This window comes from Sulfitobacter sp. TCYB15 (assembly GCF_040435955.1).
In the GTDB taxonomy this organism is placed as follows: domain Bacteria; phylum Pseudomonadota; class Alphaproteobacteria; order Rhodobacterales; family Rhodobacteraceae; genus Sulfitobacter; species Sulfitobacter pontiacus.
The window spans coordinates 1,479,168-1,590,585 of the sequence record NZ_CP159193.1 but is presented as its reverse complement, the minus strand read 5'-3'; the positions used below and the strand labels follow the sequence as shown (position 1 = coordinate 1,590,585).

The following is a 111,418-nucleotide window of genomic DNA, read 5'->3' as shown; positions in this document are numbered from 1 at the left end:
GCGACAAGATCACCGCCAAGGACACCATGAAAGAGCTTGGCGTGCCTTGCGTTCCCGGGTCTGACGGCGGCGTGCCCACATTGGCCGAAGCCAAGCGTATCGGTGAGGAAATAGGCTATCCGGTGATCATCAAGGCGACCGCCGGTGGGGGGGGCAAGGGCATGAAAGTGGCGCAATCCGCCGCTGAAATGGAACGTGCCTTCATGACCGCCCGCGCCGAGGGTAAATCGAACTTCGGCAATGACGAAGTCTATATCGAGAAATACCTGACCACGCCCCGCCACATCGAGATTCAGGTCTTTGGCGACGGCAAGGGCCGTGCTGTCCACCTGGGCGAGCGTGACTGTTCGCTGCAACGCCGTCACCAGAAGGTTTTCGAAGAGGCCCCCGGCCCGTCGATCACCGCCGAAGAACGCGCGCGGATCGGCAAAGTCTGTGCCGATGCGATGGCCAACATCAACTACATTGGTGCCGGCACGATCGAATTCCTTTATGAAAACGGCGAATTCTACTTCATCGAGATGAACACGCGTTTGCAGGTAGAACACCCTGTGACCGAAGGCATCTTCGGGGTCGATCTGGTGCGGGAACAGATCCGCGTTGCAGCCGGTATGGACATGTCCTTTACCCAAGAAGACCTGCAGATCAACGGCCACGCGATCGAGGTCCGGATCAACGCCGAGAAACTGCCGAACTTCTCGCCCTGCCCGGGCAAGATCACGCAGTATCACGCCCCAGGCGGGCTTGGTGTGCGGATGGATAGCGCGCTGTATGACGGCTATAAAATTCCGCCCTATTACGACAGCCTGATCGGCAAGCTGATCGTCCACGGGCGCGACCGCCCCGAAGCGCTGGCGCGTCTGCGTCGCGCCTTGGGCGAGCTGATCGTGGATGGGGTCGACACCACGGTGCCGCTGTTCCACGCGCTGCTGGACGAACAGGACGTGCTGACAGGGGATTATAACATCCACTGGCTAGAGCATTGGCTTGAAACCAACTTGGGCAATGCCTGACCTCACGCCCGAGCTGTTATTACACGGCTATTCCATCGGGATTTTCCCCATGGCCGAACACCGCGACGACCCAGAGATTTTCTGGGTCGATCCGCGGCGTCGGGGCGTCTTTCCCCTCGACGGGTTCCATATCTCGCGGTCCCTGGCGCGCGCGATGCGGCGCACACGCTTTACCATCACCACCAACACCGCGTTCAACGAGGTTGTCACCGGCTGCGCCGACCGCGCCGACACCTGGATCAACGCCGAGATTTTCGGCCTTTACGCCCAGCTACATAGGCTTGGTCATGCCCACGCCCTTGAGGTCTGGGAGGATGACATGCTGGTGGGCGGGGTCTATGGCGTCACGCTGGGGCGTGCGTTCTTTGGCGAAAGCATGTTTTCGAGGCGCGACAACGCGTCCAAGATCGCGCTGGCCTGTCTGGTGGACCGGTTGAACCGCGGCGGGTTTACCCTGTTTGACACGCAGTTCCTGACCCCGCATCTGGCGTCCCTTGGCGCGCAAGAGATCACCCGCGCGGCCTATCACGCACGGCTAGAGATGGCGTTGATGAAAACGGCAGATTTCACAGCGCCCGCTGCGGCCAGCCCTCAGGACGTAGTGCAGCGGATGACCCAGATGTCATAGCGCGGATGCTCCAGCGCCGACAGCGCGGGGGCAGAGGCGATCATCCAGCCTGCAAAAAGCCGGTTCTCGTCGCCCGTCTCGACGATCTCGAGCTCGGCATAGGCGTCGCCCGCAGGGTTGCCCGACGGATAGCGACATTCGTTCATCGTCACATTCAGATTGCCCACGCGCGCGGTTTCGCCGCGGCGCATTTCAACGTCACGCGACACACCCGATACCTTGTCGAGCGCGCGCAAAACTCCGCCTTCAGCGCTGGCGACCTGCTGTGCCTGCACCGGTGCGGCCATTACGGCGAGCATCATCAATATCTTGCGCATCACATGGGTTCCTTGAACGTCAAAGGGCGTTGCCAGCAGAGCCAGGCCGACGCAGCAGCGCGCGCCCGATCACGGGGCGCGCGCGTGGCGTTTATTCGGGCTGCCACGCCTCGTAGTCACCGCGGTCCGCAGGCTTTTCGCGGCGGATCGATCCTGCGGGCGCATAGGCCAGGGCGGTGCCGGTCAGGTTCTCTTGGTGGGGCTTTTCCCAGGTCTTATGCGCCAGCGGACGCGCCTCGGGGGTTTCATCCCACGAATGGTGCAGCCAGCCGTGCCAATCCGCGTTGACGCGCGTCGCCTCGATCTCGCCGTTGAAGATCACCCAGCGTTTGCTGCTGTCCGCGTTGCGGTAGTACACATTGCCCTCGGCGTCTTCGCCGACCTTGATGCCCTTGCGCCACGTGAACAGTTGCGTGTTCAGCGTCTGGCCGTTCCACCACGTCACGCCGCGCAAAAGAGAGTTGAGAATGCCCATAGAGGTCTCCTGAAGCTTTGATGGATATATGCACCAAGGCCGCGCAAAGGTCTAGCGGGCTTCGGGGCAGATAGCCGCGGTTTTCAGCCGGGTAGGCAGGCGGTGACTTCGATTTCGATGCGGTATTTGTCGTCGATCAGCCCGCATTCGATCATTGTCGCGGCGGGCGGCGCGTCGCCAAAGACCTCGGACAGGATCGGCCAGCAGGGTTCGAACTCTGCACGGTCGGGCAGATAATAGTTCACGCGCACCACATCCGCCATGGTGCAGCCTGCCTCGCGCAGGGCGCCTTCGATGATCGCAAGGGCGGCACGGCACTGGTCGGTCACGGTATCGCCCTGCCCCACGGTGCCCGCCACATGGACAAAGCCCCCCGCCACAACGGCGCGGCAGTAGCCGATTTTGGCTTCGAATTCACCGCCGGAAAAAATACGTCTTGTCATGATGCGCCTCTTGTCTGTCATGCCTGCCCCTGTCAAAGCGCCTGCCCTTGCTAAGGTCAAGCGACAAAGCGGCGGCCCCCTGCCAGATACGAAAAAGGCGCACCATCGCTGGCGCGCCTTGATCAGTTAACATGCATGCGATGCCTAGCCGGCGGTTGCAGGCTCTTTCTCGGCGTCGGCGTGGATCATCAGCGGTGCCGCGTCAGAGGTCACCGCCTCTTCGTTCACAACCACCTCGGTGACGCTGTCCATGCCGGGCAGATCGAACATCGTGTTCAGCAAGATATCTTCGAGGATAGAGCGCAGACCACGGGCACCGGTTTTGCGTTCGATGGCGCGTTTCGCAATCGCCAACAGCGCGTCATCGGTAAAGGTCAGCTGCGTATCCTCGATCTCGAACAAGCGCTGGTACTGTTTGACCAACGCGTTTTTCGGTTCGGTCAGGATGGTGACCAGCGCGTCCTCGTCCAGATCCTCAAGCGTCGCTAGAACCGGCAGACGGCCTACGAATTCAGGGATGAGGCCGAACTTCAGCAGATCTTCCGGTTCGAGGTCGGTGAAAATCTCGCCAATGCCGCGGGCATCCTGATCGCGCACATCGGCACCAAAGCCCATGGCAGACCCTTTACCGCGCGCGGCAATGATCCGGTCCAGACCGGCGAAAGCACCGCCGCAGATGAACAGGATGTTCGTGGTATCCACCTGCAGGAATTCCTGCTGCGGATGCTTGCGCCCGCCCTGCGGCGGGACAGAGGCCACGGTGCCTTCCATCAGTTTCAGCAAGGCTTGCTGCACGCCTTCGCCGCTCACATCACGGGTGATGCTGGGGTTTTCGGATTTGCGCGTGATTTTATCAACTTCGTCGATATAGACGATGCCGCGCTGTGCACGCTCGACATTGTATTCAGACGCCTGCAACAGCTTGAGGATAATGTTTTCAACATCTTCCCCGACATAGCCCGCTTCGGTCAGTGTCGTCGCATCGGCCATGGTAAAGGGCACATCCAGAATACGCGCCAGCGTTTGCGCCAGCAGCGTCTTACCGCAGCCCGTGGGGCCGATCAGCAGGATGTTGGATTTCGCCAGCTCGATGTCCCCACCCTTCTGGGCGTGGTTCAGACGTTTATAGTGGTTGTGCACGGCAACCGACAGCACCCGTTTGGCCATCGCCTGCCCGATCACGTAATCGTCCAGAACATCACAGATGTCTTTCGGGGTCGGCACACCATCGGTGGCTTTCAGCCCCGAGGCTTTGGTTTCCTCGCGGATGATATCCATGCAAAGTTCGACACATTCGTCACAAATGAAGACAGTCGGACCTGCAATCAGCTTGCGCACCTCATGCTGACTTTTGCCACAAAAGCTGCAATAAAGTGTGTTCTTGCTGTCGCCGCTCGAAGTATTAGCCATTTCAACCCTTTCAGGTCTGTCGTTTGATCGTGTCCGCCATACGGCAGCCATCTATATATTTTTTTGCTCGGTGCCAGCTTAGGCCAGCGGTGCGTGGTCCACAATCGCAAAATAACAGGCCACGCACGCCTTATTTACTTGCCTTTTTTGTCGCCATCTTTAGGCGCATCAGGATCATCCATCTTGCCGCGGTTCTCGACGATCTCGTCGATCAGGCCCCAGTCTTTGGCTTCTTCGGGCGACATGAAGTTGTCACGCTCAAGCGCTGCTTCGACTTTTTCCAGCGGCTGGCCGGTGTGTTTGACATAGATCTCGTTCAGGCGCGTTTTCAGCTTTTGCGTTTCCTGCGCGTGAATCATGATGTCCGTCGCCTGACCCTGATACCCGCCGGAGGGCTGGTGGACCATAACGCGGCTGTTGGGCAGCGAGAATCGCATGCCTTTTTCGCCCGCTTGCAGCAACAGCGACCCCATGGATGCCGCCTGCCCGATGACCAGTGTGGACACCTTCGGTTTGATGTACTGCATCGTGTCGTAGATCGACAGGCCAGAGGTCACAACGCCGCCGGGGCTGTTGATATACATGGAAATTTCCTTGGAGGGGTTCTCTGCCTCGAGGTGCAGAAGCTGCGCCACGATCAGCGAAGACATGCCGTCATGCACAGGCCCGTTAAGGAAAATGATCCGCTCTTTCAGCAGACGCGAGAAGATGTCGTACGCACGTTCGCCCCGGCTGGTTTGTTCAACCACCATAGGGACCAGCGTGTTCATATATGTATCATGTGGATCGTTCATAAAGCCTGCCTGATATTGCCGTTCGCCGGACCATACCCGCGAAACCTTGGCTTAAGATTAATCGCGCCACCTAGGGGGTTCAAGGGGGGCAGGACCGATCATCCCCTTGGCTTTGGATTTGGCCCTGCGCCACCGCCCTGCCCCGCTGATCTGTGCTGCGGATACCGGCAGCCGATTTTCGCCCACATCCTGCCCGTTCCTGCGCTAAGGTGGCGCGCAACAAAGCCCACCGCCGCGCGCCCTGTCACAGAACTGTCATGAAAGCGGAACACATTTGTAGCACATCGCGACGACATAAGGCGCAACCGCGAGTCACCTCGCCAAACGCAATGCCAAACGCACTGCCCGACACAATAAAGGAATAGCCATGACACGTCGCCAAATCCTCGATGATCCCGAAATCGGCAACAAGGCCGAAGCCTTTGAAGCCTTCGACGACATCCCCACCAACCCCAATCTGCAGCGCACCATCGGCGATGTGATCAACGCACGCTACGGACGCCGCGACATCTTGCGCGGCATGCTGGGGGTCACGGCGACAACCGCATTGTTCGGCACCTCGGCAATGGTCGCGCCGCGTCAGGCAAGTGCCGCGACCGCGGACAGCCGCTATGTCTTTAACGAACTGGCATGGGGCAATGACGAAACCCATCATGTGGCCGACGGCTATGACGCCAATGTGCTGCTGCGGTGGGGCGATCCGATCACCGCCGACGCGCCCGAATTCGACGTGATGAACCAGACCGCGGCGGCGCAGCTCAAGCAATTCGGCTATAACAATGACTACGTGGGCTTTGTCCCGCTGAATGACGATGGCAGCCGCGGGTTGCTTTGTGTGAACCACGAATACACCAACGAAGAGGTGATGTTCCCCGGTCTTGGCCGTCAGGACCGCGCGCAATTTTCCGGCATGACGCCCGCGCTCATCGACATTGAAATGGCCGCTCACGGTGGTTCGGTGGTCGAGATCGCCAAGGACGACGCCGGGGTCTGGCAGGTGGTGCGCGACGGCAAGATGAACCGCCGTATCACCCCGCTGGACACCGCGATGACCATCGACGGCCCCGCCGCGGGCCATGCGCGGATGAAGACCAACGACGACCCCGACGGGATGAATGTGATCGGCACGCTGAACAACTGCGCGGGCGGGCTGACCCCTTGGGGGACGTGGCTCATGGCCGAAGAGAACTTCCACGGCTATTTCTGGAGCGACCAGCTGGACGCCGACGGCAAACCAGTGATCGCCGATGACCACCCCGAAGCCGCGTCCTACAAACGCTATGGCGTGCCGGGCATGTGGTACGCCTGGGGCGCGCAATACGACCGTTTCAACATCGATAAAGAACCCCTCGCCCCCAATAAATTCGGCTGGGTGGTCGAGGTGGACCCGATGGACCCGACCTCTACCCCCGTCAAACACACCGCGTTGGGCCGCTTCCGCCACGAAGGTGCGGAAACCACGGTCAGCAGTGACGGGCGTCTGGTGGTCTATATGGGCGACGACAACCGCTTTGATTACCAGTATAAATACGTCTCGGGGGGCAAAGTCTCGGACGACCGGGCGGCCAATGCCAAACTGCTGAGCGATGGCACGCTTTATGTCGCGCGCTTTGACGAAGATGGCACGGTGGCTTGGCTGCCCCTGACACACGGCACCGGCCCGCTGACGGCTGAAAACGGCTTCAATGACCAAGGCGACGTGATGATCGACACGCGGATCGCGGCCGATCTGCTGGGCGCGACCCCGATGGACCGCCCCGAAGACGCGCAGCCCCGTGGTGACGGCACGGCCTATATCATGCTGACAAACAACACAAAACGCACAGAAGAAGAGGTGAACGCCGCCAACCCGCGTGCCGACAGCAGCTTTGGCCACATCATCGAGATCAAGGAAGACGGCGGCAACCACGCGGCAACGCAGGGGCGCTGGTCGATCCTTGTGAAATGCGGCGATCCGTCGGTGTCGGACGTGGGCGCACAATGGAACCCCGAAACCTCTGAAAACGGGTGGTTCGGCAGCCCCGACAACTGCGCCATCGACGCCGATGGCCGCCTGTGGGTCAGCACGGATCAGGGCAGCAACTGGGCCAAGACGGGCAAGTCGGACGGGCTCTATGCGGTCGAAACCGAAGGCGAGGCGCGCGGCACGTCCAAGCTGTTCTTCCGCTGCCCCGTCGGCGGAGAGATGTGCGGCCCCTACTTTACCGACGACGGCGAGACGCTGTTTGTCGCCGTGCAACACCCCGGCACGGACGGGACAAAGAACATCCCCGGGTTCGAGCGTGAAAGCACCTTTGAAGATCCCGCCACCCGCTGGCCCGATTTCGATCCCAAGATGCCCCCGCGCCCTGCGGTGGTTGTGGTCACCAAACAGGGCGGCGGCAAGATCGCCGTCTGACGCCCCGACCCTATTCCAACCAAATTCATTTCAAAATCTCTGCGCCCAAGGGTTCCCCCCCTTGGGCGCAATTTCTTTGTCGCGCCGGTAAATGCGAATCATCTTTACAAAACTAGTTTTATAGTTTTGTTTGGCGCTATGACAGAACATCAAACAACTGCCCGCGCCCTCGCCGCCCTTGGCCATGATACCCGCCTCGCGATCTTTCGCCTGCTTGTCCGCGCCGGTGAAGACGCGCTGACCGTCGGAGAGATCGGTGCCCATCTGAATGCGGCCCCCTCCACCCTTGCCCATCACCTTGGGGCATTGGTCGATGCGGGGTTGATCATCCAGCGCCGCGACGGGCGCAACATCGTCAACCGCGTCGATTTCGACGTGATGCGGGCCACGCTTTCGTTTCTCACCTCGGAATGCTGCACCGGCGTTTCGCTTAAGAAGGAGTCCGCCGCATGACCGACCTGCCCCACCCCGCGCGCAGCCCGCTCAGGTCGCTGGCCCATCACATCTGGACGCGAGAACGCGTGTGGCTGGTCTGTATCGCGGTGCTGGCCGCTGTCGCAGCGCTCGATGCGCCGCTTGCCGTGACCAGCGTGCACTTCACCGCGACCAACCTGCTGGATGTCGCGCCGTTTCTGATCCTGTCCATCGCGGTTGCCGCCTACGCGGGTGCCACGGGGGCCGACGGGCTGATCGCACGTGCCTTTACCGGATCACCCGCCGTGATGATCGCCATTGCAGCACTGGCCGGCGGGGTGTCGCCCTTCTGCTCATGCGGAGTGATCCCCTTGATCGCGGCGCTGCTGGCGATGGGGGTGCCCCTGTCCGCCGTCATGGCCTTCTGGCTGGCGTCGCCCGTCATGGATCCGTCGATGTTCGTGCTGACCACCGGCGTTCTGGGGGTGGAGTTCGCGGTGGCCAAGACCATCGCGGCCGTCGGGCTCGGCGTGTTTGGCGGGATCATAGTGCACCTGCTGTCCCGCGCGGGTGGCTTGGCCGACCCGCTGCGCGACGGCGTGGGCAATGGCGGCTGTGGCGCGTCGAAGGTCCGCACAACGCAACCCGTGGTTTGGGCCTTCTGGCACGACAAGACGCGATCCGCCAAATTCCTGCGCGAGGCCGCCAAGACCACGACCTTCCTGACCAAATGGCTGACGCTGGCGTTCCTGCTGGAAAGCCTCATGCTGGCGTGGATTCCCGCAGAGACGGTGACCCGCGCCCTTGGCGGCAGCGGGCTGGCCCCGATCGGGATCGCGACCTTGGTGGGGGTGCCGGCCTATCTGAACGGCTATGCCGCGCTGCCGCTGGTGGGCGGGCTAATCGGACAGGGCATGGCCCCCGGTGCGGGTCTGTCGTTTCTGGTCGCGGGCGGGGTGACCTCCCTGCCCGCGGCCATCGCCGTCTGGGCCTTGGTCAAACGCCCTGTCTTCGCGCTGTATATCGGGATCGCACTGACAGGGTCATTTGCCTCGGGGCTGCTGTTTCAACTTTGGGCGTCACTGTGACGCCCAAAGCGGGGCTTACTTTGCCAGACAGCTGGTAAAGGCTGCGGCCAGATCGCGCAGCAATGCGGGGTACATGTCCACCCCCGGCTCAAGCGCGACGCCAATCGGATCAAGCGAGGCGGATTTCAGCGCCGTGCCGTCTTGGAGTGCCTCGACCAGACCGGCGTTGAACTGGGGCTCGGTAAAGACGCAGGCGGCTTGCGTGTCCTTTACCACATCGCGTACCTCGGCCAGACGCGCGGCACTGGGGGCGGCCCCATCGCTCAGCGAGATCGCAGCACTTGCCTCTACGTCAAAGCGGGCTTCGAAATAGTGATAGGCGTCGTGGAAGACGACAAACTTCTGCCCCCGAAGCGGCGTCAGCTCGGCCTGAATATCGGCCTGAAGATCTACCAACTGCGCTTGGGCCTGCGCAGCGTTGTCCGCGTAAAGCGCTGCGTTTTCAGGGTCTTGCGCGGACAAGCTTGCAGCGATGGCATCCAACCAGACCATTGCGTTTTGCGGATCCAGCCAGATATGCGGGTCCAGAGCGCCGGGTGCATGATTGTGCCCTTCGTGAGCGTCTGCCTCTTCATGTGCGTCATGGTCGTGGTCATCGTGATCTGCGTGGTCATCGTGACCTTTGTGGTCATCATGGCCTTCGTGGTCGCCGTGATCGTCATGCTCGGCATGGTCGTGCCCTTCATGATCGCCGTGATCTTCGTGGTCTTCATGCGCGCCGTGGTCGTGACCCTCGTGATCCTCGTGGTCGCCATGCCCCTCATGAGCCGAATGGTCGTGCCCTTCGTGATCATCGTGCCCCGCGTGGTCGTCATGACCGTCGTGATCATCGTGACCTTCATGATCTCCGTGATCATGGGCTTCGAACGCAACGCCGCTGCGGTTGGTCAGCAGGCGGATACCCTCTACGTCTTGCAAGGTCAGACGTTCGGCCCCCTGCGCCAGACTGCTCATCGGCTCTTCGAGCCACGGGGCCAGCGACGGACCGACCCAGACCACCAGATCGGCCTTGGCCACCGCGCGCGCCTCGCTGGGGCGCATGGCATAGCTGTGGGGCGACGCGCCGGGCGGGATGATCAGATCGGGGCTGCCTGCACCCTGCATGACCATAGACACCAAAGAATGTACCGGCGCGATATCGGTGGCGACACGGGGCACCTCTGCATGGGCCAGACCGGCAGAGAAAAGTAGGGTTGTGCAAAGCAGGCGGCGCATTGGCGGGCTCCTATTAATGTTATACTATAACCTTGATAGATCACACGTTATAACATATCAACACCGAACCCTGCTACGGAGGCGAAATATGTCGACCATTGGATTTGAAACGCATGATCACGGGGCCTGCGTCGACGACGCGATGGCCGCCGCAGAGGCGCGTTGCGCGGCCTCGGACCTTCGGCTGACACCGATACGTCGCCGCGTGCTGGAACTGCTGCTGGCCGAACACCGCGCCTTGGGGGCCTATGATATTCTGGGGCATCTCTCTGCCGAAGGGCTCGGGGCGCAGCCGCCCGTCGCCTATCGCGCGCTGGACTTTCTGGTGAAGGCGGGGCTTGCCCACCGGATCGAGGCATTGAACGCCTATATCGCCTGCAGCCACGTCGGTGCTGATCACACGCCGGCCTTCCTGATCTGCCGCAGTTGCCAATCGGTTGCCGAAAGCGACACGACGCTGACCCAAGGGCGTTTGGGCGATGCGGCCCGCGCGGCGGGGTTCCAGATTGAACGCACGGTGATCGAGGCGCAGGGCCTCTGCCCTTCCTGTCAGGACGGAGCCACCGCATGAGCCTGATCGCCACCCGGAACCTGACCCTGCGCATTGGCGGGCAAACGGTGCTGCGCGACGTTGATATCGCCGTAGAGCGCGGCGAGATCGTGACCATCGTCGGCCCCAACGGGTCGGGCAAGTCGAGCTTGCTGCGGGCGTTGATCGGCGCGCTGAAACCCGCGTCGGGGACGATCACCCGTGCTGCGGACCTGCGCATCGGCTATGTCCCGCAAAAGCTGCAAATCGACGCGACGCTACCGCTGACGGTGCATGGCTTTTTGAACCTGCCCCGCCGCCAGCCCCGCGAGACCATCGCGCAGGCGCTGCTGCAGGCGGGGGTCACGGATCTGGCGAAAAAGCAGATGACCGACCTGTCGGGCGGCCAGTTCCAGCGCGTGTTGCTGGCACGCGCCCTGCTGAACAAACCCCATATCCTGATCCTCGACGAGGCGACGCAGGGGCTGGATCAACCCGGCTCTGCCGCGTTTTACCGCCAGATCGAAGAGGTGCGCCGCGACATGGGCTGTGCCGTCTTGATGGTCAGCCACGATCTGCATGTGGTGATGGCGGCTTCGGATCGTGTGCTGTGCCTGAACGGTCATGTCTGCTGCGAAGGCACCCCCGAGATCGTCGCCGATGCGCCGGAATACCGCGCGTTGTTCGGCACTGGCACCCAAGGGGCGCTGGCGCTTTACCGGCACGAACATTCGCACTCGCATGATCATGCACATGATCATAGCCACATGCACGACCACGACCACACCCACGACCATGCGCAGGGCCATACCCATGGTGCCGGCTGCAACCACGCCCATGGGGACCAAGATGCTTGATGACTTTTTGATACGTGCCGGGCTTGCCGGTATCGGTGTGGCCTTTGCGGCCGCGCCTTTGGGCTGTTTCGTCGTCTGGCGGCGCATGGCCTATTTCGGTGATGCGACCTCGCACGCGGCTTTGCTGGGGGTCGCGCTAGCCTTGGCGTTCGAGCTGCCGATTTTCGCGGGGGTGCTGCTGGTGGCCCTGTCGATGGCGCTGATCGTGACGGCGCTGAACGGGCGCAGCCTTGGCACGGATACGCTGCTGGGGGTGCTGGCCCACGGGGCGTTGGCCATCGGCCTTGTGGCGGTGTCGCTGCTGCCGAACCAGCGCGTCGACCTCAGCGCCTATCTGTTCGGAGAGATCCTGGCCGTGACCAAGACCGATCTTGCGATCATCTGGAGCGGCGCCGTTCTGTCGATCGCGCTGCTGGTCTGGCGCTGGCAGGCATTGCTGTCGTCCACGCTGAACCCCGATCTGGCGACGGCCAGCGGGGTCAATCCGCGCCGTGAACAGCTGATATTGACGCTGGCGCTGGCGGTGACGGTTGCGGTCGCGATCAAGGTGGTCGGCGCGCTGCTGATCGCGGCGATGCTGATCATCCCCGCCGCCGCCGCCCGCCCCTTTGCCCGCACGCCCGAAGTCATGGCCATGGCGGCCTGTATCATCGGCATGATCGCTGCCTTGGGCGGGCTGGCCGCGTCCTTTACGCTCGACACGCCGACGGGGCCCAGCATCGTCAGCGTGGCGGCGGTGCTGTTCATGTTGTCCTCTGGCGTGGCCCCGTTGCTGAAACGCTAGGCGCGGATCTGCACACACCAAGGGCCGCAGCATCACGCTGCGGCCCTTGGTGTTTCGGGGGTGGCCCTATTCGGTCAGGCGGCTGCCGCGAAAGACTGCGACGGGTGCCCGGTGCTCACCAGACTATGCGGGAAGAAGACCGAGAATTTGGTGCCCTTGCCCACCGTGCTGGAGACCGAGATATCGCCCCCATGCGCCAGCGCCAGCTTCTTGCAGATCGCCAGCCCGAGCCCTGTACCGCCTTCCGACCGGTTGTCGGCGCTTTCGATCTGGGTGAAGGCCTGGAAGATCGATTCCAGATCTTTCTGTTCCATCCCGACACCATTGTCTTCGACCTCGAAGCGGAAGCCGCCACCGTCCACTTCGGCCCGCAAGAAGATATCCTTGCCCTTGGAAAACTTGAGCGCATTGCCCACCAGATTGATCAGGATCTGCAAGCAGCGGCCACGGTCGGCGTTCACGTCAAGGCTGCCGTCGGGGATATGCAGGGTCACATCCTTGCCCTGCGCCATGCCCTGAAACTGGTCCTCGACCTGCGCCAGCAGCGCCCGTGTGGGAAATGTGGTCTTGGCCAGTTTGATGTCGTTCAGCTCGATGCTGGTATAGTCGAGAATATCGTTGATGATCGTCAGCAGGTGGTTGCCCGCGAATTTGACGCGCTGGCCATAAAGCTCTGCCTGATCCCCGATGATATTATAGTGTTTTTCGGTGATCGGTTCACCCGGCGACAGTTTGGCCGTGGTCGTGGTCTTAAGCTTGGTCAGGAAGCCCGCATAGCCGATCACGATGGTCAGCGGCGTGCGCAGTTCGTGGCTGAGAACGCTCATGAATTCGGATTTCGCGCGGCTCGCCCCTTCGGCAGCGTCGCGGGCCTTGCGCAACTCCTCGATGCTTTCCATGCGGGTCCGGTTTTCGATGAAATAGGTGAACAGGCCGCCAAGGGTGATCGTCGTCGCCGTGCCCGCGATCACCAGTGCCAGCAGCTTGTATTCTTCGGGGTTGGTATAGCCGGGTTTCAGCCCGATGCAGTCCACGCTGAACGCGGCCATGCCGGTGAAATGCAGCCCGATGATGGCGAGCGTCAAGACGCCCGTCATTTGCAGCCCGCTCCACCGTGCGCTGCGGCTGCCCAGATAAAGCGCGGCAGTCGACAGGACCACCGCCAGAATAACAGACCCGATGAGGTAGCCACGGTCCCAGGTCACCACGCCTTCGACGCGGTAGGCCACCATGCCGGTGTAGTGCATCGCCGATACCGCAACGCCAAAGATCGTGCCGCCGATGATCGTGCTCGCGAGCGACCGGAACATGCCCGCCACCATGATGCCCACGGTCGACCCTGCAATCGCGATCAACAGCGAGACAAAAGTCAGTTGTAGGTTAAACGTTACCGGTGCCGAAGGCTGATACGCGAGGATTGCGATAAAATGCGTACACCAGACCGCAACGCCCGCCGTGATCGCCGTGAGGAAGTACCAGATCAGCGCCTGCCTGCGCGGGCGCCCCAAGGCGTGCTGATACAAGCGTGACACCACCCAGCAGCCAAAGGCGCAAAGCAGCCCGGCCAGAAGCACGAGACCAAGGTCGTGATCATGATGGATCGTATGGGCTACTTTGAACATGTCGGCGCACTCTACCTGTTGATTACCGGACAGTTAATCGGCGGAGAAAACGGCAGATTTGAGGCGTGTTTACGTTATACTGGTGGTAACCAAGAAAAAAAATCGATCATTTTTACCATGCGAAACAACAGCTTGCAGGGCACCAATCCGGCGGAAATGGCCAGTATATAAGGGCTGATGCCGCCGCGACGGCTGCACTTCAAGCAAAGCGCAGGGGGCTGAACGCCCCGCCTATTGCCCTTTGATCTTGATAGAATACTGCCGCCGCGCGCCAGCGGGGGGACGCGGGAAAGGGGCGGCCTTGCGGATCACCGATACCGCCGCCCGGTCCAGCGCGGCAGAGCCGGACCCCCGTGCGACTGACACAGAAGCCAACCCGCCATTGCTGGCGATGGCAAAAGAGATCGTCGCGGTGCCCGTGGTCCGGACCCGCGGCTTGCCCGCCCGCGAGATGCGGCGCATAACCTGACCGGGGTAGTTGCTGGCGGCGGCATTGCCTTGCGCCGATGCGGCGGCTTGGCGTTTGCCGGTGCTCGTGGATTTGGCCGATGTGCTTTGGCCCGACGAAGACCCTTTGGTCGCATTGCGCTGCGCATTGCCACGTGCGGTGGCTTGCTGCGTTGCTTTCTTCTTGGCGGCTTGCTGCTCTGCCTGACGGCGTTCACGCTCTGCCTGCTCTTGCTTGGCGCGGGCCTCAGCGATTTTGGCAGCGGTTTCAGGGTTCTTTCGCATGGGGCGGCGCGACAGGACGGGGGCGTCGCTGTCGGGGTCTTGCGCCTGCAGGGTTTCAGGCGGCGGTGCGACTTGCGCGCTCTCCGATGGGGGCACGGCCAGCGGCGCGGGCACCAAGGCGGCGGATGCTGCGGGGGCCGTAGGCGTCACCGCTGCCACCTCTGGCGGGGTCACGGGCTGCGCCTGCTCCGGCGGGGTGACCGGCTCGGCCTGTTCGGGCGGGGTTTGCTCTGCTGTGGTGGGGCGCAGGGGTTCTGCGGCGGTAGGTGCCTCGGCAACCGGCGTCTCTGCGGGTTCTGCCGGTTCCGGCGTGAGCGTGCCCACGGCCATATCCGCGAAACTGCTGCCCATCATCGCCTCGACCGGCGCACCGCTCCCTTCGATCGCGATCTCTTCTTGCGGCAGCCCGATGGTGACCGCCCCCGCGACGATCCCGACCGCCAAGACGAAAGAGATCCCTTTGGCTGTAGGAGAATGCGATATCATTGCAGTGCCCTTTGCGTGACGAGCATCACCTTTTGCGCCCCCGCCGCGCGCAAGTCGCGGGTCAGCGTGACCAGCGTCTCGGCCGGCAAGGCGCGATCCGGCACAAGGCGTATGATCTCGCGGTCTTCGTCAGACAGGCTGGCGACATAGGACGCAGCATCCACCTGCTCCGCGCCTTGGTAGGTCAACCGCCCGTCGGGGTAGATCACCAAAGCGTCCGGCGGGGCCTGACCCTCAAGCGCGCGGGTCTCGACCAGTTTCAGATCGGGGTCCAGCGGCTGCGCCAGCGTGCCCGCGACCATGAAGAAGACGAGCATCAGAAAGACGATATTGATCAACGCGATGGTCGGTTCACGCTGCGGTTTGGATTTGGCAAATCGGCGCATCTGTCAGCCCCCCAATACCGACACCTGCAAGGCAGGCATCTCGCGCAGTTTGACCAGCACATCCGTCAACCGCTGCGCGTCCACATCCGCCCCGAGCGAGACGAGCAGCACGGTGCCCTGCTCGGCCTCGGCCAAGGATGATCCGGCCAGCGCGTCCAATGCGATTTCTTCGCCATTCAGACGCAGGGTATCGGGGCCAAGCTGCAAGAACACCGGCTTGGCATCGCTGGCCTGCGCGACCGCGCCCGAACCGGCAGCGGCCAGCGGCACCTCGGAGAACTTCGAGAACGTCGAGGTCAGCATAAAGAACAGCAGCAGCAGAAAGATGACATCAATCAGGGAGGTCATCGACAGCCGCCGTCTGCGCGTGCGCGGCCTAGCCATGTGCGGCGACCATTTCAGGCGTCGGCGCTGGCGTCGCGGCGGCAGAGGCTGGCACGTCGTTGGACGGGTTCAGCACCGTCAGGATCGCCTTATCCGCGATCACCCGCTCTGCCTCCATCCGCTGTTCCAGCCAGCTGAGGATCAGGGCCGTGGGCATCGCCACCACCAGACCGACAGCCGTGGTCAGCAGCGCCACCCAGATACCGCCCGCAAGGATCGACGGATCGACCTGCGATCCGGCGGCTTGCAGCGACCGGAACGCCTCGATCATGCCCAGAACCGTACCGAACAAGCCCAACAAGGGGGCCAGCTGCGCCACGGAATCGAGCAGGCGGAAACCGGTTTCGAGCTTGGCAAAACGCGTCTCTGCCTCGGCTTGCAAACGCTCTACGCCTGCGCCGCTGCCCTTGCCGTTCGACACCATCGCCATCTTGATCACGGGGGCGAGGTAGCTTTTCGACCGGCCCAAAGCTTCGCGGGCGACGGGTCTGTCGCCACGGTCCCATGCCTCTACCGCTTCGGTCAGCGCCTTGTGCCGCCCCACGGCAGAGCGCCAGAACTGCCAGACCTTATAGATCGCCACTGCCAACGTCAGCACGGCGACGCCCATCAGGACAACAACAACCGGCCCGCCGGTTTCAGCGATTTGGCGAAACGATGCAATCAGTGCAGAGAACATATCCATCAGCCCAGAACCTCGATTGACGTGCGTGATGTAGGCAGCAGGCCGGTGTCACAGATGCCACTGGCGCTACCGCCCGTCTCGCAGGCGTTGGCCCCGTTGAACAGGATGCGGCCCAGCCCTTCGCAGGTGGTTTGCGGCACGACGAACTGGCGCACGCGCGGGCGGGCCGGTGGCAGGGTGCCGAAATCAAACAGCGTCAGCCGGTCCACCTGCCCTTCGGTGTCAAACAGCACCGCCTCGTAGATGATCTTGTCGACCGGTGCCTCCAAGCCATTGGTGATCATGAAGGTCAGCTTGCACGCATCTTCGGTGGTCTCTGCCGCGTTCAACTCGACCGAGATTTGATCCTTGATATCGGTCTCTTGCGCGGCGACCAGCGGGGCTACGATCACAACGGGCAGCGACAGAATAGCGGTACGGAAACGGGACATGGGACCTCCTGACCGTGGGAAATGACGATAAGATTTTTGGCTAAGGCGCTGTGGGCACCTTTGGCTCTGGCGCGGCGCAGCGGGCAAACAGCCCTTTTGGCACAGCGCGATTGCGCCGTGCCTAGCAAAGATCACGACAAGGCGCAATCCTGACTTTAAAGATCAACTATTCAGGAATGCACGCGCCAGCGACAAACCGCAAAGGCGCCCCTGCGCCGCCCGCGTTACTGAAGTTTGCGCAGATAGGCCCAAGACACATGACCGCGCACGCGGCGGGCCTGATCAAGCGAGACGTCGCACCAGCGCGTACCGCCGGTATGCTGACAATCGTGCACCTGCAAAATGGTGCCGTTGGGCAGACCAAGCAGCACGATGAACCCCGTCCCCGGCCCTGCACGCATCTTGAGCATGTCATCCTCACCCACGCCCGTTACCTCGAAACGGCCCAACGATCCTGCGGTTGCGGGGGTGGTCCCCAAGGTGGTCGCGATCACGATTGCCGATATGGCGGCGGTCACTGCTTTGCGCATTTTTCTTGCCCTTGTTCTGATAGCCTCGGGTTCGGTGGTAGCCTGTGGGGGCCACAAAATAAACCGTGATATCGCCCAAGGGGTCATGATCCGCCGATGCGCAGGGGCGCGGGCGTCAGATGTTGGAGACGATAAAATCGGGCGACAGACCGGCCTGCGCGATGGCATCCGTCACATCCAGCCCCGTGAGCGCGCCATAGCCCGTGACCAGCGCCGTGGCAAAGCCCGCCTGCGCGCCGCCCAGAATATCGGTATGCAGCGTATCGCCGACCATCAGCACCCGTTCGGGACGCAGGGCGCGATTGAACCGGCCGAGGGCGATGTCAAAGACCTGCCCGAACGGCTTGCCCAGAAACACAGGCATCACACCGGTGCGATCGGCCAGCCGGTGCGCAAACCAGCCCGGTTCCCGCGAGAGGCCCGTTTCACGCGGTGCCACCAGATCGGGGTTGCCCACCAGCACCGGACGGGGCGCGCGTTTCAGCGACGCCTCCAGCAATGTCTGCCGACGGTCGGTCCAGCCGTCCGCGCCCACCAGCAAGAACCCGTCCTGCGCATCGTAGCTTTCGGCGTCATCCCCCAGCACAGTCGTGTTCAGCGTCGCCAGTTCCCCCAGATCGACGGCGGGGTTGATCATCAGGCCCCATCGGCACGGCGGCAGCCCTGCGATATGCGCGGTCAGCGCTTCGCGGCTGGTGGTCACCTCGGAGGCGGAGAAATCGAACCCCAGACGGGCGTAGCGCGCCATCATATGCGCCTTGGGATAGGCAGCGGAGTTTGACACCACGCCAACCGCCTTGCCCGCCGCGCGCAGCGCCGCGATGGTATCGGTCGCACCGGGGATCGCGGTTTCGCCGACGTTCAGCACGCCATAGGCGTCAAACAGGATCAGATCGAAGCGCGCCGCGATGTCGGTGAACATGCCGGTTTCCGCCAGACCGCCCGCCGCGGTGCGCGGCAGACGGTCGGCGATTTGCAGATAGCGCGCGAAGGCGCTTTGCGGGTCGACGCCGATATTCTGGGTCACAGGATACGGCGGCGCAGATAGGCAGAGATGACTTCCCCCACCACCACCAGCGCGATGATCGCCAGCAGGATGGTCGCGACCTCGGGCCAGTTGAACGTGTCGATGGCGCCTTGCAGGATGATCCCGATACCGCCTGCGCCCACCAGACCCAGAACGGTGGATTCGCGCAGGTTGATATCCCACCGCAGAATGGCGACCGCCCAGAAGGTCGGCATCACCTGCGGCACGATCGCATAGACGATAACCTTGAAACGCGACGCGCCCGTCGCCTCAAGCGCTTCGACGGGGCGTGTGTCGATCTCCTCGATCGCCTCGCCCAGCAGTTTGCCGATGAACCCGATAGAGCGGAACATGATCGCCACGATACCGGCCACAACACCGGGCCCGAAGATCGCCACAAACAGCAGCGCCCAGATGATCGTGTTCACCGACCGCGAGGTCACAAGGATCAGCCGCCCCAGCCACAGGGTCACACGGTTGGGTGTGGTGTTCTGCGCCGAGATATAGGCGACCGGCAGCGACAGCAGCACCGCAAAGGTGGTGGCGAATGTCGCGATGTTCACCGTGTCCCACAGCACCTTGAGGATGGTCTCCAGATTACTGGGGTCCGGCGGATACATCCGGCCAAACAGATCGGCGATCTGTTCAGGGGCACCCCAGACCCACGGCCAGATCACCTCTATCGAGGTGAGCGCCCAGGCGATGGCCAGCCCACAGCCCAGAAAGATCGCATAGCGCGTCATACGTTGCTTGAACGTAAAGCGGGACCAGTCGTCGCGCCCGAATTGCGTGGAAAGTGAGGTCATTGGATACGCTTTCGGATAACGCCGCTGACGGCCTCGGAAAAGAGGATCACCCCGACGATGACGATGGTGATGGCAAGGGCAAAATCATAGTCATAGCGGCCGAAGGCATTGGCGAGCGTCGCACCGATGCCCCCTGCCCCCACGATCCCCACCACGGCAGAGGCCCGCAGGTTGGAATCAAGCTGGTAGATGGTCAGACCGATCTGGCGCGGCATGATCTGCGGGAAGATCGCGTACGACAGCGTCGAGAAATACGGCGCACCGGCGGCGCGCATGGCCTCGACCTGACCAAAGTCGATCTCCTCGATCCGCTCGGCCAGCATCTTGGCGACAAAGCCGATGGAATAGACGGTCAGGGTCAGCACACCGGCGAACGGCCCGAAGCCAACGGCCTTGACGAAAAGGATCGCGACAATGACCGGATGGAAGCTGCGTGCGATGATGATAAGGGCGCGGCCCAGATAGAACACGGGCTTGGGGGCCACATTACGCGCGGACATAAAGGCGATGGGGATCGACAGCAGCACGCCAAGCGCCGTGGCCAGCACCGCGATCTTGAGGCTTTCGAGAAACCCGTCGATCAACAGGCCGCTGCGTTCAAAGCTCGGGGGAAAGGCCCCGCCAAAGATCTTTCCTGCGCGGCCGATACCTTCGGCGACGCGGTCCCAGTCGATGGGCATGGTCAGCCCGACCCAGCCGAAATAGGCGATGGCCCCCAGATACACGGCCCAGCGGAGCGCCGGATTGGCGATGAAGGGCGGCTTGACCCAAGTGTCGCGCGGCGCGGTCATGATGCAGCCGCCTTGTCATCCGGCCCGCCGCTGCGGTCGGCATGGGGGCTGCCCGCATAGATCGCCTCCATCGCGGCGGGGTCCAGCATGTCGGGCTTGTCGTCAAAGATGATCCGGCCATAGCGCATGCCGACGATGCGGTCGGTGTATTCCTTGGCCTCGTTCACATTGTGGATGTTGATTAACACCGGCAGCTTGAGCTCGCGCGACAGGTCGCGCAGCAGGCCCATGATCTGTTCCGATGTCTTGGGGTCAAGCGATGCGGTGGGTTCGTCCGCCAGCAGGATATCGGGCTCTTGCATCAGGGCGCGGACCACGCCGACACGCTGACGTTCACCGCCCGACAGCTGATCGGCGCGGGTGTCGGCGTAATGGGCGATGCCGACCCGTTCCATCAGCTCGTAAGCGCGGCGGATGTCTTGCTTGGGATAGCGCCGTGTGATGGCGGACCATGTTGAAATATACCCCAGACGGCCCGACTGGACGTTCTCCATCACGGTGAGACGATCCACAAGGTTGAACCCCTGAAACACCATCCCGATCTTGCGCCGTGCGGCCCGCAAGTTTTTGCCCCGCAGGCGGGTCAGGTCGGTGCCGTTCAGCTCGATCGTGCCGGAGGTGGGTTCAACCAAACGGTTGATGCAACGCAGCAACGTGCTTTTGCCCGCACCGGAAGACCCGATGATCGACACGACGCTTTCGCCCTCGATTGTGAGGTCGAGATTCTTGAGGACCGGATCGCCTGAGCCGTAGCGTTTGACGAGGTCAGTAATTTTCAACATGTAGGATACCTTATGCGTGAGGCCGGCCCATTGGGACCGGCCTCGACGGGAAAATCATTCAGCAGCAAGGCCTTGTGGCGTGTACTCAACACCGTTGGCAGACTGGATCTGGCGAATGACGGCCCATTGGTCTTTATAGGTGATCGGGACGAATTTGCTCACGCCCGAAAACTCTTCGCCCAATGCGGTGCCGGTGAAATCGTAGCTAAAGAAGGCTTCCTTGATCTTGTCCTTCAGCTCGGGCGTCAAGTCGTGGGCCACGCCGTAGGATGTCGTGGGGAACGGATCGCTTTCCCAGACAATACGCACCTCGGCAGGGTCATAAAGCCCGCGTTCCGCCATACGGTCCACCACTTCGGACGCTACCGGTGCCGCATCATAGTCACCCGCGACCACACCCAGCATGGATTGGTCGTGGCTGCCCGAGTATGTCACTTCGTAGTCCTGATCCGGCACGACGCCCAGATCAGGGAACAGCGCGCGCGGTGCCTGATTGCCGGAGTTCGACGTGGGCGATGTATGCGCGACGCGTTTGCCAGCAAGGTCGGCCATCTCTTTGATATCGCTGTCGGCTTGGGTGTAGACCTGCAGCTTGTAGCCAAACTGCCCGTCTTCGGAGCCCATGATCGCGAAGGGTTCAACGCCCGCAAGGTTCACAGCAAAGGGTGTGGGTCCGGTCGAGAAGCCCGCGATATGCAGACGGCCCGAGCGCATCGCCTCTACCTCGGCAGAGTTGGATTGCACAGCAAAGAACTGCACCTTCTTGCCCGTCACCTCGGACAGGTGGTCAATGAAGGGCGTCCAGATGTCTTCGTAGATCGCGGGATCTTCGACCGGTGTATAGGCAAAGACCAGCGTCGACGGGTCTTTGAGCATGCTTTCGTCCGTGGGCGCATCGGCCACCAGATCGCCGTTGGCGTCACAGAACATCGCGTCCAGCGCGCCGCGCTCGGCGCATTCTTCGGCCAATGCGGTGGTGCCGGTCATGGCAAAAGCGGCCATCAGGCCCGCCGTGATAAAGCTGCGTTTGATCATCTTGTTTCTCCTCCCCGAGAATACCCGCACAGAGTGTACTGCACGATTAATTACGCGATACGAGCATTGAAGCTTTCGATTCGCAACATTTTCCGCCTAGTAATTTGGCAAGTGCCAAATATTGACGGTCGGTTGCATCGCCTCGACCGCCGAAGGGAACCGCAGAATGGATACCGGAACGGAACGCCGAAACCTGCGCAAAGCAGAGCGCCACGCGCAAATATTGCTGGAACTGCGCCTTGCCCCGCATGTGCGTGTATCGGACCTTGCGGCCAGCTTTGATGTGACCACCGAAACCGTCCGCCGCGATATTGCCGAGCTCAGCGCGCAGGGGCTTTTGCAAAAATCCTACGGCGGGGCCTCCCCCCGCGCGCCGGGGGCGCAAAGCGTGCTGGATGAACGTCAACGCGAACATGTGGATGAACGTCGCCAGATGGCGCAGCTTGCCGCAAAACGCGTGACAGACGGGCAAACCCTGATGATCGACGCAGGCGCCACGATGATGGAATTCGCGCGGGCGCTGACCCTTTCCGGCGTGACGGCGACGGTATTAACCAACAGCCTGCAGGTCGCGATGATTTTGGGGGCCTCGGACAGGGTGCGGGTGATCATGACCCCCGGCGACTATATGAATGCAGAGGCCGCGCTGACCGGCACTGCCACCTGCGACTTTCTGCGCGGTTTCAATGTCGACGCGTGTTTTCTTGGGGCCTCCGCGCTGGATGAAACCGGCGTGAGCGAGGCCATCGCGGGCTTTGCCGAGGTGAAACGCGCCATGCTGGACCAAAGCCGCGCCGCGCATTTCCTGATCGACGCCAGCAAGTTCGGCAAACGTCACCTGACGCAGGTAACCCCGCTTGAGCATCTGGGCCATCTGATCACCGATGCAGCACCCAAGGACGGGCTTGCCCTAGCGCTTCGACAGCATCGCATCCCCATGATCACCCCCGAAAACGCCTGACAGTAACCGGCATGACCGCTTTGCGCAAAAGTCTACAAAATGCCTCGATTGCGCCCGTATTTTGTCCGTTCGATAAACAATGATGCAATCAATAAAGGGGACAAAGGCAGGCAAACCAGCAACGACAGAACGTCGTGCGGCGGCCTACCTGGACGGAAGAGGGTGGCACTTTGCTCAACAAGTTCACGGGGTATTTAGCCTCTAAGGTATTCGTCGTTTTGACGATTGTCCTGCTCGCAAGTATCGGCGGGATTGCCTATTCTATTGTGAAGCTCGACCGCGACAATCACCTCGCCGCGCTGCGCCTTGAGGTGGAACAGGCCCTGCATTCGGTGGCCGACCAGATCCAGCTGCGTTTCTTCGAAGCCGTGCTGGTGGCCAAGAACATCGAGAATACGCTTGCCGTGGCGGGTGAGATCAACGAGCGTCAGATCGCGCGTACCGTGAGCGACCTGCAGCGACACAACCCTGACGTGATTGCCGTCGCTTTGGCCCCTAACCTGTCGATTACACACAGTTTCCCGCAAACCGATAACCGCGAGACGATCGGTGTCAAATACTGGCAACTGCCCGCCCAGATGGCGAGCGTTGCCCAAGCTTACCGCACCCGCGCGCCCGTGGTGGACGATCGTGTGAACCTTGTGCAGGGCGGGACCGGCTATATTATGCACTACCCTGTGTTCCTGCCGAACGCCGAGCTGAACACCGATCAATTCTGGGGCGTCATCTCTGTCGTGATGGACCAGGAAGGTCTGCTGCAAGCCCCGCAGCATGATTTCTCGGACCCCGCGCAATATAGTTTCGAGCTGCACCCGCTTAAGGCCTCCGGACTGGTAGAGGCCCTGCCCGACCACCGGTTGAGCGCGCTGAAAGACAAGCCCGTCGTGACCACGTTCAACGTTCTGGGCACCACATGGGAAGCCGCCGTGCGCCCCGCCGCGGGATGGCCGGCCTATTCACCACAAAGCCGGAACCTGGTAGGTTTCGCCCTCATTTCCGCCATATTCCTGCTGGGCGTGCTGTTGGCGTTCCGCCGGTTGGCGCTGAACCAGACCAACGCGCACGCCCTGCTGGCCGAGGCCATCGACGCGATCGACGAAGGCTTTATCGCGTTTGACGACAAGGAACGGGTGATGGTGGTGAACCAGAAGTACCGTGACTATCATCCCCAGATCGCCGATCTGATCGTCCCCGGAGCCACCATGGGAGAGCTTGTGGTCAACTGGGCCAACCGGACCGAAAGCCTCAGCGGATCGAAAAGCAAACAGGCCTGGGTACGCGAAAGGCTGCAACGTTTCCGCAATCCGGGTCAGGCGTTCTTGCAAGACATCGGCAACGACAATTGGCTCAAGGTGACAGAGGCAAAGACCCCCCACGGCTATACCGTCGGCATCTGGACGGATGTGACCGCCGAGAAGCGCGCACAAGAAGCCGCTGAAGCCGCCGACCGCGAGAAGACCGAGTTCCTGAACAACGTTTCGCACGAGCTGCGCACGCCGCTGACCGTGATCTTTGGCCGTGCGTCGTTCATGCGGCACAGTGATAAGATGCCTCAGGCGCAGCGTTTGATGTCGGCGCTGACCGCCGATGGCAGCGGCTGTCCGAAATCGGCTGCCGCCGCGATAGAGTATCAGAAGTTCATCACCGATCAGGGTGCCGGAATCGCGGAATCATCGCAGCATATGATCCGCCTTGTCGAAGATCTGCTGGACTGGACCAAAGTGTCCCGCGGCCAGCTAGAGCTGGACATGGCCCCCACCCAGTTGGACGAGATCGCCCGCACCGTCACCCAAGAACTGCAACCCGCCGCAGAGGCAAAAGGGCTGACCCTCACCTATGCCGGCGACGGCCCTGCTGCCACCGTAGCGGATAAGGTGCGCGTCAAACAAATTCTGTACAATCTGATTACAAATGCGATCAAATTCACCAGCGAAGGGAAAATCCATCTGTCGATGCTACATTCCGCCGACGAGATCGTGTTCAGCGTCACTGACACCGGCAACGGCATCGCAGAGGAGGACGCGAGCCGCGTGTTCCAGCGTTTCCAACAGGTTGACGGGTCCATGACACGGCAAAACGGCGGTTTGGGGCTGGGGCTGGCCATCTCCGAGCAGCTGGCAGAGCTGCACGGCGGATCGCTGTCACTGGAAAGCAAACTGGGCGTCGGTAGCACCTTCAGTCTGACGCTGCCCTGCACCGGCGCGACCGATATCCAGAAGACGGCTTGAAGCGCAGAGGGGCGCGGTACTTTAAATTCTAACGATAAATATTTGGGCAAGCGCCGGTTTCGCGCATATGATGACCTAACGTAACGATGATCCTGTTTATGACCTGAAATTTTTCCAAGGGCATTTTCATTGGACCTCAAGACAAACAGCTATGTCGTGGACAACAAGGATCGGATCATCTCTGTCGGGTCCGAATGGGACGCCTTCGCGATAGAGAATGACGCGCCGGGGGCGACCTCCACCCATGTGCTGGGGCGGGAGATTTGGGATTTCGTCGAAGGGGCCAACACCCGTACCTATCTGTTCGGCGTGTTTCAGGCCTGCCGGATCGAACAGCAACTGTTCAGTATCCTTTACCGCTGTGACGGGCCGGATGTGCGGCGGTTGTACCGGCTGACGATCTGGCCCTCCCCCGACGATAGCCTGACCATCGGCAGTATGCTTGTCCATGCGATCACCAGCTCCCCTCACCCTACGGTCAGCGCCTTCGAGGAATACTACGATACCACGCGATGTTCGGTCTGCTGCGCATTCCAGATCGGCGACAAATGGATCGATCTGCGCACCCCGCCAGATGCGGATAACTTCGCCAAAAGCTATTCCATCTGCCCCACCTGCAAAGACGCCGCCCAGGTGGAGTTTGCGCGGATGAAACGAAAATCAAACATCATCCCCCTACCGCTGGCCAAGCAGTGAAGCACAACAAATATGGGGGCCGCATCGCGAATGCGGCGAAGCATAAAGTTGTCAATGTATTGAAATCAGGGAAAAAGTGGTGCCCCCACACGGACTCGAACCGCGGACCTACTGATTACAAATCAGTTGCTCTACCAGCTGAGCTATAGGGGCACTGAGGGAGCGTTTAAGAGATTGCTGCGGGCCGTGCAAGAGGGGAAATGTCAATTTTTTGCAGTTTTACACAAGTCGCAGGAAAGGCTATTGGAAAGCCGGTATCAGTAAGGGTGAGAAGACGTTCATGCAGTTGATTTTGCACACAGGTGCCCATTACACCGAAGAAGACAGGTTGCTGAAAAGCCTCCAGTCGAACCACGATCTTTTGGCGCAGGCGGGCACCCATGTGCCGAGCCCCGCAACCTATCGTGGTCTGTTTCGCGATACGTTGAATGCGATGTATAAAACATCCGCCTCGGACGGGGCGCGGGATGTCTTGCTGGACGCGGTCATGGGAGATTCTGACGCGGATCGGGTGATCTTTTCCGACGCGAACTTCTTTCGCACCCCTGCGACGGCGGTTGTTGAAGGGATGCTTTATCCCGCAGCACCTGTGCGGATGATGCGCATGGCGCAGCTTTTCCCCGAGGATGAGCTGCAGATTTTCATGGGCATCCGCAATCCCGCGACCCTGCTGCCGGTGCTCTATGATGTGTCGGCCGATAAATCTCCGCCGCAGTTCTGGGGCGACAAGGATCCGCTGGATGTGCGCTGGTCCGACACGCTGGCGCTGCTGCGTGATTCTGCGCCAGAGATTCCCGTGACCGTATGGTGCAACGAAGACGCCCCCCTGATCTGGGGGCAGATCATGCGCGAGATGGCGGGCCTGCCCACGATGGCGCCGTTGGACGGGGAATTCGACCTGCTGGAAACGATCATGCGCCCCGAAGGCATGAAACGGTTCAAATCCTATCTCGCCTCCCACCCCGAGATGACAACGGCAGAGCACCCGCGTGTGATCGCGGCGTTTCTGGACAAATACGTGATCGACGACGCGCTCGAGGAAGAGCTGGACATGCCCAGCTGGACCGAAGAACTGGTCGAAGAGATGACCGAGGTTTACGACGAAGACGTTGCGCGCATTCAGGAAATTCCCGGCGTGCGGGTGATCCTGCCATAACGGCGGGACCACCGTCTAAGGTCAGCTGTCAAATGGCAGGCTGCGCAGGGTTACGTTGCGGGCCTCGTCCCCAATGACCACGTGGAGCGACGCTTGCGTTGCATCCGATGCGATCATTCCGACGCCGATATTGGCCTTGAAACGTTTGGAATAGACGTAGTCGCTAAGCACGCCGCGCGGCTGGCCTTTATCGTCCAGCACGGGAATCGAATGTGCCGCCCCCGTCAGTGGCGCGCCCGCGATGACAAAGCCTGACCTTTCCCGTTGTGCGCCTTCATCGGCAATACGGCGCAGCGCCTCTTTGCCGATAAAATCCTCGGGGGTCTCGAGATCGACCAGCTTGCCCAGGCCGATGTCATACGGGGTGCAAGGGTTGGTCTGAAGACGACCATCCGCACCATAGGACACCAGCCCGCTTTCGATCCGTTCAACGTCATTGGGCGCACCGGGGCGAATACCAAAGGGCGCGCCTGCGGCCTTTACCATTGCCCATAGCTCCCCCCCGCGGCTGCTGTCCTGGAGATACATCTCGAAGCCGCCCTGTTTCGACCAGCCCGACCGCGCCAGCACCAGCGGGATATCCCCCAGCTGCGTTTGCTTGAAGCCGAAATACCTCAGATCGCGCACCCAGTCGCCGAACAACGCGGTGATCACCGCCTCGGCCTTGGGGCCCTGAACCGCCAGCGGGGAGACGTCTGGCTCAGCCACGGTCACGTCCCACCCGCGCTCTGCCGCGATGGCGCTGGCCCATAGGGCGATGTCACTGTCCGCAATCGACAGCCAATATCGATCCTGCGCCAGCATGAGCAGCACGGGGTCGTTGATAAGCCGCCCCTGATGGTCGCACATGGGCACATAGCGCCCCTGCCCGATCCGGGTATTCGACATATCGCGCGTGGTCAGATACTGGATCAGCCGCGCCGCATCCGGCCCCGACAGTTCGACCTGCCGTTGCGCCGCGACATCCCACATGGCCACACCGTTCATCAGCGCGTCATATTCCCCCTCGGGGTCGCCGAAATGCGCTGGTATGAACATGTGATTATAGACCGAGAAACAAGCCACACCCTCTGCGACAGTCGCATCGAAATAGGCGGATTTGCGATTATTCGGGCCAATGCCGATCTGAAACGTCATGGGGGAGATCCTTTTGCCAAGGCCCACCGTACCATCCCTGTGCCCTGTCCCAAGCCGCGGGGGTCAGGGCCCATTGATGCCAGCAGGCGGGCGCTCGCTTTTTCTGACACGGCAAAGCCCCGCACATCAACCGGCATCCTCCCGAAGGTTGGGGGCGCGCGGGCAATGGCGGGGCCTGGGGTGTGTCTAGGGTGTGAAACGCCCCCTCGGCATCCTCTGCGACAGGGGCGCGTCGGGTTACTGCGCGGCCAGTAGTTCGGGCACGCTCAGCAGCACCACTTCGTTATCCGCAGCGGCATCCAGCTTGCGCCCGGATGAGAACGGCAGGTTGTTGTCCACGGCGACCATGATATGCGTCTCGTCCACCCGCATCACGTCCTCGATGGTGAAGAACGGCAGGCTGAAGCGCCCTGCCTCGCCGCCATCGGTTTCGATGCGGGCCTTACCCTCGGGGTCGGCGATGTTCATCAGGTCGATCTGACCAATGCGGCGCACATAGCCCTCGGCATCCACATCGGCGGTATCGATCAGAACCACATGCTTGACCATCGCGGGGTTCGGGAAACAATCCGCCTGCGGGTCACCGGCGCACTTCAACGAAGGCTCGCCCTCGCCATTGTCACGCTCGATCACCAGCGCGCGGGTCTCGTCGATGAAGTTGAAGTCACCGATCGCCGTGGCCCCTTCGGCCAGCTTGAACTTAAAGCCCTCGCCCGTCCAGTCGCGTGCCTCGGGGTCAAAGGCCATGACGCGCAGGAAATCACCTTCGTTCTCGCCGCTCGCAGCCAGCAGAGGTTTCTCGAGCATGGCCCACAGCAAACCCGTTTCAGGCTGCAGCGCCATGCCCTCGTACCCGCCCGAGCGTGGCACGGTCCAATCCGTCCCCTTCACCGATGTGGCCGAGATACCGGGCGTGTCCGGCCCTTTCAGTTGCACACCATCCACCATCGTCGGATAGACGCCCTTGATCCGCCCGTCCAATGTGGCCTCGATCAGATAGGGGCCGAACTCCTCGCCGATCCAGATGCTGTCGCCGACGCGCTGGATGCTCTCCAGATCGAAATCCGCGCCGGTCAGATAGCGGCTGTCTGTCCCGCCATAGGAAATGCGGAAGGGCACTTTGAAATCGGGATCATGCAGAAAAACCGTTTCCTTGATCTCGACCTCGCCTGTGTCGAAATCAGCGTCCATACGGCTGAAGAACAACAGCGTATCGGGGCTGTTCGCCTTAGAGCCAAAGCCGTTGTCCGTCAGTACATAGACCGACCCATCCTCGGCACGGTTCATCGCGAAACCGGAAAACCCCTGCAACGGCTGGCCAATGAAGGGCAGATTCAGCCCCGTCAGCCGTTTACCATGCAGCCCGCCCGTATCGCCCGGCACCGACATCGGCACGCCATTGCGCGCGCCACCAGTGAATTTACCACTGATCCACGCATCCTTCGGCGCATCCGCAGGCGGCGCGACAAGGCTCAGCGCAGGCAGGTAGGCATGGCCCGCAAGCGTGGCATCAAACGTCTCTTGCGCGACAGCAGGGACGGCCAGAAGGGACAGGGCAAGGGGAAGAATAGGGTGTTTCATAAGGGCTCTCCGTTAAAGACGGCCCCTGATGCGCGATTCTGGTAACAGCCGCGTAACGCAAAGGTGACGGTTCCACGACAGGCGCGGAATTGGGGAGAGGCTTATTGGAGAGGTGGGATAATGGCGGAGGAGGTGGGATTCGAACCCACGGTACGCTCTCACGCACGCTGGTTTTCAAGACCAGTGCATTCGACCACTCTGCCACTCCTCCGCAGCAAGCACCGCATAGAGGGGTGTCAGCGATTCTGCAAACCTGGAAATGACGCGCACCGTGGCACCGTTACGCAATGCACCGGCAGCCCGTATTGGGCGGGTTCCGGCCGGGTGGGGAAATTTGCCGATGCCGTCCTGTCAGCCTTTCCAAAACCCCTGTACCCGCGTTAGTGTAGCGCAAAGACCCCGGCAATGGGGCATCAAACATGCCGTATTGACGGCGCGATCAGGCGGCGGCGGACAACGCCGCGCCAGCAGGCAAGGACGACGGACATGAACAGCCTCAGGCTACACCCTTTTTCTGGCAACCGGCCGCTGCGGTGCACGGTAGGGGTTTTGCTGATGATGACGACTTTGGCGGGCTGCGATGCGGTCGGCAATCTGACCGGCGGTCAGAAAGGCTCTGCTGCGGTGGCGTCCAGCTCGACCAAGCTGGTGGAGCGTGACGTCGAAGCGCCCGAGGTTTTCTCGGTCAGTGATCAGGGGCTTTGGGACGGACGCCCCAGCCTTGGCGGTGTCTGGGTCGCGCATCCCGATGTCACAGATCCCGAACGGGTGATCATCCGCAACGAGGCCAATGGCAAATTCGTCATCGGCGCGTTGTTTCGCCGTGAACGCGATCTACCCGGACCCAAACTGCAGATGTCGTCGGATGCGGCGGCGGCCCTTGGTATTCTGGCGGGTGCCCCTGCGCCATTGAACGTCACTGCCCTGCGCCGTCAGGAGGTCGACGACACCCCTGCCCCCGACGCAGCCCCCGAAGGCACGATCGAAACACCGTCGGAAGTGACAGAAACCACGCTTGATCCGGTCGCTGTCACGGCAGGTGCCGCGATTGATGCCGCCCCCGCTGCGGCCAAACCCGCTGCCCCTACGGCCCCGAAACCCGCGGCCCCCAAACCTGCGTCTTCGCTGGCCAAACCCTTTGTCCAGATCGGCATTTTCAGTGTAGAGGCAAATGCCGAACGCGCGGCCAACCAGATGCGCAGCGCGGGCATGTTGCCCACCGTCAAACGGAGCGAGATCAACGACAAGCCGTTCTGGCGCGTGGTCGTCGGCCCTGCGGCAACGAAATCCGAACTGACCAATTTGCTGAAATCCATCAAGACCGAAGGGTTCTCTGACGCCTACGCCGTGTCGAACTGACCCACCGCCAAAGGAAACTGCCATGATCCGTATTTTTGCAGCCACGATTGCGACCCTTCTGTTGGCCCTGCCCGCGCAGGCGTTCGAGACACAGGCCCGCGCGGCATATGTGGTCGACCAGACCACCGGCACCGTGCTGCTGACCAAGAACGCGGATGAACCCCTGCCGCCGGCCTCCATGTCGAAACTGATGACGCTGTATATGGCGTTCGAAGCGATCGAGCGGGGCAAAAGCAACGGCGGGCTGGACCTGACAGAGGAACTGCCCGTGTCGCAGCACGCCATGTCCTATGGCGGGTCGACCATGTTTCTGGACACCACCGACCGCGTAAAGGTCGAAGACCTGCTGCGCGGCATCATCGTGCTGTCTGGCAATGACGCCTGCGCCGTGATCGCCGAAGCGCTGAGCCCCGATGGGTCAGAGGCCGGTTTTGCCCGCCTGATGACCCAGCGGGCGCAGCAGATGGGCATGACCAACTCGACCTTCGCGAACTCCAACGGTTGGCCTGCCGCCGGTCACCGCATGTCGCTGCGCGATCTGGGGCTGCTGGCCACCCGCCTGATCGAGGATTACCCGCAGTACTACCCGATGTTCTCGCAGCGCGAATTCCTGTTTGACGGGCGCGCACCGCAAAACAAAACCAACCGCAACCCGCTGCTGGGGCTCGGCATCGGCGCGGACGGGCTGAAAACCGGCCACACCGAAGAAGCGGGCTACGGGCTTGTCGGCTCTGCCAAACAGGGCGACCGCCGCGTTGTGTTTGTTCTGTCCGGTCTCGAAAGCGCCGCGGCCCGCGCGCAGGAATCGGAATCGATTGTGAACTGGGCCTTTCGCCAATTCTCGCAACGGTCCATGGGCAAAGCCGGCACCATGATTGCGCAAGCCCCCGTGGCGCTTGGCGCGCAGGGTGCCGTTGGCCTTGAACTGGAAAGCGATCTGTCGGTGCTGGTGCCTGTGTCCGGCGGCAGCGATGTCTCGGCCGAGGTGGTTTATACCGGCCCGCTGCGCGCGCCCATCACCAAGGGCCAGAACATCGGCGAGTTGGTGCTGACCCGCGGTGACTTGCCAGAGGTACGTGCCCCGCTGGTTGCCCGCGACAGCGTTGCCGCAGGGGGGTTCATGGTCAAACTTGAAGCCGCCGCCCGCCATCTGCTGACCCGGTTGAACGAAGGGCCAGAGGCCGCTTCGTGAGCACCGCGGCCAAGGGCCTGTTCATCAGCTTCGAAGGTATCGACGGCTCGGGCAAATCGACCCAGACCAAACTACTGAAAGACCGGCTTGAGGCCGACGGGCATCAGGTCGTGCTGACACGCGAACCCGGCGGCTCCGCCGGGGCCGAGGAAATTCGCGCATTGGTCTTGCAGGGCGATCCCGACCGCTGGTCCGCCCGAACCGAGATCCTGCTGTTCACCGCCGCCCGTCGGGATCACCTTGAACGCACGATCCTGCCCGCGCTCGAGGCGGGCAAGATCGTGATCTGCGACCGCTTTGCCGATTCCACCCGCATGTATCAGGGGCTCAGCCGGGGTGACCTGCGCGGTGCCGTGGACCAGCTGCACAGCCTGATGATCGGCGTCGAACCCGATGTCACCGTGCTGATTGATATGGACCCCGGCGAAGGGCTCAGCCGCGCGCTGTCGCGCAACACGGTCGAGGAACGGTTCGAGGATTTCGGCGAAAGCCTGCAGGTCGCCATGCGCGCCGGTTTCCTGTCGCTTGCCGCTGAATTCCCCGACCGTTTCGTCACCATCAACGGCGCACAATCCATCGATGCGGTTGCGGCGGATGTGTTTGCGCAGGTGCGCCCGCGTCTTGATGCGCGCTGACCCCTTTTCCTGCCGCCGCAATCTGCTAGACCACGTGACATGAGTGATGACGCCCCCCAGCCCGACCGTATCGACGGCGCGCGCCACCCGCGCGACACGCCGCAGCTTTTCGGCCTGTCGGCGGCAGAGGCCGCGTTCCTCGATGCTTTCAACTCGGGCAAGCTGCACCACGGCTGGCTGCTGACCGGACCGCGTGGGGTGGGCAAGGCCACCTTGGCGTGGCGTATTGCGCGGTTCTTGCTGGCCACCCCCGATGCGGAGGACGGCGGCATGTTCGACACCCCCGCCCCCACCAGCCTTGATATCGATCCTGACCACCCCGTCGCCCGCCGTATCGCGGCCGGGGGCGAAGGCGCGCTGAAGGCGATCACGCGCTCTGTTGACGAGAAAACCAAACGGCTGCGCAAGCAGATCGTTGTGGATGACATCCGCAAGTTGAACGGGTTCTTCCAGATGTCCGCTGCCGATGGCGGGCGCCGTGTCGTGATCGTCGATGACGCCGACCTGATGAACCCAAATGCCGCGAACGCGCTGCTCAAGATGCTGGAAGAGCCGCCCGCCCGCGCGATCATGCTGCTGATCAGCCACCGCCCCTCTGGCCTGCTGCCCACCATCCGCTCGCGCTGCCGGACCCTGCGGCTTGGCACCCTGACGCCGGAAGATATGGCGCAGGCGCTCGGCCAGTCCGAGGTGGATATTCAGGGCGATCCCGCAGCGCTCGCGGCGCTTTCCGGCGGGTCTGTCGGCGGCGCGCTGTCCCTGTCGCTGATGGGCGGGCTCGCGATGTATGGCGAACTGGTCGCCCTGCTAGATACGATGCCGCGGCTGGACCGCGCCCGCGCGCTCAAACTGGCAGAGGCCGCCGCCGCCCGCGGAGCCGAAGAAAAACTGTCGCTGCTGTTCACGCTGGTGGATCTGCTGATGCTGCGATTGGCCCGCACCGGTGCTCTTGGCCGCCCACCCGAAACCGCCGCCGCTCCAAACGAAGCCGCAGTGCTGACCCGCCTGTCGCCCACCCCCGCCCAAGGACGGGTCTGGGCCGAGACCGCGCAAGACATCGGCACCCGCGCGCGCCACGGGATGGCGGTCAACCTTGACCCTGCCGCACTGGTCCTAGATACCCTGTTCAAGATGGGCGACGCCGCACCGCGCTAGCCCACGCAAGACGAACAGGCAGGACCCCAGGCATGACAGACAGCACCCGCGACATTCACCCGATCACCGACAGTCACTGCCACCTGGACTTTCCCGATTTCGACGGTGAACTGCCCGATGTGATCGCCCGCGCCCAAGCCGCAGGGGTGACACGCATGGTCACCATCTGCACCAAGCTCAAGAACGAACCCGCCGTGCGCGCCATTGCCGAGGCGCATGCCCCGGTTTTCTATGCCGCCGGCACCCACCCGATGAGCGTCGCGACAGAGCCGATGGCCAGCTATGACGACCTGATGGCGCTGACCAAACACCCCAAGATGGTGGGCATCGGCGAAACGGGGCTGGATTACCACTACACCGCTGACAGCGCCGAGGCGCAGCAAGCCAGCCTGCGCACCCATATCGCCGCGTCCCGTGACAGCGGCCTGCCCCTGATCATCCACGCTCGCGACGCCGATGATGATATGGCCCGTATCCTCAGAGAGGAACATGCCAACGGGGCCTACCCTTGCGTGATGCACTGCTTCTCCTCGACGCAGGCGCTTGGCCGTGCGGCGCTGGATCTGGGGTTCTACCTGTCGATGTCGGGCATCACCGCCTTCCCAAAATCCCAGGACCTGCGCGACATCTTTGCCGATGCCCCCCTGGACCGGATATTGGTCGAAACCGACAGCCCCTATCTGGCCCCGCCGCCCCATCGCGGCAAACGCAACGAACCCGCCTTTACCGCCCATACGGCGCGGCGTGGGGCCGAAACCTTCGGCATCGATTATGCCAGCTTTGCCGCGCAGACACAGGCGAATTTCGACCGGCTGTTTACCAAGGCCGCCCAATATCAGGACGCCGCCTGATGGCCGAGATGAAGATCACCATCCTGGGCTGCGGCTCGTCCGGCGGGGTGCCGCGCCTTGGCGGGCACTGGGGGGCCTGCGATCCGACCAACCCCAAGAACGCAAGACGCAGATGCTCCATCCTGGTCGAGCGGATCACGGATGCGGGCACGACATCGGTGCTGATCGACACCTCCCCCGATATGCGCAGCCAACTGCTGGATGCGGGCGTCGGACGGCTGGACGCGGTGCTTTATACCCACTCCCACGCCGATCATGTGCACGGGCTGGATGACCTGCGGATGATCGTGATCAACATGCGCCAACGTCTGCCGGTCTGGGCCGACACGCCCACGCGCGAGGCGCTGCTGGACCGTTTCGGCTACGTCTTCATCCAGCCCCCCGGATCGTCCTACCCGCCCATCCTCGAGATGAACCATATTGACGGCGACGTGGCGATCGACGGGCCCGGCGGCACGCTCTGCTTCACGCCCTTTCTGGTCAACCACGGCGGGATGGATGCGCTTGGCTTCCGCGTCAATGATGTGGCCTATCTGCCCGATGTGGCGCAGATCCCCGATGACATCTGGCCCCACCTCAAGGGCCTGCGCTGCTGGATCGTCGACGCGCTGCGCCGTGACCCGCATCCAACCCACAGCCACCTGGCCCAGACCCTGGGCTGGATCGAAGATATGGCACCGCAAACCGCTGTGCTGACCAATATGCACAACGACCTCGACTATGACACGCTGGCCGCGGAAACCCCCGACCATATCGAACCCGCCTTTGATGGCATGACCCTGAGCTTTCCGGTCTAGCCCCCGCCCGCGGGGTCCGGACTTCATTTTGCCCTATAAACTCCACGGGGGCGTGGGGGTGTGAAACCCCCACTCCGACAGCGCCACCCGCACCCAAGGCCATATCTCTCGTGCAAACGCTTCTCGAAGTCATCCTGCCCGTCTTCCTTGTCATCGGCTTTGGCTATGTCTCTGTCTGGCGAGGGTATTTTCCGGTTTCGGGCATCGACGGGGTCATGCGGTTCGCGCAAAGCTTCGCGATCCCCTGCCTGCTGTTCCAATCGATCGCGCATCTGGATCTATCGGCCTCTTTCGACCCGCGACTGCTTTTCAGCTTCTACACCGGTGCCGCGGTCTGCTTCACGCTGGGTCTGTTCGGCGCGCGCATCCTGTTCAAACGCGACTGGGAAGACTGTGTGGCCATCGGGTTCTGCAGCCTCTTTTCCAACTCGGTCCTGTTGGGGCTGCCGATCACGGAACGCGCCTATGGGCCCGAGGCGCTGATCGGGAACTTTGCGATCATCGCCATCCACTCGCCGTTCTGCTACGGGCTGGGGATCACGGTGATGGAGTTCGTGCGCAACCGGGGCCAATCCGGTCCGGCCTTTGCGCGCAATGTGGCGCGGGCGATGTTCCACAACCCGCTGGTTCTGGGCATCCTCGCGGGCTTTGCCGTGAACTTTAGCGGGCTGGCGATCCCCGGTGTGATCGACGACGCGCTGTCGCTGGTCGTGCGCGCCGCCCTGCCCGCGGCGCTCTTTGCCTTGGGCGGCGTGTTGATCCAGTACCGCCCCGAGGGCGACAGCAAGACCATCGCCATGGTCTGCCTTTTGTCACTGATCGTCCATCCCGCGATTGTCTGGTTCATGGGCAGCGGCTTTGGCCTGCCGCAGGATCTGTTCCGCTCGGGCGTGCTGACGGCAGCGATGGCACCGGGGTTCAACGCCTATATCTTCGCCAATATGTATGGCCGCGCGCGGCGGGTCGCGGCAAGCTCGGTGCTGGTGGCGACGGTGGGGTCGGTGCTGACCGCGTGGCTCTGGCTTAGCGTGCTGCCATGATGCCCGTGCTCTATTCTTTCCGGCGCTGCCCCTATGCCATGCGCGCGCGGCTGGCGCTGCGGTCGGCCCGCCAGCAGGTGCAGCTGCGCGAGGTCGTGCTGCGCGACAAGCCCGCCGCCTTTCTGGCGACCTCGCCCAGTGGGACGGTGCCCTGTCTGGCGCTGGATACCGGCGAGGTCATTGACGAAAGCCTCGACATCATGATCTGGGCCCTGCGCCGACACGATCCCGAAGGGCTGCTGCAGATGCCTGACGCGGGATGGGACTGGATCAACCGCTGCGACGGGCCGTTCAAACAGGCACTGGACCGCACGAAATACGCCACCCGCTATCCCGACGCCGATCCGGAGGCAGAGCGGGCCAAAGCCGCCGCCCATCTGACGGCGCTGGACGCGCAAATTGGCACCTATATTTTCGACACCCCCAGCCTTGCGGACATGGCGATCGCCCCCTTCGTGCGGCAGTTCGCCTTCATCGACAAACCCTGGTTCGACGCGCAGCCCTGGCCGCAGTTGCAGGCGTGGTTGGAGCGGTTCCTGACTGCGCAGGCCTTTGCCGCCGTGATGGATAAATACCCGCAATGGGCAGAGGGCGACGCGCCTACGGTCTTTCCTGCATAGGCCGAAAAACCCCTCGCCCCGCCCCCGCGTACGCTGCATCGCGGCACAAGTTACCCTACGTCACAAAGCCGCACCGCCGCCCTGACAGCCGTCAGGCAGGTTGCCACAGCGGCGTGCACACTCCTAACCTCGGGTCGTGATCCCACCGGATCACAACAACCGGGAGGAGACATAATGAAACATTTCAGATCAGGTCTGGTCGCCGGGGCGCTGGCCCTTGGCACCGCCTTTGCCACCCTAACCCCCGCATGGGCCCAAGAGCTGCCCCGCGGCGATGCGACCGCCTTGGGGTTCGACCCTGACCGACTGGCGCGGATGGATGCCACCTTTGGCGCGCTGGTGGACAAGGGGATGACGCCGGGGGCCGTGCTGATGCTGATCCGCGACGGTCAGATCGCGCATCTGTCCACCATGGGCAAACGCACCCCCGACGGGGAGCCGATGACAGAAGACACGCTGTTCCGCATCTACTCCATGACCAAACCCATCACATCCGTCGCCGCGATGATGCTGGTCGAAGAAGGCAAACTGCTGCTGAACGCGCCCGTTTCAACCTATCTGCCCGCCTATAAGACCCTGAGTGTGGTCACCGGTGAGAAAGACGCCGAGGGCAAGCCCGTGACCCGCCCCGCCAAAGGCGTGATGACGGTGCGCGACCTGATGCGCCATACCTCGGGGCTGACCTATGGCTTCTTCGGAGCCGGTCCCGCGCGCGAGGCCTATAACGCGGCCGGAGTCGCCTCGCCCGAGAACACGGCGATCGAACAGGCCAATCTGCTGGCGTCCCTGCCGCTGGAGCATGACCCCGGCACCACATGGGAATACTCCCGCGCGACGGATGTTCTGGGTGCGGTGGTAGAGGTCGCCTCAGGTCAGACGCTCGAAGACTTCATGAAGGCGCGTATTTTCGACCCGCTGGGGATGGAGGATACGGCCTTCTACATCGATGACGCTGCGGATTTCCCGCGGATCGCCGAACCCTTCGCCGATCAGGCCAAACTGGGCAGCCGCGATGTTTTTGACCCGCGCGTGCGCAAGCCGAATCAGTCGGGCGGCGGCGGGCTGATGTCCACCGTGCATGACTACGCCAAATTCGCGCAGATGATGCTGAATGGCGGAGAGTTGAACGGTACGCGGCTGCTGTCGCCTAAGTCGGTGCAGCTAATGACCTCGAACCACCTTGAGGGCATCAAACCCGGCAAATACTACCTGCCCGGCCCCGGATACGGCTTTGGTCTGGGGTACGCTGTGCGACTTGAAACCGGCAACGCCCCGTCAATGGGCTCCGCCGGTGAATACAACTGGGGAGGTGCCGCAGGAACCGGCTATCACGCGGACCCTGCCGAAGATATGATCGCGCTGCTGATGATCCAGTCCCCTGCCAATCGTGGGCCGCTGCGGCTGATCTTCAAGAACCTCGCCTTTAGCACGCTGGCCGACAGCCGCGTCGACGACTGACCCCGCGGGGCCACGCGCCCTGCCCCATACCCTCGCGCAAAAGGCCCCTGACGTCGGGGCCTTTTGTCTTTCAGCGCGACAGATCGCTGGCTTGCGACACGGAAACCCCCTAAAATTTCACACCGGCCATTGTCAGCGGGGTGGTCCGCGTTACGTCATCGCTTTGATTATAAAGGGTTCACATTGTGGCAACAGAAACACTCGGCGCGCTAAATCCTGTAACTGCAATCGCATTGGTCGGCGCGATCGGGGTGGGGTCTCAATGGATCGCATGGCGGCTGCGCATGCCCGCCATCGTGCTGATGCTGGTGGCCGGTATCCTGATCGGGCCGGTTCTGGGCATCTTCGATCCCGCACGGGATATCGGGCCGTTGATGGGGCCAATGATCTCTATCGCCGTGGCGATTATCCTGTTCGAGGGCGGTCTGTCGCTGAACTTTCACACGCTGCAGGACGCGGTCGGCGGTGTCCGGCGGCTGGTCTATATCGGCGCGCCCCTTGGCTGGCTGATGTCGGCGCTGTCGCTGCATTATGTGGCGGGGCTCAGCTGGTCCAGCTCTGCCGTCTTTGGCGGGATCATGATCGTGACCGGCCCCACGGTGATCGCGCCGCTGCTGCGCACCGCGCGGCTGTCGCGCCGCCCTGCCACCCTGCTGCAATGGGAGGCGATCCTGAACGACCCCATCGGCGCGCTGGCCGCCGTGCTGGCGTTCGAGGTCGTGATCGCGCTGAACACCGCCACAACCGCGTCCGAGGCGATGCTGGAGCTGTTTATCGGTGCCGCCGTCGCCACTGCCGCTGGTGTCGCTGCGGGGATCGGCCTGTCGCGCGCCTTCAAACGCGGCTGGGTGCCCGAGTATATGAAGGTGCCCGTGCTCTTTGCCCTGCTGCTGGGGGTCTTTGCCGCCTCCGATGCCGTGCTGCATGAAAGCGGGCTGCTGGCGGTGACCATCATGGGGATCGTGATCGCGAACTCCAAACTGCCCAGCTACGAGGAAATGCGCCGCTTCAAGGAACATGCCACCGTGCTGCTGGTGTCGGGCGTGTTCATCCTGCTGGCCGCAGGGCTGGATGTCGAGGCGCTTGGCAATCTTGACTGGCGCGCGGCGGCCTTTGTGGCTGTGGTGGTGCTGGTCGCACGGCCTGTGACGGTGTTTATCTCGCTCGTCGGGTCGGGCATCCCGTTCCGCGAAAAACTACTGGTGGCCCTGACCGGACCGCGCGGCGTCGTGCTGGTCGCGGTCGCGGGTCTGTTCGGCGAACGCCTGCTCAGCCTCGGGTTCGAGGACGCCGCCCTGATCGCACCGCTTGCCTTTGCGCTTGTGGCGGTCACCGTGGTGGTCAACGGCTTCACCCTCGCGCCCTTTGCGCGGCTTTTGGGGCTGACCGGTGCGGACACACCCGGCGTGGTGATCATCGGCGGCTCGGACTGGACAACGCAGCTGGCCGAAGTGCTGAAGAAAGCGAAGATTCCGGTGCTCATGACCGACCCCAACTTCATCCGCCTGCGCAAGGCGCGCGCGGCGGGGATCGACACATTCTCGGGTGATATTCTGTCAGAGGCGGCAGAGCAGCGCGTCGAACTCGTCAGCTATGCCACGCTGATCGCTGCCACGGATAACGACGCTTACAACACGCTGGTCACCACCGACCTGGCACCGGAATTCGGCCGCGAGAATGTGTTTCAGGTGATGCGCGAGAAATCCGAAAGCAGCCGCCACCAACTGCCCCGCACCCTTGGCGGTCGGCCCTTGGGGCTCGAGGCGACCCATGCGGAACTGCGTGATCTGATCGCCCAAGGCTGGCGCTTCCGCAGCACGCGTCTCTCCGAGGAGTTCACGCTGGAAGACTGGCGCGCCGAAAGCCCCGAGGCGCGGCTACTCGCCCAGATCACCACCAGCGGCGAGATCAAGTTCATGCGCAAGAACGAAGAGTTCAAGGGCGGCGACGGCATCCATGTTATCGCTCTGCGCCCGCCGGAGGAGTGATCAAACCACACCCACCCGCGCAGCATACTATCTGCGCGGGTATTTCAGCTTTGCATTAACCTTAATTGGACCATTTTTTCGCCACACCGGTCAGGCAGTTGCTTCAGTCATGTAGGTAACCAACTGAAAAGGCACATCTATGTTAATAAGTTCACTTTTCTCTGGCGGCAGCCAGCAGTCTCAGCCCAAAGGGGCCGAGAAACAGAAAGATAAGTCCGAGACCGGTAACACCGAAAAGAACAACGCCAAAGCCAAAGACGACCAGCCGGCCGCGCAAGAGACGCAGCCCTCCGCTGAAACTGCCCCTGCGCAGTCGTCTCAGGCCGCCGCCCCTGCGCAGAAAGCGCAAGCCCCCGCTGCGGAGGCTCCGGCCCCCGTCGCCCCAACCCCGGTTGCCACCTCGGACGCCGAAGACAGCGGCATGAGCGAGGCGCAAGCCCGCGCCGCAGCCGAAGCCCGTATCGAAGCCGCACAGGCCCGCAGCCTGATCGACTCGATTGCGCCGGTCAGCAGCTCGCCCCAGCAGGCCAGCAAATCCTACCTGTCGGCCCTGCTGAAATCGAACGCGCCAACAGAGGCCGCATCAACGGCCAAATCCGCCGCTGAGCCCGTCGCCGACAAGGCCGACAAAGCGCTGAAAGCCGCCGCGTAACCCACGCAGCCCCGCCGCGCCCGAACACCCTTCGGGCGCGGCGCATAGTTCACTGCCAAGACAGACATCAAAACGCAAGCACTGAAGCGCGCGAATTATGCATGATTATCAATAAGTTGAAGTGGTGCGGGTGAAGGGACTCGAACCCCCACGCCATAGGCGCCAGAACCTAAATCTGGTGCGTCTACCAATTCCGCCACACCCGCATTGCGCGTTCACTATCAAAGAAATTTCCCAGTGGCGAGGGGGAAAAACGCGCATGACGTATAGTTTTTCTCACCTGCCACGCGTGCCTGCACCCGACGGCCGCTAGAGGTCCAGCGCCTTGAAGACGCGGGGGATTTCTTCGCCCAGATCTTCGGCGATCAGCCCCGGTCCGAACTGACGTGCTGCCTCTACATGCAGCCACGTGGCGTATTGCGCCGCCTCGAAATGCGCGATGCCGCGGGTCAGCAGACCGGTGATCATGCCCGACAGCACATCCCCCGCGCCTGCGGTGGCAAGCCACGGGGCCGCGCGATCGCCCGTGCCGTGATGCGCCGCGACGCGGCCGTCGGGATGCGCGATCAGGGTGGTCGCCCCCTTATAGAGAACAACCGCCCCCGCCTTTTGCGCCGCCATCAGACAGGCCTGCGCCTTATCGGCGTCACCCTCGGATATCTGCTTGAAAAGGCGCGCGAACTCTCCGCCATGCGGGGTCAGCACGCAGTGCGGGCCAAGGTGCTCCCACAGGGTGGGCTCCTGCGCGATCAGGGTCAGCGCGTCGGCGTCCAGCACGCAGGGCTTGCCGCATTCAAGCACTGCCCGCACCAGCGCCACATGGGCCGGTTTCAGCCCCAAGCCCGGCCCGATGCACAGCGCCCGCACGCGTTTGTCACCGGCCAGCTCTGCCAGATCCTCGGGGCCTGTGACGCGCGACAGCATCAGGGCGGTGATCTGCATCGCCACCTCCATCTGCGCGGCGGGCGGTACGGCCAGTGTGACCAGCCCCGCCCCCATCCGCAACGCCGCACGCCCGGACAGCCGCGCCGCACCTGTGCGCCCGGCCCCACCGGTCACGACAATCGCATGCCCGTGATCGAACTTATGCCCCTGCCCCTTGGCCAGTTGATCAAAGTCCAGCGTGTCCGCGATGATGGCAATCGATTGCATGGCAGCCCCTTTCTGGTCCGTCTTTTGCCCAAAGATAAACCACCTGCCCAAGCGATAGCCAAGCCTGCCAGCACATGGATTTTCAAACTGCACAGATTTTAATCGCAACGCACATAAAACAGCCGATGCGCACAAATTTTCGCCTCTTTCGGTGGACTCCATCGCGCGTCTGGTAGACCGTCGGCCCGCACGGTGAGATGACACCGATGTAGACCGAAAATCACCCGTCTGGCAGGGAGGCCTCAGATGAAAAAGATCGAAGCTGTAATCAAGCCGTTCAAGCTTGATGAAGTCAAGGAGGCGCTCCAAGAGGTTGGCGTTCAGGGCCTTAGCGTTATCGAAGTCAAAGGCTTCGGGCGTCAAAAGGGCCATACAGAATTGTACCGTGGCGCTGAATATGTCGTGGATTTTCTGCCCAAGGTAAAAATCGAAATCGTGTTGGACGACGATCAGGTAGACGCCGCCATCGAGGCCATCGTATCGGCCGCGAAGACCGAAAAGATCGGCGACGGCAAAATCTTCGTCAGCCCCATCGAACAAACAATCCGCATCCGTACCGGCGAGACCGGGTCAGACGCGCTTTAATCGAATTTACGAGATTCAAGAAAAGGATATCATCCAATGAGCACCAAGGACTTCCTGAAGAAGATCAAGGACGAGGACATCGAATACGTTGATGTACGTTTCACCGATACACGCGGTAAACTGCAGCACGTGACAATCGTCTCCGATCTTGTTGACGAAGATTTTGTCGAAGAAGGGTTCATGTTTGACGGCTCCTCCATCGCGGGTTGGAAAAGCATCGAAGCCTCCGACATGAAGCTGATGCTCGACACGGACACCGCTTATGTTGATCCGTTCTATGCCGAAAAAACCATCTGCGTGCACTGCTCTGTTGTAGAGCCCGACACCGGCGAAGCCTATGAGCGTGACCCCCGTGGCACCGCGCAAAAAGCCGAAGCCTATCTGAAAGCCTCCGGTATCGGTGATGTGGCCTATATGGGTCCGGAAGCCGAATTCTTCCTGTTCGATAACGTCAAATTCTCGAACTCGATCAACAAGGTATCCTACGAAGTTGATGCGTCCGACGCGTCCTGGAACACCGACACCGACTATGAAATGGGCAACATGGGCCACCGCCCGGGCCTCAAGGGCGGCTACTTCCCCGTGAACCCCACGGACGAAGCACAGGACCTGCGCGCCGAAATGCTGTCGACCATGAAACGTCTTGGCATGAAGGTCGACAAACACCACCACGAAGTGGCGTCCTGCCAGCACGAACTGGGCCTGATCTTCGGCACGCTGACCGAACAGGCGGACGAGCTGCAGAAATACAAATACGTGATCCACAACGTGGCACACGCCTATGGTAAATCCGCAACCTTCATGCCCAAGCCGATCTATGGCGACAACGGCTCCGGCATGCACGTGAACATGTCGATCTGGAAAGACGGCAAGCCCCTGTTCGCAGGCGACAAATATGCCGACCTAAGCCAGGAAGCGCTGTATTTCATCGGCGGTATCCTGTCCCACGCGAAATCGCTGAACGCCTTCACCAACCCGGCGACCAACAGCTACAAGCGCCTGATCCCCGGTTTCGAAGCCCCCGTTCTGCGCGCCTATTCCGCACGCAACCGCTCGGGCTGTGTCCGTATCCCATGGACCGAATCCCCCAAGGCAAAACGCGTAGAGGCCCGCTTCCCCGATCCGGCGGCAAACCCCTACCTGTGCTTTGCCGCGCTGCTGATGGCCGGCCTTGACGGGATCAAGAACAAGATCGATCCGGGCGAAGCCATGGATAAAAACCTCTATGATCTGCCCGCCGAAGAACTGGCCGATATCCCGACCGTTTCCGGTTCCCTGCGCGAAGCGCTGGAAGAGCTGCAGTCGGATATGGATTACCTGCTGGCCGGTGACGTCTTCACCAAAGACCAGATCGAAGGCTATATCGAACTCAAGATGGAAGAAGTGCACAAATACGAGCACACCCCCCACCCTGTTGAATTCGGCATGTACTACAGCTGCTAAACGCGGTCTCCACCCGGACGGGTGGCCAGACCAACAGCAAAGGGCGTCCCTATCGGGGCGCCCTTTCGCTTGGAATGCGTCTTGCTATTTGAAGTTCGAAACAGCTGGGCTAGAGTCAGCCGAAGTTTAATATAGTCAGAGGTTATTTCATGCGCCCCACCAAACGTCTTGCCACGGCACTTATGCTTTCTTTGGGCTTCGCCGCCCCAGTTGCAGCGGCCCAATGTGGCAACAACGCGGGAGGCTTCGACGCCTGGAAACCCGCCTTCGCGAAAGAGGCCGCCGCCGCGGGTGTCGGTCAACGGGGGCTCGATGCACTGGCAAACGCGCGCTATGCCAGCAGCACCATCGCCGCCGACCGCAACCAGAAATCCTTCAACTATTCACTCGATAAATTCATGCAGGTGCGCGGTGCCGATACGATCGTCGCCCAAGGTCGCAAGCGCAAGGCCCGCAATGCAAGCTTCTACCAGTCACTCGAAGCGCGCTACGGCGTGCCAGCGGGGGTGATCATCGCGATCCACGGGATGGAAACCGCCTTTGGTGGCTTCATGGGCGATACCTCGGTGGTCTCTGCGATCACAACGCTGACCTATGACTGCCGCCGTTCCGATTTCTTTGCCCCCCACGCCATCGGCGCGCTGAAACTGGTTGATACCGGCGCGATCAATGGCGGCACCAAAGGCGCAAAACATGGCGAGCTTGGCCACACCCAGTTCCTGCCCGGCAATGCCCTGCGCTATGGGGTGGACGGTAACGGCGACGGCCGCGTTGATTTCTACAACCAGACCGACGCGCTGGCCTCGACCGCGAACTTCCTGCGTCAGAAAGGCTGGCAACCCGGTGCCGGCTATCAGGAAGGGCAAACCAACTTCAATGTGATCAAACAGTGGAACGCTGCCGGCGTGTACCAGAAAGCCATCGCAATCATGGCCGCCCGTATCGACGGCTAACCCCCTCGAAAATAAAAACAACCGCCACGCGCGCGCCGGTCCTGCGGCGCGCGCGTTTTGCTTCCAAATGGCTGAAAATCCTCGCCGAAGGCATCCGCCCCGTGCCACCCCGCACCGCCCCATTGCAATTGCAGCACCCAAGCGCCATATAGCGCCTATAGGGAAAGGCCCCTGCCGTCCGCATATCGGTGAAGTCCTTGATCAAGAACACACCTTCAATCTCGCGGATTGACGGGCAACGCGGACCCCCTTCGACTTTTGCGAGAGCAGGAGTGTTATGATGACAACCCAAAACCATCCCACCGCCGTACCTTCGGCTGATGTGTTGAAATCCCAAGCCAAACGGTTGCGCGCGGACCTTGCAGCCCAAGGCACAGCACTGTCCCATGCGGCGACGCTGGAAATGGTGGCCCACCAATGGGGCGCGCGCGACTGGAACACGCTAAGCGCCCAGGCCGCGGCCCCTGCGCAGGGCTGGACGCCCGGGGACCGCGTGCAGGGCCGCTATCTAGGCCATCCCTTTACCGGCGTGGTCAAGGCGGCGCGGCTATCGGGCAGTGGCATGTGGTCGCTGACCCTGCGCTTTGACACGGCGATTGACGTTGTGACCTCGCCCCTGTTCAGCAATATGCGGCGGCAAATCAATGCGGTGGTCGATGCGCAGGGGATCTCCCCGCGCAAGACCTCTGACGGGCAGCCGCATCTGGTTCTGACCTAGCGCCATCAATCCCGAACCATCGCGCCTGTCTGGGTCCGCTCAGGCAGGCGCATCTCCGTCGCGCACCACATAGGTGTGGATCGTAAAGACGACTGCGTCGCTTTCGGGCAGACGCAGGATGCACTGCCGCTCTGACCGGATAAAGGGCATGTCGCTGCCTGTCTCGCGCCGTCGCGGCTGGTGCAGATCCGCATCCGCATAGCGCAGCTTGTTGAACCGCCATAGGGGCCGCCCTGCCCGCACGCCGTCAAACAGACGTTGCACACGCCGCGCGATGTCGGCGTCATATTCCTCGACCGGGGCGTGAATGCCCGTCAGGGGTTGCTCTATCTTGTCCGCCAGCCGCCAGTTCGCCGGAAAGCACAGTGCCGCAGCGGTCAGCACATGTTCATCGCCACGCTTTTGCAGGATGCAGAGGTCTTCTTGCACCAGATGCGCCAGCGTCCACAGCGGTTGCGACCGGTCCAGCGTGACCTTGCGCCCGTCGGGGCAAACCACCGCATCAGCCCCGAGGGTGAAACCGAAACGCGGCAGAAGGGTCAGCGCCTCTGACAAGAGCTCTGCCGCGGCGGGTCTGGCGGCCTCGCTTTGGTAGAAAACAGCCTCGGGTCGGTCCGCCAGCAACGCTTCGCGGTAGACCATCTGCGGCGCGTAGGCTTCGTCCATCAGCAACCAGTCATCCGCCCCGCAAGGCCCCGTGCCCGGCAATCCGGGCGTGCCGGTCTGCGCGTCCGGTAGTCTGGTTTGCAATATCACGGGCATGAGGTCTCCTTTTTTGGTAAGCGGATGAGGGGCAGCCGGGGCGAAACCGGCGGCGTGGCGCACAGGCCCGCTGCCGAGGCGCAGCCTGCTACGGGCCATGCCTTCGGCGAGGATTTAGGGCCATTTGGAAGCGGGTGTCAGTTCTTCAGAGCGTCTTGCAGCGCCGGCAGGAAGCGTTGTTCGTAGTCACTGCCGACCAGCGGACCGGCATAGCGGAACAGAACCGTGCCGTCGCCCGCGATGATGAACGTCTCTGGCGGGGCGGTGACGCCCCAGTTGATGGCGGTGCGCCCCTGCGGGTCAAAGGCGACGCCTTCGAAGGGGTTGCCATCATTGGTCAGGTAGCTGGTTGCGGGGCCGACCGTGTCTTTGAAGTTCACCCCGATGATCGACAGTCCCTGCGCCTGCATATCAAGCAGCTGCGGATGTTCGGCGCGGCAGGGCGGGCACCAGCTGGCCCAGAAGTTGACCAGCGTCACCTCGCCATTGGTCAGCACATCCGGTGCCGCGGCGGGAAACCCTTCCAGTGGTTTTTCCGGCAGCGCGGGGGCCATCTGCCCCACCAGCGTCGAGGGCAGCCCTTCGGGATCGGGGCGGAACATGCCAAAGGCGGCAAGCGCCACGAAACCGGCGAAGACCAGCGGTGGCGCGATCATGAGCGGAGAGATTTTAGCCATCTTTACGGGCCTCTACATCAGCAAGTGTGGCGCGGGCCTTGCGCCCTTTGTTCAGGCTCAGCCCCACCAGCCCCGCCAGCAGCAGCAGCGACACCCCATAGGCGGCCAGCACCTCGGCGGCGTATTTCCCAAGTTCCGGCATCATGCGCCCCTTTCGCTGCGCGCCAGCAGCGCGCGGGCGCGGCGCAGGCGGATTTCGGTCCCTGTGCGGTACAGAACCAGCGCCAGAAACAGCAGGCCAAAGCCGACCATACTGATCAGCAGCGGGTAGAAAAACACATCCGACACGGTACGACCGCCGGTGGCCAGCGGGACAGAGGTGCCTTGATGCAGCCCCTGATTCCAGAACTTGACCGCGTAGCGCGACAGCACCGCAAAGACCGAGCCCACCAGGCACAGGACCGAGGTCAGGTCTGCAGCGGTATCGGGGTCCTCGACCGCTTCCCACAGGGCGATATAGCCGAGGTAGAACAGAAACAGGATCAGAAAGGACGTCAGCCGCGGATCCCATGCCCACCAGGTGCCCCACATGGGCTGCCCCCAGATCGCACCGGTGATCAGCGCGATCACTGTCATGGTAACGCCCACAGGGGCCGCCGCCTTGGCCGCGAGGGCGCTGACGTGATGCCGGCGGATCAGCCAGACCAGCGAGGCCACCAGCATCATGAACCACGCGTTGATCGCCATCAGCGCGGCGGGTACATGCAGGTAGATGATCTTGACCGTCGATCCCTGACGGTAATCGTCCGGCGTGCCGAAAAAGCCCCAGCCCAGACCGACGATCAGACACAGCGCCGCCCCCCCCCAGACATAGGGTTGTACGCGGGCCGAGAGGCCTAAAAATTTCACCGGATTGGCGTATTCCCATAAAGACATGGCGGGGTTCTATCGCTCCGTTTCCTGGCACTCAATGGTCAAAAGCGCGCACTCACCTTAAGGTCATCCGCAGCACCGCGGCAGAGGCGAAGGGCATGAGCGCGATGGTGCCAAAGGTGATGCCAGCCAGCAGGGTCAGCGGGGTCGTGGCATCCAGCCCCATTGCGCCGCGGCGCGCGGCCTCTGCCCCGAAGATCAGCGTCGGTACGTAAAGCGGCAACACCAGCAACGACATCAGCAACCCGCCGCGTTTGATGCCCACGGTCAGCGCCGCGCCAAAGGTGCCGATCACCGACAGCGCGGGCGTGCCCAAACCGAGCGAGGCCACCAGCCACAGATACCCCGAAGGCGCGAGGTTCAGCATCACCCCCAACACAGGGGCCGCAAGCACCAGCGGCAGCCCGGTCGTCACCCAGTGGGACAACGCCTTGACGCTCAACGCCGCCTCAAGCGGCAGCGGTGCCGTGGCCAGCAGGTCCAGCGTACCATCCTCGTAATCCAGCGCAAGCAGCCGGTCGAGCGAAAGCAGGCAGGCCAGCAGCGCCCCCAGCCAAAGCACACCGGGCGCGATGGTCCCCAACAGATCGGGTTGCGGCCCGACCGAGAAGGGCACCAGTACGGTCACAATCAGGAAGAACGCCAACCCGAGGCCAAAGCCCCCGCCCGCGCGAAAGGCAAGCATCAGGTCACGGCGCAGCAGGGCGATCACAGGAAAGCCTCGTCACTGGCACCGCTGCGCTGTGATGGTTTGGCGCGAAACGGGGTGATGTCAAAGCTATGCGCTTTCAGGCCAAGGTCGATATGGGTCGCGATCAGCGCCATGCCGCCGGCCCCCAGATGCGCCGTCACCGCTGCGGCGAATAGCCCGACGGCGGCGGCGTCCAGCGACACGGTCGGCTCGTCCAGCACCCAGATGGGCCGCCCCGTGACCATCAACCGCGCCAGCCCCAAGCGTCGCTTTTGCCCCGCCGACAAGGTGCCTGCCAGCCGGTCTTGCAGCGGCTCAAGGTCATAGGCGGCCAGTGCCTCGGTGATATCGCGTTGTCCGAAGACCTGTGCCCAGAATGTGAGGTTTTCGCGCACGCTCAGCATCGCTTTCAGCCCGTCGGCATGACCGGCGTAGGCGATGGTTTCCTCTGCCCCGTCGATCTGCCCCGACAAGGGCGGTTGCAGCCCCGCGATGCAGCGCAGTAGCGTGGTCTTGCCCGCCCCGTTCGGCCCACGCAGGATCAAGGCAGCCCCCGGTTCAATCGAAAAGGACACCCCGTCCAGTACGGGCACACCGCCGCGCGCGACGGCAAGGTCGGTGACACGCAGGGTCATATCAGACGGGGATCATCGCCAAGGCGATGCGACGGCCTTCGCTGAGCAGGACGTTATAGGTCCGCGCCGCCGCGGGGGACGACATGACATCAACCCCGATGCCCGCATCTTCGAGCGTGCTGCGCAGGTCGGCCGGGATATGCGCAATCTCGGCCCCGGTGCCGATGAACAGGATGTCGATCTTGCCCGCCAGCGCCAGCAACGGGGCGTGATCGTCGAAGCCCTGCCACGCAGAAACCCCAGAGGTGCCTGCGATCACCGGCCCTTCGAACACCGTGCCGCCAATGCGGAAGAAACCGGGGCCATAGCCTTCGACGGGTTTGGCATCCGAATACACGACCTCGTTCAAACGCATGATGTTCTCCTTCTCGCGGGGGCTGCGCGATCATAGCGGATCACGCGCGGACAATACAGGTCAACTGGCGGTGAAATGGGGCGGGCCCTATGGGCAAAGCGTCGCGCCGGAGGCGGGCGCGGAACGGTGCTGCCAGCAAAGGGGTGCCCTGCTGGCAGCGAAATATATTACGCGTCGATGTTGGCGTATTGGCCGGTGTTGTTGTTGTCTTTCTTGGACCAGTCGCGTTTGACGCCCAGAAACAGCACGACGTTCTTGGCCACATAGACCGAAGAATAGGTGCCCACAACAACGCCCCATGTAATCGCGAAGACAAAGCCACGGATCACATCGCCGCCCAGAACCAGCAGCGCGATGAGCGCGAGCAAAGTGGTGCCCGATGTCATCAATGTCCGGCTCAGTGTCTCGTTAACGCTGAGGTTCATGATCTCGCGCAGGTCGCGTTTCTTGTATTTGCGCAGGTTTTCACGCAGGCGGTCAAAGATCACCACGGTGTCGTTGATCGAATAGCCGATGATGGTCAGGATCGCCGCGATCACCGCCAGATCGAACCGGATCTGCAGGGCCGAGAACACGCCAATGGTCAGCACCACATCATGAAACAGCGCCGCGACCGCCCCGACAGAGAACTGCCATTCGAACCTGAGCCAGATGTAGATCAGGATCGCCCCGAGGGAGGCCGCAACCGCCAGAAACGCGGTCTGGATCAGCTCGCCCGACACTTTGGGGCCAACAGATTCGACCGAGGTGAAGACGATGTTCGGGGCCACGGTTTTCAACGCTTCCTCGACATTCTGGATCATCTCGGGGGATGCGGCCTCTTCGCCCTCCTGGGCTTGGATGCGGACCATCGCGACATGTTTGGTGCTGTCGCTGGCAGGGTCAAACACCTCTGAGATGGACACATCGCCAAGCTCCAGCGGTTCCAGCGCCGTGCGATAGGCCGCCACGTCCACGGCTGCGTCGCTTTGTGTGCGCAGGGTCGTGCCACCGCGGAAGTCGATGCCGTAGTTCAGGCCCATAGTGAACCACACGGCCAAGGCCAGCAGCACCGCCACACAGGACGCCCCAAAGGTCAGTCTGGCGTGTTTGAAGAAGTCGATATTCGTATCGTCGGGGATCAGTCTCAGCCGCATGGTGCGCGTTCCTATACCGTGATTGTCTTGGGACGGCGGCGTTCAAACCAGAACACCACGATCAGACGTGTGACGAAATACGCCGTAAAGACCGACGTGACGATGCCAAGCCCCAGCGTCACCGCGAACCCGCGCACAGGGCCGGAGCCAAGCACAAAGAGGATCGTTGCAATGATGAAGGTGGTGATGTTGGCGTCCAGAATGGCGCTAAGCGCGCGTTCATAGCCAAGGCTGATGGCGCGGGCCGGTCCCTTGGCAGTCTTGAGCTCTTCGCGGATGCGTTCAAAGATCAGCACGTTGGCGTCCACCGCCATACCCACTGTCAGAACGATCCCCGCGATACCGGGCAGGGTCAGCGTGGCACCAATCAGGCTCAGCAAACCAAAGATCATGCCGACGTTGATGATCAGCGCGATATTGGCAAACAGCCCGAACAGCCCGTAGCTGGCCCACATAAAGAACAGTACCGCGCCAAAGGCGACGCTGGTCGCGATCTTGCCCGCGTCAATGCTGTCTTGGCCCAGTTCCGGCCCGATGGTGCGTTCCTCGACAAAGGTCAGCCCCGCGGGCAAGGCCCCTGCCCGCAGCAAGACGGCCAGATTGGTGGATTCCTCGACCGTGAAGTTGCCGGTGATGATGCCCGACCCGCCGGGGATCGCGCTTTGGATGGTGGGGGCGCTGATGACCTCGTCATCCAGCACAATGGCGAAAGGCGCGCCGATGTTCTCTGCCGTGTAGGTGCCGAACTTGCGCGCGCCGGTGGTGTCAAAGCGGAAGCTGACAGCGGGGCGGCCGTTCTGGTCAAAGCTGGGCTGCGCATCTACCAGCTGTTCGCCGGTCACGACGGGCGCGGTTTCGATGATGTAGAAGACACCGGGCGCTTCGGCGTCGGGCAAAAGCGAATTGCCCAGACCCGGCGCCGCGTTTTCGTTGGCACCACGGTTCACCACGGGGTTAAACGTCAGCTGCGCGGTGGTCCCGATGATCGCTTTCAGCTCTGCGGCCGACCCGATGCCGGGCACCTGAATAAGGATACGGTCTGCACCCTGACGCTGGATCGTGGGTTCGCGTGTGCCCACCTCGTCGATGCGGCGGCGGATGATTTCCAGCGACTGCTGCATCGTGCGCTCGTCCGTGGCCTGTTTCTCGGCATCGGTCAGCGTGATGGTGATGATGTCATTGGCACCGTTTACCACGATGTCGTTTTGCCCTGTGCCCGTCAGCGACTGCACGGGGCGGGCCAAGGCACGGGTCACCTCTAAAGCTTGTGCCATGACAGAGGCATCGTTGATGCGCACGCGCAGCTCGCCCTTGGGGGCGTCAACGCGGCGGACCGGCGTGATCGAGCGTAACGCATCGCGGACCTCGGGCCAGGCGGCTTCCATCCGGTTGGCGTACACGTCTTCGACATTCACTTCGGCCAGCAAATGGGCCCCGCCGCGCAGATCGAGGCCAAGGTTAACCAGACGTTCCGGCATCCACTCGGGCCAAAGCGCCTTTTGCGCCTCAAGCTCGGGGGTGGAGCCAGCAACGCTGATCGCCTTGACCGCATCATTGTGCTGTTCGACGGGACCGTAGAACGCATTGGGCAGCGCCAGCCACAGGCCAGCGGCACAGGTGAGGATGATCAACACCCGTTTCCACAGATCAATCTGAAGCATGGTACTGCCCTTTTCTCGACACGCCCGAAGGGGCGCTTACTTGGCTGGTTCGGTCTTGGAGACGACGGTGGCGATGGTCGATTGCACAACGCGCACTTTGACGTTGTCGGCCAGTTCGACTTCCAGCTCGCCGTCATCTTTGACTTTGACGACTTTGCCGATCAGACCGCCAGCGGTGACCACTTGATCGCCACGACGCAGACCGTCCACCATTGCCTTATGCTCTTTCACCTTCTTTTGCTGAGGGCGGATAAGCAGAAAATACATGATCGCGAAGATCAGGATCAGGGGTACAAATTGCTGAATGGCTTCCATGGAGGTCGTCCTTTGTGTTGGGCGCATGCCGCAAACGGCCTGCCGTCTAAGTTTGGCGGAACCTATGGTCAGACGCGGGGCTTTGCAAGGTGGGTTCCGGGGGGAAATGGCGCTGCCCGGTGTCGCAGCCTGCAATAAGCTGTTTGCGCAAGCATCCAAGGGCGCGATCCCCTCCCCCGGCGCATCCACATCTGGCACCGCGATCCACAATCGGGCATAACGCGCGCAACGCAGATCATGCGACTCGGACGACAAAGGAACAGCCCATGCACGACATCAAAGCCATCCGTGAAAACCCCGATGCTTTCGACGCGGCCCTCGCACGGCGCGGCGACACCCCTGTGAGCGCGCAGGTACTGGCACTGGACGAGGCACGGCGGGCCAAGATTTCAGCAGCGGAAACCGCGCAGGCCGAGCAGAACAAAGCCTCCAAACTGGTGGGCGCGGCCAAGGCCAAGGGCGACGAGGCGGAATTCGAACGTCTGCGCACCTTGGTCAGCGACAAGAAGGCCGAAGTCACCGCCATGCAGGCAGAGGCCAAGGATTTGGACGCGCAGTTGACCGACATGCTGGCGCGCATCCCCAACCTGCCCGCCGATGATGCCCCCGATGGCGCGGACGAGGCTGACAATGTCGAAGTGAACCGCTGGGGCGATGTGCCGGCGTTTGATTTCAAGGCGAAAGAGCATTTCGAGATCGCCAGTGTCGCGGCGTCGATGGATTTCGAAATCGCCGCCAAAACCTCCGGCGCGCGCTTTGTGATGCTCAAGGGGGCCGTGGCGCGGATTCACCGTGCGCTGGCGCAGTTCATGATCGACACCCATGTCGATGAAAACGGGCTGACCGAACATATGACCCCCGTGCTGGTGCGAGACGAGGCGATGTATGGCACCGACAAGCTGCCCAAGTTCGGCGACGACAGCTATCAGACCACCAACGGCTGGTGGCTGATCCCCACCTCCGAAGTGACGCTGACCTATTCGGTCGCCGGTGACGTGCTGGAAGAAGCCGCCCTGCCCCGCCGGATGACCGCCCATACTCTGTGCTTCCGCTCCGAGGCGGGCAGCGCGGGCCGCGACACCTCGGGCATGCTGCGCCAGCACCAGTTCGAGAAGGTCGAGATGGTATCGGTCACCCACCCCGATCAATCGGACGACGAACAAAAGCGTATGCTGCGCTGTGCCGAGGATATGCTGGAACGTCTGGGCGTGCCTTACCGCACCGTGATCCTGTGCACCGGTGATATGGGCTTTGGCGCGCGCCGGACCTTTGACATCGAGGCCTGGCTCCCCGGTCAGAACGCCTACCGCGAGATCAGCTCTGTCTCGACCACGGGAGATTTTCAGGCGCGGCGGATGAACGCACGGTTCAAACCCGCAGATGGCGGCAAACCGCAGTTCGTGCACACGTTGAACGGATCCGGTCTGGCCGTCGGGCGCTGCCTGATCGCGGTGCTGGAAAACGGTCAGCAGGCCGATGGGTCGGTCAAATTGCCAGACGTGCTGGCCCCCTATCTGGGCGGCAAGACCACTTTGGCCGTCGACGGCACGCTCAGCTGATTGAACGCTGGGATCATCGGGCTATCTGAGGCGAGAACCACTTTTCGCAAGGTAGCCCGATGTCCCGTCCCCTTATTGCCCTTCTGACCTTTCTGCTGGCGATCGGCTTTGCCGTGTCGCCTTTTTTTGTCTCCGGCTTCAACGGCTTTTCGCCGGACCAATTCCCCATTCCCCAAGACAACCCGCCGGTGCAGCCTGCGGGCTACGCGTTCTCGATCTGGGGGCTGATCTATGTCTGGCTGATCGTCGGCATGGGCTGGGGTCTGTGGAAACGCCGCGAGGATACCCTTTGGCACGACATGCGTCTGCCGCTTGCGCTATCGCTGTTTGTGGGCTGTTTCTGGCTTGCCGTGGCCGTGGCAAGCCCGATCTGGGCGTCGGTGCTGATCTGGGTGATGCTGGTGTCGGCGCTTTACGCGTTGTTCCGCGCCCCGCGTGAGGATCGCGGCTTTGCCGCCCTGCCCGTGGGGCTTTATGCGGGCTGGCTGAGCGCGGCATCCTGCGTGTCTTTGGGGCTGCTGGCGGCCGGCTATGGCTGGATGAGCGGGCCAACCGCGGGGCTGGTCTTTGTCGGGCTGGCGATTGTGATTGCAGCGGGGGTGCAATCGTCGCTGATGCGCGCGCCGACCTATGGGATCGGGGCGATCTGGGCGCTGGTCGCTGTGGTGGTGGCGAATGTCGCGACGGCCCCGACCGTTGCGGCGCTGGCTGCGGGGGGTGCCATTGCGTTGATCCTGCCCACCTACCGGTCATGGCGGCGCGGCTAAACGCAAAGAACCGGAGTTTTGAAAACTCCGGTCCCAATTTATCGAAAGCTCTACTGGCCCTAGCGGTCCTTGCGGTGCCCGTCGGTATGTTTGCGCAGCTTCGACGGTTTCGCCTTTTTGCGCCCCTTATAGGGGTTGGCGTCCGATTGGCCGCGCATCCACAAGCGGATCGGCGTGCCCGGCATGTCAAAGTCCAGCCGTAACCCGTTGACAAGATAGCGGTTATAGCTTTCCGGCACCTTATCGGGGTGGCTACACATGACCACAAACCCCGGCGGGCGGGTCTTGGCTTGGGTCATATAGCGCAACTTGATACGCTTGCCCTGCGGCGCGGGGGGCGGGTGCGCCTCCATCATGCCAGAAAGCCAGCGGTTGAGCTGTGCGGTGGTGACACGGCGGTTCCAGACCTCATAGGCGCGCATGATCGCGTTGTGCAAACGGTCCATACCGCGCCCGGTCTTGGCCGAAACGGTCACCAAAGGCGCGCCCTTGAGCTGCGGCAGAAGCCGTTCAAAGCTTTCGCGCAGGTCTTTCAACTTGCCCTGTTTGTCGGTCTCAAGGTCCCATTTGTTCACCGCGACCACAACGGCGCGGCCTTCGCGTTCGGCCAGATCGGCGATGCGCAGGTCTTGCTGTTCAAAGGGGATATCCGCATCCAGCAGAACCACCACAACCTCGGCGAATTTCACCGCACGCAAACCGTCGCTGACGCTCAGCTTTTCGAGCTTTTCCTGCACCTTGGCGCGTTTGCGCATCCCGGCGGTGTCAAAGATCCGCATGGGCACGTCGAACCAGTCGGTTTGCAGCGAAATCGCATCACGGGTGATCCCCGCTTCCGGTCCGGTGAGCAAGCGATCCTCGCCCATAATCTGGTTGATCAGGGTGGATTTACCCGCGTTCGGACGCCCTACGACGGCCACCTGCAAGGGCTTGGTCTTGGTGGGGACGGGCATGGGTGCCTCTTCGTCGCCCAGTTCGGCTTCTTCCTCGGTCAGGTCCACATCTGTTTCCGGCGCATCGGTTTGCGCCCGCTCGGCGAAACCGTCAGCGATTGGCATCAGATGGGTGTAAAGATCGTTCAGCCCCTCGCCGTGTTCGGCAGACAGGCGGATCGGTTCGCCAAGGCCAAGGCTGTAGGCCTCGATCACACCGGCGTCGGCGGCTTTGCCCTCGGCCTTGTTGGCGGCCAGAATGACATGGGCGGATTTCTTGCGCAGGATATCGGCAAAGACCAGATCAGACGGCGTGACCCCCACGCGGGCGTCGATCATGAACAGGCAGATGTCCGCCATATCCACGGCACGTTCGGTCAGGCGGCGCATCCGGCCCTGCAAACTGTCGTCGGTGACTTCTTCAAGTCCGGCGGTATCCACCACAGTGAATCGCAGGTCGGCAAGCCGCGCCGCGCCTTCACGCAAATCGCGCGTCACACCGGGCTGATCATCGACCAACGCCAGCTTTTTACCGACCAGACGGTTGAACAGCGTGGATTTCCCGACGTTGGGACGGCCCACAATGGCGAGGGTGAAAGACATGGAACGGCTCCGAAGACTAGGTCAAGCCCGCCGCTTAGCCTATTTGCGGCCTAACGGAAAGCGTGCAATTGCCCTTTCGCGGATACGACGTAAAGAACGCCCCCCGCCACGACCGGCGCAGTGGTCGCCCCGCCGGGGATCGTCACCTGTGCAACCAGCGCGCCATTGGTGGGGTCAAAGCTGCGCAGCGTGCCATCGCTAGAGGCCACGATCACGCGGCCACCTGCAAGGATGGGGCCGTAGTTGCCAAAGACCTCGGACTGGCGCTTGGGCTTGTCCTTCACGAAATTCGGCAGCGGTGTGCCCCAGATGCGGGTGCCGGTGCTGGCATCCAGACGCACCAGCTCGTTCAGGTCGGTCACGACAAAGACGCTGTCGCCTGCGGGCCAAACGGGGCCAATCGCGCCTTCGCGCGCGGTCCACTGGCGTTCGCCGCCGCCAAGGCTCAGTGCTGCCAGACGGCCCGACTGGTTGCCCACGTAGACGGTATCGCCCGAGATCACCGGCGCGCTTGTCACGTCAGAGATATTGGCCAGCGCGCGCCCCGGGCGTTTGCCCACGACAGACGTGTTCCAACGATCCAGCCCGCCCTGACGGAAGAGCCCTTGCACCTCGCCCGAGCCAAAGGCCAGCACGGCGATCTGCGATCCCACGGCGGGGGCCGGTGCGCCAAGCACATTGTTGATGCTGCTGGTCGATCCGGTCTGCCATTGCACGCGGCCATTGGATTTGTTCAGCGCCCAACCGGTATCGTCACCGGAGGTGAAATAGACCATATCGCCAAAGACTGTCGGGGCCCCCGATCCGGTGCCGTCGATATCCTGCGTCCAGCGCGTGCCGCCACTGTCGACATCCAGCGCCGTGACCGACCCGAAGCCGAGCGAGACGTAGACTGTGTTGCCATCGACGGCCAATCCGCCGCCCGTCGCATCGCCCTGCCCGTCGCTTTGCGGCGTCAGGTCACGGGTCCAGAGGGTCGCCCCCGATGTGGCAGAGGTCGCGGTGACCGTCGCGCCGGAATCGATGGTGAACACACGCCCGCCCGACACGACAGGCGTCGCGGTGATGCGTTGCTTGCGGCTGTCGCCCTTCCCGATAGAGGCGGACCACGCAAGCTGCGGTGCCGCACCAAGCGCGGGGTGGCTGACGCGGGTGCTTGGCGTGCCGGGGCTTTGCGACCAGCTCGCGTTTGTGGTCGCTGCGGGCAGTGAAATCGCGCGTGTTGTATTGGCTGGCACCGGCGCATCGGCGGGGGCTGCAAAGCCGTCGCTGCCTTGCAGGACCGATCGCACATCCTCGCGCACGCCGGGCAGGATCACCTCTGGTTCGGCGCAGGCCGACAGCAGCAGCGATGCCACCACCGCCCCCATCCCAAGTGAGGCACGGCGCGTCGACGTGGGTTTCAAGGAGATGCTGTGGAGAATGGTCATGGCCCTGCTCGCTTTGCTCTTTAAGTCCGTGTCACCTGAAGGGTTCAGGCAGGATTAGTTATTGTCTGCATCCAGCGCCGGCACGGTGTCCGTTTGCGGCGCGGGGGCTGCGGTACCCATTTGCGGATCCCCCCCCAAGGCGACAATCACCTGAAGGGCGCGTTGTTGCAAGTCCGAGGTCACATCCGCGTCGTTCAGGATCCCCTGATACCGTTCGATCGCCGCCTCGGGGGCGTCTTCTTCGATGTCGATCATGGCCAGTTGTTCTTGCGCCAGCAAGCGCAGGCTGCTGCCCGGCTGCGCCAGATTTTCCAACGCCAGACGGCGTTCATTGGCGGGCATATCCGATCCTTGCAGGGTAATCGCCTTGAACTGGGCGATTTCGCGGTAGATCGCGGGCACATCCGCATCCAGCCCGATGCCGTTCAAGGTGGCGACGGCGGCGTCGGTTTCGCCTGCTTCGGCTTGTTCGGCGGCGGTCAGCAAGCCCAGCATGGCACCGGCGCGGGGGTTTGTGGCCTCGATTTTTTCAAAGGCGGCAGCGCGGGCGGCTGTGTCTTCAGCGGAAAGCGCTGCAAACATCGCGTCGCCAAGGGTTTCCGCCTCTGCGCGGGCCTGCGCTTTCTGGTATTCGTTCCACGCGGCCCCACCGACCAGCAGGATCACGGCCAGCACCGCTATCCAGCCATAGCGCTTGAGCATAAAGTAGAACCGGTCGCGGCGGACCTCTTCGTTTACTTCGTCGATGAAACTGTCTGTATCGCTCATGTGGTACCCGTCCCGCCTGATTTAACGCCCCTCTTAACCTGCGGCTGCGGGGCTGCCAAGGGCTTGGCTGCACAGCAAGTGACCCACGCGTTGTTCACAAGGTCGCATGTGGCAAGTTTTTTTCAATAGTGAACTATGCAGTTCAGTTTTATTCGCTTAAGCATTTGGCCCTATAGCATACGACATACTGCGGTGCCGCAAAGCCCGCGTTTCACTGAACCGAGGCCCGAATGCGCATCTTCCCCCTTCTGGCGGCCATCGCCGTTTCCGCCCTGATGTATATGGCAATTTTCGAACGTGACGCCCTGTTGGGGCTGGCACAGGGGGCCGCGCAACCTCCTGTCCCTGCGGTGGATGCCGACCGCACCGATACCGCGTCCCCCTCCGATGTGGCAGAGCCCGCGCGCGTGAAGGTCGTGGTGCAGCGCAGCGCGGCGGCACCGCTCGCCTCTGCCGTGATCGTGCGCGGTCAGACCACGGCGGCGCGGCAGGTGGCGGTCAAGGCGGAGACCTCAGCCGTTGTGGTATCGGCCCCGCTGCGCAAGGGCGCGACCGTGAAAGCGGGCGATGTGCTGTGCGAGCTGGACCCCGGCACCCGTGGCGCGCAACAGGCAGAGGCGCAAGCCCGCCGCAACGAAGCACAATCCCGCGTCCCGGAGGCACAGGCCCGCGTGGCCGAGGCGCAGGCCCGTCTGGATGAAACCCTGATCAAGCTGAACGCGGCACAAAAACTGGGCGAAGGCGGGTTTTCGTCGCAGACCACGCTGGCCACCGCCGAAGCAGCTGTCGCCGCCGCGCGCGCCGCACTCAGCTCTGCCGAGGCGGGGCTGAATGCGGCACATTCCGGCATTGAGGCTGCGGAGGCCGCCGTCGCCAGCACCCAGGCCGAGATTGACCGGCTGACCCTCACCGCGCCGTTCGAAGGGCTGCTGGAAAGCGACACCGCAGAGCTTGGCAGCCTGCTGCAAACCGGATCGCTTTGTGCGCAGGTGATCCAGCTTAATCCGATCAAACTGGTGGGCTTTGTCCCCGAGACCGAGGTTGACCGCGTCAGCCTTGGCGCCCAGGCGCAGGCGCGGCTGGCCGCGGGCGACCGCGAGATCGCAGGCACCGTCACCTTTATCTCGCGCGCCTCCGATCCGACGACGCGCACCTTTGAGGTGGAAATCGAGGTGCCCAACCCCGATCTGAGCATCCGCGACGGCCAGACCGCCGAAATCGCCATCGCCTCGGCCGGGGTCGAGGCGCATCTGCTGCCGCAATCGGCCCTGACGCTGAATGATGACGGCACCCTTGGCGTGCGTCTGATCGACGCCGCGAACACCGTAAGTTTCGCCGCAGTCACACTTGTGCGCGACACGCCCGAAGGCATCTGGGTCACCGGCCTGCCTGAACAGGCAGATGTCATCGTTCTGGGGCAGGAATATGTCACCGCTGGCGTGACCGTGACCCCGACCTTCCGCGACGAGGCCCCGGAATGAGCGGCATGGTCGATTGGGCCGCGGGCCGTGCCCGCATGGTCATGGCGTTTATCCTGCTGAGCCTCGTGGTGGGGGGCTATGCCTATTCCACCCTGCCCAAAGAGGGCGAGCCCGACATCGAAATCCCCGCGCTTTTCGTCTCGGTCCAGTTTCCGGGCATCTCTGCCGCGGATAGCGAAACCCTGCTGGTCAAACCGATGGAGACGGAGCTTTCCGATCTGGACGGCCTGAAGACCATGACCGGCACCGCTGCCGAAAACTACGCCGGTGTCGCGCTGGAATTCGAATTCGGCTGGGACAAGTCCAAGATCATGGCCGACGTGCGCGACGCGATGAGCACGGCGGAATCCAAATTCCCCGAAGGCTACGAGAAATATTCGATCACAGAGATCAACTTTTCCGAATTCCCCATCATCATCGTCAACCTGACCGGCCCCGTACCCGAACGTACCATGGCCCGCGTCGCGCGTGATCTGCAGGACGCGCTGGAAGGCGTGGATGCGGTGCTTGAGGCAGGGTTGGCGGGCGACCGTGACGAGATGCTTGAGGTGCTGATCGATCCCTTGCGGCTGGAAGCCTATGACGTGACCGCGGGCGAGCTGATCAATGTGGTGCAGAATAACAACCAGCTGATTGCCGCGGGCGAAGTGCAATCGGATCAGGGCAGTTTCTCGGTCAAGATCCCGTCCTCCTTTGATGAACCGCGCGATGTCTATGCGCTGCCGGTCAAGACCAACGGCGACCGCGTGGTGACACTGGGCGATCTGGCGACCATCAACCTGACTTTTGAAGACCGCGAAGGCACCGCGCGGTTCAACGGGGAAAAGACGCTGGCGCTGCAGGTGGTCAAACGCAAGGGCTATAACCTGATCGACACCTCCACCCAGGTGAAAGAGATCGTCGCCGCCCAAAGCGCCGCCTGGCCAGAAGGGCTGAAAGCCGCTGTCACGCTTGGCACCTCGAACGACCAAAGCCGCATCGTCGACAGTATGGTGCAGCAGCTTCTGGGGTCGGTCTTTACCGCGATTGCGCTGGTGATGATCGTGGTGCTTGCCGCCCTGGGGATCCGTGCGGCCCTGCTGGTGGGCTTTGCGATTCCCACGTCGTTCCTGCTGTGTTTTGCCTTTCTCGCGCTGATGGGGATCTCCATCTCGAACATCGTGATGTTCGGGCTGATCCTTGCGGTGGGGATGCTGGTGGATGGCGCGATTGTTGTGGTGGAATATGCCGACGCGCGCCAGCAACAGGGCGAAGGCCCCATGGCCGCCTATGTCGAGGCCGCCAAACGCATGTTCTGGCCCATCATCTCGTCCACCGCGACCACCCTTTGCGCGTTCCTGCCCATGTTGTTCTGGCCCGGCGTCCCGGGGGAGTTCATGGGCATGTTGCCGGTCACGCTGATCTTTGTGCTCTCCGCCTCGCTGGTGGTGGCGCTGATCTATCTACCCGTCATGGGCGGCGTCACCGGACGGCTGGAACGCTGGATGGCGCAGAACATGACTGCCATCGCCAAGCTGCGGTTCTATCTGCATCTGCTGCTGTTTCCCATTGTCGCCGCGATGATCGCCCTGCCGCTGGCGCTGATGCAGCCGCTGTTTGCCGTGATCTCGGCGCAGTTCGCGGGCATGGACGGGCTGGATATCCTTGGCTCGGTCATTCCGGTCTTTGCCGTGGTCTTTATCTGCATCGCCGTGCTCTGCGCGCTGGTGGCGGTGGCGATATCGGGCGTGCTTTTGGGGCTGACCAGCTTTTTCGCACTGTTCACCCGCATGGGCCGCGGGGGCCGCTGGGTCACCTCGCGGCTGTTCCGCAAAGAGCCCACCGTGATCAAGGCCGGCTACCGTCGATCAGGCTTCGGGCGGCTCATTGCCTTTATCGCGGGCAATCCGGTGATGCCGCTGGTGGTCGCGGGGGTCGTCTTTGTCTTTGTCGGCACCACGATGATCTTCTTTGGCAACAACAGCAAAGGCGTGGAATTCTTTGTCGAATCCGAACCCGAGCAGGCGATCGTCTATGTGCTGGCAAGGGGCAACCTGTCGCTGGCGGAAAAAGACGCAATCATGCAGCAGGCGGAGGCGATCGTGCTGGCGCATCCCGGTGTCTCTACCGCCTTTGCATTTGCCGGTGAAGGCGGGCTCGACAGCAATACCGGCGGGGCGCAGGCCCCCAAGGACAGCATCGGTCAGGTGCAGCTTGAAACCATCCCGTGGGAAGACCGCGCCCTGCGCCCGGAACTGGACGGCGACATCGTGATCGCAGAGCTCACGGAAGCGCTGAGCGCGATCCCCGGCATCAAGATCGAAATCCTCGCGCAGGCGCGTGGCCCTGCGTCGGGCAAGCCGGTGCATCTGCGTCTGAAATCCGACAGTTTCACCGATTTGATCGCCGCGACGGCACAGGCCCGTGACACCTTCGAGAAAACCCCCGGCCTGACCCTGATCGAAGACACCCGCCCCCTGCCCGGCATCGACTGGCAGATCGACGTGGATGTCGCCAAGGCGGGGCAATACGGGGCTGATGTGGTCACCGTCGGCGCAATGGTACAGCTGGTCACCCGCGGGCTGCTGCTGGACACGATGCGGGTCGACAGTTCGGACGAAGAGATCGAGATCAGGGTGCGCCTGCCGCAAGAAGATCGTGTGCTCAGCACGCTGGACACGCTGAAGGTGCGCACGGTGGATGGGCTGGTGCCGCTGTCGAACTTTATCACCCGGACCCCCGTGCCTAAGCTGGCAGAGATCAACCGGATCGACCAGAAACGCTATCTTGATGTGAAGGCCGATGTCTTCCCCGGGCTGGTCAAACTGGTGCGCACGGTGGATGCCACCCAAGGTGCCGCGAAAGCGGGCACAGAACAGGCGGGCACGGCACAGGCGGACACAGAACAGGCGGGCGAGACGACAATCACCCTCGCTACGATGCGCCCTGCGGGGGACGCGGGCGATATCACGGGGCCCGAGGGCGCGGCCTTCAAGATCACCCACCGGACCAATGCCGCCCAAGGCGTCGATCTGCAACAAGAGCTGGACAATGGCACCCTGCGCATGATCCCGATCAATGCCAACGAACGGATTGCTGAGCTGACCAAATGGCTGGAAACCCGGCCCCTGCCCGCGGGCGTCAGCTATGAATGGACCGGCGACCAAGAGGATCAGGCCGAAAGTCAGGCGTTCTTGTCCTCGGCCTTTACCGCGGCACTGGGGTTGATGTTCATCATCCTGCTGGCGCAATTCAACAGCATCTACAACTCGGTGCTGGTGCTGCTGGCGGTGGTGCTATCGACCACGGGCGTACTGATTGGCATGTTGGTGATGGATCAGACGTTTTCGATCATCATGACGGGCACGGGGATCGTGGCGCTGGCGGGGATCGTGGTGAACAATAACATCATCCTGATCGATACCTATCAGGAGTTCAGCCAGTACATGCCGCGGATCGAGGCGATCATTCGCACGGCGCAGGCCCGTATCCGCCCTGTTCTGCTGACCACCATCACCACGATGGCTGGGCTTGCGCCGATGATGTTCGGGCTTAGCCTCGACTTTGCCAATGGCGGCTACACCATCGACAGCCCCACAGCGCTGTGGTGGAAACAGCTGGCAACGGCTGTGGTCTTTGGTCTGGGCATTGCGACGGTGCTGACGCTGCTGGTCACTCCGTCCATGCTGGCGATCCGCGTGTGGGCCACCACTTACGCCCGCTGGATCGCGCGGCTGCTGGCCAAGATGTCGCTGGGGCGCGCCAGCAAATCCGCGCAGGACTGGGCGCTGGCGCGTGATGCACGCAGGCTGCAAACAACCGTGATCCAGTGGGAGGACACCGGACCGCCGGCCCATACCCCACCGGCGGAATGACCCTTAGGCCGCGGCGGGCATCTGGTCGGCCGCCGCGGCCTCCTGCTGCTGGCGCAGCTTGGGCATGGTAAAGATCACCAGCGCCAATGCCGCCACACCACACAGCGCGATGCTCACCACCATGGGCACAGCGGTGCCGTCAAAGAACGGCGTCGTCGCAGCGATGCAAAAGGCCCCCGTCAGCATTGTCAGGCTCCCACTCAGCGAGGACGCCATACCCGCGCGCCGCCCATGCGCATCAAGTGCCGCGACCATCGCCGAAGGCACAACGACCCCCAGAAAGGAATAGGCCAGAAACAGCCCGATCAACAGCACCGGCAGCGTGCCGAAACCGGCCAGCACAACGCCCGTCAACAGCGCAGAGCAGACGGCAAAGCCGGTGACACCGCGCCCGATCAGCGTGGCAAGCCCCCACATATCCGCCAGACGCCCCGCCGCCTGCGTGGCGATAAAGAACCCCACCGCGTTAAAGGCGAAGGCCAGAGAGAACTCGGTCGGGGTCAGCCCGAATTGACCGGTGTAGACGAAGGACGCGCTGGAAATGAACAAGAAGAAGCTCGCCATGCCGAAACCCGCAATAAAGGTCAGGCCGACGAACACCGGATCGCGGAAAAGGATACCACAGCTACGCGACAGCTCGCGCAGATTGACCTTGCGGCGTTTGTCTGCGGTCAGCGTCTCGGGCAGCGCGATTTGCGCCATCGTCAACGTCGCCGCCGCAAGGATCGCAAGGGCGAGGAAAATCTCGCGCCAGCTGCCGAAACTGACCACCGCGCTGCCCGCCAAAGGGGCTAGCATGGGCGAGACCGAGATCACCAGCATGATCGACGACATCAACCGCGTCGCCTGCGCACCGGTGTACATATCGCGCACGATGGCACGGGGAATGACCATCACCGTCGCCCCGCCGATGCCCTGCACCAGACGCCCCAAGACCAGCGTCTCGATGTCGGGGGCCACAGCGCAGATCACCGCGCCGACGCAGAAAATGCTCATCCCGATGGCAAGGGTCTTTTTGCGCCCGATCTGGTCGGACAGCGGCCCATAGACCAGCTGCGACACGCCGTAGGCGAGGAAATAGGCGACCAGCGTGATCTGGGCGGCCGAGACAGAGACATCCAGCGCCTCTTCGATCGCGGGCAAGGCAGGCAGATACATGTCGATGGCAAAAGGACCTGTCACACAGATAGAGCCAAGAATAAGGGCGGTACGGAACATTCCGGCAGGCATGGGTAGTCCTTCAAATTTATGGGCAGGGCTGTGGGGGTGCCGCGCGTCGCGGCGCTCGGCCAGCGCTGAGCTAGCACATATGCACCCGACGGCAAGAATGCACCATGTTGTTTGTATGCATATACCGGCAATTCACTGCTTGTTGATCGAATTTTGCTCGTTCGTGGGGCAAGACGTACTAGGTTCCAGAAGGAAGCCGTGGCCCCGCGGGCCGCGCAAACCGAAGGAGAGACCTCATGATCCGCAAGACACTCGCCGCGACAACGCTCGCCCTCACGGCGCTGGCCGCCCTACCAGCCGCCGCCGATATTATCACCAAGATGAGCCCCCATTCTGTGCCCGACACAATCGACCGTCTGGAAGCTGCCGTGACCGAAGCCGGTGCCACGGTCTTTGCCCGCGTGGACCACGCCGAAGGGGCGACCAAAGTGGATATGGAGCTGCGCCCGACCACATTGCTGATCTTTGGCAACCCCAAGCTGGGCACGCCTGCGATGCTGGACGCTCAGACCGCTGGTCTAGACCTGCCCATGCGCGTGCTGGCCTATGCCGATGACAGCGGCATGGTGCATGTCAGCTACCACGACCCCGCCACATTGGCCGCAGACCACGGGTTGCCCGATGACGCGGAATATCTGACCAAAATGACCGGCGCGCTGGACAAGCTCACCGACAAGGCCATCGCGGAGGAATAACCCCCGCGCCGACCAAACCTTTTTGACGCCAGCTATTCGCCCTCGGATTGCTGGCGTTGCCACAGTTGCGCATAACGCCCGTTGCGTGCCAGCAGATCGTCATGGGTGCCCTGCTCGACCACCTCGCCTTGCTCCAGCACGACGATACGGTCGGCCTCGGCCACGGTGGACAGGCGGTGCGCGATGGTTAGCACCGTGCGCCCCTTGCCCGCCTGACGCAGGGCATCCTGAATCTCGTGCTCCGTCTCGCTATCCAGCGCGCTTGTTGCTTCGTCCAGTAGCAGGATCGGCGGGTTTTTCAGCAGGGTCCGCGCGATACCGACACGCTGCTTTTCCCCCCCCGACAGTTTCAGCCCGCGTTCACCCACAGCGGTTTCATATCCGTGGGGCAAACGCTGGATAAAGTCGTGGATCTGCGCCGATTTCGCCGCGGCCTCGATGTCTTCTTGCGTGGCGTTATCGCGGCCATAGGCGATGTTATAGCCGATGGTGTCGTTGAACAGCACGGTATCCTGAGGCACAACGCCAATCGCGCGGTGCAGGCTGTCTTGGGTCACATCGCGCACATCTTGCCCGTCCACGCGCACGGCACCGCCCTGCACATCATAGAACCGGAACAGCAAACGCCCGATGGTGGATTTCCCCGATCCGGTAGAGCCGACAATCGCCACCATCTCTCCCGGGGCGGCTTCAATCGACACGCTCTTGAGGATCTCTCGGTCGTCGTCATAGCCAAAGCGCACGTTGTCCAGCGTGACACGCCCACCCGAGACTTGCAGCGCAGGGGCATCAGGTTTGTCCGAGATTTCGGCCGGTTGATCGAGCAGCGTGAACATCTGCCCCATATCGACCAGCGCCTGACGGATTTCGCGATAGACGGTGCCAAGGAAGTTCAGCGGCACGGTCAACTGCACCATATAGGCGTTGACCATAACGAAATCCCCCACGGTAAGATCACCGTTCTGCACCCCGATAGCGGCCAGGATCATCACGCCGACCAACCCGCAGGTGATCAGCAACGACTGGCCGAAGTTCAGGAAGGCAAGGGAGTAGTTAGTCTTGATCGCCGCCTCTTCATAGCCCGCCATCGCCGCGTCATAACGCTGCGCCTCGCGCTGTTCGGCGACGAAATACTTGACGGTTTCATAGTTCAGCAGGCTGTCGATGGCCTTTTGGTTGGCGTCTGTGTCGCGGTCGTTCATCTGGCGGCGCAGCTTCACGCGCCACTCGGTCACCGCGAAGGTAAACCAGACGTAAAGCCCGATGGTGACCGTCACGATCAGCAGATACCACGCGTCGAACAGCACGGTCAGGATGATGCCGACCAGCAGCAGCTCCAGAATCAGCGGCCCGATGGAGAAGAGCAGGAAGCGGAGCAGGAATTCCACCCCCTTGACCCCGCGTTCGATGATCCGGCTCAGCCCGCCGGTCTTGCGCGTGATGTGATAGCGCATCGACAGCTTGTGGATATGCTCGAACGTCTCTAGCGCAAGCATCCGCAGGGCGCGCTGGCCGACACGGGCAAAAACCGCGTCACGCAGCTGTTGAAAGCCCACGTTCATCGCGCGGGCCATACCATAGGCGATCGTCAGCCCCACCGCGCCAAGCGCCAGAAACGGCACGCCCTCATTCGCGAGAGCATCCACCGCGTCTTTGTAAAGCACGGGAATAACAACAGAAATCAGCTTGGACACCACCAAGAAGATCAGCGCCCAGACCACGCGTTTCTTGACCCAAGGCATATCGTCGGGCCACAGGTACGGGGCCACCTTGCGCAAGACAAGCAGGTTCGACTGCCGCTCTGCAGCTTGGGCGATCTCCTCTTCTGTCATGGGATATTGGGTGGCGGGTTTGGGCTGGCTGGCAGTGCGCGGGCTATCGGCTGACATGAACGATCCTGTGTGGTTGCCCCTTACATAGGGCCGTCAGCCGGATCATGCCAGTGCAGCACTTTCATCTGTCCGCATAGCCGCTAGTCAATCCGGCAGATCAAAGACCTGACCGGGGTAGATCAGATCGGGATCGCGGATTGATGAGCGGTTGGCGGCAAAGACGCGCACATAGAGCGTCGGGTCACCATAGCGTTCGCGGGCGATGGCCCAAAGCGTGGCCCCTTCCTGCACGGTCACCGCCTTGATCGGGCCGTCGTTGTCTGCGGTGGCACGGGCCAGGACCTCGGGGGATTCACGTTTGAACGGGGTTTCCACGCGGCTGATCACATCGCCGCCCTGATCCAGCTCATCCACGCGCAGGGTGTAGATGCCGGTCTTGATATCCTCGATATCGCCGCGCCAACGGCCCTGGGGATCCACCTCAAGCGCGCCAACGCTGCGGTTGTCCAGATACACCCGCACGGAAGACGCCTGCGCCTGTGCGCGCCCCGCCAGCCGGACCTCGCCCTCATCGGAATAGGTGATCGTGTCAAGCGCGATACGGTCGGTCACCTCGGGCGCGGTGCCGGGCAGTAATTCCACCCCGTCGGCGTCGGATTTCAACAGGGCGACGGGGGTATCAGCAGACGGGGGCGCGGGATCGGGCTGCGGCGTCACGGCGGCGACCTCGGTCATCTCGGGGGCGCTGTCATCGGGTGCTTCCCCCAGCGGTTCCGCGACCGGAGCGGAGGCTGCTTCAGGGGCCGTGTCGTCGTGCATGGCCTCTGATGTGGTGTCGGATACGTCTGCTGGTTCCGCCAGCGCCACCTGCGCCACGGCAGGCGCGGTGATCGGGGCCAAGATGACTTCCTCGACCGAGGCGACGGGGCCTGTTTCGGCATCCGCGCTCAGACTCAGGATCTTGCCGCTACCATCGGGCGGCAAAATGGCAAGCGTGGCGAATTTGCCAGAGCGGTCGGCCTGCGCGCTGGCGACCTCTGCCCCGTTGCTGATGACGCTGACGCGGGCCCCTGGTGCTGCGCGGCCTGCGATCACGGTCATCCCGTCCCCCTCGCGGCGCACCTCGTCAAAGCTGGGGGTCGCGGGCGATGCGGCAGGATCAGGCGTTTGCGGCGCAGGGGGAACGGTGGCGGCGGCCTTGGTGTCTTGGGGTGCGGTGGCGGTCTGCGCGGAGGGCTGGGCCGCGGGTTTCGGCTGGGCGGCAGTGTCTTTCGCCGTATCCGGCACGACGGGACCCGCATCTTGCGACCAGATATATCCCGCAACGGCAACCGCCACGACCAGCGCGGCGCCCGCAAACTGAGCACCCCGCGTTTGAAACACCGACATCCCGTTCATCCCTTTGAACTTCCCCACATTGAGGACTTGTACCAAGCAGGCTATCACGGGTCAAAATGCAGCTGCATGCCATGTGCATATTCGCAAAAAGGACCCCCGTTTATGATCCAGAAATCCGTATGTGTTTACTGCGGCTCGCGCCCCGGTGATGACCCCGAATATACCGCACAAGCCGACGCTTTGGGGCGCGCTTTGGCGCAGAACGACTGGCGGCTGGTCTATGGCGCGGGGGACGTGGGGCTGATGGGCACCGTTGCGCGCGCAGCACAAACGGCGGGCGGCACGACCTTTGGCGTGATCCCCGATCATCTGGTGAAATGGGAGGTCGGCAAGACCGATCTAACCACCTATGTCGTGACCGAAACCATGCATGAACGCAAAAAGGTGATGTTCATGAATTGCGATGCCGTGGTGGTCCTGCCCGGCGGTGCCGGATCACTGGACGAGCTGTTCGAAGTGCTGACCTGGCGCCAGCTGGGGCTACATCAGAAGCCGGTAATCCTATTGAATACAAATGGTTACTGGGATCCTCTCACAGCGCTTCTGGATCATGTCGTCGCCCGCGGCTTTGCCGAAGAAAGCCTGCTTGGCTATGTGGATACGGTCGATGACGTTGACGGCGCGCTGGACGTTCTGCGCCGCAGCCTGACCGCATAGAGGTACGCGCGGTAGTGCAGAAAGCGCCTGCGCGGCAACGGGTTGATCGGCGGCGAAGCAGGATCAGGAGTGCTATAGGCGGTAGGTTAAAGCGGCCAACGCCATACTCCCTGTTCGCCGCTAGCACGCGCGATACAGCAAAGGGCACCCACGTCTGGATGCCCTTTCAAATCACCGCCCTGCGGCAACCCGAATACCTATAGATTTGGCCGCATAGCCAGATTTCTACTGTTGCTATGCGGCCACATCCTCACGCTGTTTCAAGCGTCGATTTCACGATATTCTCGATCTCTTCGATGGGGTGGTTGGTCAGCGTCTTGGGGATTTCGCCCACGACCTTGTCTGCGACCTCTTTGTGCATCTCGTGACGCAACTCGCCCAGAGTGTTCGGCGGTGCAACCAGAATGATCTTATCGAACCTGCCCTTATGCGCCTGTTTGTACAGGATATCCGCCAGTTCGCTGGCAAAGCGGTCCTTGGACAGCTGGTGCCAGTCGGTGTCGTCCACAGCCGAGCGGTGCACGGACGGGCCATCGTTGAAGCGTCCACGACGATTGGCGGCTTGATCGCGGTTGGGCGGATTCTCCTGCTCTTCCTCGCGGAAGACCTGCAGGAACGGATCCTCTCCGTCGGTTTCATTCACCATAAACAGCGCTTTTTCACCGTCTGCGATCAGCACCCAAGTGCCATTTTCAATCTTGGTCATGCGTCTTCTCCGTGGTTGCGTTTGTCTTCGCCAGTGACGCGGGTGTCAGCGCCGGGTTTGTCGACCACCTGTTTCTCTTCGTCTTGTGTGCCGACATCGCGTTGCAGTCCGCCGCCTGAGCGGCCTTGATGGTCAATATCATCGGCTTCGCTGATGTATTTGTCGGTTTCCTTGACGCCGTCCTTCGATCTGTGACGCTCTGCCATCGTGGTCTCCTTCTCATCTTGTGGGTTCACGGGCAAAACGCCCCAATCACGCCCGCGGTTCCACAACAAAAGGCCCCACAGCGGAATGCTGCAGGGCCTTTCACATAAATATTTCAACAGGTTGGCGTGATGCCTTAACCCATCATATCGCGATTACATGCGCGATGCGACGTTGTCCCAGTTGACCAGATTGTCGAGGAAGTTCGACAGGTAGTCGGGGCGCGCGTTGCGGAAATCGATGTAGTAGGAGTGCTCCCAAACGTCGCAGCCCAGCAGTGCGGTCTGACCAAAGCAGATGGGGTTCACGCCGTTTTCGGTCTTGGTCACTTTCAGGCCACCATCGGTGTCCTTGACCAGCCACGCCCAACCGGAGCCGAACTGACCGCCACCGGCTGCCTTGAATTCATCCTTGAACTTATCGACAGAGCCAAAGCTTTCGGTGATCGCTTTTTCCAGCTCGGACGGCATTTTGCTGTCTTCGGGGGACATCATTTCCCAGAACTGGTTGTGGTTCCACAGCTGGCTGATGTTGTTGAAGATACCGCTTTGCGCAACCGCGTCAGGGTTGTAGGTGCCCTTGATGATTTCCTCGAGGGTCTTGCCTTCCCACTCGGTGCCTTCAATGGCTTTGTTGCCGTTGGTCACATAGGCGTTGTGGTGCTTATCGTGGTGATATTCCAGCGTTTCCTTGGACATACCTTTGGATGCAAGCGCATCGTGGGCATAGGGAAGATCAGGAAGAGTAAAAGCCATGAGAAAAGCCTCCGTTATTGAATTGCGTCTGGGTCACATGAAGCCCGTCCCGTCATAAGGTCAAGTGCTGATCGACCCGCAAGGGGGAAACCGGCACAGCTGACGGGGCGCTTCTATCGTCACCCGCTTAAGGGTAAAACGGCTGGCTGGGGCGAATGTTCCCGCCAGTCCGCCGCCCTGCCCCTGACCAGCGGCTTACCGCGCGGCGCTATAATATTCGGGGGCGGACCCGGCCTGTGCCGCGGTTTTAAGCAGATCAAACACATATTGCGCGACCGAGCGGAAGCAAACCAGACGGAAGCTGTCACCGTCCTCGATCCAGAACGCCGCCGGCACCTGCGCCAGCCGCGTGCGGCGGATCATGCCGGGGGTGAAACTGTCTGGCGACAGATCCACCGGGGCGAGCTTGGCCAGCACATCGCGGCTGTGCGCCCCGCTGATGCGAAACACCGCCCGCGCATCGGATACATTGACCGCCAACGTGTGATTGCTGCCAAAGCATTTGGTCAGCATGTCGATGGTGTCGCTGACCTGATCATAAGGGCAGAGCAACAACAGCTCGTCCGGTGACATCCACGCGACACCGCGATCCCCGTTGATCTGGACACTGCGGGTATCGGGAAGGCCCAGGCCAACGGCCTTTTTCAGCGCCTTCTTCATATAGCCCGCCCCCAGATCCCCGCGGACAGAGATCATGCCAATCGGATCCATCAGGGTCACCTCGGCAATGCCGCCGGTGAATTCCGCCGCTTTCAATGCGCTTACCGCCTCAGACATTTTGCTTGGCCCCTTCTTTGTCATAGAACACCGGATCGACGATTTTCGCCTGATAGGTCTTGCCGTCGGTCCCGGGGAAATCGATCACCTCGCCCATGCGGTCCGGCCCATTCAGGACCAGCCCCATCGCGATCCCCTTGCCCAAGGTCGGCGAATGATAGGTCGAGGTGACGCGCCCGATCATATTGCGCTGGCCGTTCTCGTTCTCGCCCTCGCCCACGGCATAGGCCCCGTCCGGCAGGGTGCTGCCGTCGGTTGTTTCCAGCCCCACCAGTTTCCAGCGCGTCGGGTCCACCATATGGGACCGCTGCTGCGCGCGCTTGCCCAAGTAGTCGTCTTTCTTTTTCGAGATCGCCCAGTTCAGCCCCAGATCCTGCGGGATCACGGTGCCGTCGGTTTCGTCCCCGATCATGATAAAGCCCTTTTCGGCGCGCAGGATGTGCAGACATTCGGTCCCATAGGGCATCACGCCCAGATCATTGCCCGCCACCATCAGCGCATCCCAGAAGGCCTGCCCCTGCCCTGCATCCACCGCGATCTCGTAGCTCAGCTCGCCCGAGAAAGAGATCCGGTAAACGCGGCACTTGAAGCCCCCCAGCGTGCCGTCCGCCCATTCCATGAAGGCCAGCGCGTCTTTGCTGACATCCATGCCGCCCAGCTTTTCCAGACATTTGCGTGCGTTGGGGCCGACCACGGCGATCTGCGCATATTGCTCGGTGACATTGGCAACATAGACGTTGAAATCCCACCACTCGGTCTGGAGCCATTCCTCCATATGCTGGTGGATGCTTTCCGCGCCGCCCGTCGTTGTGTGGCACAGGAAGGTGTCGTCATCGATCCGCGCAACGACACCATCGTCGATCAGGAACCCGTTTTCCGAACACATCAGGCCATAGCGGCATTTACCCGGTTTCAGCGTGCTCATCATATTGGTGTAAAGCATGTCGAGGAAGCGCCCCGCGTCCGGTCCCTTGACGATGATCTTGCCCAGGGTGGAGGCATCAAGCATCCCCAGTTTGCTGCGCGTGTTGGTGACCTCGCGCATCACCGCGTCATGGGTGGTTTCGCCCTTGCGCGGATAGGCGTAGGGACGTCGCCATTGGCCGACGGGTTCCCATTCGGCACCGTTCGCTTCGTGCCAGTCATGCAGCGGGGTGCGGCGGATCGGTTGGAAGACATCGCCACGGGCCTCGCCCGCGATCGCGCCCATCGAAATCGGGTGGTACGGCGGGCGGAAAGTGGTGGTCCCAACGGCGGGAATATCCGCATCCATCGCGCCCGCCAGCGTTGCCAGCCCGTTGATATTGCTGAGCTTCCCTTGATCCGTTGCCATGCCGAGCGTGGTATAGCGTTTGGCGTGTTCGACGCTGACAAAGCCTTCTTGCGCGGCGAGCCGCACGTCCGACACTTTGACATCGTTCTGATAATCCAGCCACGTCTTCTCGCGCAGCTTCACATTTGCGCCTTGCGGCATCATCCAGACGGGGGCGAGCGGCGCTTCCTCTTGCCGGTCGGCGTTCGGCGATACAGCATCGGCGGGCAGCTTGAACCCCAGCGTCGTGACCACCCCATCGGCGGCGGCATGGGCGTCGTGCAAGATATCATCCAGCGCAAAGAACCCACCCGCGGCACCGGCGGCGGTGACAAAACCATGCCCGTCCGCCCCCAGCGGCGGATTGTTCACATCGGGGCGGAACATGGCCCCGGCGGTGTCCCAGGTCAGCTTGCCGCCGCAATGGGACCACAGATGCACCACCGGCGACCAGCCGCCCGACATGGCCACGGCGTCACAGGGGAAGGTTTCAAGCACCGCACCCTCGCCCGCTTGGCTGCACACCTCTACGCCGGTCACGCGTTTCCCGCCTGTGACCCGCGCCACGGCATGACCCATCATCACGCGAATGCCCAGATCTTTAGCGCGTGTCATCAGCGCGGAATCCTGCGGCAGCACGCGAGCATCCAGAATGGCGGGCACCGTCAGACCGGCCTCGGTCAAGGCGATGGCGGTGCGGTAGGCGTCGTCATTATTGGTGACCACCACCGTGCGATCCCCGACCGACACGCCATAGTTCACCAGATAATCCCGCACAGATGCGGCCAGCATCACGCCCGGGATGTCATTGCCAGCAAAGGACAAAGGCCGTTCAATCGCGCCGGTGGCGGTCACGATATGACCGGCGCGAATGCGCCAGAGCCGGTGGCGCGGCCCGGCAGTCTCGGGCGCGTGGTCCGTCAGACGTTCATAGCCCAGCACATAGCCGTGGTCATAGACGCCCGCCCCCATGACACGGGTGCGCAGGGTGACGTTTGCCATCCCCGACAGCTCTGCCACCAGCGCGTCGATGAAATCGGCGACGGGTGTGCCATCGACCGTGCCGCCATCCACAGGCGCGCGGCCGCCCCAATGGGCGGTCTGTTCCAACACGATGACCTTGGCACCGGACAGGGCCGCCGTGCGCGCGGCTTCGAGCCCCGCGACACCACCGCCGATAATCAGTACGTCGCAAAAGGCGTGGAAATGTTCATAGGTATCGCCATCCGTCTCCTTCGGCGCTTTGCCCAGACCGGCAGAGTGGCGGATGATCGGCTCGTAGACATGCTTCCAAAAGGGGCGCGGGTGGATGAACATCTTGTAGTAGAAGCCCGCGGGCAGAAAGCGGCTCAGGTGTTTGTTGATCGCGCCAACGTCGAACTCGAGGCTGGGCCAGTGGTTCTGGCTTTCCGCCTTGAGCCCGTCGAACAGATCGGTGGTCGTGGCGCGTTGGTTGGGCTCGAACCGGTCGCCCTGCCCGAGGTTCACCAGCGCGTTGGGTTCTTCCGGTCCCGCCGCCACGATGCCGCGCGGACGGTGGTATTTGAACGACCGCCCCACCAGCATCTGGTCATTCGCCAGCAGGGCCGAGGCCAGGGTATCGCCCTCGAACCCGCGCAGCTGCTTTCCGTTGAACGAAAAACTGACAGCATTTGATTTGTTCAGCAGGCGGCCGCCTGTGGCAATTCTGGTGCTCATGAAGTCAAACCTTGGTGTGGGGCGAAAGCGCGGGCGCCTCCGGCGGGAGTTTTCTTGGCAAAATGAAGAACGGCGGCGGTCATGGGGCGGCGGAGGCCTGCCAATCGGAGCGACGGTCCTGTATCTTGTCGATGATCTCTTGCGGGACCGTGCTGGTCTGGGCGGTATAGGTGCCGAAGACTTCAAGCGTCATGGTATCGCGCGCGGCGTGGAACCATTTGCCACAGCCATAGACATGCCGCCAGCGTTCAAAATGCACGCCCTTGGGGTTTTCCCGCATAAAGAGGTATTTTTCGAAGTCGCTGTCAGAGGACCCCGGACCAAAACGTTTCAGATGCGCCTCGCCGCCCGCGTGGAATTCGGTTTCCTCGGCGGTGATGCCGCAGTTGGGGCATGTCAGGGTCAGCATGGGGCGCTCCTTTCTAGGGTCGGTTGAAACGCAAAAAGGCCAGCCCCCGCGCGAGGGCCAGCCTTGATCATATTGGATAGAGTGGAAAGCGGCTTAGTTGCCGGTTGCTTCCTCGGCCGCGCCTTCAACGGCATCGGCAGCACCATCGGCCGCGCCTTCGACGTTGACGTTGATGTCGCCGGAGTCGTCCATCGGGTTGCCACCGGCGAAGAAGTAAAAGCCGAAGCCAAGGACCAGAACGACGAGAACGCCGATGACGATCCCCGATCCGGTGCCGCTGGTTTTGTTGACGGTGGTGTGTGGCGCTTGGTTGTTGTCAGGCGTAGCCATGGGAATGGTCCTTCATAAACTTGATATGAAGTGCAAACCCCGTTCACAGGCAAAAAGTTCCACAGCCCCATTGGGCGGGCAGGTTTCCGCGCGCCGGTCAATGCGCCACCCCGGCGGCCACGGATTCGTCGATGAACCGCCCTTCCTGGAACCGATTCAGGCCGAAGGCATCCGTCAGCGGCGACCGCCCCTTGGCCATCAGCTCGGCCATGGCCCAGCCCGAGCCGGGGATCGCCTTGAACCCGCCGGTGCCCCAGCCACAGTTGACGAAGACGCCCTCGACCGGCGTTTTGGACAGGATCGGAGAGCGGTCCCCCGTCACATCCACAATGCCGCCCCATTGGCGCAACATCTTGAGACGGGACACCATCGGAAAGGTCTCGACCAGGGCGCGGACCGTTTCCTCGATATGATGGAAAGAGCCGCGTTGGGTGTAGTTGTTATAGCCATCCGTCCCGCCGCCGATCACCATCTCGCCCTTGTCGGACTGGCTCATGTAGCCATGCACGGTATTGGCCATGACCACCACATCCATGCAGGGTTTGATCGGCTCTGACACCAGCGCTTGCAGGGCGACGGATTCGATCGGGAGCCGGAATCCCGCCATATCAGCCAGATGACCAGAGTGGCCGGCGACCACCATGCCCAGCTTGTCACAGTCGATATCGCCACGGTTGGTCGACACGCCCGTCACCTTGCCGTTTTCCTGACGGATGCCGGTGACCTCGCATTTCTGGATCACGTCCATGCCCATGTCGGAACAGGCCCGCGCATAGCCCCAGGCCACCGCATCATGGCGTGCTGTGCCGCCACGGCGCTGCCAGAGCCCGCCCAGAACCGGATAACGTGGCCCGTCGATATTGATGATCGGCACCAGTTCCTTGACCTTTTCGGGCCCGATGAATTCGGTCTGCACCCCCTGCAGCGCGTTGGCATGGGCCGTGCGCTGGTAGCCACGCACCTCGTGATGGGTCTGCGCCAGCATGATCACGCCGCGCGGGCTGAACATGACGTTATAGTTCAGATCCTGGCTCATCGTCTCGTAAAGCGAGCGCGCCTTTTCATAGATCGCGGCGGAGGGGTCTTGCAGGTAGTTGGACCGGATGATCGTGGTGTTGCGGCCCGTGTTGCCGCCCCCGAGCCAGCCTTTTTCCAGAATGGCGACATTGGTGATGCCGAAGTTTTTACCCAGGTAATAGGCCGTCGCCAGACCATGCCCCCCGGCCCCGACGATGATCACGTCATAGCGTTTCTTCGGCTGTGCATCGCGCCAGGCCCGCTGCCAGCCGGTATGATGGCGCAGGGCTTCGCGGGCGACGGCAAAGGCTGAGTATTTCTTCATGAAAGCGGTCTCCGGCAAAGATTCGTACGCCGTGGCGTAGGCTTGGCTTCTTTCTGGGTCTTCGGGCGAAAAAGAGGATACCCGGCGCGGCATTCCTTAACAGTTTTACGACATCCGCCGCAATCTGGCAAAAACCAAGCCGCCACCGCGACAAGGTGCAGCAATATGGCCTCTTTTGTCACGTCGCCGCAGCGGTTAGGTGTGCAGCACCTATAATTACTGGACCGCATCTTTATGAGTTTCTGGATCATCGCCGCCGCCGGAGCCGCCCTTGTGACCGTGTTGCTGGCGCGTGCCCTGACCCGTGGGGCCAGCGCGCCTGCCGAGACCGGTGCCGCCCATGATGTGCAGGTCTATCGCGACCAGCTGGCCGAGGTTGAACGCGATGTCGCGCGCGGGGTGTTGCCCGAAGCCGACGCCATCCGCGTGCGCACCGAAATCTCGCGCCGTATTCTGGCCGCGGATGCTGCCGGTCAAAATGTTCCCGCCGCAAGTGGCACGCCGTCGCCTATCGTTATTGCGGTGATCGCGCTGGTCTTGCTGGGCGGGAGCCTTGGGCTCTACTGGCAGTTGGGTGCGCCGGGCTATGGGGATCTGGCGTTGCAGGACCGTATCGCGCGGGCCGAAGACATGCGCCGGAACCGACCCGATCAGGCCACCGCCGAGGCAGAGCTGCCCGCCGCCGATTTGCCACCCGAGCTCAGCCCCGAATATGAAGCGCTGCTGACCCGCCTGCGCGAAACAGTTGCCGCGCGGCCCGATGATGTGCAGGGCCATGTCCTGCTGGCCCAGAACGAGGCGCGCGTTGGCAACTATGCCGCCGCCGCCGCCGCGCAGGGCAAGGTTGTGCGCCTCAAGGGGGCGGAGGCCTCGATTGAAGATGTGTCGGGCTATGCGGAGCTGCTGGTGATGGCGGCGGGGGGCTATGTCTCGCCCGAAGCCGAGGCGGTGTTGCGCGCGGTGCTGACCCGTGATGTCGAAAACGGCACGGCGCGGTATTATTGGGGGCTGATGCTGGTGCAAACTGGGCGCCCTGATCTGGCGTTCCGCATGTGGGACGGGTTGCTGCGCCGCGGCCCCGAAGATGCCCCGTGGATCGCGCCTATCCTGGCGCAGATCACCCCTATCGCCACGATGGCCGGTGTGGACTATACCGTGCCCGAGATTGGCAGCGGCGCGCTGCGCGGCCCCTCGGCCGAAGATATCGACGCGGCGCAGGATATGACCCCTGCCGAACGGATGGAGATGATCGGCGGCATGGTCGAAAGCCTGTCGTCGCGGCTTGCCAGCCAGGGCGGGCCGGTCGAGGATTGGGCGCGATTGATCACGTCGCTTGGCGTGCTGGGGGAAACGGCACGGGCACGGGCGATTTACGAGAATGCGGTAGAGGTCTTTGCCGATGACCCCGCCGCGATGGATGATATTCAACGCGCGGGCGAACGCGCCGGGGTGACCGAATGATCTATGACGACATATCAGATTTTGCCGCCGCCCTGCCCCCGATGCAGGCGTTGATCGGGTTGGACCTTGGGGAAAAGACCATCGGCGTTGCGGTCAGCGACAGTTTTCTGTCCATCGCCACCCCGCTGGAAACCGTGCGCCGCAAGAAATTCGGGGTTGATGCCGCCCGCCTGTCAGAGATCATTGCCGCTCGCGGGATCGGCGGGGTGGTGCTGGGCCTGCCGCGCAATATGGACGGATCGGAAGGCGCGCGCTGTCAGTCGACACGGGCCTTTGCGCGGAACTTTGACCGGCTGGGAGATATTCCCATCGGGTTCTGGGATGAACGGCTGAGCACGGTCGCCGCGGAACGTGCGCTGCTGGAGGCCGATACATCGCGTCGCCGCCGCGCCGAGGTGATCGACCACGTGGCCGCGGGCTATATTCTGCAAGGCGTGCTGGACCGTTTGCGTGTGATCAAGGCGCAGGGCGCGTCGGCCTGAGGCCACATAAGCGCGACAGCGCGAGGATAAAGCGATGAGTGACGAGATCTGGAAGCGGAACGAAGTCGAAAGCCCCTGCGTGAAACTTTGCGTGGTGCATCCCGAAACGCGCCTGTGCACAGGCTGTTACCGATCCATTGACGAGATCGGCGCGTGGTCGCGTATGACGCCCGAAGAGCGCCGCAGCATCATGGCAGAGCTACCATCGCGGGCGGGTACGTTGACGAAGCGGCGGGGGGGCCGTTCTGCGCGGCTCAAGCGTGACAGCACCGGCTGATCTGGGGAACCGGCTAGGGCGTATGGACCGTTGATGAGGATTCAGCGGGCCACGCGGTACAGAAAATCAAGCATTTCGCTGCTGGTCTGGGCCCCTTCGTGATCTTGCGGGGCGTAATTATCATTCGCCGCTGGCACCACGGGGGTCGCCCCAAAATGCTGCGCCACGGTCACGCATTGCCACGTCGCCGCTGCGGGCACGAAGCGAAGGATATTTGTCTGCGGGTCTTGCGCTGTATCTGTCATGTTCATCTCTGCCATCTCTCGGGTCGTTCAATTTGTGCGCCGGTCGATTCGATTCTCGGTCGCCTGTCGGTAGTTTGGCTCCGACAGTGTGATATAAGTGTTAAGATATGGCAGTATTTGGGCAAAATCAGGGTAATAAACGTATCAGGCCCTGCACATTCCGGCCCAATGCCGCGGATTTAGGCAAACAACGGGCGCGTGATATCGGCCCCCTGCCCCTTGCCATGCCCGCCCCGCTATAGCATTGACCCTCCCGAACCCCCATATTTCCAGCTCGATAGACGATAAGGCTTAGACCATCATGGGACATAGATCCGATCTCACCCGCGCTGCACGGCTCTCGGTCGCCCCGATGATGGACTGGACCGACCGGCATTGTCGCTACATGCACCGGCTGTTTTCAAAGCAGACGTTGCTTTATACCGAAATGGTGACCTCGCCTGCCTTGGTACGCGGCGGCGCGTTGCATTTGCTGGATCATGATACCTCGGAGCATCCCGTGGCCTTGCAGCTTGGCGGGTCTGACCCGGACGAGCTGGCAGAGGCGGCGCGGATCGGAGCGCAGGCGGGGTATGACGAGATCAACCTGAACGTCGGCTGCCCGTCGGATCGCGTGCAATCGGGCTGTTTTGGCGCCGTGCTGATGGAGCAACCGGCGCTGGTGGCGAAATCCGTCGCGGCGATGCGCCGCGCGGTGGATGTGGACGTGACCGTCAAATGCCGGATCGGCGTGGATGACCAGAACCCCGCCGAGGTGCTGCCCGAGTTTCTGGCGCAGATCGTCGGCGCGGGCTGTGAACGGGTGACAATCCACGCGCGCAAGGCGTGGCTGCAGGGGCTCAGCCCCAAGGAAAACCGCGACATTCCCCCCTTGGACTACGAGCTGGTGCACCGGATGAAGGGGCTGTTTCCGAACCTGCATATCTCGATCAACGGGGGTATCACCTCGCTTGATCAGGCAGAGGCGTTTCTGGACGCCGGTTTGGATGGCGTGATGATCGGGCGCAGCGCCTATCATAACCCGACCGATATTCTGGCGCAGGCGGATCGCCGCATTTACGGCACCGGCGCAGACACCACGCCCGAGGATGTCGTGGCGCAGATGCTGCCCTATATCGACGCGCATATCGACGGCGGCGGCAAGCTGAACCAGATCACGCGCCATATGATGGGGCTCTTTGCCGGTCGCACCGGCGCACGGGTCTGGCGGCGCACCCTGTCCGAGCAAGCCTCCCGCCCCGGTGCCGACCGTCAGGTGCTGCTAGAGGCGCTGGACGCGATGCAAACACTGGCCGAGGCGCAAGAAGCGGTATAGCAACAGGGGCAACCGCACGACATTCAGGATCGCCCCCATGCAAGACCCCACCCTCCTTCTGCAGATTGTCCTTATGATCATGGCCATCGGTGCCTTTGCCGGTGTGCTGGCGGGGCTGCTGGGGGTCGGTGGCGGTATCGTCTTGGTGCCCGCGTTTTTCTATGCGTTCCAAGCGCTTGGCTATGACAGCCCGCAGCTGATGCAGATGTGTCTGGCAACCTCGCTGGCGACGATCATCGTGACCTCGCTGCGGTCGGTGCACAGCCACAATAAAAAGGGCGCGGTCGATTGGGCGATCCTCAAGACATGGGCACCGGGGATCGTGATAGGGGCCATCATCGGGATGCTGGTGGTGGCACAGCTGCGCACGAGCGTCTTGCAGGGCATCTTTGGCGGGCTGGCGCTGGTCGTCGGGCTATACATGGCCTTTGGGCGGGCGCATTGGCGCTTGGGACAGGCGATGCCCCGTGGGGCCGCGCGCGCGGCGCTGTCACCCTCTGTCGGGTTTCTATCGGTGCTGATGGGGATCGGCGGGGGCAGTTTCGGCGTGCCGCTGATGAGCCTGTTCAACGTGCCGATCCACCGTGCCGTGGCGACGGCTGCGGGGTTTGGCGTGCTGATCGCCGTGCCCTCTGTCATCGGGTTCCTGCTGGTTGATGCCGCGCCCAACAGCCCGCCGCTGACGGTGGGGGCGGTGAACCTGCCCACCTTTGCCATTGTCATCGCCATGACGCTGATCACCGCGCCGCTGGGGGTTAGACTGGCCCATGCGATGGACCCGAAACCGTTGAAACGGGTGTTCGCGGTCTTCCTGATCCTCGTGGCGCTGAACATGCTGCGCAAATCGCTGGGTCTGTAACCCGCCCCGATAGGCGTCAGGCGCGCAGGATGGCGATCAGTTCGTCCTGCGTCAGCGCGAAGGGCGTGCCCTTCATCGAGGATGCACCGGCAGAGAGGCGCGCCACCTCTGCGTGATCCTCGGGGTTCAGTCCCATTTCCGCCAGCGTGCGCAGCCCCATCTGACGGGACCAATCGCGCAGGGCAGTGATCCCGGCCCCGTTTTCGACGCCGAAGGCGCTGTCGATCAGGCCAAGCACCCACACCAGGCGCGTGTGAACTTGCGTGCCTGCCTCTGCCTTTTCCAAGTGAGACGCCAGCACCGCGGGCAGAAGCGCGCCGCAAATCTCTCCGTGGGGGGCACCGGTCTGGCCGCCGATCACACCGGCAAAGCCATGCACCGCCCCCAGCCCCGCATTCGCCAAGGCCAGGCCACCGCAGGTGCTGACCCAAGCCATGTCGTCCCACGTTTCCGCTGCGTCTTGTTCAACCACGGCGCGCAGGGCGGCCAGGCCCTTGGGGATCGCCGCCTGACACAGCGCATCCGTCATCGGCGTCGCTTTGACCGACAGATAAGGTTCGATCACCTGCGTGACCGCATCGAGCCCCGCCGCAAGCGTGACGCGGCGCGGTGCGCCCTGCATCAGACCGGCATCCACGATGGCGATATCGGGAATCATCCGCGCATCGCGCAGGCTGACCTTGACCCCGTGTTCCGGCACGGCAATCACCGCGTTCTTGGTCACCTCTGCCCCCGTGCCCGCCGTGGTCGGCAGCGCGATCATCGGCAAAGGTGCGCGGTCGAGCGGTTTACCGCCCCCCACCCCTTCGAGGTAGTCCAGCGGTGCCCCCGCGCAGGGGATCAGCGCCGCGAGCGCCTTGGCAAAGTCGATCACCGATCCGCCGCCAAGTGCGACAACCACATCCGGCCGATCTGCGGACACACTGGCGAGTGCGGCCTCCAACGCAGGCAGGCTCGGCTCGGACCCGCAGCTTTGTGTGGTGACCGACAGACCAGCGGCGCGGCAATCCTCGACCAACCAAGCCGCGCGCGCTGCATTGGACCCGTGCACGATCAGCAAACGCGTCCCAAAGCCAGCGGCCAGCGTGGCCGTCTGCGCGGCCTGTCCACGTCCGAAATGCAGCGCTTGCGGAGAGAAGAACGAGAACATCGGCTTAGCTGTCAGCGGCGTCTTTGTGGTAGCTGTCAAGCACGGCAACCTCGTCGCGCGAGCCAAGGATCACCGGAACGCGCTGGTGCGGTGCCGTGGGGGCGACATCCATGATCGCGCCCTGCCCCGTCGACGCAGCACCGCCTGCCGCTTCGATCACCATCGCCATCGGGTTCGCCTCGTACATCAGACGCAGCTTGCCGCCGGTTTTCTGGTTGTTGCTGTCAGCGGGGTACAGAAAGACGCCGCCACGCGTGAGGATACGGTGCACATCCGCGACCATGGACGCGGTCCAGCGCATGTTGAACGACCGGCCACGGGGGCCTTCCTTGCCCGCGACGGCCTCGTCCACATAGCGGCTGACGGGGGCATACCAATAGCGTGCGCGCGAGGTGTTGATCGCATATTCCGAGGTCTCGGCGGGCACGGTCATCTTGGGGTGCGTCAGGCTGAATTCGCCGGTGTCGGGATCGCTGCTGAAGCCTGCCACCTCGTCACCCTTGGTCACCACAAACATGGTCGAGGGACCGTAGATCGCATAGCCCGCGCAAATCTGGTTACGGCCGTTGTGCAGCACGTTGCGGTCACCATCGGCCTGCACCTGCATGACCGAGAAGATCGACCCCACCGACAGGTTCACATCAAGGTTCGACGACCCGTCCAGCGGATCGAAATACAGCAGGTAGTCGCCCTTTTGCGGCTCTTTCAGCCAAGTGACCTCTTCCACCTCTTCCGACACAAGTGCGGCGACACGCGGGCTGTTGGCACACTCACGCTCGAACACATCATTGGCCATGATATCGAGCGTCTTTTGCGCCTCGCCCTGCACGTTGATCTCTCCGGCGGCACCAAGGTTGCCCTCGAATGCACCACGACGCACGAGACCAGCGATCAGTCGCGACGCCGATGCGATGTCTTCCAGCAGAAACACCAGATCGGGGTCAAAGCTGTTTTGGGTCAGATACCGGCGAAGCGTTGGGGCTGTCATGGGGAGTTCCTTAAAAATTCAGGGTCGCGTCAACGGCCTTTTTCCAGAGCGCATATTTCGCGTCGCGCTGGTCATCGTCCATTTTCGGCGTGAATTGGGTTTCCTGTGTCCACGATTTCGCGAACTGTTCCTGGTCAGGATAAACGCCCGCGTGCATCCCCGCAAGCCACGCGACCCCGAGGGCGGTGGTTTCATGCACGGTGGGCCGGTCAACGGGGGCGGCGATGATGTCGGACAGGAATTGCATGGTCCAGTCGCTGGCAGACATGCCGCCATCGACGCGCAAGGTGGGCTGCACGCCATCGGCTTTCCAGTCGGCGGACATCGCTTCGAGCAGATCACGCGTCTGGTAGCCGACGCTTTCCAGCGCCGCACGGGCCATTTCGGCGGGCCCCGTACCACGGGTCAGCCCAAAGACCGCGCCACGACAATCGGGGTTCCAATAGGGCGCACCCAGCCCGACAAAGGCAGGGACAAGCACCACGTTCTGATGCGGGTCCGCCTGTTCGGCCAACCCTTGCGTCTCGGCCGAATCCTGAATGATCTGCAACCCGTCACGCAGCCATTGCACCACGGCCCCCGCGACAAAGATCGACCCTTCAAGCGCGTAGGTCGGCTTGCCATCGAACTGATAGGCAATAGTAGTGAGCAGCCGGTTTTCCGACCGCACCGGCGTATCGCCTGTGTTCATCAGCGCAAAACAGCCCGTGCCGTAGGTGGATTTCAGCATCCCAGGCTCGAAACACGCCTGCCCCACCGTGGCCGCCTGCTGGTCGCCCGCGACCCCGTGGATCGGTACGGCAGCGCCCAGAACATCGGGATCGGTACTGCCGAAATCATCGGCGCAATTCTTGACCTCTGGCAACATCTCCATCGGGATGTCGAGCAGGTCACAGATCGAACGGCTCCACCGGCCTTTGCGGATATCGTAAAGCATGGTGCGCGCGGCGTTAGTGGCATCCGTCGCATGCGAGGCCCCACCGGTCAGCTTCCAGATCAAAAAGCAATCGACGGTGCCGAACAGCAGCTCGCCCTTGACGGCACGGTCGCGCGCGCCTTCGACATTGTCCAATATCCACGCCAGCTTGGTGCCCGAGAAATATGGGTCCAGCAGCAGGCCGGTGCGGTCGGTGAACATCTCTTCGTGGCCCGCGTCGCGCAGGGTGCGGCACTGGCTGGCGGTGCGGCGGTCCTGCCAGACGATGGCGTTATAGATCGGGCGGCCGGTTTCCTTGTCCCAGACCACAACGGTCTCGCGCTGGTTGGTGATGCCGATGGCGGCGATATCGCCTGCCGTGATCCCTGCCTTGTCGATCGCCCCGCGGCAGGTCGCCTGCGTGGTGCGCCACAGATCATCGGGATCATGTTCAACCCAGCCGGACTGGGGGAAATGCTGGGGGAATTCTTCCTGGGCGCTGGCAATCGACGTCATCGTGTCATCGTAAACGATGGCCCGTGTGGAGGTGGTGCCTTGGTCAATGGCAAGGATATACGTCATGCGCGTCCCTTTGGAAGTGTAGCAACCGTCAGATGGTGCCGTATCCTAGCAAGGGTCGGCAGGCCCGACCAGATGTCAGGGCAATGACGGATGTCGGCGTTGTTGGAAAATCAAAGGTTCCGGGGCCAGCGAACCGGCCCCGGAAAGAATGGCTTACTGCCAGGATTTGATCAGCTCATCATAGGCGATGGTCTGTGGCTCTTCGTCTTCGCTTTCCAGTTTCGCTTTGGGCGAACCGGGCTGGGACAGCCAGTACTCTGGATCACGCTCTTCGTTCATCTTGGGGCCAATGTCCCCTTGAACGCCGGCACGCTCCAGACGGATCAGGACTTTTTCCTGATCAGCGCACAGGGCATCCAGCGCTTCCTGAGGTGTCTTCGCACCGGACATTGCGTCGCCGATGTTCTGCCACCACAGCTGCGCCAGCTTTGGATAGTCAGGCACGTTGGTACCCGTTGGCGACCACTGAACGCGCGCTGGCGAACGGTAGAATTCAACCAGACCACCCAGTTTCGGTGCACGCTCTGTAAAGCTTTCGTGCTGGATCGACGATTCACGGATGAAGGTCAGGCCAACGTGGCTTTTCTTGACGTCCACAGTCTTGGAGGTGACGAACTGCGCATAGAGCCATGCGGCCTGTGCACGGTCGACCGGCGTGGATTTCATCAGCGTCCACGACCCGGCATCCTGATACCCGATCTTGGTGCCTTCGGTCCAATATGCACCGTGGGGCGAAGGTGCCATGCGCCACTTGGGCGTGCCATCTTCGTTCATCACGGGCAGGTCAGGCTCTACCGACGCGGCGGTAAAGGCGGTGTACCAGAACATCTGCTGGGCCACGTTGCCCTGCGCCGGAATTGGGCCCGCCTCAGAGAAGGTCATGCCCGCAGCCGCCGGAGGCGAATACTTCTGCAGCCATTCGATCGCTTTGGTCACAGCATAGACCGCAGCTGGCCCGTTTGTGGCACCGCCACGTGCAACGCAAGACCCCACAGGCTGCGAGTTTTCGTTGACGCGGATACCCCATTCGTCGACAGGCAGACCGTTTGGCTCGCCTACGTCACCGGCACCGGCCATCGACAGCCACGCATCGGTGTAGCGCCAGCCAAGCGACGGGTCTTTCTTGCCGTAGTCCATGTTGCCAAAGACTTCGCCTTCGACGCCAAGACGCGACAGGTCGCGACCGGTGAAGAACTCGGCGATGTCCTCATATGCGGACCAGTTGACCGGAACACCCAGATCGTAGCCATATTTCTCTTTGAAATCAGCTTTGTTCTGTTCGTCGTTGAACCAATCGTAGCGGAACCAGTACAGGTTCGCGAACTGCTGGTCGGGCAGCTGGTAGATCTTGCCATCGGGGCCGGTCGTGAACGACAGGCCGATGAAGTCTTCAAGGTCGAGACCGGGGTTGGTCACGGCCTTGCCTTCGCCTTCCATCCAGTCGGACAGGTTGCGGGCTTGCTGATAGCGCCAGTGCGTCCCGATCAGGTCGGAATCGTTGATATAGGCGTCATAGATGTTCTCGCCCGACTGCATTTGCGTTTGCAGCTTTTCGACAACGTCACCTTCGCCGATCAGGTCATGGGTGACCTTGATGCCGGTGATCGCTTCGAAAGCGGGGGCCAGAACGGTGGATTCGTAGGTGTGCGTGCCGATTGTCTCGGACACGACGTTGATCGACATGCCCTCGAACGGTTTTGCAGCGTCGATAAAGAACTGCAGTTCGGCTTCCTGGTCTTCCCGCGACAGCGCGGAGAGATCGCCGATTTCCTTATCAAGGAAAGCCTTTGCGGCCTCCATGTCGGCGAACGCAGGTGCGGCAAACATGCAAGCCGCAAGCCCGATCGCAGTCGTTCCCTTTAAGCGCAAGTTCATGATGTTCCTCCCTAGAATTGAACATTTGAGAGGTCCGGTTCTTGCAGGCCGGCCCCCCTTATTTTCCTTTCCTAAACCCAGCGGAAAACCGCGATGGCATAGAAAAGGCAGACAACCAATGCCCCCCATTGGGGCGCACTGAGCAGCCCGAGCCAAGCCAGATTGATAAAGGCCGAGCCCAGAAGCGTGATGAACAACCGGTCACCGCGCGTCGTTTCCATCCCCAGTATACCGGCGCGCGGCACTTCGGGGAATTTGATTGCAAGGATCGTAAAGGTGATCAGCGTCACCGCGATGATCCCAAAGAAAGCGGCGGTGGGCCAAGTCCAAGCCATCCAGTCCATAGTGTTTCCTCCGGTCTTTCTTTGTTAAACGCGGCCCAAGGCAAAGCCTTTGGCGATGTAGTTGCGCACGAAATAGATCACCAGGGCACCCGGCACGATGGTCAGCACCCCTGCCGCGGCCAGCACGCCCCAGTCGATCCCGGCGGCGCCGACAGTACGGGTCATGGTGGCGGCAATCGGCTTGGCGTCCACGCTGGTCAACGTCCGGCTCAGCAACAGCTCAACCCAGCTGAACATGAACAGGAAGAAGGCCGTGACCCCGATCCCCGACGCCACCAGCGGCGTGAAGATGCGGATGAAAAAGCGCGGGAAGCTGTAGCCGTCGATATAGGCCGTCTCGTCGATCTCTTTCGGGACGCCGCGCATGAACCCTTCGAGGATCCACACCGCCAGCGGCACGTTGAACAGACAATGCGCCAGCGCCACAGCAATATGCGTGTCGAACAACCCGACGGAGCTATAAAGCTGGAAGAACGGCAGCGCGAAAACCGCGGGCGGGGCCATCCGGTTGGTCAGCAACCAGAAGAACAAGTGCTTGTCGCCCATGAAGCTGTAGCGCGAGAAGGCATAGGCCGCCGGCAGCGCCACCGCGAGCGAGATCACCATGTTCATCACCACATAAGCCATCGAGTTCAGATAGCCCGTGTACCATGACGCATCCGTCAGGATCGTCATATAGTTGTCGAAGGTCAGATCACGCGGCCACAGGGTAAAGCTGTTGAGGATCTCTGTGTTGGTCTTGAGGCTCATGTTCAGCAGCCAGTAGATCGGCAGCAGCAAGAACAGCAGATAGAGCGCCATGACAATCGCATTGCCCTTGATCTTGGGCAGGGCAAACCCTCTTTTTTGTGCAAGATCGGACATCAGTGGCCATCCCTTTTATCAAGGTTCGTCATCACGGTGTAGAACACATAGGAGATCAGCAGGATCACCAGATAATACATGATCGAGAACGCCGCCGCAGGACCAAGGTCAAACTGTCCGAGGGCCATCTTGACCAGATCGATCGACAGGAAGGTGGTAGAGTTACCAGGCCCCCCGCCCGTCACGACGAACGGTTCGGTGTAAATCATGAAGCTGTCCATAAACCGCAGCAGGATCGCGATCATCAGAACGCCCATCATCTTGGGCAGCTCGATATAGCGGAAGACTTTCCAGCGGCTCGCCTGGTCGATCTTGGCCGCCTGATAGTAAGCATCGGGGATGGATTGCAGACCGGCATAGGCCAGCAGCGCCACCAGCGACGTCCAGTGCCAGACATCCATCACGATCACAGTGATCCATGCGGCATAGAAATCCTGGGTGTAGTTATAGTCGATGCCCAAGGCTGACAGCGTGTAGCCCAACAGGCCAATGTCCACGCGGCCAAAGATTTGCCAGATGGTGCCCACAACGTTCCACGGGATCAGTAGCGGCAGCGACATCAGGACCAGACACAGCGAGGCCCAGAACCCTTTCTTGGGCATGTTCAGCGCGACGAAGATCCCCAACGGGATTTCAATCGCCAGAATGATCACCGAAAACGCGATCTGGCGGCCCAAGGCGTTCCACATCCGCTCTGATTCAATCATCTCGCGGAACCAGTCGAGGCCAGCCCAGAAGAACTGGTTGTTCCCGAAGGTATCTTGCACGGAATAGTTCACCACGGTCATCAGCGGGATCACGGCAGAGAAAGCCACCAGCAGCAGTACGGGCAGCACAAGGAACCAGGCCTTTTGATTGACGGTCTTGTTCATGACGCGGTCCTTTCAGCGAGGGTCAGCGGGAAAGCGGCGGATTGGATCATCTTAGGCCCCCTGCGGCGCAACGCGCCAGCTGTTGGCATAGACATTCACCCCGGCAGGGTCGAAAACAATGCGGTTCATATCCGGAGAAATCTCGGCGCCTTCTTCGGCGATCACGTTGATTTCACTGCCATTAAAGTCAGCACGCACGATCTTGTGGCGGCCCACGTCCTCGATCCGCTTGATCGTGACAGGCAGCCCCGCCGCGCCCGTGGCAAGCCGTGTGAATTCAGGCCGCACGCCCAGTTCGACCTTGCCGTCCAGCGGCGCAAAGCCGTGGCCCAAGTCGATCTCGTGGCCGCCAATGACGGCCTTGTCTCCGGTCACCGTCGCGTCCAGCACATTCATACCGGGCGAGCCGATGAAATAGCCCACGAAGGTGTGCTGCGGTGTCTCGAACAGCTCTTGCGGGGTGCCCATCTGCACAACGCGGCCGTCATACATGACGACGACTTTGTCAGCAAAGGTCAGCGCCTCTGTCTGGTCGTGGGTCACATAGATCATGGTGTGACCGAATTCATGGTGCAGTGATTTCAACTGCGTGCGCAGCTCCCACTTCATATGGGGGTCGATCACGGTCAGCGGCTCGTCGAACAGCAGCGCGTTCACGTCCTCGCGCACCATCCCCCGCCCGAGCGAGATTTTCTGTTTCGCATCCGCCGTCAGCCCGCGCGCCTTGCGGTTCAGCATGTCTTCCATGCCGATCATCCCCGCGATCTGCTGCACGCGCTGCGCGACATAGGCCGCATCTGCCCCCCGGTTGCGCAGCGGGAACGCCAGATTGTCGCGCACGGTCATCGTGTCATAGACCACCGGAAACTGGAAAACCTGCGCGATGTTGCGCTTGGTCGTGGGGTCGTTGGTCACGTCACGGTCATTGAACAGGATGCGGCCCTGACTGGGGTGCAGCAGGCCCGAGATGATGTTCAGCAACGTGGATTTACCACAGCCCGACGCACCCAACAGCGCGTAGGCCTCGCCGTCCACCCAATCGTGGTTCAGCTCTTTCAGCGCAAAGTCATCTTCGCTGGTGGGGTTGGGCAAATAGGAATGCGCCAGGTTATCAAGGGTGATTTTTGCCATTGGTCCGGTCCTCCCTCAGGCCGCTGCCGCATAGGATGCGGGGGCCACGGATGTGCCGTCTTCGGCAAAGATGTAAACATGTGTCGGGTCAAGATAGACGTTCAGCGGAGCCCCGATCTTGAGGTCTTTGACCCCGTGCACCAGACCGACCCAGTTTTCACCGTGGTGATCAAGGTGGATAAAGGTTTCCGACCCTGTGATCTCGGTCACGTTCAGCTTGCCCGCAAACTCCAGCGCGTCGTCAGACTGCTTGGACAGTTCAAGGTGGTTGGGGCGGAAGCCCGCAACATAGCTGCCATCGGCCACGGTCTTGAAGTTCCCGAAGGTCGAGACCGTGTTGCCGTCGCCAAAGGTCAGCGTGTCGCCGGCCTTGGTGATGTTGAGGAAGTTCATCGGCGGGTCAGAGAAGACGCGCGCGGTCGTGGCATCAACCGGCTGGCGGTAGACCACGGGGGTCAGGCCGAACTGCGTGATGCGCCCTTCCCACAATGTGGCGGTGTGCCCGCCCAGCAAAAGCGCCTCTTCGGGTTCGGTCGTGGCATAGACGAAGATCGACCCTGCTTCTTCAAAGATTTTCGGGATCTCGGCCCGCAGCTCTTCGCGCAGTTTGTAGTCGAGGTTCGCCAGCGGCTCGTCCAGCAGTACAAGCCCCGCGTCCTTGACCAAAGCCCGGGCCAGCGCGCAGCGTTGCTGTTGCCCGCCCGACAGTTCCAGCGGCTTGCGGTCCAGCATCGGCGTCAACTGCATCAGATCGGCGGCCTTGCGCACGGCGCTGTCGATCTCGTCCTTGGATTTGCCCAGCAACCGCATGGGGCTGGCGATGTTATTGTAGACGGTCATCGACGGGTAGTTGATGAACTGCTGATACACCATCGCCACACCGCGATCCTGAACGCGCATGCCGGTGACATCCTCGCCGTTCCAGATCACCTTGCCGGTGTTGGGCACATCCAGCCCCGCCATCAACCGCATCAGGGAGGTCTTGCCCGCAGATGTCGGCCCCAGCAGCACGTTCATGGTGCCGGACTGCAGCTCAAGATCTGTCGGATGAATATGCGTCTGGCCGTTTACGACCTTGGACACGCCTTGCAAAACGAGCGACATGTTCCTCTCCCCTTCACGCGCCAGTGGCGGCTGTAGTGTTGTCGGCGGGCGTGGCGGTGGTTTCCACCATCCATGCTTCCAACGTGTTCAATTCATCCGCGTCAAGCCGCAGGCCCAGTTTGGACCGGCGCCAGATGATGTCGTCAGCGCTGCGGGCAAATTCCTTGTCGATCAGCCACTTGGCCTCACGCTCGGTCAGGGTCGCACCGAAATCACGCCCCAGATCTGCCGCGGTTTGCGCGTCGCCCAAGACATCAAATGCCTCGCGCCCATAGGCTTTGACCAGACGATCCGCCCAACGTTGGGTCAAAAAGCCGTAGCGATCCTGCAACTCTTGTTTCAACGCCGCCACGCCGTCTACCGGAAAATCGCCGCCAGGCAAGGCGACACCCGCCGTCCAGGGTTTGGCGTCATTGGCGAAATAGGGCTGGATCTTCTCTAGCGCGCTTTCGGCCAATCGGCGGTAGGTGGTGATCTTGCCGCCAAAGACGTTCAGCACCGGCGCACCGGCGGATGTGTCGACCTTCAGCACATAGTCCCGCGTTGCCGCCGTGGCAGAGCTCGCCCCGTCGTTATACAGCGGGCGCACGCCGGAGTAGGTCCAGACGATATCATCGGTGGTGATCTGCTTTTTCAGGTATTTGGACGCAAAGCGCACGAGGTAATCCTGCTCCTCGGGTGTGCAGACCGGCTTTTCGGACACATCCGCATGGTCGGCATCTGTGGTGCCGATCAAGGTAAAATCCGTCTCGTAAGGAATGGTAAAGATGATGCGCCCGTCTTCGCCTTGGAAGAAGTAGCATTTATCGTGGTCATAAAGCTTGGGCGTCACGATATGGCTGCCCCGCACCAGCCGCACCCCTTCCGAGGAATTGATGCGCACGGTGTTGCGGATCACGTTTTCCACCCACGGGCCACCGGCGTTGACCAGCATCTTGGCCTGTACCACGCGTTGGCGGCCGCCGTCTTTCGGTTCCAGCGTGACTTGCCACATGCCGTCGACCTGCTCGGCAGAAACAACTTTGGTGCGGGTGTTGATCCGCGCACCACGGGCTTGGGCGTCGCGAGCGTTCAATACCACCAGACGGCTGTCTTCGATCCAGCAGTCGGAATACTCATAGGCTTTTTCGAACTTGTCCTGCAGCGGTGCCCCCTCGGGGGCCTGCGTCAGATCGACCGCGGTCGTCCCCTTGAGGATCTGCCGCCCGCCCAGATTGTCATACATGAACAGACCCAAGCGGATCAGCCACGCGGGGCGACGCCCTTTCATCCACGGCATGAACACGTTCAGAAGCTTTGAGGTGGGCGTATCCCCCTCGAACCGCATATCCTTATGATAAGGCAGCACAAACCGCATCGGCCAAGAGATATGCGGCATCGCTTTCAGCAGGGTTTCGCGTTCGATCAACGCCTCGCGCACAAGGCGGACCTCCCAGTATTCCAGATAGCGCAGCCCGCCGTGAAACAGCTTGGTCGAGGCCGAGGAGGTCGCCGAGGCCAGATCGTTCATCTCTGCCAGCTCGACGCTAAACCCACGGCCCACGGCGTCGCGTGCAATGCCGCAGCCGTTGATCCCTCCGCCGATCACAAAGAGATCGACGCTGTGTTCTGTTTCAAGCTGGCTCAATGAAGCCTCCCCGCATCATTTTCGCGCCTCGCAGCTCGGTTTGCGGGACGTCGTGACAAAAGACACCAAGCCCCTTCGTTTTTCAAGATCGAACGTTCGTTTCTTTTCGTTTTCGACTATAGCCTTGATTTTAGGCGCATTAATCCTTCGCCTGACGCGCATTTCTGCGCCCTACAGACGATATACCACGATTCGCGGCCTTGACGTGCTTCGCTTTCCGTAGATTGTAAGTTTTGGTCGGGCGTGCAGAAACCTTGAGCATCCCCAGCCAAAGACGGGGGGATCTATGTCAAATTTCAGACAGCGCGAGATTTTGGAGCTGGCGCGCAAGGACGGCAAAGTCACCGTCGACGGGCTGGCAGAGGCGTATAATGTCACCGTGCAGACCATCCGCCGCGACCTGTCCGAGCTTGCTGAAAGCGGCAAGCTGGAACGGGTGCATGGCGGCGCGGTGATCCCGTCGGGGGTGGTGAATATCGTCTATGACGAACGCCGCCGCCTGAACGAGGAAGGCAAACGCGCCATCGCCGAACATTGCGCGCAGGCTATACCGCATGGGGCGTCGGTGTTCATGAACATCGGCACCAGTACCGAAGCAGTCGCGCAGGAAATGCTGCATCACGAAAACCTGCTGGTGGTGACAAACAACCTCAACATCGCCAATATCCTCGCCGCCAACCAAAGCTGCGAGATCATCCTGACAGGCGGCGTCTTGCGCCGTGCGGATGGCGGCATGGTCGGCGGGCTGACCGCCGAGATGGTCAAGCAGTTCAAGTTCGATTTCTCGGTTCTGGGCTGTTCTGCCATTGATGCGGATGGCGATCTGCTGGATTTCGACGGGCAAGAGGTGCTGGTCAGCCGGTCCGCCATCGGACGGTCACGCACGGTGATGGTCGTAGCCGACCACCTGAAGTTCCAGCGCAAGGCCCCGCTGACGATCTGTTCGCTGCGCGATGTGAACACGCTGTTCACCGACCACCACCTGCCCGATGCGCTGAAGGCGGAATGCGCGGGCTGGGGCACCTCGGTTGTGACGGCCTGACCAAAACGTGGACAGCACCCCATGAAGCAGCATGACCCGCGCGGCTGGCTTTTTGTCGCCCCCGCCTGCCTTTTGCTGGGGGTGGTCGGGCTGATCCCGCTGGTCACCGTCATCAACTATTCGTTTTTCGAGATTTTCACCCTGCAATCGCGCTTCTGGATCGGCACCGAATGGTTTCGCGACCTGATCACCGCACCGCGTTTCTGGGCGAGCTTCGGGCGCAGCGCGCTGTTCTCGACCTTTGTGCTGTGCATCCAGATCCCACTGGGGATCGCGCTGGCCCTGTGCATCCCGCGCGGACGGATCTGGGCGGGGGCGGCCTTGGCTGTGTTGTCGCTGCCGCTGCTGGTACCGTGGAATATGATCCCTGCGCTCTGGCTGAGCCTGATGAACGACGACACAGGCATTTTGGGGCAGTGGCTGGCGGGCTTCGGCTGGCCCGCCGCGTGGAAGGACAGCGCCGTGCTGACCTGGGTTGTGATCTTGGCAATGGACACGTGGCACTGGACCAGCCTTGTGGTCATCCTCGCCTATAGCGCGCTGACCACCATCCCCGATCCGCTTTATCAGGCGGCCGCCATCGATGGGGCGCGCCCGTGGCAGGTGTTTCGCCATATCCAGCTGCCGCGTTTGCAGCACGTATTGCTCATGGCGGTGCTGCTGCGGTTCATGGACAGTTTCATGATCTACACCGAGGCCTTTCCGATCAATGCCGGCGGCCCGGCGGAGGCCAGCCTGTTTCTGGCCGTGGATCTGGGCGAGGAGATCAAGGCGTTCAACTACGGCCCCTCGGCCGCGCGGTCGGTACTATATTTTCTGATCGTGCTGTCGGTGGCATGGGTCTTTACCAAGGTTCAGGCGAAGCTTGACGATCCCAAACCGGGTGTGCCGTGATGATACCGCGTCGGGCATGGCCCGTGATCAAACTGGCGCTGTTGGGGGCGTTCATCCTCTTTACCATCCTGCCGCTGGTACAGATGACGGTGCTGAGCTTTACCGCGACGCTGGCGCAGGACGGGCTGAGCTTGGGCGAGACGACGCTGCGCAACTATCGCGCCATCTGGGCCGACCCGAGCTTGCGCGCGGCCTTTGGCAACTCCGTCGCCTATGTGCTGATCAATATCGCGATCACCATCCCCGTCGCCCTGCCCGCAGCCTTTGCCTTTGCGCGGCTGTCGTTTCTGGGGGACAAACACCTGTTCTTCAGCTTCATCGCCTTTCGCATCACCCCGCCGGTGGTGCTGACCCTGCCGATCTTCCAGCTTTTCTCGGTGCTTGGCATCGTCAACTCGGTCACCGGCATTGCGCTGGCGCATTGTCTGTTCAACCTGCCGGTGTCGATCTGGATTCTGCAGGGCTTCATCGCCGCCGTCCCGCGCGAGATGGACGAGACGGCCTTCCTTGATGGCTATTCGCGCCCCCGCTACATCCGGAAAATCCTGCTGCCGCAGATCGCGCCCGGCATCGCGGTGACTGCGTTTTTCTGCTTTATGTTCAGCTGGGTAGAAGTCGTCTTTGCCCGCATCCTGACCACCACCAACGGCAAGCCGATCTCTATGGCGCTCAGCGCGATGTTCGGCTTTCAGACGGATATCGGGATGGTGATGGCCTTTACCCTGACCTCTATGCTGCCCGGCGCATTGCTGCTGTTTGCCATGCGCAACCATCTGTCCCGCGGGTTCAAGGTCGGGCGGGTCTAGAGGCCGCCCTCCCCTTCAAAGCTACCCCCGTGCCGCCTGACGCGAGGTCCGGCGCGTCACCAGCAAACGGTTCATGAAGGCGAGGACAAAGATCACCGTCAGGATCAACACGATTGTCGGAGCCGGTGCGCTGTCCAGAAAGAAGCTGGCGTAGACGCCCGCGAACATCGACAGCATGCAGACCAGCACAGATACGATCAGCATCGGGCCAAAGCTGCGCACCACCAGAAAGGCAATCGCCCCCGGTGTGACCAGCAACGCCACCGCAAGGATCAGCCCCGTCGCCGTCAGCGTCGCCACGATGGTCAGCGACAACACCGCCAGCAACCCATAGTGCAAGAACCCCGTGTGCAGCCCGCTGGCCTGCGCCTGTGCGGGGTCAAAGGCGTGCAGCAGCAGATCTTTCCACTTGAGCACCAGAAACGCCGTCACAAAGGCCGAGATCAGCCCCGCCGTCCAAAGATCCTGCGCGCCGACGCCCAGCATATTGCCGAACAGCACGTGATCCAGATGCTGGTTCGTGGTGATCGAGGTGTACATGATGATGCCGATCCCGAACATGCCAGAAAAGACGACCCCCATCACGGTGTCCTGTTTGATCCGGCTGTTATAGCTCAGGTATCCGGTCAGCATCGCGCAGGACATGCCCGCGGCAAAGGCCCCTACAATCAGCGGCAGCCCCGTAATCCAGGCCAGCACGATCCCCGGCAGGACCGCATGGCTGACCGCATCGCCCATCAAGGCCCAGCCCTTGAGCACCAGAAAGCATGACAGCAACGCCGTCGGCGGGGCGACCAGCAGGACGATCCAGAAAGCGTTCTGCATGAAGGGAAACTGGAAGGGAAACAGCAACGTCTCGATCATGGGGCCACCCCGTCTCGCAAGGATTTGAGCGCCGCCGCAGCCTTGCGCCGCGCGGCCAGCACACCGTGTTTGGGCGCAAAAACAAAGGCCAGCAGGAAGATCGCGGTTTGCAGCGTGACGATCACCCCGCCTGTCGCCCCGTCCAGAAAATAGCTGGCATAGGCCCCCAGAAAGCTGGTGATCGTGCCGATCAGCACCGATACGATGATCAGCCGCGGGAAACGGTCACACAGCAGATAGGCCGTCGCCCCCGGCGTCACGACCATGGCGATCACCAGAAAGGCCCCGACGGTCATCATCGCCGCCACCACCGCCGCCGACAGCAGCATGAAGAACACCGCCTTCAACAGCTCGGGCCGCAACCCGATGGAGCGTGCGTGGTTTTCGTCAAAGAAGGTGACCATCAGGTCTTTCCACTTCAGCAGCAGCACGGTCAGACAGACGACCCCGATGATCGCCAGTTGCACGATATCCTGCGGCGCGATGGCAAGGATATTGCCCATAATGATGGTCTGGATGCTAACCGACATGGGCGATAGCGACACCATGAATAGGCCCAGGCCGAAAAATGCGGTAAAGATGATGCCGATGATCACGTCGATCTTCAGCCCCGACCGCCCCGACAGAAACAGCATCGCCCCCGCCGCCATACCGCCCGCCAGAAACGCGCCAAGCGCAAAGGGCAGCCCCAGCATATAGGCCCCCGCCACACCGGGCACGACAGAATGGCTCAGCGCGTCGCCGATCAGCGACCAGCCCTTGAGCATCAGATAGCACGACAGAAAGGCGCAAACCGCCCCCACCATCGCGGACACCCACATGGCGTTGAACATATAATCATAGCTGAACGGCTCTAGCAGCAGGTCGATCATGTGTCGTCCTCGGAGGTGTCGATGCGTTCGCCGTAATGCACGAAGGGGCGTTCGTCGTCGGTGATGATCCGCAGCTCGCGCCCGTCGTCATCATCGTGCAGGTCTTGCCCCCCAAGGGTAAAGTGCCGCAGCACCCCGCCAAAAGCCGTTTCCAGATTGTCATGGGTAAAGACTGTTTCCGTCGGCCCATAGGCCAGCACCGTGCCCTTGACCAAGACGGTCCGGTCACAGAATTCCGGGACAGAGCCCAGGTTATGCGTCGACACCAGCATCACCCGCCCTTCGTCGCGCAACTCGCGCAGCAGGTCGATGATCTGGTCCTCGGTCTTCACGTCTACGCCGGTAAAGGGTTCGTCCAGCAGGATCACCTGCCCGTTCTGCGCCAAGGCGCGCGCCAGAAAAACGCGTTTGCGCTGCCCGCCAGACAACTCTCCGATCTGGCGATGGCGGAAATCGGTCATATTGACGCGGCGCAGGGCATCGTCCACCGCCGCATGATCGGCGGCTTTGGGACGGCGCAGAAACCCCATATGCCCATAGCGCCCCATCATTACCACATCCTGCACCAGCACCGGAAAGGCCCAATCGACCTCTTCTGACTGCGGGACATAGGCCACAAGGTTTTCTCGCAACGCCTGTTTGACGGTCTTGCCCAGAAGGGTGATCTGCCCCTGCGCGGCGGGCACAAAGCCCATAATCGCCTTGAACAGCGTGGATTTTCCCGCCCCGTTCACCCCGACCAGCGCCGTGATCGTACCGCGCGGGATCTCGAAGCTGGCATCATAAAGCGCGGTGTGGCCGTTGCGATAGGTCACGGTCACATCGGTGGCCTTGATGCCGATCGCATCGGGCGCAAGGCTGACATCTGGGGGCGTCGTGGGGGCGGGGTGCATAGGGGTATCCATTTACTTCAGGCCTGCATCCAGCCCGTCCGCGACAGTCTGCGAGGTGACGCGCAGCAAGTCCAGATAGCTTGGCACGGGCCCCTCGGCGGTGCTGAGGCTATCGACATAAAGCACACCACCATAGGCAGCGCCGGTTTCCCGCGCGACCTGCTTTGCAGGCGAGGTATTCACCGTGCTTTCACAGAAAACGACCGGAATATCATTGTCGCGCACGGAATCGATGACTTTGCGGAGCTGCTGCGGCGTGCCGGTCTGGTCGGCGTTCATCGGCCAGAGATACAGCTCTTTCATCCCGAAATCCCGCGCGAGGTAGCTGAACGCCCCTTCACAGGTCACCAGCCAACGCTGGTCTTCGGGGATTTGCGCAATGCGGTCCCGCAGGGGCGTGATCGTATCGCGGATTTCCTGTTTGTAGCTTTCGGCATTGGCGGCATAGGTCGCCGCATTGTCAGGGTCGTGTTCGGTAAAAGCTGCCGCGATGTTGTCGACGTAGATCAGCGCGTTATCCAGCCCCATCCAGGCGTGGGGGTTCGGCTTGCCCTCATACTCCCCCTCCCCGATAGAGATCGGCTCCACCCCTTCGGTCAGCGTTGCCGACGGAATATCCCCGAGGTTCGAGATGAACTGCTCGAACCACAGCTCTAGGTTCATGCCGTTCCACAGGATCAGATCGGCATCCACCGCGCCCACGATATCGCGCGGGGTGGGCTCATAGCCGTGGATTTCGGCACCGGGCTTGGTGATCGATACCACCTCTGCCGCATCGCCGCCCACCTGCTGCGCCATATCGGCAAGAACCGTAAAGGTCGTGACGACTTTGAAATCAGCCGCACCCGCAGGCACGCCCGCCATCGCCGCAACACCAAGAACCGGGGCAAAAACCGACGCCAGCACATTCTTTCTCATTCTGTTCCTCCAAGGACCAATGCGTTCGCTAGGTGTAAATGCGAATTAGTCGCATATGTCAAACATGCAAATAAGAATAGGTCGCATAAACTTGCGGGCAAGATGAATCTTGCGTAACAAGAAGGCAGACGAGAAAGGACATCGGTTTGACCCACAGCGCTGATTACAAGCAATTGCTGCGTGAAGCGGGCCTGCGGGTCACACCACAGCGCACAACCATCGTGTCGCTGCTGTCGGAAACCGACGATCACCCCAATGTGGAAGACCTGTATGAAAAGGCGCGCAGGTTGGATGACACTGTGTCAGTCGCCACGGTCTATCGCACGATGTCAGTGCTTGAAAACGCGGGGCTGGTGCGCAAACTGGTGCTGGATGATGCCCCTGCCCGCTACGAGATGATGCCCCACACGGACCACGACCATCTGGTCGATGTCGACAGTGGGGATCTGGTGGAAATTCCAGGGACCGAGATCGCGACGCTGCTGGATCGTGTCGCCGCCGAGATGGGCTACGAGCTGGTCAGCCACCACACGGTCATTCGCGCCCGCAAGCTTTAGGTCTGCGCCTGATCCGCAAGCGATCTGACCATCGCCGCCGCACCGGCCGAGATCGTGCGCAGGATCACCTCGTCCGGGATATCACGGATCAGCCAGTCGCGCATCGGGCCGAAGGCTGACAGGAACACCATCAGATTGGCAACGATATCAAGCCGTTGATCGTCGCTATGCATCCCCAGACGCGGGGCAAGCTGGTCGGCCAGATCCTTCATCACCGCAAACTCGCGCGCATGCAGGGCGCGGCGGTCTTCGGCCTGCATATGCGGCACGCACCGATAGGCCAGCAACGTGCCATCCCGTTTCATCGACCAGCTTTCGCGGAAGTATTTCTCGAACGCGTCCTCAAGTGACAGGTTTTCATCCAGCAGGATGATCGGCAGCGTCGACACGTCTTCGCGGAACCACAGCTGGTTCAGAAGGCGGCGCAGGATGTCGTTCTTATTCGCGATATAATCATAGATGCTGGCCTGATTGACGCCCGAGCGCGCACAGATGTCGCGGATCGTGGTGGCGGCAAAGCCTTTCTCAAGAAACAGCGACAAGGCCGCCTCGCAAATCTGTTCGCGGCGGCTTTGGATCAGCGACTGGTTCTGCACGCTGGTAATCTCCGCCTCTGCCAGCATTTGGGTGCGCAGCGCAGACAGCCGATCGCTGCGAATGGCCGTCGTGGATGTGTCGTGCATGGGGCTGTCCTTCATTTGACGTAAATCCTATCGGCTTTCGATATGCGAAACAACCGGCAGCGTGCAGACGCGCCCCACGCAAAACCCCCGCCGGTACGGGGACCGACGGGGGCAGTGTTTTTCCAGCGATGTGGGGCGGATTTAGTCGCCCAGACCCAAGGCCACAAAGCGCGGGTCACCTGCGCGGCGCACCAACAGCAACAGCGACTTGCGGCCGCCGTCTTTGGCCTCGGTGATCCGGTCCTCCAGATCGGTGATGGACAGGATCGGCTGTTGCCCCGCCTCGGTGATGATGTCCCCGACACGCAGGCCTTTCTCGAAGGCTTCCGACATCTCGTCCACCTCGGTCACGGCCAGACCCTCGACTGAATCATCCGCCCCAAGTTCGGTACGCAGATCATCCGTCAGCGGCGTGATTGTCAGGCCAAGCACCGACTTTGACGCAGGCGCTTCGGGCTCTGCCTCATCCTCTGGCTCAGACGCAGACGCCCCTGCCCCTTCGGCATCTTCGCGGCGGCCCAGCTTGACCTTGAGCGTCTGGGATTTCCCCTCGCGCAGGACAGTCACGCGGACCGAGGCCCCGACGGTGCTGTTGCCCACCTGACGGACCAGACCGCGGGTGTCTTCAACCTCGACCCCTGCAAAGCTGAGGATCACATCACCGGTTTTCAGGCCCGCATCCTTGGCGGGGCCGTCCGGTACATCGGTGATCAACGCGCCGGACGCTTTGGCAAGCCCCATCGCGTCGGCCACATCCTGGGTAACGTCCTGAATACGCACACCCAACCAGCCGCGACGGGTTTCGCCGAATTCCTTGAGCTGATTCACAACACGCGTCACGACATTCGACGCCATCGAGAAACCGATCCCGATGGAGCCGCCGTTAGGCGACAGGATCGCGGTGTTCACGCCAATGACTTCGCCGTCCATATTGAACAACGGCCCGCCGGAGTTGCCGCGGTTAATGGCAGCGTCCGTCTGGATATAGTCATCATAGGTGCCCGACAAAGCACGGTTGCGCGCCGATACGATACCGGCCGAGACGGAAAACCCCTGCCCCAGCGGGTTCCCCATGGCCAGCACCCAGTCACCAACGCGGGCGGCATTGCTGTCGCCGAAGCTGACGAACGGCAGCGCGCTTGGGGCTTCAACCTTAAGCAGGGCAATATCGGTGTTGGGGTCGGTGCCGATGACTTCGGCCTTCAGTTCAAGACCGGTGAAAAATTCGATGGTAATCTCGTCCGCGCCTTCGATCACGTGGTTGTTGGTCACGACGAACCCGTCTTCAGAGATGACAAACCCCGACCCAAGCGCCGACGATTTGCGTGGCGCGGGGGCTTCGCCACCATTGTTGCGGTCACGGAATTCCTTGAAAAAATCCTCGAACGGCGAGCCTTCGGGCACGATGCCACGGGGGCCCGTGCGCCCTTCAACGGTGGTGGAGGTGGTGATATTCACGACCGACGGGCTGATCTTTTCCGCAAGCGGCGCAAGGCTTTCGGGTTTGGCCAGTGCGACCACGGCCTGCATCAGGACAAAAGCCAGCGCCAGCATACCCATCATCAACCATTTGATCTGGGGCGATATTGCGTCGGTACGCGACAGGGAAACGGCCTTTGGCTGCATTCGTCAACTCCGGTTTTATAAGGGGCGATACACCCCGTTTGTGTGTCCTTGGCAGAGTGCATCTGCAAACCCACTGCTGCAAGGTGAAAGATGGTCATCCTCACGCGCATGTCAACGCGACCCTCGGTTTCTATGCGAAATTGCCGCCCATCATCCCGTTGATCCCGTGGTCATGCCCCAAACGAAACAGGGGCCGGCATTTCTGCCAGCCCCTGTTTGAAAGTGCACCGTGGATAGGATTAGTTGCCAGTCCCGGTGGTGGTCGCGCGTTGGCTGCGGCTGCCTTCGTCCGACTTGAGATAGTTAAAGAACTCGCTGTCGGGCGACATCACCATGGTAGAATTCTCGCCCTTCAACGCTTGCTCGTAAGCGCTGAGCGAGCGGTAGAATTCAAAGAACTCCGCATCCTTGGAATAGGCTTGCGCAAAGATCTTGTTCCGCTCGGCGTCGGCCTCACCTTCGGTGATACGGGCGTCACGACGGGCTTCCGAGAGGATTTCCTCGTAGGTACGATCCGCAAGGGCGGTGACACGTTGCGCCGCCTCGCGGCCACGGGCGCGTTCATCGGTCGCTTCGCGGTCACGTTCAGCGATCATCCGCTGCAGGGTCGCGTCAAAGTTCTGCTCTGGAAGGTTGGTCTGGCGCAAACGCACATCGACCACATCCAGACCAAGCGCCTGCGCACGCGCGTCAGAACGTTCGCGGATCTGGTCCATCAGTGCAGAGCGTTCGGGCGACAGAATGGTGTTGGAGGTCACCCCCTGCGAGCCCAGAACCGCACGGATCTGACCGTCAAGAATACCGTTCAACTGGATTTCAGCCTGACGGCCACCGTCGGTGCCAAGGGCCTGACGGAACTGGCGCACGCTATTGATGCGGTACAGCACAAAGGCATCCACTTCAAGGCGACGGTCATCGGCGGGGGTGACCTCGATCATCGGCGTTTCAAGCGACAGGATACGGTCGTCGTAGCGGACGACTTCATCCAGCAGCGGGATTTTGAACCCGATGCCCGCGTCTTCACGCACCTGTTTGATCTGGCCGAAACGCAGCACCAGCGCGCGTTCACGTTCGTCCACGATAAAAATCGACGACAGGGCGACAACGGCTGCGATCACAACCACGGGGATGAGGATATTGAGTTTACGCATCAGTTCGATCCTCGGTTGGAGTTGCGGAGTTCATTGAGCGGCAGGTAAGGCACGACCCCCTGCCCGGTTCCGTCAGAGCCGTTTTCAAGAATGATCTTGTCCACGTCTCCCAGTACTTTCTCCATGGTTTCGATGTACAGACGACGACGGGTCACATCGGGTGCTGCTGCATATTCCTGCAATACCGCTTCAAAGCGGCTTGCCTCACCCACGGCGTCGTTGACCACACGTGCGCGGTACCCTTCGGCGGCTTCCAGCAGACGGGCGGATTCACCACGGGCTTCGGCGGTGCGGCGGTTGGCATAAGCGTCAGCCTGACGTTCCACCCGATCGCGTTCCTGTTCGGCAGCTTGCACGTCGCGGAAGGCGTCGATGACGGATTCCTGCGTCGTGTTGCCGTTTGCATCCGTCACGGTGACCGTCTGGCTGGGCGGATCCACCTTGTTGAAGTTGACGCGGATGATGTTGATCCCGGTCTCGCGGTTATCAAGCGTGGTCTGGATCAGCTCGCGCGCGGAGGCTTCGATGGTGGCACGGTCACGGTTGAGGATCGGTGCCAGCTCGGACTGGGCGATGATCTCGCGCATGGCGGATTCAGAAATCGCACGCACCGCCATTTGCGGATCCCGCAGCGAGAACTTGAAGTTCTCGGCGTTCTTTACGTTCCAGACGACCTGAAAGTCGATGTCGACGATGTTTTCATCCGTGGTCAGCATCAGCCCTTCGTTGTCGTCGCCACCGCGGCCTGCGCCGATGGTTTCGGCGCGGTTGGTGGTCACGTCAAAGACTTCGGCGGTGACAAAAGGCCAAGGGGCAAAGTTCAGACCCTCTGTCCCGATGCCCGAAAACTCCCCAAGGAAGAGTTCGATCGACTGCTGTTCAGGGCGCACGGTATAAAAGCTTGCCATCCCCCAGACGACAGCGGCCGCCACCAGACCCAGCCCCACTGTGCCGCGGGTGAACTTGGGGCCTGCGCCGCCCATATTCCCGCCAGAGCCGCCGGAATTACGAGTGCCGCCTTTGCCGCCCATGAGCACGCGCAGCTGTTCCTGACCCTTTTTCACCAGATCGTCGATTTCGGGCATCTGACCTTTGTCACCACCCGGACCGCGCCCGCCACCACCGGTGGGCCGCTGCCCTCCGGGCCGGTTGCGGTCGCCACCATTGTTCCCACCGCCTGAGTTTCCTCCGCCGCCCCAAGGACCGCCTGTATTTCCAGCCATTAATTCTTCCCTATGTATGGCCGCGACAGCGGCCCTATCCCAACCGCCTACGCGGTTTTATCTTGTGCAGAGTTGGGCATATTCGCCCGAACTTCAAGCAGTGCGTGTCGGACTGCGCATGGTGACCAGCTCTTCGGACATGGTCGGGTGCACGGCGCAGGTCGCGTCGAATTGCTCTTTTGTCAGCCCCGCCTTCACGGCAATGCCCACCAGCTGGATCAGCTCGCCCGCGTTCGGTGCGACGATGTGGCACCCCAGAACGACGCGTGTTTCCTTGCTGACGATCAGCTTCATCATCACACGTTTGTTCTTTTCGGCAAAGGCCGTTTGCATGGGCCGGAACGACGCCGAATAAATCTCGACCGGTTCCTGCTCTGCCGCTTGCTCTTCTGTCAGGCCGACGGTGCCGAATTCGGGCTGTGTGAACACGGCCGACGGGATCAGGTCGTGATCCACGGGCGTCGGGTTGCCTCCAAAGACGGTTTGCACAAAGGCCATGCCTTCGCGGATCGCGACAGGTGTCAGGTTCACGCGGTCGGTGACATCGCCGATGGCATAGATCGACGGGACGCCCGACTGGCTGTATTCGTCGACTTCGACCTCTTGGCGACGGCCCAGCGATACGCCGACCTCTTCCAGCCCCATGCCATCGGTATTCGGTGCGCGCCCTGTGGCGAACAGCACCATATCAAAGACCTTCTCGGCCCCGTTGGAGGCTTTGACCCAAATCGGCCCCTGCGTGCCTGCGCGCGCGTCGCAATTGTTCAGCTCGTTCGATTGTTCAGCCGTGGCCCCCATCGCCGCGTCAGAGTTGCTGGGCATGGTGCCCGCCTCGTGTTCGGATTCCAGCGCCATTTCGACGATGCTGGTGCCGCAGTGGATATCGACGCCTGCATTTGTCATCGATTCAGCGATCAGCCCGCGGGCCTCGTCATCAAAACCGCGCAGGATCTGTGCCGCGCGGTTGTACATCGTCACTTCGACGCCCAAGCCATTCAGGATACAGGCGAATTCACATCCGATATAGCCGCCACCCACAATCAGGATCGACTTGGGCAGGCTTTCGAGATGGAAGATATCGTCCGACACAATCCCAAGCTGGGCGTTCGGCACATCAGGGCGTACCGGACGGCCGCCGGTGGCCAGCAAGATGTGTTTGGCCGTGCGGGTTTCGCCATTGGCCAGCTGCACCGTATGCGCGTCCTTAATCGTGGCGCGCTGGTCAAAGGTATCGACGTCCGAATTTGCCAAGAGCTTGCGATAGACGCCTTCCAGCCGGTCCAGTTCAGTGTTCAAACGGGTCTTGAACGCGTGCCAGTCGAAGGTGCCCGGCTTGATGTCCCAGCCAAAGCACTGCGCCTCGTCCACCAGCTCGGCGTAGCCCGAGGCAAAAACCATCAGCTTTTTCGGCACGCAGCCCCGGATCACGCATGTCCCGCCATAGCGGTCTTCTTCGGCGAGGGCGACTTTGGCCCCGTATTCGCCCGCCGCAACACGCGCGGCGCGCACACCGCCGGAACCGCCACCAATGACAAAAAGGTCGTAATCAAAATCGCTCATCTGGGCCGGGGCCTTTCTTTGTTAATCGCTCAGGTCGGAGAACAGGTTATCCGTCTCGACAAACTCCATCTTATCGCGATCAACAGTGCCTTCGTTGATGTCGCGCACTTCGACGCGGCCATCGCCATAGCCGATCACCACGGCATCACAGATATCAATGAATAGCCCGTTTTCAACTACGCCCGGCATCTGGTTCATGACCAAGGCCATCTGGCGGGTGTTGCCGATCCGCTTGAGATGCAGGTCAAGGATGTAGTTCCCCTCGTCTGTCACAAAGGGGATGTCGCCGTTCATACGCAGCGTGGAATTGCGCCCCAGCACGTCCATCGACACCAAAGTCTCTTCGACAAGCGCTTGTGTGGTCTGCCAGCCAAAGGGAATAACCTCTACCGGAAGGGGAAATGCGCCCAGTGTTTCGACCTCTTTACCGATGTCGGCAATCACGACCATTTGATCGGAGGCGGTGGCCACGATCTTTTCTTGCAGCAAGGCACCGCCGCCGCCCTTGATCAGGTTCAGCTCTCCGTCGAACTCGTCCGCGCCGTCGATGGTCAGGTCCAGCCACTTGGCTTCATCCAGGCTGATCACCTCGATCCCCACTTCGCGCGCCAGCTGCGCGGTACGGGTCGAGGTGGGCACGCCCTTGATCCGCAAGCCGTCGTCGCGCACCATTTCGCCCAAACAGCGCACCAGCCACGCGGCGGTAGAGCCGGTGCCCAATCCGACGCGCATTCCGTCTTCTACAAATTGTGCAGCGCGTTTGGCGGCGACAAATTTGGCCTTATCGATGGGTGACAATTCTCCGGTCATGGCAGCGACTCCTCGTTAATCGACGTCCTTATAGACGCAGCCGCGCCGGCGCGCGACCCTCAAAACCGCATTGTCGTCGCGTCGCGTGGCCTGCGGGCGGTGACACATGGTCTGCGCCACGGCGCCACGGGGGTGTTACGCGCCGATAATCTGGATAGAGTACCGCAAACCGCGCAGATCGGTCGTTTTCAATCGCCCGCCTCCGGCGCAATGGGATACCACCGGCCTATGACCGATTACACGCTGCACTACGCCCCCGACAATGCCTCCCTGATCATCCGCCTCGCGCTCGAGGCGCAGGGCGTGGCCTATGACACCTGTCTGGTCGATCGCGCGGCGCAGGGGCAGTCTGCCCCCGCCTATCGGGCGCTAAACCCGCACGGGCTGATCCCCGCGTTGCAGACGCCGGACGGGCCGATGTTTGAAACCGGCGCAATCCTGCTGTGGCTGGCGGACCGTCATGGCGGGCTGGCCCCTGCCGCGATGGATGCCACGCGGGCGGATTTCCTCAAGTGGTTGTTTTTCGTTGCCAATACGGTGCACCCTGCCCTGCGTATGCTGTTTTATCCTGATAAATACGTGGGCGTTGACAACGCCGCCCAAGACGCGCTGCACACAACCGTAACCCAAGCGTTGCAGACCCACCTGCGCAGGCTGGAGGACCGGGCCGCGGCGGATACGCTGCCCCTCGCGCTTGCGCTTTACCTCGCCCCGCTGTTGCGCTGGTGTGCGCTGTATCCGCGCAACCGTGATCGCGGCTGGTTCGATCTGCGCGCCACCCCGCATCTGCACGCGCTTTGCGCTCGGGTCGAAACGCTCCCCTGCACGGCGGCCGCGCAAACCGCCGAAGGGCTGGGGCCCACGCCGTTTACCGCGCCCCGCCTTGCCACCCCACCCATAGGAAGTGCCACCTGATGTTTCTCTCTGTCTTCGATATGTTCAAAGTGGGCATCGGCCCGTCCTCCTCGCACACGATGGGGCCGATGGTGGCGGCGGCACGGTTTCTGGACCTGATGCGCGCCTCACCGTTCAAATTCGCGGGCCTGCGCGCATCACTGCACGGCAGCCTGGCCTTTACCGGTGTGGGCCACGCCACGGACCGCGCCACGATCCTTGGCCTCGCGGGATTCACGCCGCAAGACTACGACAATGACCGCGCCGAAGAGGTACTGGCCGAGATCAACCGCACGCAGACGATCACCCTGCCCGAGTTTGGCACGCTGAGTTTCGCGCCCAAGTCCGATATGATCTTTGACTATGACAACAAGCTCGACGGCCACGCCAACGGGATGATGCTGATGGCCACCGACGCCCAAGGCGATGTCACCCTGCGCGAGACCTATTATTCCATCGGCGGCGGTTTCGTGATGACCGAAGCCGAACTGGCCGCGGGCAAGGACACAGACGAGGGCGCGCCGATACCCTTCCCGTTTAAGTCCGCAACCGAGATGCTGCAGATGGCGGCAGAGTCCGGCAAGAGCATCGCCCAGATGAAACGCGCCAACGAGGAATCGCGCGGCGGGGCGGCGCAGCTGCGCGACGGCACCAAGCGGCTGTGGCAGGTGATGAACGACTGCATCAACCGCGGGCTCGAAACCGATGGCATCCTGCCCGGCGGGTTGAATGTCAAACGCCGCGCCAAAGCGATCCATGATGCGCTGCAGCAAGAACGCGGCCAGAACCAGCGCGCGCCCCACACGATCAACGACTGGATGAGCGTTTACGCTATGGCGGTGAACGAGGAAAATGCCGCCGGTGGGCAAGTCGTCACCGCGCCCACCAACGGCGCGGCGGGTGTGATGCCCGCGACCTTGCGCTATTATCTGGATCACGTCCCCGGCGCGTCGGAGGCGCATATCGAGGATTTCCTGCTCACCGCTGCGGCGATCGGCGGGCTGGTCAAATTCAACGCGTCGATCTCGGGGGCGGAAGCGGGCTGTCAGGCCGAAGTGGGCAGCGCCGCCGCCATGTCCGCCGCCGGGCTCTGTGCCGTCATGGGCGGCACGCCGCAGCAGATCGAGAACGCCGCCGAAATCGCGCTGGAGCATCATCTGGGCATGACCTGCGACCCCGTGCGCGGTCTGGTGCAGGTGCCGTGCATCGAACGCAACGGGCTTGGCGCGATCAAGGCGGTCTCCGCCGCGTCGCTTGCGCTGCGCGGCGATGGCACGCATCTGGTGCCGCTGGATGCTTGCATCGAAACCATGCGTCAGACCGGTGCGGATATGTCTGAAAAATATAAAGAAACCTCGCTTGGGGGGCTGGCGGTCAACGTGCCGAACTGCTGATCTGACGCAGCGGCACGCGGCCCCACCCGCGCTTGACCCCACCGCGGAACTGCAACAGTCTGACAGCCGTCAGGAAATTTGCGGGAGGGCAAGATGGAACTGAAACAGGCAATGCAGGAACGGCGCAGCATCCGGGGCTTCAAGAAAGACCCCGTGCCGCGCGCCCTGCTGGAAGAGGTCATCGCACTGGCCAATCGCGCGCCATCCTCGATGAACACCCAGCCGTGGCATCTGCATGTGCTGACCGGCGAACCGCTTGAGAAAGTCCGTGAAGGGAATTCGACCCGTATGTTGCAAGGCGTGCCGCCGGTGCGTGAAATCAGCGATCACGGGGCCTATGCCGGTGTCCACCGCGACCGGCAGGTCGGCATCGCGAAACAGCTCTTTGCTGCCATGGGGATCGAACGCGACGACAAGGAGCGCCGCCAAGATTGGGTGATGCGCGGCTTCCGCCAATTTGACGCGCCGGTGTCCATCGTGGTCTGCTTTGACAAGTCGCTGGATGACAACGGCACCATCGCGCATTTCGATCTGGGCGCGGTGACCTACGGCCTTGTCCTCGCCGCGTGGAGCAAAGGTCTGGGCTGCGTGATCAACGGTCAGGGCATCATGCAATCGCCTGTGGTGCGTGAACATGCGCAAATCCCCGACGATCAGGTGATCATGACCTGCGTCGCCATGGGCTGGCCGGACGAGGATTTTTCGGCCAATGCCGTCGTCTCTACCCGCCGCCCCGTCGAAGAGGTCACGCGGTTCGTCGGCTTCGACGATTAACGCCCTGCGCCCCTGAGCGCCGTGAAAACCAGCGTTACGTGCGGGGGCCTACCCCGCCGTGACGGACTTGCGCACCATATCCCAATATTGCGCGATCACCTC

At 62.0% G+C, this 111,418-nt stretch carries 113 protein-coding genes and 3 tRNA genes (2 of these 116 only partly in view); 46 read left to right on the top strand and 70 right to left on the bottom strand.

Annotated elements, in window-relative coordinates; genetic code table 11:
- On the top strand, positions 1–1,013 hold the 3' portion of the coding sequence (gene accC / locus ABM428_RS07645; RefSeq protein WP_132996778.1) for an acetyl-CoA carboxylase biotin carboxylase subunit. 340 nt of this gene lie to the left of the window's left edge; only the last 1,013 of its 1,353 coding nucleotides appear in the window; its start codon lies off the left edge, out of view; its stop codon occupies positions 1,011–1,013.
- Positions 1,006–1,641, top strand: a complete 636-nt coding sequence (gene aat / locus ABM428_RS07640) for a leucyl/phenylalanyl-tRNA--protein transferase (RefSeq protein ID WP_132996779.1) — start codon at positions 1,006–1,008, stop codon at positions 1,639–1,641. The genes accC and aat overlap by 8 nt, the downstream gene beginning before the upstream one ends.
- On the opposite strand, the gene ABM428_RS07635 is transcribed toward aat, so the two are convergent.
- The 5 genes from ABM428_RS07635 to ABM428_RS07615 form a co-directional block, all read right to left on the bottom strand.
- On the bottom strand, positions 1,605–1,958 hold the full coding sequence (locus tag ABM428_RS07635; RefSeq protein WP_260001937.1) for a DUF2155 domain-containing protein: 354 nt from the start codon (positions 1,956–1,958) through the stop codon (positions 1,605–1,607). The genes aat and ABM428_RS07635 overlap by 37 nt on opposite strands.
- A 91-nt stretch (positions 1,959–2,049) precedes the next feature.
- Entirely contained in the window at positions 2,050–2,433 is a 384-nt protein-coding gene (locus tag ABM428_RS07630) for an NADH:ubiquinone oxidoreductase subunit NDUFA12 (RefSeq protein ID WP_005852787.1), read from the bottom strand.
- A gap of 83 nt (positions 2,434–2,516) precedes the next feature.
- Positions 2,517–2,876 carry a RidA family protein gene (locus tag ABM428_RS07625; protein ID WP_353627795.1) on the bottom strand — a complete coding sequence of 120 codons (360 nt, stop codon included), beginning with the start codon at positions 2,874–2,876 and terminating at the stop codon, positions 2,517–2,519.
- Positions 2,877–3,020: 144 nt separating this feature from the next.
- Positions 3,021–4,286 (bottom strand): ATP-dependent Clp protease ATP-binding subunit ClpX, encoded by a 1,266-nt coding sequence (gene clpX, locus ABM428_RS07620; protein ID WP_005852783.1) that lies wholly within the window; start codon positions 4,284–4,286, stop codon positions 3,021–3,023.
- A gap of 134 nt (positions 4,287–4,420) precedes the next feature.
- Entirely contained in the window at positions 4,421–5,080 is a 660-nt protein-coding gene (locus ABM428_RS07615; protein ID WP_009826714.1) for an ATP-dependent Clp protease proteolytic subunit, read from the bottom strand.
- 367 nt (positions 5,081–5,447) lie between these two features.
- Between ABM428_RS07615 and ABM428_RS07610 the strand changes: the two genes are divergently transcribed.
- From ABM428_RS07610 to ABM428_RS07600, 3 genes are all read left to right on the top strand, one after another.
- Positions 5,448–7,478 carry a PhoX family phosphatase gene (locus ABM428_RS07610; RefSeq protein ID WP_353627794.1) on the top strand — a complete coding sequence of 677 codons (2,031 nt, stop codon included), beginning with the start codon at positions 5,448–5,450 and terminating at the stop codon, positions 7,476–7,478.
- A gap of 138 nt (positions 7,479–7,616) precedes the next feature.
- Positions 7,617–7,931: a helix-turn-helix transcriptional regulator gene (locus ABM428_RS07605; protein WP_132996782.1), complete on the top strand. Its 315-nt coding sequence runs from the start codon at positions 7,617–7,619 to the stop codon at positions 7,929–7,931.
- The gene (locus ABM428_RS07600; protein ID WP_132996783.1) at positions 7,928–8,980 is read left to right on the top strand and encodes a permease; all 1,053 of its coding nucleotides are present in this window, start codon (positions 7,928–7,930) and stop codon (positions 8,978–8,980) included. Before ABM428_RS07605 ends, ABM428_RS07600 begins: the two co-directional genes overlap by 4 nt.
- A 15-nt stretch (positions 8,981–8,995) precedes the next feature.
- Here ABM428_RS07600 and ABM428_RS07595 read toward each other — a convergent pair whose 3' ends face one another.
- Positions 8,996–10,195 carry a zinc ABC transporter substrate-binding protein gene (locus ABM428_RS07595; RefSeq protein ID WP_132996784.1) on the bottom strand — a complete coding sequence of 400 codons (1,200 nt, stop codon included), beginning with the start codon at positions 10,193–10,195 and terminating at the stop codon, positions 8,996–8,998.
- A gap of 88 nt (positions 10,196–10,283) precedes the next feature.
- Between ABM428_RS07595 and ABM428_RS07590 the strand changes: the two genes are divergently transcribed.
- From ABM428_RS07590 to ABM428_RS07580, 3 genes are read left to right on the top strand one after another with little or no spacing between them, the layout of a single operon-like run.
- Entirely contained in the window at positions 10,284–10,766 is a 483-nt protein-coding gene (locus ABM428_RS07590; protein ID WP_005852777.1) for a Fur family transcriptional regulator, read from the top strand.
- Positions 10,763–11,581: a metal ABC transporter ATP-binding protein gene (locus tag ABM428_RS07585; RefSeq protein WP_353627793.1), complete on the top strand. Its 819-nt coding sequence runs from the start codon at positions 10,763–10,765 to the stop codon at positions 11,579–11,581. The genes ABM428_RS07590 and ABM428_RS07585 overlap by 4 nt, the downstream gene beginning before the upstream one ends.
- Positions 11,574–12,365: an iron chelate uptake ABC transporter family permease subunit gene (locus ABM428_RS07580; RefSeq protein WP_180827530.1), complete on the top strand. Its 792-nt coding sequence runs from the start codon at positions 11,574–11,576 to the stop codon at positions 12,363–12,365. Before ABM428_RS07585 ends, ABM428_RS07580 begins: the two co-directional genes overlap by 8 nt.
- A gap of 74 nt (positions 12,366–12,439) precedes the next feature.
- Here ABM428_RS07580 and ABM428_RS07575 read toward each other — a convergent pair whose 3' ends face one another.
- Positions 12,440–13,987: an MHYT domain-containing protein gene (locus ABM428_RS07575; protein WP_037943973.1), complete on the bottom strand. Its 1,548-nt coding sequence runs from the start codon at positions 13,985–13,987 to the stop codon at positions 12,440–12,442.
- On the opposite strand from ABM428_RS07575, the gene ABM428_RS07570 reads away from it, so the two are divergent.
- Positions 13,958–14,158, top strand: coding sequence for a hypothetical protein (locus ABM428_RS07570; protein ID WP_168592642.1), 201 nt, complete (start codon positions 13,958–13,960; stop codon positions 14,156–14,158). The genes ABM428_RS07575 and ABM428_RS07570 overlap by 30 nt on opposite strands.
- Before the next feature lie 60 nt (positions 14,159–14,218).
- Here the strand turns inward: ABM428_RS07570 and ABM428_RS07565 are convergent, their stop codons facing one another.
- The 11 genes from ABM428_RS07565 to phnD all read right to left on the bottom strand — a co-directional run bounded on the left by ABM428_RS07565 (position 14,219) and on the right by phnD (position 22,062).
- The gene (locus ABM428_RS07565) at positions 14,219–15,205 is read right to left on the bottom strand and encodes a TonB family protein (protein ID WP_353627792.1); all 987 of its coding nucleotides are present in this window, start codon (positions 15,203–15,205) and stop codon (positions 14,219–14,221) included.
- On the bottom strand, positions 15,202–15,591 hold the full coding sequence (locus tag ABM428_RS07560) for a biopolymer transporter ExbD (RefSeq protein WP_289082132.1): 390 nt from the start codon (positions 15,589–15,591) through the stop codon (positions 15,202–15,204). The genes ABM428_RS07565 and ABM428_RS07560 overlap by 4 nt, the downstream gene beginning before the upstream one ends.
- Positions 15,592–15,594: 3 nt before the next feature.
- Complete coding sequence (locus ABM428_RS07555; protein ID WP_373276842.1) at positions 15,595–15,939, bottom strand: ExbD/TolR family protein; 345 nt, start codon at positions 15,937–15,939, stop codon at positions 15,595–15,597.
- Positions 15,940–15,967: 28 nt separating this feature from the next.
- The gene (locus ABM428_RS07550) at positions 15,968–16,660 is read right to left on the bottom strand and encodes a MotA/TolQ/ExbB proton channel family protein (RefSeq protein ID WP_353627790.1); all 693 of its coding nucleotides are present in this window, start codon (positions 16,658–16,660) and stop codon (positions 15,968–15,970) included.
- Positions 16,660–17,091, bottom strand: coding sequence for a hypothetical protein (locus ABM428_RS07545; protein ID WP_353627789.1), 432 nt, complete (start codon positions 17,089–17,091; stop codon positions 16,660–16,662). The genes ABM428_RS07550 and ABM428_RS07545 overlap by 1 nt, the downstream gene beginning before the upstream one ends.
- 224 nt (positions 17,092–17,315) lie before the next feature.
- A complete protein-coding gene (locus tag ABM428_RS07540) occupies positions 17,316–17,621 on the bottom strand; it encodes an SH3 domain-containing protein (protein ID WP_353627788.1) in 306 nt (101 codons plus the stop codon).
- Positions 17,622–17,736: 115 nt separating this feature from the next.
- Positions 17,737–18,648, bottom strand: a complete 912-nt coding sequence (locus ABM428_RS07535; protein WP_353627787.1) for an HAD family hydrolase — start codon at positions 18,646–18,648, stop codon at positions 17,737–17,739.
- Positions 18,645–19,454 (bottom strand): phosphonate ABC transporter, permease protein PhnE, encoded by an 810-nt coding sequence (phnE, locus tag ABM428_RS07530; RefSeq protein WP_289084437.1) that lies wholly within the window; start codon positions 19,452–19,454, stop codon positions 18,645–18,647. Before phnE (ABM428_RS07530) ends, ABM428_RS07535 begins: the two co-directional genes overlap by 4 nt.
- Positions 19,451–20,245 (bottom strand): phosphonate ABC transporter, permease protein PhnE, encoded by a 795-nt coding sequence (gene phnE, locus ABM428_RS07525; RefSeq protein ID WP_005852762.1) that lies wholly within the window; start codon positions 20,243–20,245, stop codon positions 19,451–19,453. The genes phnE (ABM428_RS07530) and phnE (ABM428_RS07525) overlap by 4 nt, the downstream gene beginning before the upstream one ends.
- Positions 20,242–21,027 carry a phosphonate ABC transporter ATP-binding protein gene (gene phnC, locus ABM428_RS07520; protein ID WP_005852760.1) on the bottom strand — a complete coding sequence of 262 codons (786 nt, stop codon included), beginning with the start codon at positions 21,025–21,027 and terminating at the stop codon, positions 20,242–20,244. The genes phnE (ABM428_RS07525) and phnC overlap by 4 nt, the downstream gene beginning before the upstream one ends.
- A 54-nt stretch (positions 21,028–21,081) precedes the next feature.
- Positions 21,082–22,062 (bottom strand): phosphate/phosphite/phosphonate ABC transporter substrate-binding protein, encoded by a 981-nt coding sequence (gene phnD, locus ABM428_RS07515; protein ID WP_005852758.1) that lies wholly within the window; start codon positions 22,060–22,062, stop codon positions 21,082–21,084.
- 166 nt (positions 22,063–22,228) lie between these two features.
- Here phnD and ABM428_RS07510 point away from each other — a divergent pair, with 166 nt between their 5' ends.
- The 3 genes from ABM428_RS07510 to ABM428_RS07500 all read left to right on the top strand — a co-directional run bounded on the left by ABM428_RS07510 (position 22,229) and on the right by ABM428_RS07500 (position 25,947).
- A complete protein-coding gene (locus tag ABM428_RS07510; protein WP_353627786.1) occupies positions 22,229–23,023 on the top strand; it encodes a DeoR/GlpR family DNA-binding transcription regulator in 795 nt (264 codons plus the stop codon).
- A gap of 218 nt (positions 23,024–23,241) precedes the next feature.
- Positions 23,242–25,251 carry an ATP-binding protein gene (locus ABM428_RS07505; protein ID WP_165934315.1) on the top strand — a complete coding sequence of 670 codons (2,010 nt, stop codon included), beginning with the start codon at positions 23,242–23,244 and terminating at the stop codon, positions 25,249–25,251.
- 129 nt (positions 25,252–25,380) lie between these two features.
- A complete protein-coding gene (locus ABM428_RS07500; RefSeq protein ID WP_353627785.1) occupies positions 25,381–25,947 on the top strand; it encodes a hypothetical protein in 567 nt (188 codons plus the stop codon).
- Between the two features lie 77 nt (positions 25,948–26,024).
- On the opposite strand, the gene ABM428_RS07495 is transcribed toward ABM428_RS07500, so the two are convergent.
- Positions 26,025–26,100 (bottom strand) — tRNA-Thr (locus tag ABM428_RS07495).
- A 127-nt stretch (positions 26,101–26,227) separates the two neighbouring features.
- Here ABM428_RS07495 and ABM428_RS07490 point away from each other — a divergent pair.
- Positions 26,228–27,103 (top strand): hypothetical protein, encoded by an 876-nt coding sequence (locus ABM428_RS07490; protein WP_037962817.1) that lies wholly within the window; start codon positions 26,228–26,230, stop codon positions 27,101–27,103.
- Positions 27,104–27,124: 21 nt separating this feature from the next.
- On the opposite strand, the gene ABM428_RS07485 is transcribed toward ABM428_RS07490, so the two are convergent.
- The 3 genes from ABM428_RS07485 to ABM428_RS07475 form a co-directional block, all read right to left on the bottom strand.
- On the bottom strand, positions 27,125–28,240 hold the full coding sequence (locus ABM428_RS07485) for a glycine cleavage system protein T (RefSeq protein ID WP_132996797.1): 1,116 nt from the start codon (positions 28,238–28,240) through the stop codon (positions 27,125–27,127).
- Positions 28,241–28,477: 237 nt separating this feature from the next.
- A complete protein-coding gene (locus ABM428_RS07480) occupies positions 28,478–29,821 on the bottom strand; it encodes an esterase-like activity of phytase family protein (protein ID WP_288960896.1) in 1,344 nt (447 codons plus the stop codon).
- A gap of 121 nt (positions 29,822–29,942) precedes the next feature.
- Positions 29,943–30,032, bottom strand: a tRNA-Ser gene (locus ABM428_RS07475).
- A 344-nt stretch (positions 30,033–30,376) separates the two neighbouring features.
- Between ABM428_RS07475 and ABM428_RS07470 the strand changes: the two genes are divergently transcribed.
- From ABM428_RS07470 to ABM428_RS07420, 11 genes are all read left to right on the top strand, one after another.
- The gene (locus ABM428_RS07470; protein ID WP_081781243.1) at positions 30,377–31,180 is read left to right on the top strand and encodes an SPOR domain-containing protein; all 804 of its coding nucleotides are present in this window, start codon (positions 30,377–30,379) and stop codon (positions 31,178–31,180) included.
- A gap of 22 nt (positions 31,181–31,202) precedes the next feature.
- Positions 31,203–32,372, top strand: coding sequence for a D-alanyl-D-alanine carboxypeptidase family protein (locus tag ABM428_RS07465; RefSeq protein WP_074635146.1), 1,170 nt, complete (start codon positions 31,203–31,205; stop codon positions 32,370–32,372).
- Positions 32,369–33,007: a dTMP kinase gene (gene tmk, locus ABM428_RS07460; RefSeq protein WP_005852690.1), complete on the top strand. Its 639-nt coding sequence runs from the start codon at positions 32,369–32,371 to the stop codon at positions 33,005–33,007. The genes ABM428_RS07465 and tmk overlap by 4 nt, the downstream gene beginning before the upstream one ends.
- A gap of 39 nt (positions 33,008–33,046) precedes the next feature.
- Positions 33,047–34,162 carry a DNA polymerase III subunit delta' gene (locus tag ABM428_RS07455; protein ID WP_353627784.1) on the top strand — a complete coding sequence of 372 codons (1,116 nt, stop codon included), beginning with the start codon at positions 33,047–33,049 and terminating at the stop codon, positions 34,160–34,162.
- A 32-nt stretch (positions 34,163–34,194) separates the two neighbouring features.
- A complete protein-coding gene (locus ABM428_RS07450; protein ID WP_009826687.1) occupies positions 34,195–35,013 on the top strand; it encodes a TatD family hydrolase in 819 nt (272 codons plus the stop codon).
- On the top strand, positions 35,013–35,810 hold the full coding sequence (locus ABM428_RS07445; RefSeq protein WP_132996799.1) for an MBL fold metallo-hydrolase: 798 nt from the start codon (positions 35,013–35,015) through the stop codon (positions 35,808–35,810). Before ABM428_RS07450 ends, ABM428_RS07445 begins: the two co-directional genes overlap by 1 nt.
- Before the next feature lie 110 nt (positions 35,811–35,920).
- Positions 35,921–36,850 (top strand): AEC family transporter, encoded by a 930-nt coding sequence (locus tag ABM428_RS07440; protein WP_132996800.1) that lies wholly within the window; start codon positions 35,921–35,923, stop codon positions 36,848–36,850.
- Positions 36,847–37,470, top strand: a complete 624-nt coding sequence (locus ABM428_RS07435; protein WP_353627783.1) for a glutathione S-transferase — start codon at positions 36,847–36,849, stop codon at positions 37,468–37,470. Before ABM428_RS07440 ends, ABM428_RS07435 begins: the two co-directional genes overlap by 4 nt.
- Positions 37,471–37,644: 174 nt before the next feature.
- Positions 37,645–38,928 (top strand): serine hydrolase domain-containing protein, encoded by a 1,284-nt coding sequence (locus ABM428_RS07430; RefSeq protein WP_353627782.1) that lies wholly within the window; start codon positions 37,645–37,647, stop codon positions 38,926–38,928.
- 185 nt (positions 38,929–39,113) lie between these two features.
- Positions 39,114–40,916 (top strand): sodium:proton antiporter, encoded by a 1,803-nt coding sequence (locus tag ABM428_RS07425; protein ID WP_037962839.1) that lies wholly within the window; start codon positions 39,114–39,116, stop codon positions 40,914–40,916.
- Between the two features lie 139 nt (positions 40,917–41,055).
- On the top strand, positions 41,056–41,568 hold the full coding sequence (locus tag ABM428_RS07420; RefSeq protein WP_353627781.1) for a hypothetical protein: 513 nt from the start codon (positions 41,056–41,058) through the stop codon (positions 41,566–41,568).
- 122 nt (positions 41,569–41,690) lie between these two features.
- Here ABM428_RS07420 and ABM428_RS07415 read toward each other — a convergent pair.
- Both ABM428_RS07415 and ABM428_RS07410 read right to left on the bottom strand, forming a co-directional pair.
- A tRNA-Leu gene (locus tag ABM428_RS07415) sits at positions 41,691–41,774 on the bottom strand.
- Positions 41,775–41,877: 103 nt separating this feature from the next.
- Positions 41,878–42,720 carry an NAD(P)H-hydrate dehydratase gene (locus ABM428_RS07410; RefSeq protein ID WP_353627780.1) on the bottom strand — a complete coding sequence of 281 codons (843 nt, stop codon included), beginning with the start codon at positions 42,718–42,720 and terminating at the stop codon, positions 41,878–41,880.
- Positions 42,721–42,966: 246 nt separating this feature from the next.
- Between ABM428_RS07410 and ABM428_RS07405 the strand changes: the two genes are divergently transcribed.
- The 4 genes from ABM428_RS07405 to ABM428_RS07390 all read left to right on the top strand — a co-directional run bounded on the left by ABM428_RS07405 (position 42,967) and on the right by ABM428_RS07390 (position 46,419).
- Positions 42,967–43,305 (top strand): P-II family nitrogen regulator, encoded by a 339-nt coding sequence (locus ABM428_RS07405; protein WP_005852659.1) that lies wholly within the window; start codon positions 42,967–42,969, stop codon positions 43,303–43,305.
- A gap of 36 nt (positions 43,306–43,341) precedes the next feature.
- Positions 43,342–44,748, top strand: a complete 1,407-nt coding sequence (gene glnA / locus ABM428_RS07400) for a type I glutamate--ammonia ligase (protein WP_005852657.1) — start codon at positions 43,342–43,344, stop codon at positions 44,746–44,748.
- A 149-nt stretch (positions 44,749–44,897) separates the two neighbouring features.
- The gene (locus ABM428_RS07395) at positions 44,898–45,701 is read left to right on the top strand and encodes a lytic transglycosylase domain-containing protein (RefSeq protein ID WP_005852656.1); all 804 of its coding nucleotides are present in this window, start codon (positions 44,898–44,900) and stop codon (positions 45,699–45,701) included.
- Positions 45,702–45,981: 280 nt separating this feature from the next.
- Complete coding sequence (locus tag ABM428_RS07390) at positions 45,982–46,419, top strand: glyoxalase superfamily protein (protein ID WP_254704183.1); 438 nt, start codon at positions 45,982–45,984, stop codon at positions 46,417–46,419.
- Between the two features lie 39 nt (positions 46,420–46,458).
- On the opposite strand, the gene ABM428_RS07385 is transcribed toward ABM428_RS07390, so the two are convergent.
- From ABM428_RS07385 to yajC, 10 genes are all read right to left on the bottom strand, one after another.
- Positions 46,459–47,181, bottom strand: a complete 723-nt coding sequence (locus tag ABM428_RS07385; RefSeq protein WP_353627779.1) for a DUF3445 domain-containing protein — start codon at positions 47,179–47,181, stop codon at positions 46,459–46,461.
- A 137-nt stretch (positions 47,182–47,318) separates the two neighbouring features.
- On the bottom strand, positions 47,319–47,858 hold the full coding sequence (locus ABM428_RS07380) for a DsbE family thiol:disulfide interchange protein (protein ID WP_037943946.1): 540 nt from the start codon (positions 47,856–47,858) through the stop codon (positions 47,319–47,321).
- Positions 47,851–48,000: a heme exporter protein CcmD gene (gene ccmD / locus ABM428_RS07375; RefSeq protein WP_373276853.1), complete on the bottom strand. Its 150-nt coding sequence runs from the start codon at positions 47,998–48,000 to the stop codon at positions 47,851–47,853. Before ccmD ends, ABM428_RS07380 begins: the two co-directional genes overlap by 8 nt.
- On the bottom strand, positions 48,000–48,734 hold the full coding sequence (locus tag ABM428_RS07370) for a heme ABC transporter permease (RefSeq protein WP_005852651.1): 735 nt from the start codon (positions 48,732–48,734) through the stop codon (positions 48,000–48,002). Before ABM428_RS07370 ends, ccmD begins: the two co-directional genes overlap by 1 nt.
- A gap of 52 nt (positions 48,735–48,786) precedes the next feature.
- Positions 48,787–49,443: a heme exporter protein CcmB gene (ccmB, locus tag ABM428_RS07365; RefSeq protein WP_005852650.1), complete on the bottom strand. Its 657-nt coding sequence runs from the start codon at positions 49,441–49,443 to the stop codon at positions 48,787–48,789.
- Complete coding sequence (gene ccmA, locus ABM428_RS07360; protein ID WP_132996807.1) at positions 49,440–50,057, bottom strand: heme ABC exporter ATP-binding protein CcmA; 618 nt, start codon at positions 50,055–50,057, stop codon at positions 49,440–49,442. The genes ccmB and ccmA overlap by 4 nt, the downstream gene beginning before the upstream one ends.
- Position 50,058: 1 nt before the next feature.
- Positions 50,059–50,412 carry an Mth938-like domain-containing protein gene (locus ABM428_RS07355; protein WP_005852646.1) on the bottom strand — a complete coding sequence of 118 codons (354 nt, stop codon included), beginning with the start codon at positions 50,410–50,412 and terminating at the stop codon, positions 50,059–50,061.
- A gap of 167 nt (positions 50,413–50,579) precedes the next feature.
- Positions 50,580–51,548 carry a protein translocase subunit SecF gene (gene secF / locus ABM428_RS07350; RefSeq protein ID WP_037943943.1) on the bottom strand — a complete coding sequence of 323 codons (969 nt, stop codon included), beginning with the start codon at positions 51,546–51,548 and terminating at the stop codon, positions 50,580–50,582.
- Positions 51,549–51,559: 11 nt separating this feature from the next.
- Positions 51,560–53,209, bottom strand: a complete 1,650-nt coding sequence (secD, locus tag ABM428_RS07345; protein ID WP_132996808.1) for a protein translocase subunit SecD — start codon at positions 53,207–53,209, stop codon at positions 51,560–51,562.
- Between the two features lie 36 nt (positions 53,210–53,245).
- Positions 53,246–53,524, bottom strand: coding sequence for a preprotein translocase subunit YajC (gene yajC / locus ABM428_RS07340; protein ID WP_005852640.1), 279 nt, complete (start codon positions 53,522–53,524; stop codon positions 53,246–53,248).
- 266 nt (positions 53,525–53,790) lie between these two features.
- On the opposite strand from yajC, the gene serS reads away from it, so the two are divergent.
- Complete coding sequence (gene serS, locus ABM428_RS07335; RefSeq protein WP_132996809.1) at positions 53,791–55,083, top strand: serine--tRNA ligase; 1,293 nt, start codon at positions 53,791–53,793, stop codon at positions 55,081–55,083.
- Positions 55,084–55,142: 59 nt separating this feature from the next.
- Positions 55,143–55,850, top strand: a complete 708-nt coding sequence (locus tag ABM428_RS07330; protein ID WP_132996810.1) for a tryptophan-rich sensory protein — start codon at positions 55,143–55,145, stop codon at positions 55,848–55,850.
- 59 nt (positions 55,851–55,909) lie between these two features.
- On the opposite strand, the gene der is transcribed toward ABM428_RS07330, so the two are convergent.
- Genes der through ABM428_RS07315 form a run of 3 tightly spaced genes read right to left on the bottom strand, consistent with a single transcriptional unit; the run spans position 55,910 to position 59,583 of the window.
- Complete coding sequence (der, locus tag ABM428_RS07325; protein WP_037962876.1) at positions 55,910–57,385, bottom strand: ribosome biogenesis GTPase Der; 1,476 nt, start codon at positions 57,383–57,385, stop codon at positions 55,910–55,912.
- Between the two features lie 50 nt (positions 57,386–57,435).
- The gene (locus ABM428_RS07320) at positions 57,436–58,815 is read right to left on the bottom strand and encodes a PQQ-like beta-propeller repeat protein (protein ID WP_005852629.1); all 1,380 of its coding nucleotides are present in this window, start codon (positions 58,813–58,815) and stop codon (positions 57,436–57,438) included.
- A gap of 54 nt (positions 58,816–58,869) precedes the next feature.
- Positions 58,870–59,583 carry a tetratricopeptide repeat protein gene (locus tag ABM428_RS07315; RefSeq protein ID WP_037943935.1) on the bottom strand — a complete coding sequence of 238 codons (714 nt, stop codon included), beginning with the start codon at positions 59,581–59,583 and terminating at the stop codon, positions 58,870–58,872.
- A 230-nt stretch (positions 59,584–59,813) separates the two neighbouring features.
- Between ABM428_RS07315 and ABM428_RS07310 the strand changes: the two genes are divergently transcribed.
- Positions 59,814–61,064 carry an efflux RND transporter periplasmic adaptor subunit gene (locus ABM428_RS07310; RefSeq protein WP_353627778.1) on the top strand — a complete coding sequence of 417 codons (1,251 nt, stop codon included), beginning with the start codon at positions 59,814–59,816 and terminating at the stop codon, positions 61,062–61,064.
- A complete protein-coding gene (locus ABM428_RS07305; RefSeq protein WP_132996812.1) occupies positions 61,061–64,918 on the top strand; it encodes an efflux RND transporter permease subunit in 3,858 nt (1,285 codons plus the stop codon). The genes ABM428_RS07310 and ABM428_RS07305 overlap by 4 nt, the downstream gene beginning before the upstream one ends.
- Before the next feature lie 3 nt (positions 64,919–64,921).
- On the opposite strand, the gene ABM428_RS07300 is transcribed toward ABM428_RS07305, so the two are convergent.
- Entirely contained in the window at positions 64,922–66,148 is a 1,227-nt protein-coding gene (locus tag ABM428_RS07300) for a multidrug effflux MFS transporter (protein ID WP_005852622.1), read from the bottom strand.
- Positions 66,149–66,384: 236 nt separating this feature from the next.
- Here ABM428_RS07300 and ABM428_RS07295 point away from each other — a divergent pair, with 236 nt between their 5' ends.
- Positions 66,385–66,843, top strand: a complete 459-nt coding sequence (locus tag ABM428_RS07295; protein ID WP_353627777.1) for a DUF302 domain-containing protein — start codon at positions 66,385–66,387, stop codon at positions 66,841–66,843.
- Between the two features lie 32 nt (positions 66,844–66,875).
- On the opposite strand, the gene ABM428_RS07290 is transcribed toward ABM428_RS07295, so the two are convergent.
- Positions 66,876–68,675, bottom strand: coding sequence for an ABC transporter ATP-binding protein/permease (locus ABM428_RS07290; RefSeq protein WP_353628345.1), 1,800 nt, complete (start codon positions 68,673–68,675; stop codon positions 66,876–66,878).
- Between the two features lie 144 nt (positions 68,676–68,819).
- Positions 68,820–70,064 (bottom strand): Ig-like domain-containing protein, encoded by a 1,245-nt coding sequence (locus tag ABM428_RS07285; protein ID WP_132996816.1) that lies wholly within the window; start codon positions 70,062–70,064, stop codon positions 68,820–68,822.
- 111 nt (positions 70,065–70,175) lie between these two features.
- On the opposite strand from ABM428_RS07285, the gene ABM428_RS07280 reads away from it, so the two are divergent.
- Positions 70,176–70,730, top strand: a complete 555-nt coding sequence (locus ABM428_RS07280; protein ID WP_005852616.1) for a TIGR00730 family Rossman fold protein — start codon at positions 70,176–70,178, stop codon at positions 70,728–70,730.
- A gap of 250 nt (positions 70,731–70,980) precedes the next feature.
- On the opposite strand, the gene ABM428_RS07275 is transcribed toward ABM428_RS07280, so the two are convergent.
- From ABM428_RS07275 to ABM428_RS07240, 8 genes are all read right to left on the bottom strand, one after another.
- Positions 70,981–71,436, bottom strand: a complete 456-nt coding sequence (locus ABM428_RS07275) for a host attachment family protein (protein ID WP_132996817.1) — start codon at positions 71,434–71,436, stop codon at positions 70,981–70,983.
- The gene (locus ABM428_RS07270; protein WP_005852612.1) at positions 71,433–71,642 is read right to left on the bottom strand and encodes a hypothetical protein; all 210 of its coding nucleotides are present in this window, start codon (positions 71,640–71,642) and stop codon (positions 71,433–71,435) included. Before ABM428_RS07270 ends, ABM428_RS07275 begins: the two co-directional genes overlap by 4 nt.
- Before the next feature lie 153 nt (positions 71,643–71,795).
- On the bottom strand, positions 71,796–72,395 hold the full coding sequence (locus ABM428_RS07265; RefSeq protein ID WP_306284687.1) for a superoxide dismutase: 600 nt from the start codon (positions 72,393–72,395) through the stop codon (positions 71,796–71,798).
- 195 nt (positions 72,396–72,590) lie between these two features.
- A complete protein-coding gene (locus tag ABM428_RS07260) occupies positions 72,591–73,172 on the bottom strand; it encodes a sarcosine oxidase subunit gamma (protein ID WP_306284686.1) in 582 nt (193 codons plus the stop codon).
- Positions 73,165–76,182 (bottom strand): sarcosine oxidase subunit alpha family protein, encoded by a 3,018-nt coding sequence (locus ABM428_RS07255; RefSeq protein WP_353627776.1) that lies wholly within the window; start codon positions 76,180–76,182, stop codon positions 73,165–73,167. The genes ABM428_RS07260 and ABM428_RS07255 overlap by 8 nt, the downstream gene beginning before the upstream one ends.
- 79 nt (positions 76,183–76,261) lie before the next feature.
- Complete coding sequence (locus ABM428_RS07250) at positions 76,262–76,591, bottom strand: sarcosine oxidase subunit delta (RefSeq protein ID WP_340243348.1); 330 nt, start codon at positions 76,589–76,591, stop codon at positions 76,262–76,264.
- Positions 76,592–76,684: 93 nt separating this feature from the next.
- The gene (locus ABM428_RS07245; RefSeq protein ID WP_005852605.1) at positions 76,685–76,921 is read right to left on the bottom strand and encodes a hypothetical protein; all 237 of its coding nucleotides are present in this window, start codon (positions 76,919–76,921) and stop codon (positions 76,685–76,687) included.
- A 97-nt stretch (positions 76,922–77,018) separates the two neighbouring features.
- Positions 77,019–78,263: a sarcosine oxidase subunit beta family protein gene (locus ABM428_RS07240; protein ID WP_039912259.1), complete on the bottom strand. Its 1,245-nt coding sequence runs from the start codon at positions 78,261–78,263 to the stop codon at positions 77,019–77,021.
- Between the two features lie 234 nt (positions 78,264–78,497).
- Between ABM428_RS07240 and ccmI the strand changes: the two genes are divergently transcribed.
- Genes ccmI through ABM428_RS07225 form a run of 3 tightly spaced genes read left to right on the top strand, consistent with a single transcriptional unit; the run spans position 78,498 to position 80,483 of the window.
- Positions 78,498–79,724: a c-type cytochrome biogenesis protein CcmI gene (gene ccmI / locus ABM428_RS07235; RefSeq protein WP_132996820.1), complete on the top strand. Its 1,227-nt coding sequence runs from the start codon at positions 78,498–78,500 to the stop codon at positions 79,722–79,724.
- Entirely contained in the window at positions 79,721–80,206 is a 486-nt protein-coding gene (ruvX, locus tag ABM428_RS07230) for a Holliday junction resolvase RuvX (RefSeq protein ID WP_037943920.1), read from the top strand. Before ccmI ends, ruvX begins: the two co-directional genes overlap by 4 nt.
- A gap of 34 nt (positions 80,207–80,240) precedes the next feature.
- On the top strand, positions 80,241–80,483 hold the full coding sequence (locus ABM428_RS07225; protein WP_037943919.1) for a DUF1289 domain-containing protein: 243 nt from the start codon (positions 80,241–80,243) through the stop codon (positions 80,481–80,483).
- 41 nt (positions 80,484–80,524) lie between these two features.
- On the opposite strand, the gene ABM428_RS07220 is transcribed toward ABM428_RS07225, so the two are convergent.
- Positions 80,525–80,743, bottom strand: a complete 219-nt coding sequence (locus ABM428_RS07220; protein ID WP_005852598.1) for a hypothetical protein — start codon at positions 80,741–80,743, stop codon at positions 80,525–80,527.
- Between the two features lie 286 nt (positions 80,744–81,029).
- On the opposite strand from ABM428_RS07220, the gene dusA reads away from it, so the two are divergent.
- Both dusA and ABM428_RS07210 read left to right on the top strand, forming a co-directional pair.
- Positions 81,030–82,043 (top strand): tRNA dihydrouridine(20/20a) synthase DusA, encoded by a 1,014-nt coding sequence (dusA, locus tag ABM428_RS07215; RefSeq protein WP_009826633.1) that lies wholly within the window; start codon positions 81,030–81,032, stop codon positions 82,041–82,043.
- A gap of 37 nt (positions 82,044–82,080) precedes the next feature.
- A complete protein-coding gene (locus ABM428_RS07210) occupies positions 82,081–82,902 on the top strand; it encodes a sulfite exporter TauE/SafE family protein (RefSeq protein WP_037943915.1) in 822 nt (273 codons plus the stop codon).
- 16 nt (positions 82,903–82,918) lie between these two features.
- Here ABM428_RS07210 and ABM428_RS07205 read toward each other — a convergent pair whose 3' ends face one another.
- From ABM428_RS07205 to glpD, 10 genes are all read right to left on the bottom strand, one after another.
- Entirely contained in the window at positions 82,919–84,052 is a 1,134-nt protein-coding gene (locus ABM428_RS07205) for an iron-containing alcohol dehydrogenase (RefSeq protein WP_132997191.1), read from the bottom strand.
- 4 nt (positions 84,053–84,056) lie between these two features.
- Complete coding sequence (locus ABM428_RS07200; RefSeq protein ID WP_009826630.1) at positions 84,057–85,040, bottom strand: class 1 fructose-bisphosphatase; 984 nt, start codon at positions 85,038–85,040, stop codon at positions 84,057–84,059.
- 10 nt (positions 85,041–85,050) lie between these two features.
- Positions 85,051–86,538 (bottom strand): glycerol kinase GlpK, encoded by a 1,488-nt coding sequence (gene glpK / locus ABM428_RS07195; RefSeq protein ID WP_132996821.1) that lies wholly within the window; start codon positions 86,536–86,538, stop codon positions 85,051–85,053.
- Positions 86,539–86,691: 153 nt separating this feature from the next.
- Entirely contained in the window at positions 86,692–88,413 is a 1,722-nt protein-coding gene (locus ABM428_RS07190) for an ABC transporter substrate-binding protein (RefSeq protein ID WP_037943910.1), read from the bottom strand.
- Between the two features lie 71 nt (positions 88,414–88,484).
- Positions 88,485–88,757 (bottom strand): DUF2160 domain-containing protein, encoded by a 273-nt coding sequence (locus ABM428_RS07185; protein WP_005852584.1) that lies wholly within the window; start codon positions 88,755–88,757, stop codon positions 88,485–88,487.
- 24 nt (positions 88,758–88,781) lie between these two features.
- Positions 88,782–89,621, bottom strand: coding sequence for a carbohydrate ABC transporter permease (locus tag ABM428_RS07180; protein WP_009826627.1), 840 nt, complete (start codon positions 89,619–89,621; stop codon positions 88,782–88,784).
- Positions 89,621–90,493: a carbohydrate ABC transporter permease gene (locus ABM428_RS07175; protein WP_037943909.1), complete on the bottom strand. Its 873-nt coding sequence runs from the start codon at positions 90,491–90,493 to the stop codon at positions 89,621–89,623. Before ABM428_RS07175 ends, ABM428_RS07180 begins: the two co-directional genes overlap by 1 nt.
- Before the next feature lie 51 nt (positions 90,494–90,544).
- Positions 90,545–91,624 (bottom strand): ABC transporter ATP-binding protein, encoded by a 1,080-nt coding sequence (locus ABM428_RS07170; RefSeq protein WP_005852578.1) that lies wholly within the window; start codon positions 91,622–91,624, stop codon positions 90,545–90,547.
- A 15-nt stretch (positions 91,625–91,639) separates the two neighbouring features.
- Positions 91,640–92,728, bottom strand: a complete 1,089-nt coding sequence (locus ABM428_RS07165) for an ABC transporter ATP-binding protein (RefSeq protein WP_074635682.1) — start codon at positions 92,726–92,728, stop codon at positions 91,640–91,642.
- 13 nt (positions 92,729–92,741) lie between these two features.
- A complete protein-coding gene (gene glpD / locus ABM428_RS07160) occupies positions 92,742–94,355 on the bottom strand; it encodes a glycerol-3-phosphate dehydrogenase (protein ID WP_132996822.1) in 1,614 nt (537 codons plus the stop codon).
- Between the two features lie 286 nt (positions 94,356–94,641).
- Here glpD and ABM428_RS07155 point away from each other — a divergent pair, with 286 nt between their 5' ends.
- The 3 genes from ABM428_RS07155 to ABM428_RS07145 are packed head-to-tail and all read left to right on the top strand — an operon-like array spanning position 94,642 to position 97,097.
- Positions 94,642–95,397 (top strand): DeoR/GlpR family DNA-binding transcription regulator, encoded by a 756-nt coding sequence (locus ABM428_RS07155; RefSeq protein ID WP_005852573.1) that lies wholly within the window; start codon positions 94,642–94,644, stop codon positions 95,395–95,397.
- Between the two features lie 21 nt (positions 95,398–95,418).
- Entirely contained in the window at positions 95,419–96,291 is an 873-nt protein-coding gene (locus ABM428_RS07150) for a sugar ABC transporter permease (RefSeq protein ID WP_341205358.1), read from the top strand.
- Positions 96,291–97,097, top strand: a complete 807-nt coding sequence (locus ABM428_RS07145; protein ID WP_353628344.1) for a carbohydrate ABC transporter permease — start codon at positions 96,291–96,293, stop codon at positions 97,095–97,097. The genes ABM428_RS07150 and ABM428_RS07145 overlap by 1 nt, the downstream gene beginning before the upstream one ends.
- A 21-nt stretch (positions 97,098–97,118) precedes the next feature.
- Here ABM428_RS07145 and ABM428_RS07140 read toward each other — a convergent pair whose 3' ends face one another.
- From ABM428_RS07140 to ABM428_RS07125, 4 genes are read right to left on the bottom strand one after another with little or no spacing between them, the layout of a single operon-like run.
- Positions 97,119–97,961: a metal ABC transporter permease gene (locus ABM428_RS07140; protein WP_353627775.1), complete on the bottom strand. Its 843-nt coding sequence runs from the start codon at positions 97,959–97,961 to the stop codon at positions 97,119–97,121.
- Entirely contained in the window at positions 97,958–98,833 is an 876-nt protein-coding gene (locus ABM428_RS07135; protein ID WP_005852566.1) for a metal ABC transporter permease, read from the bottom strand. The genes ABM428_RS07140 and ABM428_RS07135 overlap by 4 nt, the downstream gene beginning before the upstream one ends.
- The gene (locus ABM428_RS07130) at positions 98,830–99,726 is read right to left on the bottom strand and encodes a manganese/iron ABC transporter ATP-binding protein (RefSeq protein ID WP_353628343.1); all 897 of its coding nucleotides are present in this window, start codon (positions 99,724–99,726) and stop codon (positions 98,830–98,832) included. Before ABM428_RS07130 ends, ABM428_RS07135 begins: the two co-directional genes overlap by 4 nt.
- Before the next feature lie 12 nt (positions 99,727–99,738).
- Positions 99,739–100,590, bottom strand: coding sequence for a metal ABC transporter substrate-binding protein (locus tag ABM428_RS07125; RefSeq protein ID WP_353628342.1), 852 nt, complete (start codon positions 100,588–100,590; stop codon positions 99,739–99,741).
- 200 nt (positions 100,591–100,790) lie between these two features.
- Between ABM428_RS07125 and ABM428_RS07120 the strand changes: the two genes are divergently transcribed.
- On the top strand, positions 100,791–101,201 hold the full coding sequence (locus ABM428_RS07120; protein ID WP_005852561.1) for a Fur family transcriptional regulator: 411 nt from the start codon (positions 100,791–100,793) through the stop codon (positions 101,199–101,201).
- Here ABM428_RS07120 and ABM428_RS07115 read toward each other — a convergent pair.
- The 6 genes from ABM428_RS07115 to rpiA form a co-directional block, all read right to left on the bottom strand.
- Positions 101,198–101,884 carry a TetR/AcrR family transcriptional regulator gene (locus ABM428_RS07115; RefSeq protein WP_240790782.1) on the bottom strand — a complete coding sequence of 229 codons (687 nt, stop codon included), beginning with the start codon at positions 101,882–101,884 and terminating at the stop codon, positions 101,198–101,200. The genes ABM428_RS07120 and ABM428_RS07115 overlap by 4 nt on opposite strands.
- A gap of 141 nt (positions 101,885–102,025) precedes the next feature.
- Positions 102,026–103,510, bottom strand: a complete 1,485-nt coding sequence (locus ABM428_RS07110; RefSeq protein ID WP_037943900.1) for a DegQ family serine endoprotease — start codon at positions 103,508–103,510, stop codon at positions 102,026–102,028.
- A gap of 239 nt (positions 103,511–103,749) precedes the next feature.
- Complete coding sequence (gene hflC / locus ABM428_RS07105; RefSeq protein ID WP_009826613.1) at positions 103,750–104,661, bottom strand: protease modulator HflC; 912 nt, start codon at positions 104,659–104,661, stop codon at positions 103,750–103,752.
- Positions 104,661–105,884, bottom strand: a complete 1,224-nt coding sequence (hflK, locus tag ABM428_RS07100) for an FtsH protease activity modulator HflK (protein WP_181358632.1) — start codon at positions 105,882–105,884, stop codon at positions 104,661–104,663. The genes hflC and hflK overlap by 1 nt, the downstream gene beginning before the upstream one ends.
- 93 nt (positions 105,885–105,977) lie before the next feature.
- Complete coding sequence (locus ABM428_RS07095) at positions 105,978–107,444, bottom strand: FAD-dependent oxidoreductase (RefSeq protein WP_132996826.1); 1,467 nt, start codon at positions 107,442–107,444, stop codon at positions 105,978–105,980.
- A gap of 21 nt (positions 107,445–107,465) precedes the next feature.
- Entirely contained in the window at positions 107,466–108,254 is a 789-nt protein-coding gene (gene rpiA, locus ABM428_RS07090) for a ribose-5-phosphate isomerase RpiA (protein ID WP_005852551.1), read from the bottom strand.
- Positions 108,255–108,482: 228 nt separating this feature from the next.
- Here rpiA and ABM428_RS07085 point away from each other — a divergent pair, with 228 nt between their 5' ends.
- The 3 genes from ABM428_RS07085 (at position 108,483) to ABM428_RS07075 (ending at position 111,316) form a co-directional block, all read left to right on the top strand.
- Positions 108,483–109,169, top strand: a complete 687-nt coding sequence (locus ABM428_RS07085; protein ID WP_132996827.1) for a glutathione S-transferase family protein — start codon at positions 108,483–108,485, stop codon at positions 109,167–109,169.
- Positions 109,169–110,542, top strand: coding sequence for an L-serine ammonia-lyase (locus tag ABM428_RS07080; protein ID WP_132996828.1), 1,374 nt, complete (start codon positions 109,169–109,171; stop codon positions 110,540–110,542). The genes ABM428_RS07085 and ABM428_RS07080 overlap by 1 nt, the downstream gene beginning before the upstream one ends.
- A gap of 93 nt (positions 110,543–110,635) precedes the next feature.
- Positions 110,636–111,316: a nitroreductase gene (locus tag ABM428_RS07075; RefSeq protein WP_037943891.1), complete on the top strand. Its 681-nt coding sequence runs from the start codon at positions 110,636–110,638 to the stop codon at positions 111,314–111,316.
- Positions 111,317–111,364: 48 nt separating this feature from the next.
- Here ABM428_RS07075 and ABM428_RS07070 read toward each other — a convergent pair whose 3' ends face one another.
- Positions 111,365–111,418, bottom strand: the 3' portion of a protein-coding gene (locus ABM428_RS07070; protein WP_132996829.1) for a TetR/AcrR family transcriptional regulator. It continues 534 nt past the right edge of the window; only the last 54 of its 588 coding nucleotides appear in the window; the start codon falls outside the window, past its right edge; it ends in the stop codon at positions 111,365–111,367.

What these genes read in the sequence shown, in the direction of transcription:
- ABM428_RS07545 (WP_353627789.1), bottom strand. Translation starts at nt 17,091, where the DNA reads ATGTCCCGTTTCCGTACCGCTATTCTGTCGCTGCCCGTTGTGATCGTA.
- ABM428_RS07370 (WP_005852651.1), bottom strand. Translation starts at nt 48,734, where the DNA reads ATGTCTTTATGGGAATACGCCAATCCGGTGAAATTTTTAGGCCTCTCG.
- ABM428_RS07300 (WP_005852622.1), bottom strand. Translation starts at nt 66,148, where the DNA reads ATGCCTGCCGGAATGTTCCGTACCGCCCTTATTCTTGGCTCTATCTGT.
- ABM428_RS07630 (WP_005852787.1), bottom strand. Translation starts at nt 2,433, where the DNA reads ATGGGCATTCTCAACTCTCTTTTGCGCGGCGTGACGTGGTGGAACGGC.
- ABM428_RS07490 (WP_037962817.1), top strand. Translation starts at nt 26,228, where the DNA reads ATGCAGTTGATTTTGCACACAGGTGCCCATTACACCGAAGAAGACAGG.
- phnD (WP_005852758.1), bottom strand. Translation starts at nt 22,062, where the DNA reads ATGATCAAACGCAGCTTTATCACGGCGGGCCTGATGGCCGCTTTTGCC.
- ABM428_RS07555 (WP_373276842.1), bottom strand. Translation starts at nt 15,939, where the DNA reads ATGACCTCCCTGATTGATGTCATCTTTCTGCTGCTGCTGTTCTTTATG.
- ABM428_RS07600 (WP_132996783.1), top strand. Translation starts at nt 7,928, where the DNA reads ATGACCGACCTGCCCCACCCCGCGCGCAGCCCGCTCAGGTCGCTGGCC.
- ABM428_RS07270 (WP_005852612.1), bottom strand. Translation starts at nt 71,642, where the DNA reads ATGGCAGAGCGTCACAGATCGAAGGACGGCGTCAAGGAAACCGACAAA.
- ABM428_RS07575 (WP_037943973.1), bottom strand. Translation starts at nt 13,987, where the DNA reads ATGTTCAAAGTAGCCCATACGATCCATCATGATCACGACCTTGGTCTC.
- ABM428_RS07480 (WP_288960896.1), bottom strand. Translation starts at nt 29,821, where the DNA reads ATGAAACACCCTATTCTTCCCCTTGCCCTGTCCCTTCTGGCCGTCCCT.
- glnA (WP_005852657.1), top strand. Translation starts at nt 43,342, where the DNA reads ATGAGCACCAAGGACTTCCTGAAGAAGATCAAGGACGAGGACATCGAA.
- ABM428_RS07435 (WP_353627783.1), top strand. Translation starts at nt 36,847, where the DNA reads ATGATGCCCGTGCTCTATTCTTTCCGGCGCTGCCCCTATGCCATGCGC.
- ABM428_RS07255 (WP_353627776.1), bottom strand. Translation starts at nt 76,182, where the DNA reads ATGAGCACCAGAATTGCCACAGGCGGCCGCCTGCTGAACAAATCAAAT.
- ABM428_RS07455 (WP_353627784.1), top strand. Translation starts at nt 33,047, where the DNA reads ATGAGTGATGACGCCCCCCAGCCCGACCGTATCGACGGCGCGCGCCAC.
- phnC (WP_005852760.1), bottom strand. Translation starts at nt 21,027, where the DNA reads ATGTTGAAAATTACTGACCTCGTCAAACGCTACGGCTCAGGCGATCCG.
- ABM428_RS07135 (WP_005852566.1), bottom strand. Translation starts at nt 98,833, where the DNA reads ATGATCGACCTGCTGCTAGAGCCGTTCAGCTATGATTATATGTTCAAC.
- ccmD (WP_373276853.1), bottom strand. Translation starts at nt 48,000, where the DNA reads ATGCCGGAACTTGGGAAATACGCCGCCGAGGTGCTGGCCGCCTATGGG.
- ABM428_RS07080 (WP_132996828.1), top strand. Translation starts at nt 109,169, where the DNA reads ATGTTTCTCTCTGTCTTCGATATGTTCAAAGTGGGCATCGGCCCGTCC.
- ABM428_RS07315 (WP_037943935.1), bottom strand. Translation starts at nt 59,583, where the DNA reads ATGAGCGATACAGACAGTTTCATCGACGAAGTAAACGAAGAGGTCCGC.
- ABM428_RS07510 (WP_353627786.1), top strand. Translation starts at nt 22,229, where the DNA reads ATGGATACCGGAACGGAACGCCGAAACCTGCGCAAAGCAGAGCGCCAC.
- ABM428_RS07240 (WP_039912259.1), bottom strand. Translation starts at nt 78,263, where the DNA reads ATGAAGAAATACTCAGCCTTTGCCGTCGCCCGCGAAGCCCTGCGCCAT.
- ABM428_RS07465 (WP_074635146.1), top strand. Translation starts at nt 31,203, where the DNA reads ATGATCCGTATTTTTGCAGCCACGATTGCGACCCTTCTGTTGGCCCTG.
- ccmI (WP_132996820.1), top strand. Translation starts at nt 78,498, where the DNA reads ATGAGTTTCTGGATCATCGCCGCCGCCGGAGCCGCCCTTGTGACCGTG.
- ABM428_RS07580 (WP_180827530.1), top strand. Translation starts at nt 11,574, where the DNA reads ATGCTTGATGACTTTTTGATACGTGCCGGGCTTGCCGGTATCGGTGTG.
- ABM428_RS07260 (WP_306284686.1), bottom strand. Translation starts at nt 73,172, where the DNA reads ATGTCTGAGGCGGTAAGCGCATTGAAAGCGGCGGAATTCACCGGCGGC.
- ABM428_RS07225 (WP_037943919.1), top strand. Translation starts at nt 80,241, where the DNA reads ATGAGTGACGAGATCTGGAAGCGGAACGAAGTCGAAAGCCCCTGCGTG.
- hflK (WP_181358632.1), bottom strand. Translation starts at nt 105,884, where the DNA reads ATGGCTGGAAATACAGGCGGTCCTTGGGGCGGCGGAGGAAACTCAGGC.
- ABM428_RS07445 (WP_132996799.1), top strand. Translation starts at nt 35,013, where the DNA reads ATGGCCGAGATGAAGATCACCATCCTGGGCTGCGGCTCGTCCGGCGGG.
- ABM428_RS07205 (WP_132997191.1), bottom strand. Translation starts at nt 84,052, where the DNA reads ATGTTCTCGTTCTTCTCTCCGCAAGCGCTGCATTTCGGACGTGGACAG.
- ABM428_RS07245 (WP_005852605.1), bottom strand. Translation starts at nt 76,921, where the DNA reads ATGGCTACGCCTGACAACAACCAAGCGCCACACACCACCGTCAACAAA.
- dusA (WP_009826633.1), top strand. Translation starts at nt 81,030, where the DNA reads ATGGGACATAGATCCGATCTCACCCGCGCTGCACGGCTCTCGGTCGCC.
- ABM428_RS07115 (WP_240790782.1), bottom strand. Translation starts at nt 101,884, where the DNA reads ATGCACGACACATCCACGACGGCCATTCGCAGCGATCGGCTGTCTGCG.
- ABM428_RS07450 (WP_009826687.1), top strand. Translation starts at nt 34,195, where the DNA reads ATGACAGACAGCACCCGCGACATTCACCCGATCACCGACAGTCACTGC.
- ABM428_RS07635 (WP_260001937.1), bottom strand. Translation starts at nt 1,958, where the DNA reads ATGCGCAAGATATTGATGATGCTCGCCGTAATGGCCGCACCGGTGCAG.
- ABM428_RS07570 (WP_168592642.1), top strand. Translation starts at nt 13,958, where the DNA reads ATGATGGATCGTATGGGCTACTTTGAACATGTCGGCGCACTCTACCTG.
- ABM428_RS07390 (WP_254704183.1), top strand. Translation starts at nt 45,982, where the DNA reads ATGACAACCCAAAACCATCCCACCGCCGTACCTTCGGCTGATGTGTTG.
- ccmA (WP_132996807.1), bottom strand. Translation starts at nt 50,057, where the DNA reads ATGACCCTGCGTGTCACCGACCTTGCCGTCGCGCGCGGCGGTGTGCCC.
- ABM428_RS07095 (WP_132996826.1), bottom strand. Translation starts at nt 107,444, where the DNA reads ATGAGCGATTTTGATTACGACCTTTTTGTCATTGGTGGCGGTTCCGGC.
- ABM428_RS07560 (WP_289082132.1), bottom strand. Translation starts at nt 15,591, where the DNA reads ATGCGCCGATTTGCCAAATCCAAACCGCAGCGTGAACCGACCATCGCG.
- hflC (WP_009826613.1), bottom strand. Translation starts at nt 104,661, where the DNA reads ATGCGTAAACTCAATATCCTCATCCCCGTGGTTGTGATCGCAGCCGTT.
- ABM428_RS07130 (WP_353628343.1), bottom strand. Translation starts at nt 99,726, where the DNA reads ATGCACCCCGCCCCCACGACGCCCCCAGATGTCAGCCTTGCGCCCGAT.
- ABM428_RS07180 (WP_009826627.1), bottom strand. Translation starts at nt 89,621, where the DNA reads ATGTCCGATCTTGCACAAAAAAGAGGGTTTGCCCTGCCCAAGATCAAG.
- ABM428_RS07380 (WP_037943946.1), bottom strand. Translation starts at nt 47,858, where the DNA reads ATGGCTAAAATCTCTCCGCTCATGATCGCGCCACCGCTGGTCTTCGCC.
- ABM428_RS07170 (WP_005852578.1), bottom strand. Translation starts at nt 91,624, where the DNA reads ATGGCAAAAATCACCCTTGATAACCTGGCGCATTCCTATTTGCCCAAC.
- ABM428_RS07305 (WP_132996812.1), top strand. Translation starts at nt 61,061, where the DNA reads ATGAGCGGCATGGTCGATTGGGCCGCGGGCCGTGCCCGCATGGTCATG.
- ABM428_RS07615 (WP_009826714.1), bottom strand. Translation starts at nt 5,080, where the DNA reads ATGAACGATCCACATGATACATATATGAACACGCTGGTCCCTATGGTG.
- aat (WP_132996779.1), top strand. Translation starts at nt 1,006, where the DNA reads ATGCCTGACCTCACGCCCGAGCTGTTATTACACGGCTATTCCATCGGG.
- ABM428_RS07395 (WP_005852656.1), top strand. Translation starts at nt 44,898, where the DNA reads ATGCGCCCCACCAAACGTCTTGCCACGGCACTTATGCTTTCTTTGGGC.
- ABM428_RS07275 (WP_132996817.1), bottom strand. Translation starts at nt 71,436, where the DNA reads ATGACCAAGATTGAAAATGGCACTTGGGTGCTGATCGCAGACGGTGAA.
- ABM428_RS07185 (WP_005852584.1), bottom strand. Translation starts at nt 88,757, where the DNA reads ATGGACTGGATGGCTTGGACTTGGCCCACCGCCGCTTTCTTTGGGATC.
- ABM428_RS07420 (WP_353627781.1), top strand. Translation starts at nt 41,056, where the DNA reads ATGTTAATAAGTTCACTTTTCTCTGGCGGCAGCCAGCAGTCTCAGCCC.
- ABM428_RS07355 (WP_005852646.1), bottom strand. Translation starts at nt 50,412, where the DNA reads ATGCGTTTGAACGAGGTCGTGTATTCGGATGCCAAACCCGTCGAAGGC.
- ABM428_RS07610 (WP_353627794.1), top strand. Translation starts at nt 5,448, where the DNA reads ATGACACGTCGCCAAATCCTCGATGATCCCGAAATCGGCAACAAGGCC.
- ABM428_RS07625 (WP_353627795.1), bottom strand. Translation starts at nt 2,876, where the DNA reads ATGACAAGACGTATTTTTTCCGGCGGTGAATTCGAAGCCAAAATCGGC.
- ABM428_RS07220 (WP_005852598.1), bottom strand. Translation starts at nt 80,743, where the DNA reads ATGGCAGAGATGAACATGACAGATACAGCGCAAGACCCGCAGACAAAT.
- ABM428_RS07310 (WP_353627778.1), top strand. Translation starts at nt 59,814, where the DNA reads ATGCGCATCTTCCCCCTTCTGGCGGCCATCGCCGTTTCCGCCCTGATG.
- ABM428_RS07190 (WP_037943910.1), bottom strand. Translation starts at nt 88,413, where the DNA reads ATGAACTTGCGCTTAAAGGGAACGACTGCGATCGGGCTTGCGGCTTGC.
- ABM428_RS07075 (WP_037943891.1), top strand. Translation starts at nt 110,636, where the DNA reads ATGGAACTGAAACAGGCAATGCAGGAACGGCGCAGCATCCGGGGCTTC.
- ABM428_RS07410 (WP_353627780.1), bottom strand. Translation starts at nt 42,720, where the DNA reads ATGCAATCGATTGCCATCATCGCGGACACGCTGGACTTTGATCAACTG.
- ABM428_RS07405 (WP_005852659.1), top strand. Translation starts at nt 42,967, where the DNA reads ATGAAAAAGATCGAAGCTGTAATCAAGCCGTTCAAGCTTGATGAAGTC.
- ABM428_RS07295 (WP_353627777.1), top strand. Translation starts at nt 66,385, where the DNA reads ATGATCCGCAAGACACTCGCCGCGACAACGCTCGCCCTCACGGCGCTG.
- ABM428_RS07110 (WP_037943900.1), bottom strand. Translation starts at nt 103,510, where the DNA reads ATGCAGCCAAAGGCCGTTTCCCTGTCGCGTACCGACGCAATATCGCCC.
- ABM428_RS07265 (WP_306284687.1), bottom strand. Translation starts at nt 72,395, where the DNA reads ATGGCTTTTACTCTTCCTGATCTTCCCTATGCCCACGATGCGCTTGCA.
- ABM428_RS07585 (WP_353627793.1), top strand. Translation starts at nt 10,763, where the DNA reads ATGAGCCTGATCGCCACCCGGAACCTGACCCTGCGCATTGGCGGGCAA.
- ABM428_RS07285 (WP_132996816.1), bottom strand. Translation starts at nt 70,064, where the DNA reads ATGTCGGTGTTTCAAACGCGGGGTGCTCAGTTTGCGGGCGCCGCGCTG.
- ABM428_RS07470 (WP_081781243.1), top strand. Translation starts at nt 30,377, where the DNA reads ATGATGACGACTTTGGCGGGCTGCGATGCGGTCGGCAATCTGACCGGC.
- ABM428_RS07145 (WP_353628344.1), top strand. Translation starts at nt 96,291, where the DNA reads ATGATACCGCGTCGGGCATGGCCCGTGATCAAACTGGCGCTGTTGGGG.
- ABM428_RS07590 (WP_005852777.1), top strand. Translation starts at nt 10,284, where the DNA reads ATGTCGACCATTGGATTTGAAACGCATGATCACGGGGCCTGCGTCGAC.
- der (WP_037962876.1), bottom strand. Translation starts at nt 57,385, where the DNA reads ATGTCTTTCACCCTCGCCATTGTGGGCCGTCCCAACGTCGGGAAATCC.
- glpK (WP_132996821.1), bottom strand. Translation starts at nt 86,538, where the DNA reads ATGACGTATATCCTTGCCATTGACCAAGGCACCACCTCCACACGGGCC.
- ABM428_RS07320 (WP_005852629.1), bottom strand. Translation starts at nt 58,815, where the DNA reads ATGACCATTCTCCACAGCATCTCCTTGAAACCCACGTCGACGCGCCGT.
- ABM428_RS07175 (WP_037943909.1), bottom strand. Translation starts at nt 90,493, where the DNA reads ATGAACAAGACCGTCAATCAAAAGGCCTGGTTCCTTGTGCTGCCCGTA.
- ABM428_RS07565 (WP_353627792.1), bottom strand. Translation starts at nt 15,205, where the DNA reads ATGATATCGCATTCTCCTACAGCCAAAGGGATCTCTTTCGTCTTGGCG.
- ABM428_RS07540 (WP_353627788.1), bottom strand. Translation starts at nt 17,621, where the DNA reads ATGCGCAAAGCAGTGACCGCCGCCATATCGGCAATCGTGATCGCGACC.
- ruvX (WP_037943920.1), top strand. Translation starts at nt 79,721, where the DNA reads ATGATCTATGACGACATATCAGATTTTGCCGCCGCCCTGCCCCCGATG.
- ABM428_RS07290 (WP_353628345.1), bottom strand. Translation starts at nt 68,675, where the DNA reads ATGACAGAAGAGGAGATCGCCCAAGCTGCAGAGCGGCAGTCGAACCTG.
- ABM428_RS07595 (WP_132996784.1), bottom strand. Translation starts at nt 10,195, where the DNA reads ATGCGCCGCCTGCTTTGCACAACCCTACTTTTCTCTGCCGGTCTGGCC.
- ABM428_RS07330 (WP_132996810.1), top strand. Translation starts at nt 55,143, where the DNA reads ATGTCCCGTCCCCTTATTGCCCTTCTGACCTTTCTGCTGGCGATCGGC.
- yajC (WP_005852640.1), bottom strand. Translation starts at nt 53,524, where the DNA reads ATGGAAGCCATTCAGCAATTTGTACCCCTGATCCTGATCTTCGCGATC.
- secF (WP_037943943.1), bottom strand. Translation starts at nt 51,548, where the DNA reads ATGCGGCTGAGACTGATCCCCGACGATACGAATATCGACTTCTTCAAA.
- ABM428_RS07250 (WP_340243348.1), bottom strand. Translation starts at nt 76,591, where the DNA reads ATGCTGACCCTGACATGCCCCAACTGCGGCATCACCGCCGAGGAAACC.
- ABM428_RS07125 (WP_353628342.1), bottom strand. Translation starts at nt 100,590, where the DNA reads ATGGCGGGCGTGCCTGCGGGTGCGGCTGATTTCAAAGTCGTCACGACC.
- serS (WP_132996809.1), top strand. Translation starts at nt 53,791, where the DNA reads ATGCACGACATCAAAGCCATCCGTGAAAACCCCGATGCTTTCGACGCG.
- ABM428_RS07605 (WP_132996782.1), top strand. Translation starts at nt 7,617, where the DNA reads ATGACAGAACATCAAACAACTGCCCGCGCCCTCGCCGCCCTTGGCCAT.
- ABM428_RS07280 (WP_005852616.1), top strand. Translation starts at nt 70,176, where the DNA reads ATGATCCAGAAATCCGTATGTGTTTACTGCGGCTCGCGCCCCGGTGAT.
- ABM428_RS07210 (WP_037943915.1), top strand. Translation starts at nt 82,081, where the DNA reads ATGCAAGACCCCACCCTCCTTCTGCAGATTGTCCTTATGATCATGGCC.
- ABM428_RS07085 (WP_132996827.1), top strand. Translation starts at nt 108,483, where the DNA reads ATGACCGATTACACGCTGCACTACGCCCCCGACAATGCCTCCCTGATC.
- ABM428_RS07485 (WP_132996797.1), bottom strand. Translation starts at nt 28,240, where the DNA reads ATGACGTTTCAGATCGGCATTGGCCCGAATAATCGCAAATCCGCCTAT.
- secD (WP_132996808.1), bottom strand. Translation starts at nt 53,209, where the DNA reads ATGCTTCAGATTGATCTGTGGAAACGGGTGTTGATCATCCTCACCTGT.
- ABM428_RS07550 (WP_353627790.1), bottom strand. Translation starts at nt 16,660, where the DNA reads ATGGATATGTTCTCTGCACTGATTGCATCGTTTCGCCAAATCGCTGAA.
- ABM428_RS07140 (WP_353627775.1), bottom strand. Translation starts at nt 97,961, where the DNA reads ATGATCGAGACGTTGCTGTTTCCCTTCCAGTTTCCCTTCATGCAGAAC.
- ABM428_RS07200 (WP_009826630.1), bottom strand. Translation starts at nt 85,040, where the DNA reads ATGACAGCCCCAACGCTTCGCCGGTATCTGACCCAAAACAGCTTTGAC.
- ABM428_RS07430 (WP_353627782.1), top strand. Translation starts at nt 37,645, where the DNA reads ATGAAACATTTCAGATCAGGTCTGGTCGCCGGGGCGCTGGCCCTTGGC.
- clpX (WP_005852783.1), bottom strand. Translation starts at nt 4,286, where the DNA reads ATGGCTAATACTTCGAGCGGCGACAGCAAGAACACACTTTATTGCAGC.
- rpiA (WP_005852551.1), bottom strand. Translation starts at nt 108,254, where the DNA reads ATGACCGGAGAATTGTCACCCATCGATAAGGCCAAATTTGTCGCCGCC.
- phnE (WP_289084437.1), bottom strand. Translation starts at nt 19,454, where the DNA reads ATGACCTCACTTTCCACGCAATTCGGGCGCGACGACTGGTCCCGCTTT.
- ABM428_RS07165 (WP_074635682.1), bottom strand. Translation starts at nt 92,728, where the DNA reads ATGTCGCTCGTTTTGCAAGGCGTGTCCAAGGTCGTAAACGGCCAGACG.
- ABM428_RS07150 (WP_341205358.1), top strand. Translation starts at nt 95,419, where the DNA reads ATGAAGCAGCATGACCCGCGCGGCTGGCTTTTTGTCGCCCCCGCCTGC.
- ABM428_RS07385 (WP_353627779.1), bottom strand. Translation starts at nt 47,181, where the DNA reads ATGCCCGTGATATTGCAAACCAGACTACCGGACGCGCAGACCGGCACG.
- phnE (WP_005852762.1), bottom strand. Translation starts at nt 20,245, where the DNA reads ATGACCGCGCCGCGCGACACTTGGGTCAAGCCGCCCTTCATCGCCAAT.
- ABM428_RS07155 (WP_005852573.1), top strand. Translation starts at nt 94,642, where the DNA reads ATGTCAAATTTCAGACAGCGCGAGATTTTGGAGCTGGCGCGCAAGGAC.